The sequence below is a fragment of the Pseudomonas sp. HP_01 genome (assembly GCF_055284355.1).
Window position 1 is genome coordinate 1 of record NZ_JBTOPV010000004.1, and the last position, 114,305, is coordinate 114,305.

102 protein-coding genes and 1 other RNA gene (1 of these 103 running past the window's edge) are annotated in these 114,305 nt (G+C 60.6%); 57 read left to right on the top strand and 46 right to left on the bottom strand.

Annotation, left to right across the window (positions count from 1 at the left end):
- Positions 1-66 precede the first annotated feature (66 nt).
- A complete protein-coding gene (locus ACYAR8_RS04175; RefSeq protein WP_074884424.1) occupies positions 67-1,104 on the bottom strand; it encodes an NADP(H)-dependent aldo-keto reductase in 1,038 nt (345 codons plus the stop codon).
- A 240-nt stretch (positions 1,105-1,344) separates the two neighbouring features.
- On the opposite strand from ACYAR8_RS04175, the gene rplM reads away from it, so the two are divergent.
- From rplM to ACYAR8_RS04210, 7 genes are all read left to right on the top strand, one after another.
- Entirely contained in the window at positions 1,345-1,773 is a 429-nt protein-coding gene (gene rplM, locus ACYAR8_RS04180; protein WP_019693576.1) for a 50S ribosomal protein L13, read from the top strand.
- A 14-nt stretch (positions 1,774-1,787) separates the two neighbouring features.
- Entirely contained in the window at positions 1,788-2,180 is a 393-nt protein-coding gene (rpsI, locus tag ACYAR8_RS04185) for a 30S ribosomal protein S9 (protein WP_065992123.1), read from the top strand.
- 123 nt (positions 2,181-2,303) lie between these two features.
- The gene (gene petA, locus ACYAR8_RS04190; RefSeq protein ID WP_463579163.1) at positions 2,304-2,897 is read left to right on the top strand and encodes a ubiquinol-cytochrome c reductase iron-sulfur subunit; all 594 of its coding nucleotides are present in this window, start codon (positions 2,304-2,306) and stop codon (positions 2,895-2,897) included.
- Positions 2,897-4,108, top strand: a complete 1,212-nt coding sequence (locus ACYAR8_RS04195) for a cytochrome b (RefSeq protein ID WP_463579164.1) — start codon at positions 2,897-2,899, stop codon at positions 4,106-4,108. Before petA ends, ACYAR8_RS04195 begins: the two co-directional genes overlap by 1 nt.
- Positions 4,108-4,875: a cytochrome c1 gene (locus ACYAR8_RS04200; RefSeq protein WP_463579165.1), complete on the top strand. Its 768-nt coding sequence runs from the start codon at positions 4,108-4,110 to the stop codon at positions 4,873-4,875. The genes ACYAR8_RS04195 and ACYAR8_RS04200 overlap by 1 nt, the downstream gene beginning before the upstream one ends.
- A gap of 226 nt (positions 4,876-5,101) precedes the next feature.
- On the top strand, positions 5,102-5,719 hold the full coding sequence (locus ACYAR8_RS04205; protein WP_074884434.1) for a glutathione S-transferase N-terminal domain-containing protein: 618 nt from the start codon (positions 5,102-5,104) through the stop codon (positions 5,717-5,719).
- An 18-nt stretch (positions 5,720-5,737) separates the two neighbouring features.
- Entirely contained in the window at positions 5,738-6,151 is a 414-nt protein-coding gene (locus ACYAR8_RS04210) for a ClpXP protease specificity-enhancing factor (protein WP_074884437.1), read from the top strand.
- 86 nt (positions 6,152-6,237) lie between these two features.
- On the opposite strand, the gene ACYAR8_RS04215 is transcribed toward ACYAR8_RS04210, so the two are convergent.
- The 5 genes from ACYAR8_RS04215 to ACYAR8_RS04235 form a co-directional block, all read right to left on the bottom strand.
- Positions 6,238-7,149 carry a CAAX protease gene (locus tag ACYAR8_RS04215; protein WP_463579166.1) on the bottom strand — a complete coding sequence of 304 codons (912 nt, stop codon included), beginning with the start codon at positions 7,147-7,149 and terminating at the stop codon, positions 6,238-6,240.
- Positions 7,150-7,541: 392 nt separating this feature from the next.
- Complete coding sequence (locus tag ACYAR8_RS04220) at positions 7,542-8,120, bottom strand: BON domain-containing protein (protein WP_463579167.1); 579 nt, start codon at positions 8,118-8,120, stop codon at positions 7,542-7,544.
- The gene (locus tag ACYAR8_RS04225; protein WP_065992135.1) at positions 8,117-8,710 is read right to left on the bottom strand and encodes a phosphoheptose isomerase; all 594 of its coding nucleotides are present in this window, start codon (positions 8,708-8,710) and stop codon (positions 8,117-8,119) included. The genes ACYAR8_RS04220 and ACYAR8_RS04225 overlap by 4 nt, the downstream gene beginning before the upstream one ends.
- A 245-nt stretch (positions 8,711-8,955) precedes the next feature.
- Positions 8,956-9,330: a YraN family protein gene (locus tag ACYAR8_RS04230; RefSeq protein WP_074884443.1), complete on the bottom strand. Its 375-nt coding sequence runs from the start codon at positions 9,328-9,330 to the stop codon at positions 8,956-8,958.
- Positions 9,327-11,141 (bottom strand): penicillin-binding protein activator, encoded by a 1,815-nt coding sequence (locus ACYAR8_RS04235; protein ID WP_108120720.1) that lies wholly within the window; start codon positions 11,139-11,141, stop codon positions 9,327-9,329. The genes ACYAR8_RS04230 and ACYAR8_RS04235 overlap by 4 nt, the downstream gene beginning before the upstream one ends.
- 222 nt (positions 11,142-11,363) lie before the next feature.
- Between ACYAR8_RS04235 and rsmI the strand changes: the two genes are divergently transcribed.
- The 18 genes from rsmI (at position 11,364) to lpxC (ending at position 30,827) form a co-directional block, all read left to right on the top strand.
- On the top strand, positions 11,364-12,269 hold the full coding sequence (gene rsmI, locus ACYAR8_RS04240; protein WP_074884450.1) for a 16S rRNA (cytidine(1402)-2'-O)-methyltransferase: 906 nt from the start codon (positions 11,364-11,366) through the stop codon (positions 12,267-12,269).
- An 86-nt stretch (positions 12,270-12,355) separates the two neighbouring features.
- Positions 12,356-12,713, top strand: an RNA gene (gene rnpB / locus ACYAR8_RS04245) — RNase P RNA component class A.
- A gap of 307 nt (positions 12,714-13,020) precedes the next feature.
- Positions 13,021-13,476, top strand: a complete 456-nt coding sequence (gene mraZ, locus ACYAR8_RS04250) for a division/cell wall cluster transcriptional repressor MraZ (RefSeq protein ID WP_192171890.1) — start codon at positions 13,021-13,023, stop codon at positions 13,474-13,476.
- Positions 13,473-14,420 (top strand): 16S rRNA (cytosine(1402)-N(4))-methyltransferase RsmH, encoded by a 948-nt coding sequence (rsmH, locus tag ACYAR8_RS04255; protein WP_463579168.1) that lies wholly within the window; start codon positions 13,473-13,475, stop codon positions 14,418-14,420. The genes mraZ and rsmH overlap by 4 nt, the downstream gene beginning before the upstream one ends.
- A complete protein-coding gene (gene ftsL, locus ACYAR8_RS04260; protein WP_037014701.1) occupies positions 14,417-14,710 on the top strand; it encodes a cell division protein FtsL in 294 nt (97 codons plus the stop codon). Before rsmH ends, ftsL begins: the two co-directional genes overlap by 4 nt.
- On the top strand, positions 14,710-16,455 hold the full coding sequence (locus tag ACYAR8_RS04265) for a peptidoglycan D,D-transpeptidase FtsI family protein (protein WP_217648302.1): 1,746 nt from the start codon (positions 14,710-14,712) through the stop codon (positions 16,453-16,455). The genes ftsL and ACYAR8_RS04265 overlap by 1 nt, the downstream gene beginning before the upstream one ends.
- Entirely contained in the window at positions 16,455-17,918 is a 1,464-nt protein-coding gene (locus tag ACYAR8_RS04270; protein WP_463579169.1) for a UDP-N-acetylmuramoyl-L-alanyl-D-glutamate--2,6-diaminopimelate ligase, read from the top strand. Before ACYAR8_RS04265 ends, ACYAR8_RS04270 begins: the two co-directional genes overlap by 1 nt.
- Positions 17,911-19,281 carry a UDP-N-acetylmuramoyl-tripeptide--D-alanyl-D-alanine ligase gene (locus ACYAR8_RS04275; RefSeq protein ID WP_463579170.1) on the top strand — a complete coding sequence of 457 codons (1,371 nt, stop codon included), beginning with the start codon at positions 17,911-17,913 and terminating at the stop codon, positions 19,279-19,281. The genes ACYAR8_RS04270 and ACYAR8_RS04275 overlap by 8 nt, the downstream gene beginning before the upstream one ends.
- Positions 19,281-20,363: a phospho-N-acetylmuramoyl-pentapeptide-transferase gene (gene mraY / locus ACYAR8_RS04280; RefSeq protein WP_037014691.1), complete on the top strand. Its 1,083-nt coding sequence runs from the start codon at positions 19,281-19,283 to the stop codon at positions 20,361-20,363. The genes ACYAR8_RS04275 and mraY overlap by 1 nt, the downstream gene beginning before the upstream one ends.
- 5 nt (positions 20,364-20,368) lie before the next feature.
- Positions 20,369-21,715, top strand: coding sequence for a UDP-N-acetylmuramoyl-L-alanine--D-glutamate ligase (gene murD, locus ACYAR8_RS04285; RefSeq protein ID WP_074884462.1), 1,347 nt, complete (start codon positions 20,369-20,371; stop codon positions 21,713-21,715).
- Positions 21,712-22,929 carry a putative lipid II flippase FtsW gene (gene ftsW, locus ACYAR8_RS04290; protein WP_463579171.1) on the top strand — a complete coding sequence of 406 codons (1,218 nt, stop codon included), beginning with the start codon at positions 21,712-21,714 and terminating at the stop codon, positions 22,927-22,929. The genes murD and ftsW overlap by 4 nt, the downstream gene beginning before the upstream one ends.
- On the top strand, positions 22,916-23,989 hold the full coding sequence (gene murG / locus ACYAR8_RS04295; RefSeq protein ID WP_108120723.1) for an undecaprenyldiphospho-muramoylpentapeptide beta-N-acetylglucosaminyltransferase: 1,074 nt from the start codon (positions 22,916-22,918) through the stop codon (positions 23,987-23,989). Before ftsW ends, murG begins: the two co-directional genes overlap by 14 nt.
- Positions 23,982-25,442: a UDP-N-acetylmuramate--L-alanine ligase gene (gene murC / locus ACYAR8_RS04300; RefSeq protein WP_074884470.1), complete on the top strand. Its 1,461-nt coding sequence runs from the start codon at positions 23,982-23,984 to the stop codon at positions 25,440-25,442. Before murG ends, murC begins: the two co-directional genes overlap by 8 nt.
- Positions 25,439-26,398, top strand: coding sequence for a D-alanine--D-alanine ligase (locus ACYAR8_RS04305; RefSeq protein ID WP_463579172.1), 960 nt, complete (start codon positions 25,439-25,441; stop codon positions 26,396-26,398). Before murC ends, ACYAR8_RS04305 begins: the two co-directional genes overlap by 4 nt.
- 3 nt (positions 26,399-26,401) lie before the next feature.
- Positions 26,402-27,274, top strand: a complete 873-nt coding sequence (locus ACYAR8_RS04310; RefSeq protein WP_065992154.1) for a cell division protein FtsQ/DivIB — start codon at positions 26,402-26,404, stop codon at positions 27,272-27,274.
- A gap of 15 nt (positions 27,275-27,289) precedes the next feature.
- Positions 27,290-28,549, top strand: a complete 1,260-nt coding sequence (gene ftsA, locus ACYAR8_RS04315) for a cell division protein FtsA (RefSeq protein WP_037014678.1) — start codon at positions 27,290-27,292, stop codon at positions 28,547-28,549.
- Positions 28,550-28,612: 63 nt separating this feature from the next.
- A complete protein-coding gene (gene ftsZ, locus ACYAR8_RS04320) occupies positions 28,613-29,803 on the top strand; it encodes a cell division protein FtsZ (protein ID WP_074884474.1) in 1,191 nt (396 codons plus the stop codon).
- A 112-nt stretch (positions 29,804-29,915) separates the two neighbouring features.
- Positions 29,916-30,827, top strand: a complete 912-nt coding sequence (lpxC, locus tag ACYAR8_RS04325) for a UDP-3-O-acyl-N-acetylglucosamine deacetylase (RefSeq protein WP_065992158.1) — start codon at positions 29,916-29,918, stop codon at positions 30,825-30,827.
- Between the two features lie 631 nt (positions 30,828-31,458).
- Here lpxC and ACYAR8_RS04330 read toward each other — a convergent pair.
- Entirely contained in the window at positions 31,459-31,926 is a 468-nt protein-coding gene (locus ACYAR8_RS04330; RefSeq protein WP_074884479.1) for a DUF721 domain-containing protein, read from the bottom strand.
- Between the two features lie 319 nt (positions 31,927-32,245).
- Here ACYAR8_RS04330 and secA point away from each other — a divergent pair, with 319 nt between their 5' ends.
- The 4 genes from secA (at position 32,246) to ACYAR8_RS04350 (ending at position 37,961) form a co-directional block, all read left to right on the top strand.
- Positions 32,246-34,996 (top strand): preprotein translocase subunit SecA, encoded by a 2,751-nt coding sequence (secA, locus tag ACYAR8_RS04335; protein WP_074884482.1) that lies wholly within the window; start codon positions 32,246-32,248, stop codon positions 34,994-34,996.
- A 135-nt stretch (positions 34,997-35,131) separates the two neighbouring features.
- On the top strand, positions 35,132-36,349 hold the full coding sequence (gene argJ / locus ACYAR8_RS04340) for a bifunctional glutamate N-acetyltransferase/amino-acid acetyltransferase ArgJ (RefSeq protein WP_463579173.1): 1,218 nt from the start codon (positions 35,132-35,134) through the stop codon (positions 36,347-36,349).
- Between the two features lie 38 nt (positions 36,350-36,387).
- Positions 36,388-37,014 (top strand): glutathione S-transferase family protein, encoded by a 627-nt coding sequence (locus tag ACYAR8_RS04345; protein ID WP_108120728.1) that lies wholly within the window; start codon positions 36,388-36,390, stop codon positions 37,012-37,014.
- Between the two features lie 2 nt (positions 37,015-37,016).
- On the top strand, positions 37,017-37,961 hold the full coding sequence (locus tag ACYAR8_RS04350) for a Nudix family hydrolase (RefSeq protein ID WP_463579174.1): 945 nt from the start codon (positions 37,017-37,019) through the stop codon (positions 37,959-37,961).
- Between the two features lie 95 nt (positions 37,962-38,056).
- Here the strand turns inward: ACYAR8_RS04350 and ACYAR8_RS04355 are convergent, their stop codons facing one another.
- The 3 genes from ACYAR8_RS04355 to ACYAR8_RS04365 form a co-directional block, all read right to left on the bottom strand.
- Entirely contained in the window at positions 38,057-38,635 is a 579-nt protein-coding gene (locus ACYAR8_RS04355; RefSeq protein WP_074884494.1) for a cob(I)yrinic acid a,c-diamide adenosyltransferase, read from the bottom strand.
- 4 nt (positions 38,636-38,639) lie between these two features.
- A complete protein-coding gene (locus tag ACYAR8_RS04360; protein ID WP_463579175.1) occupies positions 38,640-40,688 on the bottom strand; it encodes a sensor histidine kinase in 2,049 nt (682 codons plus the stop codon).
- 62 nt (positions 40,689-40,750) lie between these two features.
- Positions 40,751-41,671 (bottom strand): putative 2-dehydropantoate 2-reductase, encoded by a 921-nt coding sequence (locus tag ACYAR8_RS04365; RefSeq protein ID WP_463579176.1) that lies wholly within the window; start codon positions 41,669-41,671, stop codon positions 40,751-40,753.
- Between the two features lie 172 nt (positions 41,672-41,843).
- Here ACYAR8_RS04365 and ACYAR8_RS04370 point away from each other — a divergent pair, with 172 nt between their 5' ends.
- Together ACYAR8_RS04370 and ACYAR8_RS04375 are read left to right on the top strand one after the other, a co-directional pair.
- Entirely contained in the window at positions 41,844-42,329 is a 486-nt protein-coding gene (locus ACYAR8_RS04370; RefSeq protein ID WP_065992166.1) for a YajQ family cyclic di-GMP-binding protein, read from the top strand.
- A 151-nt stretch (positions 42,330-42,480) separates the two neighbouring features.
- Positions 42,481-43,329 (top strand): mechanosensitive ion channel family protein, encoded by an 849-nt coding sequence (locus ACYAR8_RS04375; protein ID WP_108120791.1) that lies wholly within the window; start codon positions 42,481-42,483, stop codon positions 43,327-43,329.
- Positions 43,330-43,586: 257 nt separating this feature from the next.
- Here the strand turns inward: ACYAR8_RS04375 and ACYAR8_RS04380 are convergent, their stop codons facing one another.
- The gene (locus ACYAR8_RS04380) at positions 43,587-45,152 is read right to left on the bottom strand and encodes an AmpG family muropeptide MFS transporter (protein WP_463579177.1); all 1,566 of its coding nucleotides are present in this window, start codon (positions 45,150-45,152) and stop codon (positions 43,587-43,589) included.
- Positions 45,153-45,194: 42 nt separating this feature from the next.
- On the bottom strand, positions 45,195-45,563 hold the full coding sequence (locus ACYAR8_RS04385; RefSeq protein WP_245760009.1) for an MGMT family protein: 369 nt from the start codon (positions 45,561-45,563) through the stop codon (positions 45,195-45,197).
- Between the two features lie 160 nt (positions 45,564-45,723).
- Here ACYAR8_RS04385 and ACYAR8_RS04390 point away from each other — a divergent pair, with 160 nt between their 5' ends.
- The 5 genes from ACYAR8_RS04390 (at position 45,724) to groL (ending at position 50,495) form a co-directional block, all read left to right on the top strand.
- Positions 45,724-46,731: a DUF481 domain-containing protein gene (locus tag ACYAR8_RS04390; RefSeq protein WP_074884503.1), complete on the top strand. Its 1,008-nt coding sequence runs from the start codon at positions 45,724-45,726 to the stop codon at positions 46,729-46,731.
- Between the two features lie 219 nt (positions 46,732-46,950).
- Positions 46,951-47,682, top strand: coding sequence for a HugZ family pyridoxamine 5'-phosphate oxidase (locus ACYAR8_RS04395; RefSeq protein WP_108120732.1), 732 nt, complete (start codon positions 46,951-46,953; stop codon positions 47,680-47,682).
- A 66-nt stretch (positions 47,683-47,748) separates the two neighbouring features.
- Complete coding sequence (locus ACYAR8_RS04400) at positions 47,749-48,255, top strand: FxsA family protein (RefSeq protein WP_074884511.1); 507 nt, start codon at positions 47,749-47,751, stop codon at positions 48,253-48,255.
- A gap of 253 nt (positions 48,256-48,508) precedes the next feature.
- Positions 48,509-48,802 carry a co-chaperone GroES gene (locus tag ACYAR8_RS04405; RefSeq protein ID WP_037014630.1) on the top strand — a complete coding sequence of 98 codons (294 nt, stop codon included), beginning with the start codon at positions 48,509-48,511 and terminating at the stop codon, positions 48,800-48,802.
- Positions 48,803-48,851: 49 nt separating this feature from the next.
- Complete coding sequence (groL, locus tag ACYAR8_RS04410; RefSeq protein ID WP_065992179.1) at positions 48,852-50,495, top strand: chaperonin GroEL; 1,644 nt, start codon at positions 48,852-48,854, stop codon at positions 50,493-50,495.
- Between the two features lie 652 nt (positions 50,496-51,147).
- Here groL and ACYAR8_RS04415 read toward each other — a convergent pair.
- On the bottom strand, positions 51,148-51,891 hold the full coding sequence (locus ACYAR8_RS04415) for a phosphatase PAP2 family protein (protein ID WP_074884512.1): 744 nt from the start codon (positions 51,889-51,891) through the stop codon (positions 51,148-51,150).
- Positions 51,892-52,127: 236 nt separating this feature from the next.
- Here ACYAR8_RS04415 and colR point away from each other — a divergent pair, with 236 nt between their 5' ends.
- The 5 genes from colR to ACYAR8_RS04440 all read left to right on the top strand — a co-directional run bounded on the left by colR (position 52,128) and on the right by ACYAR8_RS04440 (position 55,905).
- Positions 52,128-52,811 (top strand): two-component system response regulator ColR, encoded by a 684-nt coding sequence (gene colR, locus ACYAR8_RS04420; protein WP_074884515.1) that lies wholly within the window; start codon positions 52,128-52,130, stop codon positions 52,809-52,811.
- Entirely contained in the window at positions 52,801-54,123 is a 1,323-nt protein-coding gene (locus ACYAR8_RS04425) for a sensor histidine kinase (protein WP_463579178.1), read from the top strand. The genes colR and ACYAR8_RS04425 overlap by 11 nt, the downstream gene beginning before the upstream one ends.
- 162 nt (positions 54,124-54,285) lie before the next feature.
- A complete protein-coding gene (locus ACYAR8_RS04430) occupies positions 54,286-54,954 on the top strand; it encodes a class I SAM-dependent methyltransferase (RefSeq protein ID WP_074884521.1) in 669 nt (222 codons plus the stop codon).
- 7 nt (positions 54,955-54,961) lie between these two features.
- Positions 54,962-55,681, top strand: coding sequence for a lipopolysaccharide kinase InaA family protein (locus ACYAR8_RS04435; protein ID WP_463579179.1), 720 nt, complete (start codon positions 54,962-54,964; stop codon positions 55,679-55,681).
- Complete coding sequence (locus tag ACYAR8_RS04440) at positions 55,678-55,905, top strand: hypothetical protein (RefSeq protein WP_108120736.1); 228 nt, start codon at positions 55,678-55,680, stop codon at positions 55,903-55,905. Before ACYAR8_RS04435 ends, ACYAR8_RS04440 begins: the two co-directional genes overlap by 4 nt.
- Positions 55,906-56,131: 226 nt before the next feature.
- Here the strand turns inward: ACYAR8_RS04440 and ACYAR8_RS04445 are convergent, their stop codons facing one another.
- The 11 genes from ACYAR8_RS04445 to ACYAR8_RS04495 form a co-directional block, all read right to left on the bottom strand.
- Positions 56,132-59,212 carry a multidrug efflux RND transporter permease subunit gene (locus ACYAR8_RS04445; RefSeq protein ID WP_463579180.1) on the bottom strand — a complete coding sequence of 1,027 codons (3,081 nt, stop codon included), beginning with the start codon at positions 59,210-59,212 and terminating at the stop codon, positions 56,132-56,134.
- A 14-nt stretch (positions 59,213-59,226) separates the two neighbouring features.
- Positions 59,227-60,393 carry an efflux RND transporter periplasmic adaptor subunit gene (locus ACYAR8_RS04450; RefSeq protein ID WP_463579181.1) on the bottom strand — a complete coding sequence of 389 codons (1,167 nt, stop codon included), beginning with the start codon at positions 60,391-60,393 and terminating at the stop codon, positions 59,227-59,229.
- A gap of 337 nt (positions 60,394-60,730) precedes the next feature.
- On the bottom strand, positions 60,731-61,828 hold the full coding sequence (locus ACYAR8_RS04455) for a DUF1513 domain-containing protein (RefSeq protein WP_463579182.1): 1,098 nt from the start codon (positions 61,826-61,828) through the stop codon (positions 60,731-60,733).
- A gap of 1 nt (position 61,829) precedes the next feature.
- Positions 61,830-62,894, bottom strand: coding sequence for an imelysin family protein (locus tag ACYAR8_RS04460; RefSeq protein ID WP_074884540.1), 1,065 nt, complete (start codon positions 62,892-62,894; stop codon positions 61,830-61,832).
- Between the two features lie 27 nt (positions 62,895-62,921).
- Positions 62,922-64,349: a di-heme oxidoreductase family protein gene (locus tag ACYAR8_RS04465; protein ID WP_463579183.1), complete on the bottom strand. Its 1,428-nt coding sequence runs from the start codon at positions 64,347-64,349 to the stop codon at positions 62,922-62,924.
- Between the two features lie 139 nt (positions 64,350-64,488).
- Positions 64,489-65,028, bottom strand: a complete 540-nt coding sequence (locus ACYAR8_RS04470; protein WP_074884547.1) for an AP2/ERF family transcription factor — start codon at positions 65,026-65,028, stop codon at positions 64,489-64,491.
- Between the two features lie 265 nt (positions 65,029-65,293).
- Positions 65,294-66,649 (bottom strand): imelysin family protein, encoded by a 1,356-nt coding sequence (locus ACYAR8_RS04475; RefSeq protein ID WP_074884551.1) that lies wholly within the window; start codon positions 66,647-66,649, stop codon positions 65,294-65,296.
- A 215-nt stretch (positions 66,650-66,864) separates the two neighbouring features.
- On the bottom strand, positions 66,865-68,916 hold the full coding sequence (locus tag ACYAR8_RS04480; RefSeq protein ID WP_463579184.1) for a putative bifunctional diguanylate cyclase/phosphodiesterase: 2,052 nt from the start codon (positions 68,914-68,916) through the stop codon (positions 66,865-66,867).
- Between the two features lie 310 nt (positions 68,917-69,226).
- A complete protein-coding gene (locus ACYAR8_RS04485; protein ID WP_463579185.1) occupies positions 69,227-69,823 on the bottom strand; it encodes a superoxide dismutase in 597 nt (198 codons plus the stop codon).
- A gap of 202 nt (positions 69,824-70,025) precedes the next feature.
- A complete protein-coding gene (locus tag ACYAR8_RS04490) occupies positions 70,026-70,628 on the bottom strand; it encodes a LysE/ArgO family amino acid transporter (RefSeq protein ID WP_463579186.1) in 603 nt (200 codons plus the stop codon).
- Between the two features lie 36 nt (positions 70,629-70,664).
- Entirely contained in the window at positions 70,665-71,063 is a 399-nt protein-coding gene (locus ACYAR8_RS04495) for an ACT domain-containing protein (RefSeq protein ID WP_463579187.1), read from the bottom strand.
- Between the two features lie 109 nt (positions 71,064-71,172).
- Here ACYAR8_RS04495 and ACYAR8_RS04500 point away from each other — a divergent pair, with 109 nt between their 5' ends.
- The 4 genes from ACYAR8_RS04500 (at position 71,173) to ACYAR8_RS04515 (ending at position 75,112) form a co-directional block, all read left to right on the top strand.
- Entirely contained in the window at positions 71,173-72,072 is a 900-nt protein-coding gene (locus tag ACYAR8_RS04500) for a LysR family transcriptional regulator ArgP (RefSeq protein WP_108120747.1), read from the top strand.
- Positions 72,073-72,161: 89 nt separating this feature from the next.
- Positions 72,162-73,160, top strand: a complete 999-nt coding sequence (locus ACYAR8_RS04505; protein WP_074884574.1) for an NAD-dependent epimerase/dehydratase family protein — start codon at positions 72,162-72,164, stop codon at positions 73,158-73,160.
- 67 nt (positions 73,161-73,227) lie between these two features.
- Positions 73,228-74,082, top strand: a complete 855-nt coding sequence (locus ACYAR8_RS04510) for an ATPase (RefSeq protein WP_463579188.1) — start codon at positions 73,228-73,230, stop codon at positions 74,080-74,082.
- A gap of 289 nt (positions 74,083-74,371) precedes the next feature.
- Positions 74,372-75,112 carry a hypothetical protein gene (locus ACYAR8_RS04515; RefSeq protein WP_463579189.1) on the top strand — a complete coding sequence of 247 codons (741 nt, stop codon included), beginning with the start codon at positions 74,372-74,374 and terminating at the stop codon, positions 75,110-75,112.
- A gap of 97 nt (positions 75,113-75,209) precedes the next feature.
- Here the strand turns inward: ACYAR8_RS04515 and ACYAR8_RS04520 are convergent, their stop codons facing one another.
- From ACYAR8_RS04520 to ACYAR8_RS04530, 3 genes are read right to left on the bottom strand one after another with little or no spacing between them, the layout of a single operon-like run.
- Positions 75,210-76,259, bottom strand: a complete 1,050-nt coding sequence (locus ACYAR8_RS04520) for an alkene reductase (protein ID WP_074884582.1) — start codon at positions 76,257-76,259, stop codon at positions 75,210-75,212.
- A gap of 57 nt (positions 76,260-76,316) precedes the next feature.
- Positions 76,317-77,483 (bottom strand): MFS transporter, encoded by a 1,167-nt coding sequence (locus ACYAR8_RS04525; RefSeq protein ID WP_074884585.1) that lies wholly within the window; start codon positions 77,481-77,483, stop codon positions 76,317-76,319.
- 37 nt (positions 77,484-77,520) lie between these two features.
- Positions 77,521-77,829 carry an ArsR/SmtB family transcription factor gene (locus ACYAR8_RS04530; RefSeq protein WP_074884588.1) on the bottom strand — a complete coding sequence of 103 codons (309 nt, stop codon included), beginning with the start codon at positions 77,827-77,829 and terminating at the stop codon, positions 77,521-77,523.
- Between the two features lie 278 nt (positions 77,830-78,107).
- Here ACYAR8_RS04530 and ACYAR8_RS04535 point away from each other — a divergent pair, with 278 nt between their 5' ends.
- Entirely contained in the window at positions 78,108-78,704 is a 597-nt protein-coding gene (locus ACYAR8_RS04535; RefSeq protein ID WP_108120749.1) for an ACP phosphodiesterase, read from the top strand.
- On the opposite strand, the gene ACYAR8_RS04540 is transcribed toward ACYAR8_RS04535, so the two are convergent.
- On the bottom strand, positions 78,665-79,453 hold the full coding sequence (locus ACYAR8_RS04540; protein ID WP_463579190.1) for a lysophospholipid acyltransferase family protein: 789 nt from the start codon (positions 79,451-79,453) through the stop codon (positions 78,665-78,667). The genes ACYAR8_RS04535 and ACYAR8_RS04540 overlap by 40 nt on opposite strands.
- A complete protein-coding gene (gene olsB / locus ACYAR8_RS04545) occupies positions 79,453-80,208 on the bottom strand; it encodes an L-ornithine N(alpha)-acyltransferase (protein ID WP_463579191.1) in 756 nt (251 codons plus the stop codon). Before olsB ends, ACYAR8_RS04540 begins: the two co-directional genes overlap by 1 nt.
- 195 nt (positions 80,209-80,403) lie before the next feature.
- On the opposite strand from olsB, the gene ACYAR8_RS04550 reads away from it, so the two are divergent.
- The 3 genes from ACYAR8_RS04550 (at position 80,404) to ACYAR8_RS04560 (ending at position 83,140) form a co-directional block, all read left to right on the top strand.
- Positions 80,404-81,498: a serine hydrolase domain-containing protein gene (locus ACYAR8_RS04550; protein WP_463579192.1), complete on the top strand. Its 1,095-nt coding sequence runs from the start codon at positions 80,404-80,406 to the stop codon at positions 81,496-81,498.
- Positions 81,495-81,833: an amidase gene (locus ACYAR8_RS04555; protein WP_463579193.1), complete on the top strand. Its 339-nt coding sequence runs from the start codon at positions 81,495-81,497 to the stop codon at positions 81,831-81,833. Before ACYAR8_RS04550 ends, ACYAR8_RS04555 begins: the two co-directional genes overlap by 4 nt.
- 149 nt (positions 81,834-81,982) lie before the next feature.
- On the top strand, positions 81,983-83,140 hold the full coding sequence (locus ACYAR8_RS04560; protein ID WP_463579194.1) for a phospholipase D-like domain-containing protein: 1,158 nt from the start codon (positions 81,983-81,985) through the stop codon (positions 83,138-83,140).
- Positions 83,141-83,214: 74 nt separating this feature from the next.
- Here the strand turns inward: ACYAR8_RS04560 and ACYAR8_RS04565 are convergent, their stop codons facing one another.
- The 5 genes from ACYAR8_RS04565 to ACYAR8_RS04585 all read right to left on the bottom strand — a co-directional run bounded on the left by ACYAR8_RS04565 (position 83,215) and on the right by ACYAR8_RS04585 (position 93,683).
- Positions 83,215-84,738 (bottom strand): fumarate hydratase, encoded by a 1,524-nt coding sequence (locus tag ACYAR8_RS04565; RefSeq protein ID WP_463579195.1) that lies wholly within the window; start codon positions 84,736-84,738, stop codon positions 83,215-83,217.
- 251 nt (positions 84,739-84,989) lie between these two features.
- A complete protein-coding gene (locus tag ACYAR8_RS04570) occupies positions 84,990-87,380 on the bottom strand; it encodes an RHS repeat-associated core domain-containing protein (RefSeq protein WP_463579196.1) in 2,391 nt (796 codons plus the stop codon).
- A 44-nt stretch (positions 87,381-87,424) separates the two neighbouring features.
- Positions 87,425-89,869: an RHS repeat domain-containing protein gene (locus ACYAR8_RS04575; protein WP_463579197.1), complete on the bottom strand. Its 2,445-nt coding sequence runs from the start codon at positions 89,867-89,869 to the stop codon at positions 87,425-87,427.
- A 92-nt stretch (positions 89,870-89,961) separates the two neighbouring features.
- Complete coding sequence (locus ACYAR8_RS04580) at positions 89,962-92,595, bottom strand: RHS repeat domain-containing protein (protein WP_463579198.1); 2,634 nt, start codon at positions 92,593-92,595, stop codon at positions 89,962-89,964.
- 80 nt (positions 92,596-92,675) lie between these two features.
- Positions 92,676-93,683: a hypothetical protein gene (locus tag ACYAR8_RS04585; RefSeq protein WP_463579199.1), complete on the bottom strand. Its 1,008-nt coding sequence runs from the start codon at positions 93,681-93,683 to the stop codon at positions 92,676-92,678.
- Positions 93,684-94,011: 328 nt separating this feature from the next.
- Between ACYAR8_RS04585 and ACYAR8_RS04590 the strand changes: the two genes are divergently transcribed.
- Both ACYAR8_RS04590 and ACYAR8_RS04595 read left to right on the top strand, forming a co-directional pair.
- Positions 94,012-95,133: a GGDEF domain-containing protein gene (locus ACYAR8_RS04590; RefSeq protein ID WP_108120756.1), complete on the top strand. Its 1,122-nt coding sequence runs from the start codon at positions 94,012-94,014 to the stop codon at positions 95,131-95,133.
- A complete protein-coding gene (locus tag ACYAR8_RS04595; RefSeq protein ID WP_463579200.1) occupies positions 95,126-96,064 on the top strand; it encodes an iron-sulfur-binding ferredoxin reductase in 939 nt (312 codons plus the stop codon). Before ACYAR8_RS04590 ends, ACYAR8_RS04595 begins: the two co-directional genes overlap by 8 nt.
- Positions 96,065-96,102: 38 nt before the next feature.
- Here the strand turns inward: ACYAR8_RS04595 and ACYAR8_RS04600 are convergent, their stop codons facing one another.
- Both ACYAR8_RS04600 and pyk read right to left on the bottom strand, forming a co-directional pair.
- Complete coding sequence (locus ACYAR8_RS04600; RefSeq protein ID WP_463579201.1) at positions 96,103-97,335, bottom strand: NHL repeat-containing protein; 1,233 nt, start codon at positions 97,333-97,335, stop codon at positions 96,103-96,105.
- 226 nt (positions 97,336-97,561) lie between these two features.
- Positions 97,562-99,013, bottom strand: a complete 1,452-nt coding sequence (gene pyk / locus ACYAR8_RS04605; RefSeq protein WP_065992245.1) for a pyruvate kinase — start codon at positions 99,011-99,013, stop codon at positions 97,562-97,564.
- A 179-nt stretch (positions 99,014-99,192) separates the two neighbouring features.
- Between pyk and ACYAR8_RS04610 the strand changes: the two genes are divergently transcribed.
- The gene (locus tag ACYAR8_RS04610; protein ID WP_074884629.1) at positions 99,193-99,567 is read left to right on the top strand and encodes a tetratricopeptide repeat protein; all 375 of its coding nucleotides are present in this window, start codon (positions 99,193-99,195) and stop codon (positions 99,565-99,567) included.
- 314 nt (positions 99,568-99,881) lie between these two features.
- Positions 99,882-100,241, top strand: a complete 360-nt coding sequence (locus ACYAR8_RS04615; protein ID WP_074884632.1) for a PilZ domain-containing protein — start codon at positions 99,882-99,884, stop codon at positions 100,239-100,241.
- Positions 100,242-100,251: 10 nt separating this feature from the next.
- Here the strand turns inward: ACYAR8_RS04615 and ACYAR8_RS04620 are convergent, their stop codons facing one another.
- Genes ACYAR8_RS04620 through ACYAR8_RS04645 form a run of 6 tightly spaced genes read right to left on the bottom strand, consistent with a single transcriptional unit; the run spans position 100,252 to position 107,214 of the window.
- Positions 100,252-101,607 carry a DUF58 domain-containing protein gene (locus ACYAR8_RS04620; protein WP_074884634.1) on the bottom strand — a complete coding sequence of 452 codons (1,356 nt, stop codon included), beginning with the start codon at positions 101,605-101,607 and terminating at the stop codon, positions 100,252-100,254.
- On the bottom strand, positions 101,604-102,680 hold the full coding sequence (locus ACYAR8_RS04625) for an AAA family ATPase (protein ID WP_463579202.1): 1,077 nt from the start codon (positions 102,678-102,680) through the stop codon (positions 101,604-101,606). Before ACYAR8_RS04625 ends, ACYAR8_RS04620 begins: the two co-directional genes overlap by 4 nt.
- Entirely contained in the window at positions 102,677-103,897 is a 1,221-nt protein-coding gene (locus ACYAR8_RS04630; protein WP_463579203.1) for a DUF4350 domain-containing protein, read from the bottom strand. Before ACYAR8_RS04630 ends, ACYAR8_RS04625 begins: the two co-directional genes overlap by 4 nt.
- The gene (locus ACYAR8_RS04635) at positions 103,894-105,513 is read right to left on the bottom strand and encodes a DUF4129 domain-containing protein (RefSeq protein WP_463579204.1); all 1,620 of its coding nucleotides are present in this window, start codon (positions 105,511-105,513) and stop codon (positions 103,894-103,896) included. The genes ACYAR8_RS04630 and ACYAR8_RS04635 overlap by 4 nt, the downstream gene beginning before the upstream one ends.
- The gene (locus ACYAR8_RS04640) at positions 105,500-106,480 is read right to left on the bottom strand and encodes a stage II sporulation protein M (protein ID WP_463579205.1); all 981 of its coding nucleotides are present in this window, start codon (positions 106,478-106,480) and stop codon (positions 105,500-105,502) included. The genes ACYAR8_RS04635 and ACYAR8_RS04640 overlap by 14 nt, the downstream gene beginning before the upstream one ends.
- On the bottom strand, positions 106,477-107,214 hold the full coding sequence (locus tag ACYAR8_RS04645) for an RDD family protein (RefSeq protein WP_463579206.1): 738 nt from the start codon (positions 107,212-107,214) through the stop codon (positions 106,477-106,479). Before ACYAR8_RS04645 ends, ACYAR8_RS04640 begins: the two co-directional genes overlap by 4 nt.
- A 235-nt stretch (positions 107,215-107,449) precedes the next feature.
- Here ACYAR8_RS04645 and sbcB point away from each other — a divergent pair, with 235 nt between their 5' ends.
- Positions 107,450-108,880 carry an exodeoxyribonuclease I gene (gene sbcB / locus ACYAR8_RS04650; RefSeq protein WP_463579207.1) on the top strand — a complete coding sequence of 477 codons (1,431 nt, stop codon included), beginning with the start codon at positions 107,450-107,452 and terminating at the stop codon, positions 108,878-108,880.
- A gap of 98 nt (positions 108,881-108,978) precedes the next feature.
- Here the strand turns inward: sbcB and mvaT are convergent, their stop codons facing one another.
- Positions 108,979-109,356 (bottom strand): histone-like nucleoid-structuring protein MvaT, encoded by a 378-nt coding sequence (gene mvaT, locus ACYAR8_RS04655; RefSeq protein WP_065992265.1) that lies wholly within the window; start codon positions 109,354-109,356, stop codon positions 108,979-108,981.
- Between the two features lie 346 nt (positions 109,357-109,702).
- On the opposite strand from mvaT, the gene purU reads away from it, so the two are divergent.
- Complete coding sequence (purU, locus tag ACYAR8_RS04660) at positions 109,703-110,554, top strand: formyltetrahydrofolate deformylase (protein WP_074884652.1); 852 nt, start codon at positions 109,703-109,705, stop codon at positions 110,552-110,554.
- A gap of 104 nt (positions 110,555-110,658) precedes the next feature.
- On the top strand, positions 110,659-110,847 hold the full coding sequence (locus ACYAR8_RS04665; protein WP_074884654.1) for a hypothetical protein: 189 nt from the start codon (positions 110,659-110,661) through the stop codon (positions 110,845-110,847).
- Here the strand turns inward: ACYAR8_RS04665 and ACYAR8_RS04670 are convergent.
- From ACYAR8_RS04670 to ACYAR8_RS04680, 3 genes are read right to left on the bottom strand one after another with little or no spacing between them, the layout of a single operon-like run.
- Positions 110,824-111,819: a lysylphosphatidylglycerol synthase transmembrane domain-containing protein gene (locus tag ACYAR8_RS04670; RefSeq protein WP_108120763.1), complete on the bottom strand. Its 996-nt coding sequence runs from the start codon at positions 111,817-111,819 to the stop codon at positions 110,824-110,826. The genes ACYAR8_RS04665 and ACYAR8_RS04670 overlap by 24 nt on opposite strands.
- A complete protein-coding gene (locus ACYAR8_RS04675; RefSeq protein ID WP_463579208.1) occupies positions 111,816-112,559 on the bottom strand; it encodes a DUF2334 domain-containing protein in 744 nt (247 codons plus the stop codon). The genes ACYAR8_RS04670 and ACYAR8_RS04675 overlap by 4 nt, the downstream gene beginning before the upstream one ends.
- A gap of 28 nt (positions 112,560-112,587) precedes the next feature.
- Positions 112,588-113,700, bottom strand: a complete 1,113-nt coding sequence (locus tag ACYAR8_RS04680) for a glycosyltransferase family 4 protein (protein WP_463579209.1) — start codon at positions 113,698-113,700, stop codon at positions 112,588-112,590.
- A gap of 225 nt (positions 113,701-113,925) precedes the next feature.
- Between ACYAR8_RS04680 and ACYAR8_RS04685 the strand changes: the two genes are divergently transcribed.
- Positions 113,926-114,305, top strand: partial view of a helicase HerA-like domain-containing protein gene (locus ACYAR8_RS04685; RefSeq protein WP_463579210.1) — the 5' portion only. It continues 1,111 nt past the right edge of the window; 380 of the gene's 1,491 nt are visible here — the first part of the coding sequence; the start codon lies at positions 113,926-113,928; its stop codon lies beyond the right edge, outside the window.

Here is a 114,305-nt window from a genome sequence, read left to right on the forward strand (position 1 = left end):
GCCCGGCCGTCGGTGACTGATCAAACGCTATTCGCGGGCAAGCGCGCTCCTACAATTAATCACCGATCAAGGCGCAGGATTCGGCTGATCCTTGTGAATCGCCTCGATGCCCGCCAGCACTTCATCCGACAGCTCCAGTTCCGCGCTCGCCAGGTTGCTTTCCAGCTGCTCAAGCGTGGTGGCGCCGATGATGTTGCTGGTGACGAAGCTGCGGCTGGTCACGAACGCCAGGGCCATTTGCGCAGGATCAAGACCATGCTCGCGGGCCAGCGCAACGTAGCGCGCGCAGGCCGCTTCCGATTGCGGATTGAAATAGCGCGTGAAGCGGCTATACAGGCTCAGGCGGCCTTTGGCAGGACGGGCGCCGTCGGCGTATTTGCCGGACAACATCCCGAACGCCATGGGCGAGTAGGCCAGCAGGCCGCATTGCTCGCGAATCGCCACTTCCGCCAGGCCCACCTCGAAGCTGCGGTTGAGCAGGTTGTAGGGGTTCTGAATGGAAACCGGACGCGTCAGGCCATGGGCATCCGATTCGGCGAGGAACTTCATGGTGCCCCACGGCGTTTCGTTGGACAGACCCACGTGGCGGATCTTGCCGGCCTTGACCTGCTCGTCCAGCGCTTCAAGCACTTCCAGCAGCGGGGTGAACTGTTCCTCACTGTGGTTGTAGCCCAGCTTGCCGAAGAAGTTGGTGCTGCGCTCGGGCCAGTGCAGTTGATACAGATCGAGATAATCGGTCTGCAGGCGTTTGAGGCTGGCATCCAGCGCCGCGACGATGTGATCGCGGTTGAATTTCAGCTGACCGTCACGGATGTAGTCGATGCCGTTGCCGGGACCGGCGATCTTGCTGGCGAGGATCCAGTCGGCGCGGTCGCCGCTTTGCTTGAACCTGTTGCCGATGATGGTCTCGGTGCTGGCGTAGGTTTCTTTCTTCGGCGGGACCGGATACATCTCGGCGGTGTCGATGAAATTGATGCCGGCGGCCTTGGCCCGTTCGATCTGCGCGAAGGCCTCGGACTGGCTGTTCTGCTCGCCCCAGGTCATGGTGCCGAGGCAGATTGCACTGACATTGAGGTCGGTTCTGCCCAGTTGGCGGTAGTCCATTTGGCTCTCCTGTTTAAAAGAGCCATAAAAGCAGGTTGAAATTTTTTTCGCAATCGGCATAATTCCGCTCCTCTTTGTCGCTGGAGTGATGCCCTGCGCCAAAAGAAACCGCTGCGATCGAACGCGCTGACCCGAGCCCCCTATAGCGTTCGTGCCCGGCGGCCTTTGACTTGTCAAAGACCGTACTAATGAGTATGCTCCGCCGTCTATTTTTCAGGGCGGCCTTTGAGGCTATAAAGAATGAAAACTTTTACCGCTAAACCGGAAACAGTAAAGCGCGACTGGTTCGTCGTCGACGCTGCTGGTCAGACCCTGGGTCGTCTGGCCACTGAAATCGCGAGCCGTCTGCGTGGCAAGCACAAGCCGGAATACACTCCGCACGTTGACACTGGCGACTACATCGTCGTGATCAATGCTGAGCAGATCCGTGTCACCGGTGCCAAGACCACCGACAAGATCTACTACTCTCACTCCGGTTTCCCGGGCGGGATCAAGTCGATCAACTTTGAAAAGCTGATCGCCAAAGCTCCTGAGCGCGTGATCGAGACCGCGGTCAAAGGCATGCTGCCTAAGAACCCGCTGGGTCGCGACATGTATCGTAAGCTGAAAGTCTATGCGGGCGCTGCACACCCTCATACTGCTCAGCAGCCCCAAGAACTGAAGTTTTAACGGAATAGTTCATTATGTCGGCGACTCAAAATTACGGCACTGGCCGTCGCAAGACCGCAACCGCTCGCGTTTTCCTGCGTCCGGGTACCGGTAACATCTCCATCAACAACCGTTCCCTGGACTCGTTCTTCGGTCGCGAAACTGCCCGCATGGTAGTTCGTCAGCCGCTGGAACTGACTCAGACTGTCGAGAAATTCGACATCTACGTCACTGTCATCGGCGGTGGTGTGAGTGGTCAAGCTGGCGCAATCCGCCACGGTATCACCCGCGCTCTGATGCAATACGACGAAACCCTGCGTGGCGCTCTGCGCAAAGCTGGCTTCGTCACTCGCGATGCTCGCGAAGTTGAACGTAAGAAAGTCGGTCTGCGTAAAGCGCGTAAGCGTCCGCAGTACTCGAAGCGTTAATTCGCTTCCGTTCAAAAAGAACGCTCAGTTTCTATACGAAGCTGGGCGTTTTTTTATGGCTGTCTTTTATTGATTTCGAGGGCCTGGTCAAGGAGATCTCGGATGCTGACGGGAGAGGGCTCAATGGGCAATGACGGCGTTAACACGGGCCGGCGTCGCTTCCTTGTGACGGCCACGTCTGTGGTAGGCGCAGCTGGAGCGGTCGGCGGCGCCGTGCCGTTCGTGGGCTCATGGTTTCCGAGTGCCAAAGCCAGGGCGGCGGGAGCGCCGGTCAAAGTCAACATCAGCAAGATTGAGCCGGGCCAGCAGATGATTGCTGAATGGCGTGGTCAGCCGGTGTTCATTGTCCGTCGCACGCCTGAGATCCTTTCCAGTCTGGGCACGCTTACCGGCGAGCTCTCCGACCCTCAATCAAAGGATTCCACCCAGCCTGCCTATGTCGATCCGGTGGTCCGGTCGATCCGGCCTGAAATCCTGCTGTTGATCGGCATCTGCACCCATCTCGGCTGCTCCCCCACGTTTCGCCCCGAGGTCGCTCCCGCCGATTTGGGCAAGAACTGGGTCGGCGGATATTTCTGCCCCTGTCATGGCTCTCGTTACGACCTGGCCGGACGCGTCTACAAGGCGCAGCCTGCGCCGCTGAATCTGCCAGTGCCGCCGCATTCCTACGAGTCGGACTCAATCATCGTCATTGGTGTGGATCAGGAGCAAGCGTGATGAGCAAGCTCATGGACTGGATCAATGCGCGCTTTCCGGCGACCTCAATGTGGGAAAACCACCTCAGCAAGTACTACGCGCCCAAGAATCTCAATTTCTTCTATATCTTCGGCGCCCTGGCGCTGCTGGTGCTGGTCAACCAGATCCTCACCGGCATCTGGCTGACCATGAGTTACACGCCCACGGCTGAGGGGGCCTTTGCATCGGTCGAGTACATCATGCGTGACGTCGCATACGGCTCGATTCTGCGGCTTTTGCATTCGACCGGCGCGTCGGCATTCTTCATCGTCATCTACCTGCACATGTTTCGCGGGCTGCTGTACGGCTCGTATCAGAAGCCCCGCGAGCTGGTCTGGATCTTCGGGATGCTGATTTATCTGGCGCTGATGGCCGAGGCGTTCACGGGCTACCTGCTGCCGTGGGGGCAGATGTCGTACTGGGGGGCTCAGGTGATCGTTTCGCTGTTCGGCGCGATTCCCATCATCGGCAACGACCTTGCCGAGTGGATTCGCGGGGATTATCTGGTCTCCGGCATCACCCTGAACCGGTTCTTTGCGCTGCACGTCGTGGCCTTGCCGATCATGATCATCGGGCTTGTGGTGCTGCATATTCTGGCGCTGCATGAAGTGGGCTCGAACAACCCCGACGGCGTCGACATCAAGAAATACAAGGACGAGAACGGCAACCCTTTGGACGGCATTCCTTTTCACCCGTACTACACGGTCAAGGATCTGCTCGGCGTCGTGGTGTTTCTGTTCATCTTCTGCTCGGTGGTGTTTTTCTTCCCGGAGATGGGCGGTTACTTCCTCGAAAAATCCAACTTCGAGCAGGCCAACGCTTTGAAGACCCCGGAGCACATTGCGCCGGTCTGGTACTTCACGCCGTTCTACGCGATCTTGCGCGCCATCCCGGACAAGCTTCTCGGCGTCATGGCCATGGGCGCCGCCATCGCCGTGCTCTTCGTGCTGCCGTGGCTCGACCGCAGCCCGGTCAAGTCGATGCGCTACAAGGGGCGGCTGAGTCGCCTCTGGCTGCTGTTGTTTTGCCTGTCTTTCGTGACCCTTGGGGTGCTGGGCGTATTGCCGCCGAGCCCCGGGCGCGCACTGCTGTCACAGGTCTGCACGGTCCTGTATTTCGCCTACTTCATCCTGATGCCGTTCTACACGCGCATGGAGCGGACGAAGCCGGTGCCGGACAGGGTGACAGGCTGATGAAAGCGCTCCTCGCCGTCTTGCTCATTGCCCTGTTGCCGGCGTTGTCATTCGCCGAAGAGCGGGGCGCTGATCTCGAAAGCGTCGACATTGACGTCTCGGACAAGGCAGCCCTGCAGGATGGCGCGGGGACGTTCGTCAATTACTGCATGGGTTGCCACAGCGCCAGGTTCCAGCGCTACGAGCGTGTGGCGGACGATCTCGGTATCCCCCACGACCTGATGCTGGAGAAGCTGGTGTTCACCGGGGCGAAGATCGGTGATCACATGACCATCGGGATGCAGCCTGCGGATGCGAAAAACTGGTTTGGTGCCGCACCGCCCGATCTGACCCTTGTCGCACGCGTTCGCGGAACTGACTGGCTCTATGGCTACCTGCGTTCGTTCTACGAGGACCCGACGCGGCCCTGGGGCGTGAACAACAGGATTTACCCTGACGTGGGCATGCCCAATGTGCTGGAAGGGCTTCAAGGGCGTCAGAGGCTCGGCTGCAAGGAGGTTCAGCGCGTAGAAGACAAAAAAACACACACCGACGCGATCCTGAGTCACGAAGCCTGCGATCAACTGGTCATCATCCCTGATACCGGCACGCTGACCGAAGCGCAGTTTAACGAGAAGGTGAAAAACCTCGTCACCTTCCTCGCTTACTCGGCCAACCCGAACACACTGCAGCACCGGCGCATCGGCACCTACGTGCTGCTTTACCTCGCCGTGCTGTTCATCCTGGCCTGGCTGCTCAAGCGCGAATTCTGGAAAGACGTCCACTGAGCAGGCGTCTGATTCGCGGGTCTGCGCCGCTTGCCGTTGCGCTGTTTCAGGTAGTGGGGGGAGAGCAGGTATAGTGGCGGGCTGAAGATTGCAGAATCTACTTCGAGTAAATGAGCTATCTTGTCGCCCGCGTTGAACACCCGATCATCGTGGACGTCGCCGAAAGCGCCCTCGCGGCGCATCCGTATTTCTGCTTTTTGAATATCTACAAGCGAGGAGGACCGCCATGGGCGTGACCAATCGGTTGGCCTGTTACTCCGACCCCGCCGACCACTATTCCCATCGCGTGCGCATTGTGCTCGCCGAGAAAGGTGTCAGCGCCGAGATCATTGAAGTTGTCGCGGGCCGTCATCCGCCCAAATTGATCGAGGTGAATCCGTACGGCAGCGTTCCAACCCTGGTCGATCGTGACCTGGCGTTGTACGAGTCGACGGTGGTGATGGAATACCTAGACGAACGTTATCCCCATCCGCCGCTGCTCCCGGTCTATCCGGTGGCGCGTGCCAACAGCCGCCTGCTGATCCACCGGATTCAGCGCGACTGGTGCGGGCTGGTGGATCTGATTCTGGACCCGCGCAGCAAAGAAGCCGCACGTGTTCAGGCGCGCAAGGAACTGCGCGAAAGTCTGACCGGCGTGTCGCCGTTGTTCGCGGATAAGCCTTTTTTCCTGAGCGACGAGCAAAGTCTGGTCGACTGCTGTCTATTGCCCATACTCTGGCGCCTGCCGATTCTGGGTATCGAATTGCCGCGGCCCGCCAAGCCGCTGCTTGATTATATGGAGCGCCAATTTGCGCGTGAGGCATTTCAGGCAAGTCTGTCTGGTGTCGAACGCGATATGCGCTAAGGCCTTAGGAGCCGTTTGATGAACTCCAGTCGCCCTTATTTGATCCGCGCGTTGTATGAGTGGATCGTGGATAACGATTGCACACCCCACGTACTCGTCAATGCCGACTACCCGAAGGTTCAAGTCCCGCAAGGGTTTGCCAATGACGGGCAGATCGTCCTGAACATTTCGCCGAGCGCCGTTCGCCATCTGCACATGGACAACGACGCGGTGAGTTTCGAAGGCCGCTTCGGTGGCGTTCCCCACAGCCTGTACGTGCCGATTGCCGCAATCATGGGCATTTATGCTCGCGAGAACGGGCAGGGCATGGTCTTCGACTTGGAGCCTGCTGTGGATGAAGACGAAGATCTGGACGTCGAAGACGACATGCCGCCACCGAACGACGAGCCACCGCGCCCTACGGGCCGGCCGAGTCTGAAAGTGGTCAAGTAAGTCGCTTCTGCCGTAACGATAAAGGCGATCCCCCAGGATCGCCTTTTTTGTGTGTGCCGACTGGCGGCTGCCCATCCAAGCCTGTTTCAGGTTCGCTGGATCGTGTATGTCACTTTACGCTTTCCGTAGATTTCTATTTTGATGACCTCGTTGCGGACGCTGGCAGTTTCAGCAACTTTGATGAGCTTAGTCATGCTGTTGATCGCGCACGTCTTTGACCGATATTTAAACCGTTCAATTTCGGCCACCGAGCACGCCCGATAGGCAGTTCGGATCACGCCGCTTTTCTCTAGCAGACCAATTTTCTCTGGCGAAATCCATGAAATCAGCTCGACAATTTTGTCGATTTTTTCATGTAAATGAGCCACTGCTTGCTGCTCGTCCGTAACGCCGAAGCGCTTCCAGGCCGGCTCATGGTGGAACACTCGGTTACGAAAGTTACGAACAAGCGAAACGCGGTTTTTGCACACCTGAAGCATGCTCGCACTCGTAGGCCATGTGCCCCTAAACACTTGTCCCAGATTCTTCGGCCAAATGAGATTGTTGCCCATGAATTCATTATCAAGGACGAATTCCCACGTGGAAAAATCGGCTTGTGAAACGATCTCTTGGTGCTCGGGAGCACCACCGCTGCCCAGTCGTTTCCCTTTTTTCCTTCTGGCGATCTTGAAGGCTGACTGGAAATTATTGGTCAAATATTCAACAGGCTGCGGAGTGTTTACGACTCCTGCGGTATAGCTTCTGTAGCGAAGCTTGCCTTTTTTCCACCAGAATTTACCGAGGTCAGCCGTGAGCGCAGAGTCAATCGCATTCCTCAGCGTGGCTTTAGCTGCACTGAGCAGCGGGTAGAGGGAGGCGCAGACATGGGAATTCCATAGGTAAGCGCCAACCAGCTCTACGTCATTGCTCACGGAGAAAACTTTGGCGTAGCTGGAGATTCGGTGAGAGCTGATGATTTGATCAATTAGCACGGGTCTGTACAGGACGGTGTGCGGCATGCTCGGCTTCCTTTCAGCGAGGCGCCTGTAAGAATGTGGGTTGACATGGATGTCACCCACCCATAGCATCACTCCCTAGGTTGGCAATGAGCTCCAATGGGCGAAAGCTTAAGACTTTTTGCAAAGACCACGAAACACCCACCCCGACCTCGAGTCGGGGTTTTTGTTTCTGGAGGTTTGCCTGCACGTGTCTGCGTTGGTTCTATTTGCTTGGCATTCGGGCTGGATAGCGAACGTGTCTGGAGGGAGAAGCGGCTCCGGCCAGTCTGCCAGGGCTACCATCGATGTAGACCCAGCTCTCGTTAAACCTGGCTGGCACTCGGACCAAAAGCGATGCAATAAAAAGCCCTCACGCGGAGGGCTCAAAAACCTTTGGCGAATCTGCCACACCGTCAGTCGATGTACTCAAACAGCTTCACGATCTTCTGTACGCCGCCGACGCCTTGCACCAGGTTGGTGGCGCGGGTGGCTTCTGCCTGGGTCAGCAGGCCCAGCAGGTAGACGATGCCGTTTTCGGTCACGACCTTGATGCGCGAGCCCGGGATGGCGCTGTCGGTGAGCATCTCGGTTTTGATCTTGCTCGTCAGCCAGGCGTCATTGCTGCGCGCCAGCATCGAGGACGGACCGGTGACCTGGAGCTCGTTGTTGACCTTCTTGACCTTCTGCACCTGGCTGGCGGTTTGCTCGGCCAGTTGCTTGAGGTCCGTCCGCGGTGTCTGGCCCGCAAGCAGGACGATACCGTTGAAGCTGGTCACGACGATGTGTGAGGCGTTGTCCAGGTCAGGATTGGCTTTGGCGATGTTCACCGAGACCTTGGTCTCGATCAGCGAGTCGTCGATCTTGCTGCCAAAGGTGCGTGTACCGCGATCGTCATCGATCGGCGCTTCGCGGCTGGCGTTGATCACCGAGCTGCATCCGCTGATGCCCAGGCAGAGCGTCAGGGCCAGCAGGCTAAGACGTTTGGATATCATTCTTCACTCCCGAACAGTTGGCTGTCGATCAAGTCGCAAAGGCAGTGGATCGCCAGCAGGTGGACTTCCTGGATACGTGCGGTGACTTTTGCCGGGACGCGGATTTCGACGTCCTCCGGCAACAGCAACGACGCAACGTCGCCGCCATCGCGACCGGTCAAGGCTACGACAATCATTTCACGATCATGTGCGGCCTGGATGGCCTGAATAATGTTCGCCGAATTGCCGCTGGTGGAAATCGCCAGCAGCACATCGCCCGGCTGACCCAGCGCACGAATCTGTTTGGAGAAGATTTCGTTGTAGCTGTAGTCGTTGGCGATGGAGGTGATGGTGGAGGTGTCGGTGGTCAGCGCGATAGCGGGCAGGCTAGGTCGCTCGCGTTCGAAACGGTTGAGCAGCTCCGAGGAAAAGTGCTGGGCATCGCCAGCCGAACCGCCATTGCCGCAGGCGAGCATCTTGCCCTCGTTGAGCAGCGCATTGACCATGACCTGGCTGGCTTGCTCGATGTGGGGTGCAACAACATCCATCGCCTGTTGCTTGGTGTCGATGCTGGCCTGGAAAAGCTGGCGAATTCGGGATTGCATGTCCATCTATGAAAACCTTAATAGGGGCGGCTGGTCGAGATGGCGTCCGATAAGTCATCGGCGTCCCGGCACAAAACTGTGCAGCCCGCAAAGCAAAGAGCAAAAGAGCCAGGGTGGTTCGTCGGGTGGTAAGGGATAAAGCGCAACATCAGAAGCTTCCCGGCTAAAGCCGGTCCTGCAAAGCTAAAGCCGGCCCTACAAAAGGGAAGGCGGCCGATCTTACGCTGCAATCCGACGGAATCATCGCGTTTTCAGCAATCGAACGCGTTCTTCAGCCAATTCAGCGCGGGTGATGTGCCGGGGTCGCCATTGATCGCGACGACGTCGAAGCGACACGGCGAATCGGCCCAGCGCACCTCGCTTTGCAGAAAGGATTGAGCTGCCAGAGTAAGCTTTTGCTGCTTGCGAAAATCGACGCTTTCCAGCGCGCCACCCCAACCGGCGTGGCGACGATACCGAACTTCGACGAATACTACTGTATCGCCGTCGAGCATGACCAGATCAAGCTCGCCGCGTTTGCATGACCAGTTGCGGGTAATCAGCTGCAATCCATGCTGTTGCAGGTGACGCAGGGCGTAGGCTTCGGCCTCGCGCCCTGCAGTTTGACGGGTGGTGCCTGAGGTCAAGGAGCGGTGTCCGGCAGGCGCTGGACCTTGCCGTCTACGAACTCTGCCCACGGCAGCTGGCGCTCTATGCGCTGGCCCTGACCGATCGCCAGGCTGCCGGACAGGCCATCGATGCGGCTGTCAGGAAGGGTTTTCAGCTGAGTCAATCGTGGCGCCAGACGGTACGCGTCGATGCCCATGGCATACAGGCGGCCCAGGCTGCCGGCAGCTTGTGGCCACTGAGCGGTCACTTGCTGGCGCAGCGGGTCGTTTGCGTTCAGCAGCCAAGGGGTTTCGCAGAAGCGCACGCCGTTCAGGTCGTTGTACATCGCCGGGTCGCCGCTGTTGGTAAACAAGTGCGAAGTGGCGTAAACCGGAACATCGCCAGCGTACTGGAAGACCATGGTCGGCTTGATCTGCTGCGCCTGTTGAGGCGTTGCAGCCAGGAACATGAAGTCTACGTCCTGGCGACGGGAAGGCTGAGCAGCCATCTGCGTGCCAGTGGCGCTTTGCACGCGCTGGGCACGGCCTTCGCTGTTACGCAGCTGGAACAGATCGGCGACCTGCTGAGCGAGTGCGACCGGCTGATCGATGCGTTCAGCACCCAGCAAGGTGCCGCCTTTGGCCTGCCAGCTTTGGCGGAAGGCCTCCAGCACGCGATCACCCCATTCACCCTTCGGCACCATGGCAACGGCACTGCGTTTGCCATCGGCCCAGGCACGGCGCGCCACTTCGCGCGCTTCGTCTTCAGCGGCCAGACCGAACTGGAACAGCTCGGCAGGGCCCTGGGTGCCGGAATCGCTGTAGTTCAGCGCCAGGGTGGTAATTGGCAATTGAGGGCGAGCACTCAGCTGTTTAACCAGTGGTTTCTCCAGCGGACCGACCACCAGTTGTACGCCCGCCGCCTTGGCTTGCGCATAAAAGGCGTCCATAGAGGTCACGCGGGAGCTGTCGAACACTTCGATCGCAGGTGGCTTCTCGCCGGCCTGCTGGGCTTGATAGTTCGCGGCCATGAAGCCGTCACGCAGAGCGCGCGATACCGAGGCGAGCGGACCGTCTTGCGGCAGCAGCAATGCGATCTTGGTCAGCGGCTGGCTCTTGAGGTCACGCAATTGCGCGAGGGCAGTCGGCAGCTGACGTGCTGCCGGGTGTTGCGGGTTCTGCGCTTTCCAGTTGTCGATGGCCGCCTGTTGCTGTTCCAGCGTGCCGGCGCCCTTGACCGCGCGGGCCAGGCTCAGCCAGCCGCCCATGTCATCGTTTGCCGAGCTTTGCAGCTGCTCGGGTGGCAGCGCGGCAACCAGCGTCCAGATAGCGTCGTTGTTGGCATTCAAGGCATCGCCTTGCAGCAGCGGGCCCATGAACACGCGCTCGCTTGCAGCGGCGAGGGTCTGGCCGTCTGCTTCAAAAGCACGGGCGCGAACAGTGTGAGCGCGGGTTTGCAGATCAACCGGCATTTCGCCCAGATGCTGCATGCTCGGGTGGTTGAGAGCGGTCAGCGCGGCTTTCGGCTGGCTGCGCCCCAATGCCAGTTCGGCAGACAGGGTGTTGGCGTAGATTTGTTTGTCGGTCTTGAGCTGGTCCATCTGCACCTGCTCAAGGATGCTCGCGGCGCGGCTCGGGTTGTTTTGGCGTGCTGCAAGATCAGCCGCCGTCAGTTTCAGCAACGCAGCCTGATCAGGCGACTTTGCCGCTGCAGCCTGTTCGAGCAGTTGTTCGATGCTGGCATCGGGGGAGCGAGGCAATTCGCCAAGGCTGGAGGAGGGCGAACCGGCACAGGCAGCCAGAAGGGCAGCGAGGCAGAGGGCAGAGAACAGCCGCAGGCAAGCGATCATGTGTATGTTCCTGATACTCGAGCAAATTAGCGTGGAAGTGTACCCAAGCACTGGCCGGGGCGCGACGTTGAAGGCGTTAAAGCGGCGATATGGGTCGTCTACGGGCGTGTCAGCCGAGCTGAAACGTCTTTCGCGGGGTCGCTGCCCTGATGCTGGCGTTCGAACTGCGTTTTCAGGTCTCACGGGGTGCAGCGTCCTGTTTTGTGCGCCGCAGCCTGTACAATGCAGGCTTTTACACAACATGAGGTGTGCGCTTTGACTGCTCCGGGTGTTTCGAATTCCACTACAGGTGCGCTTTATGTGGTGGCCACGCCGATCGGCAACCTGGATGACATCAGCGCCCGTGCCTTGAAGGTGCTGCGCGATGTTTCGCTGATTGCCGCCGAGGATACCCGCCACTCATTGCGGCTGATGCAGCACTTTGGCATTCCGACGCCATTGGCCGCCTGCCACGAGCATAACGAACGCGAGGAGGGCAGCCGCTTCATTACACGGCTGCTGGCGGGCGATAACGTTGCGCTGATTTCCGATGCCGGCACGCCGCTCATTTCCGACCCTGGCTACCACTTGGTGCGTCAGGCTCGGGCAGCAGGTATTCAAGTGATCCCGGTTCCGGGCGCCTGCGCATTGATCGCGGCGCTCTCTGCGGCGGGTTTGCCGTCGGACCGTTTCATCTTCGAGGGCTTCTTGCCGGCCAAGTCGGTGGGCCGAAAGGCGCGGCTCGAACTCGTCAAAGAAGAACCGCGCACGCTTATCTTCTATGAGGCGCCCCACCGCATTCTCGAATGCCTTCAGGACATGGAAGACATCTTCGGCCCGGACCGTCCCGCCGTGCTCGGGCGCGAATTGACGAAAACCTTCGAAACCCTCAAGGGACTGCCGCTGTCCGAGTTGCGCGCTTTCGTTGAAGGCGACAGTAACCAGCAGCGCGGCGAATGCGTTGTGCTGGTGGCGGGCTGGAGTGAGCCCGAAGGCGAAGATGTGATTGGCGCCGAGGCGCGGCGTGTGCTGGATCTGCTGCTGGAAGAAATGCCCCTCAAGCGTGCCGCTGCACTGGCAGCAGAGATCACCGGCGTACGCAAGAACCTGCTTTATCAGGTGGCGCTGGATAAACAGAAAGGCGTGTGACGGGATGTCGCGGGCAGCTCTGCAAATGGCGGGAGAGCCGATTAAAGCTTGTTCTTGAGCCGTCCTCCCATTAACCTTGGCGGCGGAGAGTCGATTGGACAGTCGCTGCCTTTCATTGTTCTGCAATGAAGGGGGGAGGAAAGTCCGGGCTCCATAGGGCGGAGTGCCAGGTAACGCCTGGGGGGCGCGAGCCTACGGAAAGTGCCACAGAAAATAACCGCCTAAGCACTTCGGTGCCGGTAAGGGTGAAAAGGTGCGGTAAGAGCGCACCGCACGTCTGGCAACAGTTCGTGGCTAGGTAAACCCCACTCGGAGCAAGACCAAATAGGGTTCCAAGGCGTGGCCCGCGCTGGAACCGGGTAGGTTGCTAAAGATGTCCAGTGATGGCCATCGTAGAGGAATGACTGTCCTCGACAGAACCCGGCTTACAGATCGACTCTCCACCTCCTTTTATCCCCATCGTTTGTACGATTTATCCCCTCCTGTAATACCAAAAAAATCTTAAACCTCACAAATCACTTTAACTTCGAACGCCATCCGTTTGTTCGTCCTGGGAAATATCCGTAGGACCGATCCGAAATCCGCCACATCTCCTTCGTAAGTGCTCCTAAATATCCGTCCTATAAGGGTTTTCCTCGTGAAGTCGCCTTGACGGTGTGGTGGGCGCATTCCTATAGTGTGCGCAAGTGGCGGAAAGTGGCGTGAAGTGGGTTTTTTGACCGCAAAAAGATAATATTTGGAGATCGCGCCTGTGTTCCGTGGTGCAAACGCAATCAATCTCGATGCAAAGGGCCGTCTCGCTATGCCGAGCCGGTACCGTGACGAGTTGGATTCGCGTAGCGCCGGCCAGATGATCGTCACCATTGATACCGTCGACCCGTGCTTGTGCATCTATCCGCTTCCCGAGTGGGAGCTGATCGAGGCCAAGCTGCGCGAGCTCGCCACATTCCGTGAAGAAAACCGTCGTCTGCAGCGGCTGTTGATCGGTAATGCGGTGGATCTGGAGCTGGACGGCAGCGGGCGTTTCCTGGTGCCGCCACGTTTGCGTGAATACGCCAAGCTCGATAAGCGAGTGATGCTGGTAGGCCAGCTCAACAAGTTTCAACTGTGGGATGAGGACGCCTGGAACGCACTTGCTGATGCGGACCTGGCGGCCATTCAAAAACCGGGTGCGATGCCCGATGAACTGCGTGATTTGATCCTGTGACTACGAATAGCGGCTTCACCCACATCACCGTACTGCTCGAAGAAGCCGTCGAGGCTCTTGCGGTGCGCGCCGATGGCTGCTATCTGGATGGCACCTTTGGGCGTGGCGGACATAGCCGACTTATATTGCAGAACCTGGGGCCGGAGGGTCGGCTTCTCGGATTCGATAAAGATCCCCAGGCGATTGCCACCGGGCAAACGCTGGCGGCCGAAGACGGCCGCTTTGTCATTGTGCAGCGAAGCTTTGCTGAACTGGGCGCCGAAGCTCAAGCGCGCGGGTTGGCAGGCAAGGTCAGCGGCATTCTTCTGGACCTCGGTGTGTCGTCGCCACAACTGGACGACCCTGAGCGCGGTTTCAGCTTCATGAACGATGGCCCCCTCGACATGCGCATGGACCCGTCCCGAGGCGTCAGCGCAGCCGAGTTCGTCAATACCGCGCCCGCCGAAGAAATCGCCCGTGTTTTCAAAGAATACGGCGAAGAGCGTTTCTCCCGCCGCATGGCCGGTGCCGTCGTGGCCCGTCGCGAGACGCAACCGTTCGAGCGCACCGGCGATCTGGCCGAAGTGCTGAAAGTCGCCAACCCGGCGTGGGAGAAGGGCAAGAACCCTGCGACCCGCGCGTTCCAGGGCCTGCGCATTCACGTCAACAACGAACTGGGCGATCTGGAAGCGGGCCTCGACGCTGCACTGGAAGCGCTTGAAGTGGGCGGCCGTCTGGTGGTCATCAGCTTCCACTCCCTGGAAGACCGCATCGTCAAATTGTTCATGCGCAAGCTGGTCAAGGGCGAAGCCGATAACCTGCCGCGCAACCTGCCGATCCGTCATCAGGCGTTCGAGCCGCGTATCAAGCTGATCGGCAAGGCACAGTTCGCCTCCGATGATGAAACCCGCGCCAATCCCCGTTCGCGCAGCGCCGTCATGCGCGTTGCGGAGAAACTCCGATGAGCCGCGGTTTCTTCAAGCCCCTCCCGGGCGGTAGCTTCTTCATGCTGATGTTGTTTATCGCCGTGCTGGTTTCGGCGATCGGTGTGGCGTACAGCGCGCACTGGAACCGTCAGTTGCTCAACTCCCTTTACGGTGAACTCAGCGTGCGCGACAAGGCGCAGGCCGAGTGGGGCCGCCTGATTCTTGAGCAAAGCACCTGGACCGCCCACAGCCGTATCGAAGCCCTGGCCACTGATCAGCTGAAAATGCGCATCCCGAACGCCGCCGATATCAGGATGGTGTCGCCATGATGAAGCTCGAAGGGGCACTCTACCCGTGGCGGTTCCGCGTCGTGGTCGGCCTGCTGTCGGTCATGGTCATCGCGATCTGCTACCGCATCGTCGACCTGCAAGTCATCGACCATCGGTTCCTCATCGAACAGGGCGATGCGCGCAGCCTGCGTACGGTTTCGATTCCCGCACACCGTGGTCTGATCACCGACCGCAACGGCGAGCCCCTTGCCGTCAGTACCCCGGTCACCACCATCTGGGCGAACCCGTCCGAAATGCAGGCCGACAAGACCAAGTGGGTCCAGCTGGCGCAGGCACTGGGACAGGATCCCAAGGCACTGACGGATCGCCTCAATGAACAGGCAAGCAAAGAATTTATCTATCTGGTCCGTGGCCTGACCCCGGAGCAGGGTCAGTCAGTGCTCGATCTGAAAGTCCCGGGCGTTTACGGCAAGGAAGAATTCCGCCGTTTCTACCCGGCGGGCGATGTCACCGCGCACATGGTCGGCTTTACCGACCTGGATGATCACGGCCGTGAAGGCGTAGAGCTGGCCTATGAAGACTGGCTCGCCGGTGTCCCCGGCAAGCGGCAGGTCATCAAGGACCGGCGCGGCAGGATGATCAAAGACCTGCAAGTGAAGAAAAACGCCAAGGCCGGCAAGACCTTGGCTTTGTCTATTGATCTGCGCCTGCAATACCTGGCGACCCGCGAGCTGCGCAACGCCATTCAGGAAAACGACGCCAAGGCTGGCAGCCTGGTGATCATGGACGTGAAAACCGGCGAAGTGCTGGCGATGGTCAACCAGCCGACTTACAACCCGAACAACCGCCGCACCATGGTGCCCGCTGCGATGCGTAACCGCGCGATCATCGACGTGTTCGAGCCGGGTTCGACCATGAAGCCGATTTCCATGACTGCTGCGCTGGAAAGCGGCCGCTGGAAACCGAGCGACAAGGTCGAGGTGTATCCCGGTACGTTGCAGATCGGTAAATACACCATCCGTGACGTAACCAAAACCGAAGGCCCGATCCTCGACCTGACCGGCATCCTGATCAACTCCAGTAACGTCGGCATGAGCAAAGTGGCGTTTGACGTGGGTGGCGAAGCGATTTTCCACGCCATGCAGCGTGTGGGCCTGGGCCAGTACACCGGCCTCGGCTTCCCGGGCGAGCGCGTTGGCAACCTGCCGAACTACCGCGAGTGGCGCAAGGCGGAAACCGCAACGCTGTCATACGGCTACGGCCTGTCGGTAACAGCGCTGCAGTTGGTGCACGCCTACGCGGCACTGGCCAACAACGGCAAGATCGTGCCGCTGACCATTCTCAAGACCGACAATCCAGCCGAGTCGGTTCAGGCCATTCCCGAGGCCACGGCCAAAACCGTGCAGGGCATGTTGCAGCAAGTGATCGAAGATCCGCGCGGCGTTTACCGTGCGCGCGTTCCGTCGTATCACGTGGCGGGCAAGTCCGGTACGGCGCGTAAGACTTCCGTGGGCACCAAAGGCTATGCCGAAAACTCGTACCGTTCGCTGTTCGCCGGTTTCGGCCCGATGAGCAACCCGCGTTACGCGGTCGTTGTGGTCATTGATGAGCCGAGCAAAGGCGGTTACTTCGGTGGTCTGGTTTCCGCTCCAGTATTCAGCAAGGTGATGTCGGGCACGCTGCGCTTGATGAACGTGCGCCCGGACAACCTCGCGCCGGTTCCGCCTGAACAACAAGCCAATGCCGTGCCCGCCGCCGCCCCAGTCAAGGGAGGACGTGGCTGATGTCTTTGAATTTGAGCAAGCTGTTTGCACAGTGCAATCGCGACCTGCTGATTCGCGAACTGACCCTGGACAGCCGCAAGGTGCGTCCGGGCGATCTGTTTCTGGCGATTCCGGGCCTCAAGGTCGATGGCCGTGAGCACATCACCGACGCCATCGCACACGGCGCGGCGGCCATTGCTTATGAAGCCGAAGGCGCCAAAGTACTGCCGATCACCGACATCCCGATGATGCCGGTCAAGGGTCTGGCAGCACAGCTGTCGGACCTCGCCGGTCGCTTTTATGGCGACCCGAGCCGCAACCTGAATCTGATCGGCGTGACCGGCACCAACGGCAAAACCAGCGTGACTCAGTTGGTGGCGCAGGCGCTGGACAAGCTCGGTCAGCACTGCGGCATCATCGGCACGCTGGGCACCGGCTTCTATAGCGAGCTGAAGAGTGGCATTCACACCACGCCGGATCCGATCTCTGTGCAATCCACCCTGTATGACCTGAAAAGGGCCGGGGCCAAAGCGGTTGCCATGGAAGTCTCGTCCCACGGGCTGGATCAGGGCCGGGTTACCGCACTGGCCTTCGACGTGGCGGTGATGACCAATCTGTCCCGCGATCATCTCGATTACCACGGCACCATGGAGGCTTACGCTGCCGCCAAGGCCAAGCTGTTCGCCTGGAATGACCTGCGCTGCCGTGTGGTCAATCTTGACGACGCGTTTGGTCGCCAGCTGGCGGCTGCTCCCCACGCTTCGCGTCTGATTACCTACAGCCAGGAAGACAGCAGCGCTTATCTGTTCTGCCGCGATGCGCATTTCGATGACGACGGCGTACGCGCGACCCTGATAACGCCCCAGGGCAGTCATATCTTGCGCAGCAGCCTGTTGGGTCGTTTCAACCTGAGCAATGTGCTGGCTGCGGTCGGCGCTCTGCTGGGGCTCGACTACCCGCTGGACGACATTTTGAAAGTGCTGCCCTCGCTGGAAGGCCCTGCCGGCCGGATGCAGCGTCTGGGCGGTGGCTCGCGTCCGCTGGTGGTGGTCGATTACGCCCACACCCCTGACGCCCTGGAAAAAGTGCTCGCGGCATTGCGCCCACATGCGAAAGGTCAGTTGACCTGCCTGTTCGGCTGCGGCGGCGATCGCGATCGCGGCAAGCGTCCATTGATGGCCGAAGTGGTTGAGCGTTTGGCGGACAAGGTGCTGGTCACCGACGACAACCCGCGCAGCGAAGACCCGGCTCGTATTTTTGATGACATCCGTGGCGGGTTTAAAGCCGCAGGCCAGGTCGACTTCGTTGCCGGTCGCGGTCAGGCCATCGCCCGGATCATTTCTCAGGCGTCCGCTGCCGATGTGATCGTGCTGGCGGGCAAGGGACACGAGGATTACCAGGAAATAAACGGACAGCGTCAGCCGTTTTCCGATCTCGAAGAAGCCACCAAAGCGCTCGACGCCTGGGAGGCCGCACATGCTTAAGCCGCTCTCGTTCAGCGAATTGCTCGTGCCGCTCGACGCGCGTCGTGTGGGCGATGACTGCAGTTTCTCCGGCGTCAGCATCGACAGCCGCGGGATCACTTCAGGCCAGTTGTTCGTGGCGCTGACCGGCCCGCGTTTTGACGGTCACGACTACCTTGAGCAGGTGGCCGCAATAGGCGCAGTCGGCGCGTTGGTTGAGCGCGAGATCCCGGGCAGTTCACTGCCGCAGTTGATCGTCACCGACACCCGCAAAGCCCTGGCGCAACTGGGCGCGTTGAACCGCAATGCGTTTATGGACAAGCCGGTCGCTGCAATCACCGGTTCCAGCGGCAAGACCACCGTGAAGGAAATGCTCGCGAGCATCCTGCGCACGCGCGGCCCTGTGTTGGCGACGCGCGGCAATCTGAACAATGAACTGGGTGTTCCGTTGACCCTGCTTGAGCTGGCACCGGAATTCGATGCTGCTGTCATCGAGCTGGGCGCGTCCCGTGTGGGCGAGATCGCTTTCACGGTCAGCCTGGCCAAGCCCCATGTCTGTGTCCTGACCAACGCCGGGACGGCCCACGTGGGCGAGTTCGGCGGTCCGGAAAAGATCGTCGAAGCCAAGGGCGAGATCATCGAAGGCCTGGACGCCCGCGGCGTGGCGGTATTGAACCTCGACGACAAAGCGTTCGATACCTGGGTGGCCCGCGCCGGCTCGCGCAAAGTCTTGAGTTTTGCGCTCAAAAACAGCCGTGCTGACTTCTACGCCAGCGACCTGGGCATTGACGCGCGTGGCTGCCCGGCGTTCACGCTGAACACCCCGAACGGTTCCGCGCCGGTGCAATTGAACCTGCTGGGCATGCACAACGTCGCCAACGCCTTGGCCGCCGCTGCTGCTGCCCATGCGCTGGACGTTTCCCTGCCGGGCATCGTCGCCGGGCTCGACAACGTACAGCCGGTCAAAGGCCGCACCGTCGCGCAACTGGCGCCGAACGGCATGCGCGTCATTGATGACACCTACAACGCCAACCCCACTTCCGTGGCTGCCGCGACCGACATCCTCACCGGTTTCCTGGGCCGCAAGGTTCTGGTGCTGGGCGATATCGGCGAACTGGGTGACTGGGCGGAGCAGGGCCATCGCGACGTCGGCGCATACGCAGTCGGCAAGGTCGACGCGCTGTATGCCGTCGGTCCGTTGATGGCCCATGCGGTCAAGGCTTTCGGGCAGGATGCCCGCCATTTTGAAACTCAGGCCGAGCTGATCGAAGCGCTCGGCGCCGAGCACGATAAAAACACCACCATTTTGATTAAAGGTTCACGCAGCGCTGCGATGGAAAACGTCGTGGCGGCCTTATGCGGAACACGCCTGGAGAAACATTAATGCTGCTGCTGCTGGCCGAGTATCTGCAACAGTTCTACAAAGGCTTCGCGGTCTTTCAGTACCTGACCCTGCGCGGGATCCTTGGCGTGCTCACTGCACTGTCACTTTCCCTGTGTCTGGGCCCGTGGATGATCCGCGCCCTGCAGAGCAAGCAGATCGGTCAATCCGTGCGCAACGACGGACCCCAATCGCACCTGTCCAAGTCCGGCACGCCGACCATGGGTGGCGCGCTGATTCTGTCTGCAATCGGCATCGCCACCTTGTTGTGGGCTGACCTGAGCAACCGTTATGTGTGGGTAGTGCTGATCGTCACGCTGCTGTTCGGCGCTATCGGTTGGGTCGACGACTACCGCAAGGTGATCGAGAAGAATTCGCGCGGGCTGCCGAGCCGCTGGAAGTACTTCTGGCAATCGGTGTTCGGCCTGGGCGCGGCGATCTTCCTTTATATGACTGCGCAATCGCCGGTGGAAACCACGCTGCTGATTCCGATGCTCAAGGACTTCAGCATCCCTCTGGGCATTGGCTTCGTGGTGCTGACCTACTTCGTGATCGTCGGCTCCAGCAATGCTGTGAACCTCACCGATGGCCTGGACGGCCTGGCGATCATGCCAACGGTAATGGTCGGCGGCGCGCTGGGGATCTTCTGCTACCTGTCGGGTAACGTGAAATTCGCAGAATACCTGCTGATTCCCTACGTGCCTGGCGCGGGCGAATTGATCGTGTTCTGCGGCGCGCTGATCGGGGCAGGCCTGGGCTTTCTCTGGTTCAACACCTATCCGGCTCAGGTATTCATGGGCGACGTCGGTGCGCTGGCACTGGGCGCGGCATTGGGCACCATCGCTGTCATCGTCCGTCAGGAAATCGTCCTGTTCATCATGGGCGGCGTCTTCGTAATGGAGACCCTGTCAGTCGTCATTCAGGTCGCATCCTTTAAATTAACCGGCCGCCGCGTTTTCCGGATGGCGCCCATCCACCACCACTTTGAACTCAAGGGCTGGCCCGAGCCGCGCGTGATCGTCCGTTTCTGGATCATCACCGTGATCCTGGTGTTGGTCGGCCTTGCCACGTTGAAACTGAGGTAGAACGAGTGTCACTGATCGCTTCTGACCACTTCCGCATCGTTGTCGGCCTCGGCAAGAGCGGCATGTCCCTGGTTCGCTTTCTTGCGAACCGGGGTGTGTCGTTTGCTGTCGCCGATACGCGGGAGAATCCGCCAGAACTCGCGACCTTGCGCCGTGACTACCCGCAGGTCGACGTGCGCTGTGGTGAGCTGGACGTTGAATTCCTGTGCCGCGCCGATGAGCTGTATGTCAGCCCCGGTCTGGCCTTGGCGACCCCGGCTTTGCAGGAAGCGGCCATGCGCGGCGTGAAGCTGTCCGGCGATATCGAGCTGTTCGCTCGCAATGCGAAGGCGCCCATCGTTGCCATCAGCGGATCGAATGCGAAAAGCACGGTCACCACGCTGGTGGGTGAGATGGCCGCGGCAGCGGGCAAACGTGTCGCCGTCGGCGGCAATCTCGGCACGCCGGCGCTGGATCTGCTCAGCGATGACGTCGAGCTGTATGTCATGGAGCTGTCGAGCTTCCAGCTGGAAACCACCGATCAGCTCGGCGCTGAAGTGGCAACCGTGCTGAACATCAGTGAAGACCACATGGACCGCTACACAGGCCTGCCGGCTTATCACTTGGCCAAGCACCGGATCTTCCGCGGCGCGCGGCAGGTGGTGGTCAATCGTCAAGACACGCTGACCCGCCCGTTGATCGGTGAAGGCGTGCCGTGCTGGACCTTCGGTCTGAACAAGCCCGACAGGAACGGCTTCGGCTTGCGCGAAGAGAACGGCGAGAAATATCTGGCCTTCCAGTTCGACAACCTGATGCCGGTCCGCGAGCTGAAAATCCGTGGCGGCCACAATCAGGCCAACGCCCTGGCTGCGCTGGCACTGGGTCATGCGGCCGGTCTGCCGTTCGACGCCATGCTTGCCAGCCTCAAGACATTTGCCGGTCTGGTTCATCGCTGCCAATGGCTGCGTGAGCTCAACGGCGTGAACTACTACGACGACTCCAAAGCGACCAACGTCGGTGCCGCGCTGGCAGCGATTGAAGGGCTGGGCGCCGACATCGACGGCAAGCTGGTGCTGATTGCCGGTGGCGATGGCAAGGGCGCGGATTTCACCCCGCTCAAAGCCCCGGTTGCCGCCCATTGCCGCGCCGTCGTCCTGCTGGGCCGCGATGCGGATCTGCTTGCTGCGACCTTCGGCGATTCGGTGCCTCTGGTACGCGTCACTACATTGGAAGAAGCCGTGCAACGTGCTGCTGATATCGCACAGGAAGGGGACGCCGTGTTGTTGTCGCCCGCCTGCGCAAGCCTGGACATGTTCAAGAATTTCGAAGAGCGCGGACAACTGTTCGCCCGGGCCGTGGGGGACTTGTCATGATTTTTGGCGTGATCAAGCCGTACCCGTCGCCGATCATCAGCGGCCGTGGCGTTGACGTCGATTTCCCGATGCTCGCCGGCTGCCTCGCGTTGCTGGGCCTGGGCCTGGTGATGATCACTTCCGCGTCGTCGGAAGTGGCCGCCGTTCAGTCAGGCAACGCGCTGTACATGATGACCCGTCACTTGATCTATCTGGTGCTCGGCCTCGTCGCTTGCGTCGCGACCATGATGGTCCCCGTCGCCACCTGGCAGCGTCTGGGCTGGCTGATGCTGATCGGCGCGTTCGGCCTGCTGATCGCGGTGATCGTGCCCGGCATCGGGCGTGAGGTGAACGGTTCGATGCGCTGGATCGGCTTCGGAATGTTCAACGTGCAGCCGTCGGAAATCGCCAAAGTCTTCGTGGTGATCTTCCTGGCCGGTTACCTGATTCGTCGCCAGCAGGAGGTGCGTGAGAGCTGGATGGGCTTCTTCAAGCCGTTCATCGTCTTGCTGCCCATGGCTGGCTTGCTGCTGATGGAGCCGGACTTTGGCGCCACCGTCGTGATGATGGGCGCGGCGGCTGCGATGCTGTTTCTCGGCGGCGTCGGTCTGTTTCGTTTCAGCTTGATGGTGGCCTTGGCCGTTGGCGCTGTGTTCGTGCTGGTCCAGGCGCAGCCGTACCGGATGGCGCGTCTGATTACCTTCACCGACCCGTGGTCCGATCAATTCGGTTCCGGCTACCAGCTGACCCAGGCGCTGATTGCCTTCGGTCGTGGCGAATGGTTCGGCGTCGGCCTCGGCAACAGCGTGCAGAAGCAGTTCTACCTGCCGGAAGCCCACACCGACTTCGTGTTCTCGGTACTGGCCGAAGAGCTGGGCGTGGTGGGTTCGCTCGCCACGGTCGGGCTGTTCGTCTTCGTCAGTATCCGGGCGATGTACATCGGCATGTGGGCCGAGCGCGCCAAGCAGTTCTTCGCCGCGTACACCGCGTACGGCCTGGCCTTCCTCTGGATTGGTCAATTCCTGATCAACATCGGCGTGAACGTGGGTTTGCTGCCGACCAAGGGTCTGACCCTGCCGTTCCTCAGCTACGGCGGCAGCTCGTTGATCATTTGCTGCGCCAGCCTGGGCCTGTTGCTGCGCATCGAGTGGGAATCGCGCAACAACATGGGCAGTGAAGAAGCCGAGTTCCAGGAAAGCGACTTTGCCGAGGAGCCGACCCATGGCCGCCGGTAACGTTTTGATCATGGCGGGCGGCACCGGTGGACACGTGTTCCCGGCGCTGGCGTGTGCCCGTGAGTTCCAGGCCCGCGGTTACACCGTGCATTGGCTGGGGACGCCCCGTGGGATTGAAAACGAGCTGGTGCCCGCGGCAGGTTTGAAGCTTCACCTGATCAACGTCACCGGTTTGCGTGGCAAGGGTCGGCTGTCGCTGCTGAAGGCGCCGTTCATGTTGATCAAGGCGTTGTTGCAGGCGCGCAAGGTCGTGCGTGAGTTGAAGCCGGTCTGCGTTGTTGGCTTCGGCGGCTACGTGACAGGCCCTGGCGGTCTGGCGGCGAAACTCGCTGGCGTGCCGCTGATCATCCACGAACAAAACGCCGTCGCGGGCACGGCCAATCGCAGCCTGGCGTCGTTCGCTGCGCGGGTCTGTGAAGCGTTCCCGCAGACCTTCGCCGCATCGGCCAAGCGCCGTACCACCGGTAACCCGGTACGCGCCGAGCTGTTTTTCGAGACGCCGCGCCAGACTCTGATCGGTCGCCGGCCTCGTTTGCTGGTGCTGGGCGGAAGCCTTGGCGCCGAGCCGCTGAACAAATTGCTGCCGGAAGCCCTGGCGCAAGTGCCGGCCGACATCCGCCCTGAAGTGTTTCATCAGGCCGGCAAGCATCACGATGAAGTGACCGCCGAGCGTTATCGCGCCGCCGGTGTCGAGGCGCAGGTCGCCCCCTTCATCAAAGACATGGCCCAAGCCTATGGCTGGGCGGATCTGGTGGTCTGCCGCGCAGGTGCGTTGACCGTCAGTGAACTGGCTGCTGCCGGGCTGCCGTCGTTGCTGGTGCCTTTGCCCCACGCGATCGACGATCACCAGTCGCGCAACGCCGAATATCTGGCTCGCGAGGGCGCTGCCTTCGTCATGCCGCAAGCGACAACTGGCGCCGCCGAGATGGCCGCTCGCCTGAAAGAGGTTTTGATGCAACCCGAACAATTGAACCGCATGGCCGTCACGGCTCGCCAACTGGCCAAGCCTGATGCCACCAACACCGTCGTCGATATCTGCCTGGAGGTGGCCCATGGTTGAGAATCAACGCGCCATGCCCCAGCCGGAAATGCGCCGCATCCGTCGTATCCACTTCGTGGGCATCGGCGGCGTGGGGATGTGCGGTATTGCCGAAGTATTGCTGAACCTGGGCTATGACGTGTCCGGTTCAGACCTCAAGACCTCGGCAGTGACCGAGCGTCTGGAGTCCTTCGGTGCGCAGATTTTCATCGGCCATCGCGCAGAAAACGCGGCTGCCGCTGATGTGCTGGTCGTGTCCAGCGCCGTTAACACCTCTAACCCGGAAGTGGCGACTGCCCTTGAGCGTCGTATTCCAGTCGTGCCACGGGCTGAAATGCTGGCCGAGTTGATGCGCTATCGCCACGGCATCGCCGTCGCCGGTACTCACGGCAAAACCACGACCACCAGCCTGATCGCTTCGGTATTCGCGGCCGGTGGCCTTGATCCGACGTTCGTCATTGGCGGTCGTCTGAATGCAGCTGGCACCAATGCGCAGCTGGGCACCAGCCGTTACCTGATCGCCGAAGCCGATGAGAGTGACGCGAGCTTCCTGCACCTTCAGCCCATGGTGGCGGTCGTCACCAACATCGACGCCGACCATATGGCGACCTACGAAGGTGACTTCAACAAGTTGAAGAAAACCTTCGTGGAATTCCTGCACAACCTGCCGTTCTACGGGCTTGCAGTGGTGTGCATCGATGATCCGGTGGTGCGCGACATTCTGCCGTCGGTCAAGCGTCCGACCATGACTTATGGTTTCAACGAAGCTGCCGACGTACGCGCGATTAACGTCCGTCAGGAAGGCATGCAAACGTACTTCACCGTGCTGCGTCGTGACCGCGAGCCGCTCGATGTGTCGGTGAACATGCCGGGCAACCACAACGTGCTCAATTCGCTGGCGACCATCGCTATCGCCACCGACGAAGGCATTACGGATGAGGCCATCGTGCAGGGGCTTTCGGGCTTCCAGGGCGTGGGTCGACGTTTCCAGGTCTACGGTGAACTGCCGGTTGAAGGCGGCACGGTGATGCTGGTCGACGATTACGGCCACCACCCGACCGAAGTCGCTGCCGTCATCAAAGCTGTGCGCGGCGGCTGGCCGCATCGCCGCCTGGTCATGGTTTACCAGCCGCACCGCTACAGCCGTACCCGCGATCTGTACGACGATTTCGTGCAGGTCTTGAACGACGCCAACGTGCTGCTGCTGATGGAAGTCTATCCGGCCGGTGAAGAACCGATTCCGGGCGCGGACAGCCGTCAGCTGGCCCACAGCATTCGTCAGCGCGGTCAGCTTGATCCGATCTACATCGAGCGTGGCGTCGAACTGGCCCCGCTGGTCAAACCGCTGCTGCGCGCCGGCGACATTCTGCTGTGCCAGGGCGCCGGCGACATCGGCGGGCTCGCACCGCAATTGCTGAAAAGCCCGCTGTTCACCGGCGCCATCGTGGCCTCAACCGAAGGTAAGCTGAAATGACAGCCGCCCTGCAGTCCGCCCTGTTCTCGACGCTGGAGCCGAAACGCTTCGGTCGCGTCGCCGTGCTGTTCGGCGGCAAGAGCGCGGAGCGGGAGGTTTCCCTGAAATCCGGCAGCGCAGTGCTTGAGGCCCTGCAAAGCGCAGGCGTCGACGCGTTCGGTATCGACGTGGGCGAGGATTTCCTGCAGCGGCTGGTCAGCGAAAAGATCGATCGCGCGTTCATCGTGCTGCACGGTCGCGGTGGCGAAGACGGCACCATGCAGGGTCTGCTGGAGTGCCTGGAAATCCCCTACACCGGCAGCGGCGTGCTCGCGTCGGCGCTGGCGATGGACAAGCTGCGCACCAAGCAGGTCTGGCAGAGTCTCGGCTTGCCGACGCCCCGCCATGCGGTGCTGAGCAGCGAAGCGGATTGTATTTCTGCGGCGACGGAACTGAGCTTTCCTTTGATCGTCAAACCCGCCCATGAAGGTTCCAGCATCGGTATGGCCAAGGTGACTGGCGTCGACGAATTGATCGCCGCCTGGAACGCCGCCCGTACCTACGATTCGCAAGTGTTGGTCGAACAATGGATCGAAGGTCCGGAGTTCACCATCGCCTCACTGCGTGGGCAGGTATTGCCTCCCATCGGTCTGGGTACTCCCCACAGTTTTTACGACTACGACGCCAAATACCTGGCTTCCGATACTCAGTACCGGATCCCTTGCGGCCTCGATGCAGCCAAAGAAGATGAGCTCAAGGCACTCACGGCGCGGGCGTGTGAAGCGGTCGGCATTGCCGGCTGGGCACGCACCGACGTCATGCAGGACGCCGACGGCAAATTCTGGTTGCTGGAAGTGAACACCGTTCCCGGCATGACCGACCACAGCCTTGTACCGATGGCTGCGCGTGCGGCCGGGCTCGATTTCCAACAGTTGGTGTTAGCGATTCTGGCCGACAGCGTCCAGGTGGAAGGGTAGATCATGCACGGCGCAACGGTTCGTCATCAGCAATCCGCCACCGGCCGCAACAAGCCGGTGCCGCGGGGTGCCAGCCGCATGGTCGCCAAGGAGCCCATGTCGTCGCGCATGTCGCGACCGAACTTCGGTTTCCTGCGCAGCCTGATGTGGCCTGTGCTGTTGGTTGTGTTCGGTTTCGGTACGTATGAAGCCGCCCAGCGCTTGCTGCCTTACGCCGACCGGCCGATCTCGCGGATCAACGTGCAGGGCGATTTGAGCTACATCAGTCAGCAAGCCGTGCAGCAGCGAATCGCGCCGTTCGTGGCGACCAGTTTCTTCAACATTGATCTGGCCGGCATGCGCACCGAGCTTGAGCAAATGCCATGGATTGCCCACGCCGAGGTCCGTCGCGTCTGGCCGGATCAGGTGGTGATCCGTCTGGAAGAACAATTACCGGTTGCGCGCTGGGGTGATCAATCCCTGCTGAACAACCAGGGTCAGGCATTCACCCCGCGTGAACTGGCCAACTACGAACACCTTCCGCAGTTGTTCGGGCCTCAACGGGCCCAACAGCAGGTGATGCAGCAGTACCAGGTACTGAGCCAGATGTTGCGCCCGTTGGGGTTCTCCATCGCTCGCCTGGAACTGCGTGAGCGAGGCAGCTGGTTTCTGACCACCGGCGCAGGCAATGCAGGCCCAGGCCTGGAGCTGCTGCTGGGACGAGGCAATCTGCTTGAGAAGATGCGCCGCTTTATCGCCATCTATGACAAGACACTGAAAGACCAGATCACGAACATTGCGCGAGTCGACCTTCGTTACAACAACGGCCTGGCCGTTGGTTGGCGCGAACAGGCAGCAGCGCCAACGACGGACAAACCCGCCGTCGCGAAGAATTGATAAGAGGCAGGACCCATGGCAAACGTGCAAAGCGGCAAAATGATCGTCGGATTGGATATCGGCACCTCCAAAGTGGTGGCGCTGGTAGGCGAAGTCGCGGCTGATGGCACGCTGGAAATCGTCGGTATCGGCACTCACCCGTCCCGCGGCCTGAAGAAGGGCGTCGTGGTGAATATCGAATCCACCGTGCAATCGATCCAGCGCGCCGTAGAAGAAGCGCAGCTGATGGCCGGTTGCCGCATTCACTCGGCGTTTGTCGGCGTTGCGGGCAATCACATCCGCAGCCTGAACTCCCACGGCATCGTGGCGATTCGCGACCGCGAAGTCAGCTCGGCCGACCTTGAGCGCGTGCTCGACGCTGCCCAGGCTGTGGCGATCCCGGCTGACCAGCGCGTGCTGCACACGTTGCCGCAGGACTACGTCATCGATAACCAGGAAGGCGTTCGCGAGCCACTGGGCATGTCGGGCGTGCGTCTGGAAGCCAAGGTTCACGTGGTGACCTGCGCAGTGAACGCTGCACAGAACATCGAAAAATGCGTGCGCCGCTGTGGCCTCGAAGTCGACGACATCATTCTCGAGCAGCTGGCCTCGGCCTACTCGGTGCTGACTGACGACGAGAAAGAACTGGGCGTGTGCCTGGTGGACATCGGCGGCGGTACCACCGACATCGCAATCTTCACCGAAGGCGCGATCCGCCACACCGCGGTGATCCCGATTGCCGGCGACCAGGTGACCAACGACATCGCCATGGCGCTGCGTACACCGACCCAGTACGCCGAAGAAATCAAGATCCGCTACGCCTGCGCCCTGGCCAAACTGGCTGGAGCCGGCGAAACCATCAAAGTGCCAAGCGTCGGCGACCGTCCACCCCGTGAGCTGTCCCGTCAGGCCCTCGCTGAAGTTGTCGAGCCGCGCTATGACGAGCTGTTCACCCTGATCCAGGCCGAACTGCGTCGCAGCGGCTACGAAGACTTGATCCCGGCCGGCATCGTGCTGACCGGTGGCACCTCGAAAATGGAAGGCGCGGTCGAACTGGCCGAAGAGATCTTTCACATGCCGGTCCGCCTCGGCGTACCGCACAGCGTCAAAGGGCTCGCGGACGTCGTTCGCAACCCGATTTACTCAACCGGCGTCGGCCTGTTGCTGTACGGACTGCAAAAGCAGTCTGACGGCATCTCGCTGTCCGGCCTTTCCGGCTCCGGTAGCAGTTATAGCGATGAACCGAAGGCCCCAGTGTTAGAGCGTCTCAAACGCTGGGTTCAGGGGAATTTCTAAGATTCAAAAAGTGGTAGGCAGGCAACAGGCGACATAAAACTAGAGAACTGAAGGAGAGGGAACATGTTCGAGCTCGTAGACAACATCCCACAAAGCCCGGTAATTAAAGTTATCGGCGTTGGTGGTGGCGGCGGCAACGCAGTCAATCACATGGTCAAAAGCAACATCGAAGGCGTCGAGTTCATCTGCGCCAACACCGATGCTCAGGCCCTGAAAAACATTGGCGCACGTACCATTCTGCAATTGGGTACCGGCGTGACCAAAGGCCTGGGCGCAGGTGCAAATCCTGAAGTCGGCCGTCAGGCTGCACTGGAAGACCGCGAGCGCATCGCTGAAGTGCTGCAAGGCACCAACATGGTCTTCATCACCACTGGCATGGGCGGCGGTACCGGTACCGGTGCTGCACCGATCATTGCCGAAGTGGCCAAGGAAATGGGCATTCTTACTGTTGCGGTCGTCACCCGTCCGTTCCCGTTCGAAGGCCGCAAGCGTATGCAGATCGCCGATGAAGGCATCCGCGCGCTGTCCGAAAGCGTCGACTCGTTGATCACCATCCCCAACGAGAAGCTGCTGACTATCCTCGGTAAGGACGCCAGCCTGCTGTCGGCTTTCGCCAAGGCTGACGATGTACTGGCCGGTGCCGTTCGCGGTATCTCCGACATCATCAAGCGTCCGGGCATGATCAACGTCGACTTCGCCGACGTACGCACCGTGATGTCCGAAATGGGCATGGCGATGATGGGCACTGGCTGCGCCAGCGGTCCGAACCGTGCGCGTGAAGCCACCGAAGCGGCCATCCGCAACCCGTTGCTCGAAGACGTGAACCTGCAAGGTGCTCGCGGCATTCTGGTCAACATCACCGCCGGTCCTGACCTGTCTCTGGGTGAGTACTCCGACGTGGGTAGCATCATCGAAGCGTTCGCCTCCGAGCACGCCATGGTCAAGGTCGGTACCGTTATCGATCCGGACATGCGCGACGAGCTGCACGTGACTGTGGTTGCCACCGGCCTGGGTGCAAAAATCGAGAAGCCTGTGAAGGTCATCGACAACACCATGCAGACCGCTCAAGCCGCACCTGCGCAGCAACACGCCGCACGCCAGGAGCTGCCTTCGGTCAACTACCGCGATCTGGACCGCCCAACCGTGATGCGCAATCAGGCACACGCGGGCGCAACAGCCGCCGCGAAGATGAATCCGCAAGACGATCTGGATTACCTGGACATTCCAGCGTTCCTGCGTCGTCAGGCTGATTAATGGGTTCTATCAGGGGTATAAGGGTGATTGGTGTTCAGCAAAGGCGGGGTCTGCTATCATCGCCAGCCTTTGTTGATACTAATTCGCGATACGCGCTGAAGCGGCCAATGCCATGATTAAACAACGCACCCTGAAAAATATTATCCGTGCCACAGGTATCGGCCTGCACTCGGGGGAGAAGGTTTACCTGACCCTCAAACCAGCACCTGTGAACGCTGGCATTGTGTTTTTCCGTACCGACCTTGAGCCGGTGGTCCAGATCAACGCTCACGCGTTGAATGTGGGTGACACCACGCTCTCCACGACGCTGTTCAATGGCGACGTGAAGGTCGATACGGTCGAGCACTTGCTGTCGGCCATGGCCGGCCTTGGCATCGATAACGCCTACGTTGAACTTTCTGCCTCCGAAGTTCCAATCATGGACGGCAGCGCAGGTCCCTTCGTATTCCTGATTCAATCGGCTGGCCTGGAAGAACAGGACGCACCGAAGAAATTCATCCGCATACTGAAAGAAGTGTGCGTAGAAGAAGACGGCAAGTCCGCCAAGTTTTTACCGTTTGAAGGTTTCAAGGTCGGGTTCGAGATCGATTTCGATCACCCGTATCTGAAGAACCGTACACAGACGGCTTGCGTGGATTTTTCCAGCACTTCGTTCGTTAAAGAAGTGAGCCGTGCGCGGACATTCGGTTTCATGAAAGACATCGAATACCTGCGTAAACATAACCTTGCTCTGGGCGGCAGCGTTGAAAACGCGATCGTCGTGGACAAGGACGGCGTGCTGAACGAGGACGGTCTTCGTTATGAAGACGAGTTCGTGAAGCACAAGATTCTGGATGCCATCGGTGACCTGTATCTGTTGGGCAACAGTCTGATCGGCGAGTATCAGGGCTTCAAGTCGGGACACGGTCTGAACAATCGTTTGCTTCGTGCGTTGATCGCTCAGGAAGACGCTTGGGAAGTTGTGACCTTCGAAGATGCCAGCACCGCACCGATCTCTTACATGCGCCCCGTTGCGGCGGTGTAGACAGTCTCTTCTTCCTAGTTTTTGATGTTTTCAGGCCACCTTCGGGTGGCCTTTTTTATTGATCGTCGATTGGATAGCGGGCATATCCGTTTTTTGTGTTTGCTGGAATTATGGTTCCGCCCTTACGGCGGGTCACTTTTTCCAACAGCCCGGATTGCCGGCCCAGAAAAAAGTAACCAAAAAGGCCGTGCTCCTGGTTGGGTTCCTCCTTCGTCGGAATACCTTCACTCCGGTCTCGCTCCGTGGGCCCGCGCCGAACGGGCATCCATGCCCTGACGGCGCTCTCGCCGCATCCATGCGGCTCGGCCCACTGCGCGAGACCTGCGCTCAGCCTGCACCCAAGTCGCGATCGGCGGTGTCTGGGCTGCATGTGGTTGAACATCAAGATCAAAAGCTTCCCGGCTGAAGCCGGTCCTACGAGGGCGACGCCGGTCCCGCAGGTGTACGCGGTGCTTTTTAGTGGGACCGGCTTTAGCCGGGAAGGGGCCAGTAAGAGCGCTGGCATTTTTGGATTTGGTTAAAGAGGGCTGAGACTGATCTTGCCCACGCTCTGCGTGGGTATGCATCCCAGGACGCTCCGCGTCCGGTCTTTAGCCGAATGCTGCGAATCGGCGGGCCGGGGTAGTCAGCATCATGATTCCCCAGTTTCTTTCGTCACGGCATGCGCTGCCAGCCGTTCCAGCGCGGCACGCAGTTTCGGGTCGGTGATGCCTTCGGCCGTTGCGGAGATGGTTTCGGCCGCTGCAACGGAAAGATCGCGCGTATGACCCATCTCACTTCGGTGCGTTCTTGCGGGCTGTACCTTCAGGTGCAGGCGAGTGAGGTTGGCGAATTCCTTGAACGCGACCAGTTGCCGTTGCAGACGCTTCTGTTGATAGCGCAGTCGAGTGGCCCAGTGGCCGTCGGTGACGATGAGCAGCAGTGTGCCCTCGCGCCAGGACGCGACGTGGCAGTGCTCGCGGGCGGCGGGTTGTAGCTGGCTTTCCAGCAGACGCTGCAAATGGGCGAGGCGTTGGGCGTGGTTGAAGATGGCTTTAAGCGGCCGGGATTCGCGCAGAAGAACGGCCGGTACGCGAGCGGGGAGGGGACGAAATGCCATGATGGGGTGCCTTGTGTTGCCAGGGCGTGATCTTAGCAGAATCGGTTGGAGCACCTTTGCATCAGGCATTCCGGGCACAAATGCGCCAAGCGATCATGAAAAAACATTAATAAAACTTCTCGCCCGCATGGGTTGAAGTCACGGGAAATGACCCTATTGTACTTCTGCCCCGTAACATTGCTGTGCCAGCATCGTGGAATAACGCCACTTTCCTCACCACCATTTCCGGGTAGAATGCTCGTTCGCATGCGGCCATGAGGGCTGCTCGGGCGACTCACGGGGCCGCCCTCCATCCCTATGTGTGGAAGATCCTTTCGATATGTTTGCACCTTTGTTAAAAAAACTTTTCGGAAGCAAGAACGAGCGCGAAGTGAAGCGCATGCTCAAGACGGTCCAGGTCGTCAACAGCTTCGAAGAGCAAATGCTCGCCCTCTCGGACGAACAGCTGCGCGCCAAGACCGACGAGTTGAAGGCCCGCATAGCCAAAGGTGAGACCCTCGACCAGCTCTTGCCAGAAGCCTTCGCGGTCTGCCGCGAGGCGGGTAAACGCATCATGGGCATGCGTCACTTCGACGTACAGCTCATCGGTGGCATGACACTGCACGAAGGCATGATCGCCGAGATGCGGACCGGCGAAGGTAAAACCCTCGTCGCGACCCTCGCGGTCTACCTCAATGCACTGTCCGGCAAGGGTGTGCACGTGGTCACGGTGAACGACTACCTGGCCCGTCGTGACGCCAACTGGATGCGCCCGCTGTATGAATTCCTCGGTCTGAGCGTAGGCGTGGTCACGCCTTTCCAGCCGCCGGAAGAGAAGCGCGCCGCCTACGCCTCCGACATCACCTACGGTACCAACAACGAATTCGGTTTCGATTACCTGCGCGACAACATGGCGTTCAGTCTGGAAGATAAATTCCAGCGTGAACTGAATTTCGCCGTGATCGACGAAGTTGACTCTATTCTTATCGACGAAGCCCGTACCCCGCTGATCATCTCCGGCCAGGCCGAAGACAGCTCCAAGCTCTACACCGAAATCAACAAGCTGATCCCCAAGCTCGAGCAGCACATCGAGGAAGTGGAAGGCGTGGTCACCAAGCAGGGTCACTTCTCCATCGACGAGAAGTCCCGTCAGGTAGAGCTGAACGAGTCCGGTCACCAGTTCATCGAAGAGATGCTCACTGAAGTCGGTTTGCTGGCTGAAGGCGAGAGCCTGTATTCCGCGCATAACCTCGGTCTGCTGACCCACGTTTACGCCGGTCTGCGTGCCCACAAGCTGTTCCATCGCAACGTCGAATACATCGTTCAGGACGGCCAGATCCTGCTGGTCGACGAGCACACCGGCCGCACCATGCCGGGTCGTCGTCTGTCCGAAGGCCTGCACCAGGCTATCGAAGCGAAGGAAGTTCTGAACATTCAGGCCGAGAGCCAGACTCTGGCCTCGACCACCTTCCAGAACTACTTCCGTCTCTACAACAAGCTGTCCGGCATGACCGGTACGGCGGACACCGAAGCGTTCGAATTCCACCAGATCTACGCCCTGGCCGTGATGGTCATTCCGCCGAACAAGCCGTTGGCGCGGAAAGATTTCAACGACCTCGTGTACCTGACCGCCGAAGAGAAGTACGCGGCGATCATCACCGACATCAAGGCCTGTCTGGCCGAGCAACGTCCGGTGCTGGTGGGTACAGCGACGATCGAAACCTCTGAGCACATGTCCCGCCTGCTGGTGCAGGAAGGCATCGAGCACAAGGTTCTGAACGCCAAGTTCCACGAAAAAGAAGCTGAAATCATTGCCCAGGCCGGTCGTCCGGGTGCGCTGACCATCGCCACCAACATGGCCGGTCGCGGTACTGACATTCTGCTGGGCGGTAACTGGGAAGTTGAAGTTGCCAGCCTGGAAGACCCGACCCCTGAGCAGATCGCGCAGATCAAGGCCGACTGGCAGAAGCGCCATCAGCAAGTGATTGAAGCGGGTGGTCTGCACGTGATCGCTTCCGAGCGTCACGAATCCCGTCGTATCGACAACCAGCTGCGTGGTCGTGCCGGTCGTCAGGGTGACACCGGTTCGAGCCGTTTCTACCTGTCGCTGGAAGACAGCCTGATGCGCATCTTCGCCTCTGACCGGGTGAAGAACTTCATGAAAGCGCTGGGCATGCAGTCCGGCGAAGCGATCGAGCACCGCATGGTGACCAACGCGATCGAAAAAGCACAGCGCAAGGTCGAAGGCCGCAACTTCGACATCCGCAAGCAACTGCTGGAGTTTGACGACGTTTCCAACGAACAGCGCAAAGTGATCTACCACATGCGTAACAGCCTGCTGGCTGCGACCAACATTGGTGACACCATTGCCGAGTTCCGCGAAGAAGTCCTCGACGCCACCATCACCGCACACATCCCGCCGCAGTCGTTGCCTGAGCAGTGGAACGTCGCGGGTCTGGAAGCTGCGCTGAGCAGCGATTTCGGCGTGAAGCTGCCGGTTCAGCAGTGGCTCGACGAAGACGATCACCTGAACGAAGACACCCTGCGTCCGAAGTTGATGGAAGCCATTCTGGCCGCCTACAACGAGAAAGAAGACCAGGCCAGTGCCGAGGCACTGCGCACGTTCGAGAAGCAGATTCTCCTGCGCGTTCTGGACGACCTGTGGAAAGACCACTTGTCGACCATGGATCACCTGCGTCACGGTATCCACCTGCGCGGCTACGCTCAGAAGAACCCGAAGCAGGAATACAAGCGCGAGTCGTTTGCCCTGTTCCAGGAGCTGCTTGATTCGATCAAGCGCGATGCCATTCGTGTGCTGTCCCACGTTCAGGTTCGCCGTGAAGATCCAGCCGAGGAAGAGGCGCGTCTGCGCCGCGAAGCCGAGGAGTTGGCCCAGCGCATGCAGTTCCAGCACGCCGAAGCGCCGGGCCTGGATCAGCCTGACCTGCTCGCCGAAGAGGGTGAAGACGTCGCGGTAGCCGCCGCCGCCGCGCTGTCGCCGGTTCGCAACGACCAGAAGCTGGGTCGCAACGAATTGTGCTGGTGTGGTTCGGGCAAGAAATTCAAGCACTGTCACGGCCAGATCAACTGATTTGCAAGCTGCGACAAGCTTTGGCTGAACTGTAAAATCACGCCGCGACCGGCTCTGCCGTCGCGGCGTTTTTCAATCAATCGAGCCGTGTCGGCGGGGCCGCATGGCGTGACTGTCTTTCAAGGAGCGCACTTCATGGCTGTTGGTCTTGGTCCTTTGCCGACGCTGCACCCGGTTCCCGGTTTTGAACTTGGCATCGCTTCCGCCGGCATCAAGCGCCCGGGGCGCAAAGATATCGTGGTCATGCGCTGCGCCGAAGGCTCCAGCGTCGCAGGCGTGTTTACGCTGAACGCCTTTTGCGCGGCGCCAGTGATCCTCGCCAAGCAGCGCGTGCAAGGCACGGTGCGTTATTTGCTGACCAACACCGGCAACGCCAATGCCGGCACTGGCGAACCAGGCCTGGCCGCCGCCGAGCGCACCTGCGCGAAGCTGGCCGAGATCACCGGGGTCGATGCCAGCGCCGTGCTGCCGTTTTCCACCGGCGTGATCGGCGAGCCATTGCCCGTCGAGAAGATCGAAGGTGCGCTGCAGGCGGCGCTGGATGATTTGTCCGTAGACAACTGGGCGGCGGCGGCCACCGGGATCATGACCACCGACACATTGCCGAAGGGTGCGAGCCGTCAGTTCGTGCTTGATGGCGTGACCGTCACCGTGACCGGCATCAGCAAAGGTGCGGGCATGATTCGTCCGAACATGGCGACCATGCTGGGCTACATCGCCACCGACGCCAATGTCGCGCCGAACGTGCTGCAGGACCTGATTCGCGACGGCGCCAACAAGTCGTTCAACCGCATCACCATTGATGGCGACACGTCGACCAACGACTGCTGCATGCTGATCGCCACCGGCCAGGCCGACCTGCCCGCTGTCACCGAAGCCAAGGGCCCACTGTTCGAAGCGCTGAAAAAAGCCGTCTTCGAGGTGTGCATGGACGTCGCCCAGGCCATCGTCCGTGACGGCGAGGGCGCCACCAAGTTCGTGACCGTCGAAGTCAACGGCGGCGGCAATCATCAGGAATGCCTGGACGTGGGTTACACCGTTGCCCATTCGCCATTGATCAAAACCGCGCTGTTCGCCTCGGACCCGAACTGGGGCCGGATCCTGGCGGCCGTGGGTCGCGCGGGCGTGCCGAACCTCGATGTCAGCAAGATCGACGTGTTCCTGGGTGACGTGTGCATCGCCAGCAAAGGCGCCCGCGCCAGCACCTACACTGAAGAGCAAGGCTCGCTGGTGATGGCGCAGGAAGAGATCACTATCCGGATCGAGCTGGGCCGTGGCGATTGCAGCGAAACCATCTGGACCACCGACCTGTCGCACGAATACGTGAAAATCAACGCGGAATACCGCACCTGAGTCACGAGCGAGTCCACCGGTTTCAACGGAGCCAAGACATGAGCCTGCACCTGATCATCGGCGACAAACGTTATTCCTCCTGGTCGCTGCGTCCCTGGCTGGCGCTTGCGCTGACCGGCGAAGCGTTCACCGATCAGGTGATTCGCCTGAACCAGGCGGACACCACACGGCTGATTCTGGAGCATTCGCCAACCGGTAAAGTCCCTGCGCTGAAGTGCGAGCACGGCACCATCGTCGACTCACTGGCGATTTGTGAGTATCTGGCGGAGCGCTTTCCGAATGCAGGATTGTGGCCAGCGGACGTTGCAGCCCGCGCTCAGGCCCGGTCGGCGTGCGCGCAGATGCACAGCGGTTTTGTCGGACTGCGCTCGCGTTTGCCGATGGACTTGCGTCAGGACGAGGCGCTCGAAGTCATTGCGGTCGAAGCTCAGGCAGATATCGAACGCATGGTTGCGCTGTGGCGTGAATGCCGCGCGGTGTCGGGCGTGAGCGAGGGTTTCCTGTTCGGTACGCCGGGCATCGTCGATGCGTTCTTCGCACCGGTCGCCGTGCGATTTCGTACCTATCACGTCGAGCTGCCGGCAGACGCGGCAGCCTACGTCGAAACGATTTATCAGTGGCCTGAGTTCAAGCGCTGGCAGCAGGCGGGTCTGGAGGAAGGTTGAACGTGAAACGCATCCATGTAGCGGCGGCGGTTATCCGTGGCACCGACGGCAAGATCCTCATCGCCCGGCGCGCCGATAAACAGCATCAAGGCGGTTTGTGGGAGTTTCCCGGCGGCAAGGTCGAACCTGATGAGTCGGTCGACGCCGCGCTATCCCGCGAGCTGCAAGAAGAGCTCGGCATCGTGGTGACAGCGGCGCGTCCGCTGATCAAGATCAAGCACGACTACCCGGACAAACAGGTGTTGCTGGACGTCTGGGAGGTCTCGTCGTTCACCGGCGAGCCCCACGGTGCTGAGGGGCAACCCCTGGCCTGGGTATCGCAGCGGGAACTGGCCGAGTATGAATTCCCGGCAGCGAATCGGCCGATCGTGGCCGCTGCACGTCTGCCGGGCGAATACCTGATCACGCCGGACGATCTCGATACCCCGGAGCTGCTGCGCGGCATACGCACGGCAGTGGCTGGTGGCATCAAGCTGGTTCAGCTGCGAGCGCCGAACATGTACGACCCTAAATACCGTGACGTGGCGGTCGACGCGGTCGGGCTGTGCGCGGGCAAGGCGCAGTTGATGCTCAAAGGGCCGCGCGAATGGCTGGGAGACTTTCCGGCGGCGGGCTGGCACCTGACCAGCGAACAGCTGCGCAAATACGCCAGCAAGGGCCGTCCGTTCCCTGAGGACCGCTGGCTGGCGGCCTCATGTCATGACGTCGAAGAGTTGAGTCTGGCCGAGCAGATGGGCGTGGATTTTGTCACGCTCTCGCCCGTGCTGCCGACGCAGAGCCATCCAGATGCCCAGCCGCTGGGTTGGGAAAAGGCCCGCGAGTTGATCGAGGGCTTCAGCAAGCCCGTTTATCTGCTGGGCGGGGTAGGGCCTACGGACCGTCAGCACGCTTGGGAATTTGGCGCGCAGGGTGTGGCCGGAATTCGCGCGTTCTGGCCGCAGGGCTGAAGAGGATCACATGGTAGGAGCGCGCCACCCCGGCGGCTCCTACAGAAGCGGCGTCCATCTTCAGTAGTGAATCCGACTGGCACCGTTCTGTGTGATCACTGCGGCTTTTTCGCAGGCTCCCACAAAATCTCTGCAACGCCCTCACGCCGGGCAATGATCCGTGCCGCGACAAACAGCAAATCCGACAGCCGATTGATGTACGCCAGCCCGACACCGGCCAGCGGCTCGACCGCGTTGAGGTGCTGACAACGCCGCTCTGCCGTGCGCGCCAGGCTTCGGCACACGTGGGCCTGGGCGATCAGCGTCGAGCCGCCCGGCAAGATGAAATTCTCCAGCGGCCCCAGCTCTTCATTCCAGTGATCGATGGCCGTTTCCAGGCGCTCGATCTCTGCCGCATTCAGCGCCTGGTATTCCGGCATCGCCAGCTCGCCGCCCAGGTCGAATAACCGATGCTGACAGGGCGCCAATACGTCGATGACCTCCTGCAGCGCCGGCTGAGTCGCCACTGCTGCCGTAAGGCCGGCCAGCAACACGCCGACCTGACTGTTCAGCGAATCAACTTCCCCGATGGCCTCAACCCGCGGGTGATCTTTCGGCACCCGACGGCCGTCGCCCAAACCCGTCTCGCCGGTGTCACCCGTGCGCGTGTAAATTTTCGACAAGCGAAATCCCATGGCTCTACTCCCGGTCGTTCTGACCAATGACCTGTGGTGCAGGCATATCTATCGAATTGTCCACCAGCGGCAGACGCAAAGTGAAACAGGTTCCCTGGCCGAGAGTGGAATGCACTTCCATCTGGCCTTTGTGGTTGTTGGTGATGATGAAATACGACACCGACAAACCGAGGCCTGTGCCCTGGCCGATTTCCTTGGTGGTGAAGAACGGCTCGAAGGTGCGCTTACGCACGCTTTCCGGCATGCCGATGCCGTTGTCCTCGACCTGAATCTCCGCCCATGGCGGGTTCAGGCGCGTGCGCAAAATGATGCGCCCCGGCTCGCTGGCGTTCTCGCGCTGGTGAATGGCCTGAGCGGCATTCTTCAGCAGGTTGAGCAGCACTTGCTCCAGTTCGTTGGCCGTCGCAGGCACCGGTCCCAGAGCAGGATCGAACTGGCGAATGATGTTCTGGCCCTTGAAGTCGAAGCCGATGGTGAGGTCGAAGTCGTTGCTGGCGATCTCCACCGCCTGATCGATCAGTGCCGGCAGATCACAGGGCGCCAACTGACGGTTGCTGCGCCGGCTGAAGCTGAGCATATGGCTGACGATCTTCGCCGCACGCGCTCCGGCTGACTGGATGCCGTCAAGCAACTGTGGCACTTCCCGGGCGATCAGGTATTGATTCACCGCCGCCAGCTGAATGCCTTCCTGCTCGGCCTGTTCCAGATTCTTCGGCAAATCGGGCGACAGCCGACGGCGGATGTTCTGCACGTTGTGCATGATCGCGCCGAGGGGGTTGTTGATCTCATGGGCCATGCCGGCGGCGAGCCCACCCACCGAGAGCATTTTCTCCGACTGGACCATCATTTCCTCCAGCGACAGGCGCTGGGTGATGTCATCGATGCGGATTACCGCGCCACGGCCGGCATCGCCGGCAAGGGGGTAGAAGGTGAGGGCGTAATGACGCGACTCCTCGCCCTTGACCCAGGTCACCCGCTCGATCTTGGTGACGGTATGCCGCTCGACGGTCTGTTTGATCTGCGGCAAAAACGCTCGCATCGGCGGGAACGCCGAGTAGATGGGCTGGTTGAGCGCTTCGTCCAGCGGCGTGCCGGACAGGGCGCCGGCTTCCTGATTCCACTGGGTGACGTACAGCTGCTCATCCAGAGCGATCAGCGCCGACGGCATGGAGTCGATGATGCTGTTGAGGTAGTTCTGAAACCCTGTGAGCTTCTTCTCGATCTTGCTGCGGACCTGGACTTCCAGCTCCAGCTTGCGGTTGGTGTGGCGAGTTTCTTCCGCCAGGCCCTGGGCCTGATCGTAGGCTTCCTGAGAGTCATCGCGGGCGCGTCTGAGTTGCTGCTCACGGGCTTCCATACGCGAGAGCATTGTGTTGAACGCCTCGGCCAGCGAACCGATTTCGTCCTTGTTGCCGGGCGTCGCCCGCAGCGCGTAGTTCTCCTCGCGGGTGACCCGCCGCGACAGGTCTTCCAGCTGATAGATCGGCTCGGTGATAAAACGCCGAATCTGCCGGGCAACACCGGCCCAGAGCAGGATGCTGAAAATCAGGATGCCGAGGCTGGCGGTCAGCGTGCCGGTGTAGAACGCCGTCGGCAATTCGCTGCTCGCCACCAGCAACAGATGCCCCGGCGCTTGCCCGGCTTTGGGAATGGGGATGACCTGAGTGTTGCGAAACTCGGTAATGCGCCAGCTCTCCAGATCCCGGTAGTGGTCAGGCATGCGCAGTTTGTCGCCTTGCTGCATCTGCGCCAGACGCGTACCGCTGCTTTCGTACACCGCCGCCGCTCGCAACGGGCCGTAGTTTTTCAGTTCATTGAGCAGCGCCTGGGCGTTATAGGTCGAGGAAAGGGCTTGTTCGGAGAGCCCGGGATTGCTGATCAGCCGACCGATCGTTTGCAATGCCTGGGGCGCCATCGCTTCTTGAGAGATGTAATAGGCGGCGCTGATGAAGGTCAGGTTGGCGACTACCAGCACCGTGGTGAGCAACACCAGCAAGGCGGCCAGGAGTTTTTGACCGACCGGAAGGTTTTCGAGGCGCTGGCGCAATGGCATGGGGCGGGTCACCGGAGTAAGAAGCGGGCAGGTTAGCGCTGTTCCGCCCGTGAGCAAACCCGTCAGTCGCTGGGCAGGCCTCGGGCGTTGAGGTGTTCGATCAGCCGCAAGCGTAGCTGGTTCAGCTTTGGCGCAGCGCAATCTATGGCAGCCGCCGTGGCGCAGACATGCCCGAGCAAGTAGCGGATCTCGGTGCGACGGCCCTGGGCGACGTCCTGATACATCGAGGAATAATTCCCGGCGGTGGCGGCAATCACCTGCTGCACCTGATCCAGCAACCCTTCAGCAGCGCCGGACTGGCCGCAGCGTTGCAGCACGTGGGCAAGCTCTGCACACAGCGCCGTCACTTGTTCAGCATGAGCCTGCAGCCCTCCGTTGCGGCATTGATGCAACACGGTCAGCGGGTTGATGGCGCAGTTGAGCGCAAGTTTGCGCCAGAGGCGTTCGGCGATGTCAGCGGTCCACTGATGGGGGATGCCCGCCTGTTTGAGCTCATCCAGCCAGGCCGGCGCCGCGTCGTGCTGTGTGTCGCCCAGCCAGTTGGAGCCTTGCCCGGCGAACATCACGCTCCAGTCTTCATCGCGGTAAGCGCCTTCGGTGCTGGAGACAAAGATGCAGCGTGCCTCAGGAATTCTGGCGGCCACGGCGTCCTGGCTGCCGAGACCGTTTTGCAGGAGTAGAACGTCAGCGGTGGCGGTCAGGCGATGGGCGACGGCTGCAACCGCACGCTCTGCATCGTAGGCCTTGCACGCCACCAGCAGCCGCTGGATGGGTTCATCTGCGCTGAGCGTCTGCGCCGGAATGGCAAACGTCTGGCGCTGACCTTTTTCGTTGAACGCCAGACCGGCTTGCGCGTTGTAGGCCGTCAGTCGGGCCTTGTCGCGCAAGATCAGCCGCACCGGCAAGCCTGCCCGGGCCAGTCGCGTGGCCCAGAGACTGCCCAGACTGCCCGCGCCCAGAACGTGCCAGCACACGGAATTCAAAAGAAATGACGCCCGATGACGAAGATCTCGGTGCGCAGGGAAAACGAAATCAACATCGCAGGCTCACATGAACGTGGGAAAAGTCTCGTTATAATGATCGGGCTTTCATACCGTCAAGTCAGGCGTGCTCCATCCACATGTTGAGCCGCGCCGTATCAATTGGAGAATCTACATGCCCTCGTTCGACGTAGTGTCCGAACTGGATAAACACGAAGTCACGAATGCCGTCGACAACGCCATCAAAGAGCTGGACCGCCGCTACGACCTCAAAGGCAAAGGCAGCTTCGAGTTCACGGAAAAAGACCTGCTGATTAAGATGACGGCCGAAGAAGGTTTTCAGCTCGAAGCCATGATCGAGATCCTCAAGCTGGCCCTGGTCAAGCGCAAGATCGATGTGCAGTGCCTGGAACTGAAGGATCCCTTCGCGTCCGGCAAGGTCATGAAGCAGGAAGCCACCCTCAAGGAAGGCATCGACAAGGAGCTGGCGAAGAAGATTGTCGCTCACATCAAGGAGGCCAAGCTCAAGGTTCAGGCCGCGATTCAGGGCGAGCAAGTACGCGTTACCGGCAAGAAGCGTGACGACCTGCAAGAAGCGATTGCTGCGCTGCGTGGTCACGAGTTCGGCATGCCGCTGCAATTCAACAACTTCCGCGACTGATTCCCCCGCGATTGGCCCTGCAATTTCATGTCGGCACAGGAACCCGAGAGGTTCCTGTGCGTCCGAATGCAGGTCTCGCTGAAATAACGGGCCCACTCGGCACCGTTGCTTCAGCCTTCCATGTCGCGACCCCGAGGAGAAATAGATGGACTTGGATTTAAACGGCCAGGTAGACCATCTGGTGAAAGCGTCTCAGGCCTGGATCCCGATGGTCATGCAATACGGCAGCAAGGTGCTGCTCGCAGTGGTCGTCCTGCTGGTCGGCTGGTGGCTGATCAATAGACTGACTTCCCGCGTGGGCGCGCTGTTGGCGCTGCGCCACGTCGACCTGGCGTTGCAGGGCTTTATCAGCAGCATCACTAACATCATTCTGAAGATCCTGCTGATCGTCAGCGTCGCGTCGATGATCGGGGTTGAAACCACCTCATTTGTTGCCGCGATCGGTGCGGCCGGTCTGGCCATTGGCCTGGCGTTGCAGGGCAGCCTGGCGAACTTTGCCGGCGGCGTATTGATTCTGCTGTTCCGTCCGTTCCGCATTGGCGACTGGATCGAAGCCCAAGGCGTGTCCGGCACCGTGGACGGGATTCAGATCTTCCACACCGTGCTGCGCACCGGCGACAACAAGACGGTGATCCTGCCCAATGGCAATCTGTCCAACGGCATCATCACCAACACCAATCGCCAGCCGACGCGCAAGATCACCTTCGACGTGGGCATCGATTACGACGCCGACCTCAAGCAGGCGCTGCAAGTGTTGATGGACATGGCGGATGATCCGCGCATCTTGCAGGATCCGGCGCCACAGGCGGTGGTCGCGGCACTGGGCGACAGCTCGATTACCGTGTCGCTGCGTGTGTGGACCAAGACCGGTGACTTCGGTGACGTGTCGAACCGCTTCAACGCTGAAATCCGCGACCGTTTGCGCGCGGCCAACATCGACATCCCGTTCCCGCAGCGGGTGATTCGTGTGGTGCAGGACGAGCAGCCCGCAAAGGTGTAACGCTCGATCGCAGAAAGCAAAAAGCCCCGACTCGTGAGAGTGCGGGGCTTTTTTTTGAGTGGGTGTTGGTGCCTTTGCATGATTGAGGTTTGCTTCTGCCCGAAGGGCGTAGGAGCGTGGCTTGTCCCGCGATTTGGCGCGCAGCGGCAGTCAATCCGGTGAGTGCGGTGCGTCAGCAACGAAGGCCGTCGCAAGCTTTACTACTGCTTCGCAGCCGATCGCGGGACAAGCCACGCTCCTACAGAGTCGGGTTCGCCTTACAGAGTTGAATCCGCAGGCTTGGGTGGTTCTTCGGCCGCTTCCTGTTCTTCCCGCGCTTCCCGGCGTGCTTCCTGCGCCCAGTGCAGGGCGATCATGAACAAGGTCGGTACGCCCATCAGCGCGGTGGCGAGGAAAAAGTTGTGATACCCCAACTTCTCCACCATGACGCCGGAATAGCCGCCGATCAGACGCGGCAACAGCAACATGATCGAGCTGAGCAGCGCGTATTGAGTGGCCGAAAACTTGAGGTTGGTCAGGCTCGACAGGTAGGCCACAAACGCTGACGTCGCGAGTCCCGAGCTGAAGTTGTCTAGCGAGATCGTGACGATCAGCATCTTCAGGTTCGGGCCCATGTCGGCCAGCATCAGGAACAGCAGGTTGGTGGCCGCCGACGTGATACCGCCGATGAACAGGATCGGCAGAATGCCGAAACGCACGATCGCCAGGCCGCCGAACGCCGCGCCGGCCAGCGTCATCACCAGACCGAAAATCTTGCTGACGCTGGCAATCTGATCCTTGGTGAAGCCCTGGTCGATGTAGAACACGTTCGCCATCACACCCATGACCGTGTCGGACATGCGATAGGTGGCAATCAGCCCCAGCAGCAGAAACGCCTGCCAGCGATAACGCAGGATGAAATCGTTGATCGGCGTCAGCACCGGCGCCAGGCCGCGGCGGCCCATGGACGACAGGCAGGCCACGGTCAGCAGCGTGTAGAGGATCGCGCGCAGAAAGGCGCGGTCTTCCATCAGCAGGTCTTTCCACGTGGTGCCCTGAAACAGCACGCTGGCGAAATCGGTGTTGTACAGCTGAGTGAACATGGCTGGCACCGAGACCAGCAGAATGATCAGCACGAACACCGAGGCCAGTTGATGGGCAAAGCCGTAGCGCACGGCCGACAGCTGGGTGCGGATTGGCACGGACGGTTCGCGCATGATCAGGCTGGTGATCAGCGCGGGCACCATCAGCAGACCGAACAGCACATACGTGCCGGCCCAGGCCGAGTGCTTGTAGGCAAAGCCGGTGGAGCCGAACCCTTCAGCGAAGTACAACGCGCCGGCGGTGGCGAGCAGGGCGGCGACGCGGTAGCCGGCCATGTAGCTGGCCGCGAGGGTCGCTTGCTGGCTGTCGCTGGCGACTTCCAGGCGGTAGGCGTCGATAGCGATGTCCTGGGTCGCCGAAGAGAACGCCACCACCACTGCAATTGCGATCAGCCACGAGAGGTGCTGCTGCGGATCGCAGAACCCCATACCGATCAGTCCAAGGATGACCAGCGACTGCGAGAGCACCAGCCACGAACGCCGGCGGCCAAGGCGGCCCAGGAACGGAAGGCTCCATTGATCGAGCAGCGGCGACCAGACCCATTTAAAGGCATAGGCCAGACCGATCAGGCTGGCGTAGCCAATGGTTTCACGCGCGACGCCGGCTTCACGCAGCCAGACCGACAGCGTTGAGAACACCAACATGTAGGGCATGCCCGCGGCAAAGCCGAGCAACAGGAGCACAAACGTAGAGGGGCTGGCATATGCGGCGAGCGCGGCGCGCCAGGTTTTGCGGGGCATGGGCTGGAATCTGCCTCAGGTTACGTAAACAAAGCGCGCACTCTAACCGTTGTGCTCTGTCGGGCGCCAGCCATGACGCTGCATATCCACACGATTGTTACGGATGGTCACGCCCTCGGCCCGCAACCGTGCGCGTTGCTCCTCGCCCGACACGGTTCCGGGCGCCAGGCTGATGCGCCCGCCGGCGCCAATCACGCGATGCCACGGCAGGCTGCTGCCGTCCGGCAACTGGCTCAACGCCCTGCCCACGAAGCGCGCCGCTCGTCCCAAACCGGCCAGCTCAGCCAGTTGCCCATAACTGACCACTTTGCCTTCCGGTATTTGATGCAGCGTAAGGTACAACGCCGTACGCCGTGCCTCTGCAGGGGAGAGGCCGGCGGGGTCGTCATGCGCGGCGGATTGTTCGATCACGCATTCGTTCCTGTAAAAGGGATGAACGGGAATTTTCAATAAGGAACTAGGGAAGCTTCCTACGGTCAGTGATACCTGTGTCGGCGGTCTGCCGATTGCCAAGACGTTATCCATCCGGATAATGCCCGATTTTCCGCGAACCAGAGCCTTGCCGTTGCTTATGTTGTCCAGAACCCTGTTGTGCGTTGCTATTGCCAGTGCTTCTACCCCATTGCTCGCCGACACCGTCTGGTTGAAAAACGGTGACAAGATGACGGGTACCATCAAGTTCTTCGACGGCGGCAAGCTGCTGATCAACACCAAATATGCAGGCGACGTCCCGCTCGACTGGAAGGAAATCAAGACGCTGGAAAGTGACCAGCACCTTCTGGTGAAGCAGGACGCCACCACCGGTGAGATCTCCAAATCGCTACAGCCGGCCGAAGACGGCAAGGTCACGCTGGCCAATGGCGACGCGCCGAAGACCGTGGAGCTGGCGAGCATCCAGCAGATCATGAAGCCCAAGCCGGTGGTCACCGATCTGGTCTGGAAAGGCAATATCGATGCAGCACTGGATTTCCAGCGCGCCGAGAACGACACCGACGATTACAACATCGCCTTCAAGACCTCCGCGACCCATGGCCAGTGGCGCCACAACGCCAAGGGCGAATACAACCGCGAGTCGCAGGACAGCCTGACCACCACCAATAACTGGGATGCCGAATACTCGGTCGACCGGTTCCTCACTGAAAAGTGGTTCTGGGACGGGCGCATCACCTACAAGCGCGACACCATTGAAGACCTGTCCCGTCAGCGCACCGTCGGTACCGGTCCGGGTTACCAGTTCTGGGACGATGAATTGGGTGCGTTCAAAGTGGGCGGCTTGCTGAACCGCACTGATTTTGAATATTCCAACGGCGAGAAGGACAACTTCTACTCCGTGTCCGGCACCTGGGACTACAACCGCTACCTGATTGGCAAGAAGGTCGAGTTCTTCACCAACGGTGAACTCGGCAAGCCGCTCAGCGGCGTGGCGGACTACAGCCTGGAAACGGAAGTGGGCCTGCGTTACAAAGTCACTGAATGGGCCTCGCTCAACCTCAAGGCCGAGAAAGACATCATCAGTGGCTCCGATAACGGCGACCTGGACAAGACCCGCTACACCGCCGGTTTCGGTGTTTCCTGGTAACAGCCGCATTATCCATGCCTGAGCGTGCGCAGATCACACCCTGATCTGCGCGCGTCGGCTGGTTTCTTTTTTAAGCGTTTTTTTACGCGAACTCTCCGCCCAATCGTCACCCCCGCTCAATCTGGCACCTTCCGACGATAACGATTATCGTGTGGCATGGGTCGCCGTCTGCTTTTTCGCGTCCCTCGATGCCTTCGTTTTATTGTTCAGGAGCCCCACATGAGCGCCAGCGCCAATCGGCAAGCACGAGCCTTGCTGCTCAAGGAATACCGTGGCGTGTTGTCGACCCATTCCAAGTCGATGCCCGGTTATCCGTTTGGCTCGGTGGTGCCTTATTGCCTGGATGAACAAGGCCGTCCGCTGATTCTCATCAGCCGTATCGCGCAGCACACCCATAACCTGCAGCTTGACGCCAAGTGCTCCTTGCTGGTCGGCGAGCGCGGTGCCGAGGATGTGCAAGCGGTGGGGCGCGTCACGCTGATGGCCGAGGCCGAGAAGATCAGTGACGAGGCACAGATTGAAGCAACGGCTCAGCGTTACTACCGGTATTTCCCGGAATCCGAGAGTTACCACAGCGCCCACGATTTCGATTTCTGGGTGCTGAAGCCAGTGCGCTATCGCTTTATCGGTGGCTTCGGCGCGATCCACTGGCTGGACGACGCGGCGCTCGCCAATCCATTTGCCGGCGATGCGGAACTCAGCATGGTCGAGCACATGAATGCTGATCACGCCAAAGCCATCGCCCACTACGTTGAACTGGCCGGTTTGCCCAAGACCGAGCCCGCCGCGCTGGTTGGCATCGACAGCGAGGGCATGCATTTGCGCGTGGGGCAAAGTCTGTATTGGTTGGCGTTCCCACAGCCTTGTAATACGCCGACACACGTCCGCCAGGCCTTGGTTCAGCTGGCTCACGCTGAAAAATGGCCCACACTTGAACAGGCCGAGGCTTGAATTAACGACTTTGCGACTTCACGTAAGGTCTACTGGAAGCCTTCTTCCGTCTAGGAACTCACTTTGATGCGCGTTTTTCTTTTGCTTTTATTGCTTTTTCCGGTGCTCGAGCTGTTCGTGCTGGTGAAAGTCGGGATGTCGATCGGCTTTCTGCCGACCTTCCTGCTGGTCGTTGCCGGGTCGATGCTCGGTGTTTTTGTGGTGCGAGTGGCCGGGGTGGCGACCGCGCTGAGTGCCCGGCAGAGTCTGGCCCGTGGCGAACTCCCGGCGCAGCAGATGCTCGACGGTCTGATGATGACCATCGGCGGCGGTTTGCTGGTCCTGCCAGGCTTCATCAGTGACGTGCTGGGCCTGCTGTTCCTGATGCCGTTCTCCCGTCGCCTGATCGTTGGCAAGGTCCGTAACCGCGCCGAAGCCCAGGCCGCGCGCCAGCGTGCGTTTGCCGAGAACATGCATGCGGCAAATTCCGCAGGTCCCATGCACCCCGGTGCTGCCCGTCCTGAAGCACGTCGCCCTGAAGTCATCGAGGGTGAGGTGATCGAAGGCGAATTCGAGCCACTGGATAAAAAGTGATTCAACATCACCACGACACGGCACCTGCGGGTGCCGTGCCTGTTTTCGCGACCACACTTCCTTCAAAAAATTTCTGGGGTCAGCCTTGAATTCGGCTTGCTCGCCCTTATGTATGGGTCACCGCAAGGTTTCTGGCGCGTTTCGTCAGACCGTATTCTGCGGTTCGCTCGCGAACCGTAACCGGCAAGCCCGGATGTTTTAACCCGCCGGTGTCCGCACCGGGCGTTTAAAAACCATAATTAGGAGATCGACAATGAAGCTTCGTCCTCTGCATGACCGCGTCGTAATCCGTCGCAGCGAAGAAGAAACAAAAACTGCTGGCGGTATCGTGCTGCCTGGTTCGGCTGCTGAAAAACCTAACCGTGGCGAAATCCTCGCCGTCGGCAACGGTCGCATCCTGGACAACGGTGAAGTACGCGCGCTGGCCGTGAAAGTGGGTGACAAAGTGGTGTTCGGCCCTTACTCCGGCAGCAACACCGTGAAAGTAGACGGCGAAGACCTGCTGGTGATGAGCGAGAACGAAATTCTCGCGGTCGTCGAAGGCTGAGTTGATACCCCATTTCCCGTTACTACAAAGTATTTAAGGAATAACGATCATGGCTGCTAAAGAAGTTAAATTCGGCGATGCTGGCCGTAAAAAAATGCTGGCTGGTGTCAACGTCCTGGCCGACGCAGTAAAAGCAACGCTGGGCCCTAAAGGCCGTAACGTCATCATCGAAAAAAGCTTCGGCGCTCCGCTGATCACCAAAGACGGTGTGTCCGTAGCCAAAGAAATCGAGCTGAAAGACCGTTTCGAAAACATGGGCGCGCAGCTGGTCAAAGACGTTGCTTCCCGTGCGAACGATGACGCTGGCGACGGTACCACCACCGCCACCGTTCTGGCTCAAGCCATCGTCAACGAAGGCCTGAAAGCCGTCGCTGCCGGCATGAACCCGATGGACCTGAAGCGCGGCATCGACAAGGCGACCATCGCCATTGTTGCCGAGCTGAAGAAGCTGTCCAAGCCTTGCACCGACACCAAGGCAATTGCCCAGGTCGGTACCATCTCGGCCAACTCGGACAATTCCATCGGCGACATCATTGCCGAAGCCATGGAAAAAGTGACCAAAGACGGCGTTATCACCGTTGAAGAAGGTTCGGGTCTGGAAAACGAGCTGTCTGTTGTTGAAGGCATGCAGTTTGACCGTGGCTACCTGTCCCCGTACTTCATCAACAAGCCGGACACCATGGTTGCCGAGCTGGAAAGCCCGCTGCTGCTGCTGGTTGACAAGAAGATCTCCAACATCCGCGAAATGCTGCCAGTTCTGGAAGCCGTTGCGAAAGCTGGCCGTCCTCTGCTGATCGTGGCTGAAGACGTTGAAGGCGAAGCACTGGCGACTCTGGTCGTGAACAACATGCGCGGCATCGTGAAAGTTGCAGCGGTCAAGGCCCCTGGCTTCGGCGACCGTCGCAAGGCCATGCTGCAGGACATCGCTGTTCTGACTGGCGGTACCGTTATCTCGGAAGAGATCGGCCTGAGCCTGGAAACCGCTACCCTGGAACACCTGGGTAATGCCAAGCGCGTTATCTTGAACAAAGAAAACACCACGATCATCGACGGTGCTGGCGTTCGTGCCGACATCGACGGTCGTATCGCGCAGATCCGTCAGCAGATCGGCGACACGTCTTCGGACTACGACAAAGAGAAGCTGCAAGAGCGTCTGGCCAAGCTGTCGGGCGGCGTTGCAGTGATCAAGGTCGGTGCCGGTTCCGAAGTTGAAATGAAAGAGAAGAAAGCCCGCGTTGAAGACGCCCTGCACGCAACCCGTGCAGCCGTTGAAGAAGGCGTGGTGCCTGGCGGTGGTGTTGCTCTGGTTCGTTCGCTGCAGGCGATCTCTGAACTGCGTGGCGACAACGCTGATCAGAACGTCGGTATCGCGCTGCTGCGTCGCGCGGTTGAAGCGCCTCTGCGTCAGATCGTGGCGAACTCGGGCGACGAGCCAAGTGTTGTGGTCGACAAGGTCAAGCAGGGTACTGGTAACTACGGTTACAACGCTGCGAGCGGCGAGTACGGCGATATGATCGAGATGGGTATTCTCGATCCGGCCAAGGTGACGCGTTCTGCTCTGCAGGCTGCTTCGTCGATCGCCAGTCTGATGATCACTACTGAGGCGATGATCGCTGATGTGGCTGATGAGAAGGCTGCTGGTGGTGGTATGCCTGATATGGGCGGCATGGGTGGTATGGGCGGCATGATGTAAGCCAGCCGTACCCCGATGTAGAAAAAACCCCGCTTCGGCGGGGTTTTTTTATGGGCGCGGTTTGGGTTTTGTGGACCTTTTCCTATCCATTATTTGTGGCGTGACTTATTCACCTTTCCGCCCTTACGGCGGGTCACTTTTGGCAAAGGCGCCCCAAAAGTAACCAAAAACGCTTTGCTCCTGGTTGGGCCCGACTTCGTCGGGTTCCTTCACTCCGGTCTCGCTCCGTGGGCCCGCGCCGAACGGGCATCCATGCCCTGACGGCGCTCTCGCCGCATCCATGCGGCTCGGCCCACTGCGCGAGACCTGCGTTCAGCCTGCACCCAAGTCGCGTTTGGCGGTGACTGGACTTTTTATGTACGAAGATCAAAAGCGCGTTTAAGCAGATCAAAGGCAGAAGCAGATCAAAGGCTTCCCGGCTAAAGCCGGTCCCACAGGGTGTACGCGGTGCTTTCAGTGGGACCGGCTTTAGCCGGGAAGGGGCCAGCAGGAGCGCTGGCATTGTTGGACTTGATTGAAGGGGACTGAGCTGATCGTGCCCACGCTCTGCGTGGGCATGCATCCCGTGACGCTCCGCGTCACTCTGCGATTTAAAGGGGACTGATTTATTTACAGCGCTTTTCCGTAAATTAATCTGTCCCCGGTTGAGCCATCACCCCGAAACCACTTCCCCTCTCAACGCCACATCCTTCTTCTTCGCCGGTCGGTACAGCACGAAGTAATAAGCCCCCAAACAAAGCAGCCAGCAGAACACCGCCGTCCAGATGTTGTGGGAGAAGAAGTGTGCGCCTTGAAGCATTCGGCCGATGGAGAAGACGGTGCCCAGTCCCGCCGCGAAGATCAGGCCGGCTTTGGCCAGGCGGGGTTTGCGGTCGCGGAAGACGAAGAACAGGGCGAACAAAGTGAAGCCCGTTGCCGCGTGACCGCCGGGCCAGCAGCGGCCGGGTTTGTCGGTTTGCGGGCGGGGGCTGAGGAGTTCGCTGTAGGTTTCCTGGCCGCCGAATTCTTTCAGGCTCCACGGGCACTGCACCGATGTCACGACTTTCACCGGCGTGACGAAGCTGGTGGATAACGCCATCGATAGCACCATGCAGCCCAGTTCACGTTTCCAGGGCTTCAGCGCACTGACGAAGAACGAGGCGATGAAGCTGACGAAGGACAACACGCCGATGGCAATGACGGCCTGTTTGGCGCGGTCATGCAGGATGTCTTCGAGAAAGAAGCTGTGCCGACCGATGAACTCGCCCGCTACCGGGTCGTAGGCCAGTTTGGCGATGTCCATGTCCAGCGAGGTCCATTCCAGCAATATCAGAACGAGGGCGGTCACGGCCGGGATGCCCAGATAAACCCAGAAGTTGATCGGACGTGAAGCGGGCCGTTCAAGTGCGTATGACATGGCAAATCCCGTGTAGTGGGCGAGGGGAGAGCGGTGGGTGCATAGACCCTGAGCGGCGCGTAGTCTGGGCAGGGCGCTGTCGCGGCGCCGTGAACCGCGAGTGAAAAAAACGTTATACACCGCGGTGCTGGCCCTTGAGCGCGCATCGCCGTAAGCTGCCGCCAACTCTGACCTTGTTGAGCGGCATTTCGAGCCGTGCCCCGGGTCTCGCCACGCCGCATAGGGAGAAACACGCCATGAGAATTCTGCTGGTTGAAGACAACCGCGACATTCTGGCAAACCTTGCCGATTACCTCGGTTTGAAGGGTTACACCGTCGATTGCGCGCAAGACGGTCTGTCCGGCCTGCACCTGGCAGCGACCGAGCACTATGACTTGATCGTGCTCGACATCATGCTGCCCGGCATCGACGGTTACACCCTGTGCAAGCGCCTGCGTGAAGACGCGCGTCGCGACACGCCAGTGATCATGCTCACGGCCCGCGACCAGCTTGACGACCGGCTTCAGGGATTTCGCTCCGGTGCGGACGACTACCTGCTCAAGCCCTTCGCGCTGTCGGAACTGGCAGCGCGCATCGAGGCGGTGTTGCGGCGAGCCCAGGGCGGCGGGCGGCGTACCCTGCAGGTCGCCGATCTGATCTACGACCTCGACACCCTTGAAGTGACCCGCGAAGCGCGTCTGCTCAAACTCAACCCGGTGGGCCTGAAATTGCTCGCGGTGTTGATGCAGAAGAGCCCTCACGTGCTGCGTCGCGAAGTCCTGGAAGAAGCCCTGTGGGGCGACGATTGCCCGGACAGCGATAGCCTGCGCAGCCACGTTCACCAGTTGCGTCAGGTGATCGACAAGCCGTTCGCCAAGCCGCTGCTGCAGACCGTACACGGTGTCGGATACCGCCTCGCCGAGGGGCGTGATGGAGTTTAAGCAGAGCCTTGCCCAACGGATCATCATCGCCTTCGCCTTGATGAGTGCGTTGGTCGCCGGGTGCTTCGCGATGGGCATCGTCGCGACGGTGCACCTGGTTGAAGAAAAGCTGATTTCGGCGGGCCTGGGCGGCGACCTGACGCGCCTGCTGCTGATGGACAGCGTTAACGACTGGAACCATCGCCCTGAGCCGGATCAGCTGTTTTACTTCAGCGGCGGCCCGGGGGATTTCGAGTTGCCGAAGGATTTGCGTCATCTGGAGTCCGGCTTTCACGAAGTCTTCCGCGGACCGTTGTCCTACCACGCCATGGTTGAGATCGTCGACGGTCGCCACTATGTCTTGCTTCAGGATCAAAGCGATTTTGAAGAGCGCGAGCGGGTGCTGTTCGCCGTCGTGCTGGTGGGCTTTGTACTGGCGTTGGCGCTGGCGATTTTCCTCGGCTGGATACTGGCGCGTCGGGTGATGGCGCCGGTGGTGCGGCTGGCGCGGCAGGTTCGTCACCGCGATCAGTTGCTCGGCCTCGCGCCCCCCCTGGCCCCTGATTACGCCGCCGACGAAGTGGGTGAGCTGGCAGTGGCCTTCGACGCCACGCTTGGCCGTCTGCGGGATGCGCTGACCCGCGAGCGGATGTTCACCAGCGACGTCAGCCACGAACTGCGCACGCCCTTGATGGTACTGGCGAGCTCCTGTGAGCTGCTGCTGGAAAACCCGGCACTGGACCAGCGCGCACGGGCCCAGGTCGAACGCGTGGCGCGGGCGTGCGAGGAGATGCGCGATCTGGTGCAGACCTTCCTGATGCTGGCCCGCACTCAACGCGATGACCTCGCCCTGCACCCACAACTGACCCTGGAAGGTGCCGCCCAGCAACTGATCAGCCTGTGGCGCGAGCCGATCGAAAGCAAAGGGCTGACCCTGGAATACCTGCCGGGCGAGCCTTCCCAGACGGCCTACAACGCCACCTTTCTCTATGCCGTGATGGGCAACTTGCTGCGCAACGCGTTGCACTACACCGACACCGGCTTTATCCGCCTCACGCTGCGTGAAAGCGGGTTCATGGTTGAGGATTCCGGTGTAGGCATCCCGGAGGAAAAGCGTGAGGCGATGTTTCAGCCGTTCGTGCGCGGCACCGAGCAGCGCGGGGAAGGTTTGGGCCTGGGACTGTCGTTGGTGCAGCGAATCTGCGAAAACCAGGGGTGGTCGGTAAGCCTGGACACCATGGAGCCTAACGGCTGCAGGTTCAGCGTGGACATGGGTTTGCGCCCTGCGAAAGACCCGATACGTTTGCCTTCGACACATGTAAAGCCAGTGTAAAAGTGCTGAAGGACACCGGCGTATGGCCGTATGCTGGCCCCAAGTCTTTGAATGATCTCGTAACATATCGTCACTTTTTCGGACGTTTTTTTCACATTCATCTGACCTGAACACGACGTAACGCTGCTTAGTTTGGCCCTCTCACTTAAAAGAGAAACGGCCATGAGCAAGCGCATCGAGCTGGATTTTTCACGCAAATACGACGACGAACACGCTAAAAGGTATCTGCGCAAACACAACGATGGACTGGCAAGACGCCTGTCTGATCGCCGCGATAAACAACTGGCGCGCCGTGCCCTTGCATTGGCGGGCGAACCGGGGCTGGTGCTGGACCTGCCCTGTGGCGCCGGACGTTTCTGGCCGGTGCTGGCCGAGAAGGCCAACCGGGTGATTATCGGTGCGGACAACTCGGCGTCGATGGTCAAGATTGCCTGCGAGTCGCAACCCGTTGAGATCGTCAAACGCGTTCAGCCGTTGCAGACATCGGCATTTGCCATCGAGATGCCGGACAACGCCGTCGACAGTATTTTCTGCATGCGCCTGATGCACCACATCGGCAAGGCCGAAGACCGCGCGGTGCTGCTGAAGGAGTTTCACCGGGTGACCCGCGACAGCGTGATTGTGTCGTTGTGGGTGGATGGCAATTTCAAGGCCTGGAAGCGACGCCGCGCCGAAGGGTCGCGGTCGAAACGTGATTACCAGAATCGCTTCGTGCTGCCGGTGGCCACCGTAGAGGCCGAATTTGAAGAGGCAGGGTTTCGGATTCAGGAGCGCCTGGATTTCCTGCCGATGTACGCCATGTGGCGTGTGTATCTATTACGTAAGAGGTAAGAACAGGATGGCCGTGGATTTCGCAACAGAGTTAGCCGTTCCCGCCAAGGACCGCTTCGCCTATTTCTGGAACACGCGGGGTGAGTGGGTGGAAGAACCCAACGTGCGCCGTGGCGGTGAAAGTGGCGTGCAGCGTGTCGTCTCGGAAAACGGTCGGCTGCTGTATGTGAAGCGCCAGACAGGCCATATCTACCGCAGCTGGTTGCACCCGTTTGGGCGTCCGACTGTGCTGCGCGAGCGCGATGCCCTCGAAGGCCTTCGCCAGCTCGACGTCAACGTACCGCGCATGGTCTTCTGCGGCGCAGAGCGCGATGAGAACAACGAGTGGCGTGCATTGTTGGTTACCGCCTCGCTGGATGGCTTTGACGAATTTGAAAACTGGCTGCGCGCCGGTGGCCGCGAGCAGCACGGCGAAGTGGTGTACGAGCAGATGCTTCAGGAGATCGCCGGCAACCTGGCCCGTATGCACAAGGGGCGCTGGCAGCACAGCTGCATTTACATCAAGCATGTCTTCGTTCGCGTCGTGGGCGAAGGCGCCCACGCCAAGGCGGAAGTCGCGCTGCTGGATCTTGAGAAGTGCCGCCAGCGGCTGACGTCCTATGCCGCCGCTCAGCACGACATGAAACAGTTGCGTCGCCACTCGTCGTTTCAGCCTGCGGACTGGAGCAAGTTGGTCTATTTTTACGAGACCGCGTTTGGCAAGCCCATCAAAGGTTTACAGCGATGAAGTTAGAAATGGCGCGAGGTTTGTTTTTGGTCGGGGCGTTGGGGGTGACTTCCATCGCTTTGGCTGCCTGGGATCAGCCCGGGCCAAAGATCTTGAGCGCAGTGCATGGCGAAGGCCATTGCCCTCTGCCTCGGGTGGCCAAGATGTCTGACACGGCCCGGCCCGATCACGATCTGCTCCTGTTGATGTTCGGCCTGGCCCAAGGGAGCGGACCTCAGGGCTGATTCCTTTCCGTTGCGTTGACCAAAAGGCCCCTAAAATCGGGGCCTTTTTTGTTGCAGACGGGATTCTCAGTGCTAGGCGTGCCTCTTGTACTCAGGGCATCGGCTTGATGGGATCTATCGGCCCGATGTGATCGGTAGGAGCCGGCTTGCTGGCGAACCGGTTACGACAAACGCCGACGATGTATCTGGACGGTCGCGTTCGCCAGCAAGCCGGCTCAGAATTGCGTCAGGCACCGCTACTCGTGTGGGTATCCGCATCGCCAATGGCACTGCTATCGGGCTGCGCATCGTCCCGCCGCGCCAGCAGCGTATACACGCACGGCAGCACAAACAGCGTGAACAATGTTCCCACCGACATGCCAGTGGCAATCACCAGACCGATGTCGAACCGGCTGACCGCCCCCGCGCCGGTCGCGAGGATCAGTGGCACCATGCCGAACACCATGGCTGCGGTGGTCATCAAGACGGGACGCAAGCGTATCGCCGCCGCTTCCTCCACGGCTTCCCGCGCGGTCAGGCCCTTGTCACGGCGCAGCTGGTTGGCGAACTCGACGATCAAAATCCCGTGCTTGCTGATCAGGCCGATCAGCGTGACCAGTCCCACCTGGGTATAGATATTCAGCGACGAGATGCCGAGGAACAGCGGAATCAGCGCGCCGCAGATCGACAGCGGCACCGTGACCAGAATCACCAGCGGATCGCGAAAGCTCTCGAACTGCGCGGCCAGCACCAGAAAGATGATCGCCAGGGCCAGGCCGAACGTGACCCACAGCGCATTGCCTTCCTGAACGTACTGACGAGAGGCGCCAGCGTAGTCGTAGGCAAAACCCGACGGCGATTCTTCGATCGCGATCTGTCTCACCAACTCAATCGCCTCAGCCTGACTCACCAAGGGGAAACCGGAGATGATTGCCGAGTTGAGCTGCTGGAACTGATTGAGCTGCCGGGGCCTGGCCCGGTCGCTTACGGTGATCAGCGTCGACAACGGCAGCATCTTGCCGTCGGCGTTCTTGACGTAGTAATTCGCCAGCCACGCCGGGTTGTCGCGGTAAGCGCGCTCGACCTGGGCGATGACTTTGTAGCTGCGCCCGTCGATGGTGAAGCGGTTGATTTCCGCCTCCCCGAGCAGTGTCGCCAGACTGCCGCCCAGGTCCTGCATCGACACGCCCATCTGCGCGGCTTTGGCGCGGTCGATGTCGACCACCACTTCCGGCTTGTCGAACGCCAGGTCAACGTCCAGAAACGCAAATTTGCCCGAGTCGGCGGCGCGTTTCTTGATGCGATCCGTCACCTCCAGCAGCGCGGCGTAGTCACCCGGTGTATTGATCACGAACTGAAACGGCAGGCCCTCACCCGTGCCGGGCAACGACGGCAGGTTGAAGCCGAAAACCTGCAGCCCGGTGATGCCGTTGAGCTTGGCCTGCACCTCCGGCAGCAACTCCATCTGCGTGCGGCTGCGCTCATCCCATGGTTTGAGCAGGAACCCGCCGACGCCGGTCTGCACGCCATTGAATCCGTTGATCTGGAACGAGGAGTAGTACTCCGGGAACGCTTTGAAAATGCTGATGAACTGGTCGGTGTACTTGTTCATGTAATCGAGGTTGGTCGGCTGCGGCGCCGTCGCCATCATGAAGATGATGCCCTGGTCCTCGTCCGGCGCCAGTTGCGATTGGCTGAGCTTGAGAAACACCGGAATCAGGCACAGCACCAGCACCGCGAACACGATGACCACAGGCCGCGTATTCAGCGTGCCATGGAGGACGCGCTGGTAGCGTCCCTTCAGGCTTTCGAAGGCGTGATCGAGCTTGTGCGCCAGGCCGCTGGGGTTCTCTTCCCGGCGCAGGAGCACGGCGCACATCATCGGCGACAGGGTCAGCGCGACGATCCCGGAGATGACCACCGCGCCGGCCAGCGTCAGCGCGAATTCCTTGAACAGCGCACCGGTCAGTCCCTCCAGAAAACCGATGGGCGCATACACCGCGGCCAGGGTGATGGTCATCGACACCACCGGCATGGCGATGTCGCGAGCGCCCTCGATGGCCGCATCGAACGGCGTCTTGCCTTCCTCGATGTGCCGGTGAATGTTTTCCACCACCACAATGGCGTCGTCCACCACCAGACCGATCGCCAGCACCATCGCCAGCAGCGTCAGCAAATTGATCGAATAGCCCATCAACTGCATAAAGAACAGCACGCCGATCATCGACAGCGGGATGGTGATCACCGGGATCAGCACCGAACGCAGGGCGCCCAGGAACAGGAACACCACGACGATGACGATGAGCACCGCTTCGATCAGGGTTTTCACCACTTCATGGATCGAGGCCTGAATGAACAGCGTGGCGTCGTAGGCGATGGACGCCTTGAGGCTCGGCGGCAGTTGGGCTTCGAGCTGTGGCAGGATGCGCCGCACTTCCTTGATCACGTCCAGCGGGTTCGAGCTGGGCGTGCCCTTGATGCCGATGTACACCGACGGCGTGCCGTCGAACGAGCTGACCGTGTCGTAGTTCTCGGCGCCCATTTCCACCCGCGCCACATCGCCCAGCAGCACGCGGCTATCGCCCACGGTCTTGAGGGGGATGGCCGCGAAGGTCTCGGGGGATTTCAGGTCGGTGCTGGCGTTGACGCTGGTGACCACGTACTCGCCTTTCACCTCGCCTGCTGCGGACAGGAAGTTGTACTTGCGCACGGCCTCCGTGACGTCGCTGGCGGTCAGGCCGAAACCGGCGAGCTTCACCGGGTCGAGCCACAAGCGCATGGCGAACACCTGATTGCCCAGGATCTCGGCCTCGGCCATGCCCGGCAGCGTCGCCAGCTTCGGCTGAATGACCCGGGACAGGTAGTCGGTGATCTGCGGGTTGCTCAGTTCGGCGCTGTAGAAGCTGATGTACATCAGTGCCGAGGCGTCGGCGGCTTCCTTGCTGAGCACAGGGTCTTCGGCGTCCTGAGGCAGTTTGTTCTTGACCTCGTTGGCCTTGGCCAGCAGCTCCGTATAGAGGCGGTCGCTGTTGGAGCCGATGCGCGCATAGATGGAAATGACCGAGAAGTTCTGCCGACTGACCGAGGTCATGTAGTCGATGCCTTCGGCGCTCGCCAGACTCTGCTGCAGCGGTTGAGTGATATAGCCCTGGATAGTTTCGGCGTTGGCGCCGGGGTAAGCCGTGGTCACGGTGATCAGTGCGTTTTCCATCTGCGGGTACTGGCGGATGGTGAGCTTGCTGAACGCCTGAAAACCCAGCAGCACGATCAACAGGCTGATCACGCTGGCGAGTACCGGGCGGCGGATGAACGGGTCTGTAAAGGCCATGATCGATTCCTTGATCAGTCAGCTTTGGGCTGGCTGGTCTGCGCCGCCGGAGTGGTTTTAGCCGCTGTCGCCGGGTCAGCTGCGATAGCCACGGCAGCGCCGTTATCCAGTTTCAGCTGGCCGCCGGTGACCACTTGCTCACCGATTTTCAATCCTTTGCTGATGATCACCAGCCCGCCGCGCCTTTCGCCGGTCTCGACGAAGCGCCGCTCGACCACGAGCTGAGGCTCGCCTTTGCTGTCGTTTTCCGGCTGGCCGTTGGCGTTCTTCTTCGGCACGACGACGTAGACCGAATTGCCGTACAGCGTGTAGGTGATCGTGCTTTCCGGCAGCACCAGCTGCGGCGTGTCCTGCCCGAGCAGCACCTGCAGGCTGGTGAACATCCCGGGCAGCAGTTGGCTGTCGGGGTTAGGCAGGGTGGCGCGAATCAGCACGTTGCGGGTGGTGTCTTCGACCTTGGGGTTGATGGCGCTGATGCGCGCAGTGAACACGCGGTCAGGGTAGGCCGCGACGCTCACCTGCACCTGTTGGTCGAGGGCCAGTTTCGGCAGCATCTGCTCTGGTACGAAGAAGTCCGCGTACAGGCTGGTCAGGTCTTGAAGGGTGGCGATCACCGTGCCGCTGGCGAGGTAATCGCCGACATCCACCTGACGAATGCCGATGGTGCCGCTGAAGGGCGCCAGGATGCGCTTCTTCGCCAGAGAGGCGTTCAGTTGTGAGACGGTGGCTGCGGCTTTCTTCTGGGTGGCGGCGAGCTTGTCGAAGTCGCCACGGGAAATGGCCGACTCACCGACCAGTTTGCTGCCGCGTCCGTACTCCACTTGCGCCAGACCGAGGTCCGCTTCGGCAGTGCCGAGCTGGGCCTTTTCCACATCGCTGTCGAGCTGCACCAGCGGCTGACCGACCTTGACCTTCTGACCGGACTCGAACTGCACGGCCTTGACCGTGCCCGCGATTTCCAGCGACAGATCCACGCCCTGGGATGCCTTGAGCGTGCCGATGGCCGGCAGACGGTTCTGCCACGGGTGCTCTTCGACAACCGCCACCGCGACATTGGTCGGCGGCTTCGGCGCCGTGAATTGCTGGATCTGCTGATAGACCGAAAACGCCTTGTACCCACCCAGGACCAGCACCACGATCAGGACAATGCCCAACATGATCAACATGCGGCGACGCAACATATTCCACTTCCTTGGAAAACCGATGAATCAGGCGAGCACGTTAGTCCTGTCGCGATTTAGTTGCCAGTGGCATTGATTGAATTCGGGGTTAGCGTCCTGCCGGAATCATGGAGGATAGATGGGCATGCCCGCCGCCGTGACATCGCGCTGTCGCCCAGCAAAAACGGTATCTGTAGGAGTGAGCTTGCTCGCGAAGTCAGTATTCCATGCGCTGAAAATCTAGCGGATGTTCCGGCCTCTTCGCGAGCAAGTTCACTCCTACAAGGTGATGTGGCTGCGCGACAGTTCGGCGTCCGGACAACCCGAAGAAGCCCGCGCGGCAGCCGCAGTTCCACCATCAAACCAGATGCAGATGGTTGTCCCACAACCCCGCCGGCAGCTCCAGCGGCTTGGCGACCAGCACTGTCTCGCGGCAGTCGTAGAATCGGCAGCGGCCTTGTCCCGAGGTCACGACAAAGCCATCGGTCACAGCCCCGACCCCGGCGCAGTCAGGCAGCGGTGCGTCGAGCTTCAGCGCGCCGCTGTCCAGGTCCCAGATGAAGAAGCGGTTGCCCCTTGGCGCCGTCAATGCCACCAGCCGCAGGTCGTTATGAATGGCAACGCTGGCGGTGTAATGCGCCATGGCCTGCAATTGCTGCTCCGCCACCGGAAAAGCCTGGAACGGCTGGCCTGGTCGCTTGATGGCGAGCAGCTCGGCGGACTCGTGGGAGGGCCCCATGAACTGCTGCCCCGCCACGATGGTGCCGTCGCTGGCAATCGCCATATGCCGCACGCTGTTCATCTGCTGCGACAACGTCTCCTTGCTCAGCAGGGTGCCGTCGCGCTGCATCAGCACCAGACTGGGCTCCATGGCGTCGAGGTTCATTTCGACGCGGCTCTCGGCCTCGGTGCGAATACCGCCGTTGGCGACTGCAAGGGTTTCGCCGTCCGGCATCCATGACACCTGATGAGGTCCTACGCCGTGGGTGGAAATCTCCCCGGTGCGTTGCAGCCGCTCATCCACAAATCGATACACGCCCAACAGGCCGCGACCCGGTTCGGTCGTGTCGTTTTCAGTGGCGTACAGCCATTCGCCGTCTTTGTGAATGACCGCGTGGCCGTAGAAGTGTCGGTGGGGTTGCGAGGTGATGGTCTGCAGCAGCCGACCGTCGCGCAGGTCGATCAGGTAACTTTCGGTGCCCGGCCGGCGCGCGACGAACAGGGCGATCGGCAGATTCGGGTGATTGATGATGTCGTGACAGCGCTGGGCGACGGCGGTGGCGAAGACTTGCGTGCCGTCGACGTGATAACCCACGGCGAAGTGCTGGCCGTTGCCGTCGTCCCGCGCGGACAACAGCAGCGGGCTTTCGCCTTTTCTCGCGAACAGCGTCCAGCCGCCAAACGTGACGGCGCTGAGCAGCAGGCTGCCCAGACCCAGAGCCTGACGTCGCAACATATCAGTCACCATCATTGGCGTTGAAGCCCAGTTGAATGCCCAACGCCTTGGCCAGTTCGCCTTCGTGCAGGCGATGAACCACGTTGAGGCTGTCGTAGAAAGCGTTGAGCTGCTGGCGGCCTTCTTCGCTGGCCAGCAGATCGCCGAGCGGCGGTTTCAGCGCGGCCAACTGTCGATTGCTCTCGGCGTAGGCGGCGTCGATCTTGTCGGCCAAAGGTTTCTGCTCCTTGGGCAACAGCCCGCGCAGACCCTTATTGTCGACGCCGGCCCAGACCGTCTGCGCACTGGCCAGACTCGCCTGCAAGCTGCTGAGCGAGGCTTTGCTGCGCCAGGCTTCGGCCTGAAACGGCTGCGGGACGCCCTTGGTGCCACGGCCGAGCGGGGTACCGAGCTTTTTCTTCAGCGAGTCCAGTGCGGTCACTTGCACGCGCAGCAACTCGGCAATGGCTTCGTGGGAATCGGCATAGCGCTGGTTGGGAAACTTGCTCAACTGAGCGAGCATGCCGTCGTTGCTGTTCCAGCTGCTGAGGATGTCTTCGGCCAACGCCTTCTGACGCTCGCCGATGGCCACCAGCAGCGGGCAGTAGCGGGCTTTCTGCTCGGCATTGGCCATGTCGATGTCGGCGTCGAAGAGGATGTATTCATAGGCCGAGAGGCCCTGGACAACCACGCTGGATTTGCTCAGTTCGTCGGCGCTGATCTGCGGCTGTGCGGTCACCAGTTGCTCCACCTGACGACCGACCAGGTTTTTCTTGTCCGGCCAGAACTGAATCTGCCAGGCGCGATTGCCTTCGGCGAGCGGCCCGATCAGCAACGGTTGCAGCTCGGCCCAGGCTTTTTGCGCGTGGAGGAAGTCGGCCCGGGCGGTGTCCAGGTCGGATTTGCCCTGGCAGTAGGACAGCGCACTGATCGCCAGCTGCCGGTCCGCATCGACCCAACGGCTGTAGGTCGGCAGGATGACCTGACTGGCGATGGCGGCAGACGTCACGGCTTGCGGGTCCGACGGCGCGCACGCGCCCAGTGCCAGTGCGGCGAGGCTGGTGAGCAACAATTTGGGGCGGAACATGCCCGACTCCTTATCTTCAGAAATACGTTAGAGAGAATTCAAGAACGCCAGCAGCGCTGCGCGTTGTTCCGCGTCGAAAGCCAGCACCTGACGTTGCGCCGGCAGTGCCTCGCCGCCGTGCCAGAGTACGGCCTCCATCAGGTTGCGGGCGCGACCGTCGTGCAGAAACTGCGTGTGGCCACTGACGGCTTGCGTCAGGCCGATGCCCCATAACGGCGGCGTGCGCCACTGCTGGCCGCTGGCCTGAAATTCGCTGAGATTGTCGGCCAGTCCTTCGCCCATGTCATGCAGCAGCAGATCGGTGTACGGGCGAATGACCTGATTCGCCAGTTCGGGTTCGGCGGCGTCGGCGGAGGTGGTGAATTGCGGCGTGTGGCATTGCTGGCAGCCTGCTTTGAAAAACAGATTCTTGCCCGCCAGTACCTCTGGGCCAGCCACGTCACGCCGCGCCGGAACGCCGAGGTTGCGGGTGTAAAAGGTGATCAGCCGCAGGATGTTGTCGCTGACTTCCGGTTCGCCGTTCGGGCCATTGCCGTTGGGCGCGGCAAGGCAGTCGGTCTGTGACGGCGTGCAGTCGTCGACCGGCATCAAGGTGGACGTAAGGCCCATGTCACCTGCCAGTGCGTGGGCATTTTGCTGTTCGATGCTCGGCTGCGAGGCTTTCCAGCCGAAGCGGCCGAGGACGGATTTCTGCTGCGCGTCGTCCCAGACCCAGTTGGGTTTACCGGTGATGCCGGTGCCCTGTTCATCGTTCGGGTTGGCGTTGGCCAGAATCGCCGCCTGAGGAATGGCTTCCAGAAGCCCCAGCCCGATCATCGGCGGAGCAATGCGCGCGGAAGCTCGCGTCTGCGGGTGCATCGGACCGTAGCCGGGTTGGGTGATCTGCAGGGTAGGCCGGCGCAGGTGCACCGGGGTGCCGTCGCGAAAATGCACGGTCATTGAGTCGTAATCGACCCGAACCTTGCCCTCTGGCGTCACGCCGGGGATGGCCATGTCCTGGAGTTGCTTGCCATACACCGGCTCGGGCGTCAGGCCCAGCTGCTTGATGTGTTCGGCGAATGCCGGATCGTCGGGAATCGACAGGCGCACCAGCATGGACACGGCGTTGTCGGCGCCGGGCTCGGGCGGGTGGCCGCGGCCGTCCTTGATGTGGCAGTTCTGGCAGGCGTTGGTGTTGAACAACGGACCCAGGCCGTCGCGGGCAGTGGTCGTCGAGGGGGCAATCACCCAGGGGTTGCGGAAGAAACTGTTGCCGACGCTGAAGTCCAGCCGCCGGACAGGCGACAGGTTGGCCGAAGGCAGAGAAAACGCGTTGCGGTCGCTTTTGTTCACGGTGGTGGCGCCGCCAGAGCGAGACTCGCCGGGCTCGGCGGCGGTGAAACGCGGGGCGTCATCGCACCCACTGACGGCCAGCGCCATCAGCAGGAGAAACGAAGGACGGAACCACGCAGTCATACAGGTCCTGCAAAAGGGGGGAATTCGGGGCGAGCAAGCTTACCAGCCCCGTGTTTGATGAATAAGAGGGATTAGCGTTTGAAGGTCCTCTCGTAATGTGTTGTTACCAAATGATCGGCTGGCAACGGGCCGGCAACGCTCACGCGCCGGCGATCTCCAGGGCCGGGTTTTCCACGAGTAACTGCATCAGGCGCCGTTCGCCCTCAACCACCTTGAATGACCGGTAATCGCCAATGCCGTCGAGTTGCCGTTCGCGTTCGCGGATCGCCAGCTCCTTGGCCCGCTCATAGCCGTAGTGCTCGACCCTGAACGACTTGGTGACGCTGCTGCCGTTGCGCAGCGTGGTCCGCGCCACCCAATACGCGATGCCGGTGTAGCAGCGGTAATGCACCCCCGGATAGCCGCTGGTGTTGGTGGCGATGATGCGTTGACGGATGTCGCGGCTGAGCTTGGGCAAGTGTGCCAGCAGCAACTGGTCACGGCACGCGTCTGCGGCCTGTCGTGCCGGATCACGGCCGCCGTAGCGGGAGAATGAAAACAGCCGGTTGAAGGTCCTGCCATCGCGGTAGATCGTCACCTTCCAGGCACGCGGGCCCTTGACGCCGACCAGCAGGTGGATACCGTAATCGTTGGCTTTGAGCTTGCTGACGCGGCGCCTTTTTTTGTTTCTCTTGGGCACTTTCTGTCTCCTCCTGGATAGGGTGGGGTCAAGGAAGTGCGCATGATCGGCGGCGGGGGAGGCGTGTTCAATCCGACAAGGAACGAACAGGAAATGCCCTACAAAGCTTACAGACCGGTCCCCGGATAACGCCGGTTTTGGTAGGGTTTGCAGCTTCGATTGACGAAAAAAATGCCGGCCCGTGGTCGGGTCGGCATTCGTTTGCAGCGGGGCCGGCGTCAGCCGGGTGCTTGTAAGGCTGCGGCCCTACAGGGCGTGAAGCGGATCAGAACTCGTGGTCGGCATTGTCCGGATTCAGGTCAGTGATGCCCAGCTTACCGGCCGCTTGCTCGATCGCGCCGGTCTGTTTGACCAGCGCGGCGATGGCGTCGCGCACGACCTGGTTGCCCGCTGTATTGCCCGCCGCGATGAGTTGGTCGAAATGCTCGCCCTTGTTGGCATGGTCGACGATGACCTGCAGCTTTGCCTGGGTGGCGTCGAGGTCGGCACGCACGGTCTGGTCGGTCGCGGCGTCGGCCTTGGCCACCAGCGAAGACAGGCTTGGGCCGGTCACTTTGCTGCCGTCGACGCGGGTGTATTCGCCCAGGTAAACGTTGCGGATGCCCAGGCCGTTATAGAAGTGCGAGTTGTGGGTGTTGTCGCTGAAGCAATCGTGCTCGTCTTCGCTGGAATTGGCTTCCAGCGCGACTTTCATGCGCTCGCCTGCCAGTTCACCCAGCGACAGGCTGCCCATGCCGAACAGCATTTTGCGCAGCCCGCTTTCGGCGGATTCTGCTTCCAGCGTGGCGCGGTAGTTGTCAGCGACGCCCGGCTTCCAGTTGTTGACCATCTCTTCGAGGTCGCTCACCAGCAGATCGGTGGCTGCTTTCAGGTAGGCGCGCCGGCGGTCGTTGTGGCCGCCGGTGCCGCCCTGACCTTCGATGTAGTCGCTGGCCGGACGCTCGCCGGCGCCCGGGCCGGTGCCGTGCAAGTCCTGGCCCCAGAGCAGGAATTCGATGGCGTGGTAACCGGTCGCTACGTTGGCTTCCGAACCGCCCAGCTCGTTCAGGCTGGCGAGTTTTTCAGGGGTGATGTCGCTGACGTCAACTTTGTCCTCGCCCACTTGCACCGACTTGTTGGCGATGATGTTGGCGGTGGCGCCCGGATTGCCCAGTGCGTGCTGGTAATCCTTGGCGACGTAGTCGATCAGGCCTTCGTCCAGCGGCCATGCGTTCACCTGACCTTCCCAGTCGTCGATGATGGTATTGCCGAAGCGGAACACTTCCGTCTGCATGTACGGCACGCGCGCCGCGACCCATGCTGCACGCGCTGCTTTCAGGGTCTGGTCATTGGGGGCGGCGAGGAAAGCGTCGACTGCCGTGCTGAGGTTTTTGGCAGTGGATTCGGCGTCGCTGAAGACGGCAAATACCATGTTGGCGTAATTGGCGACCACTGCTTTGGTGGCGGCTTCGCTGGACTGGGCAGGCGCAGCGGCTGGTGTTGGCGCTGTGGCCGGGGCGGCCGCTGCGGCAGGAGCCGGGGCAGGCGCTGCAGCGGCGGGTTTGTCCTTGCCTTGATCACAACCGGCCAGAGCAATAGCGACAGCCAGCAGACTTGCGGTTGCCAGGGGCATACGAATCATGACGGAATCCTGCATCGAGAAGAGGTGTGAACGGTGGCGAACGCCAAAAAATGCTGCGACATAATGCGAAAGATTTGCATTCTGTGTAAAGGCCATTTGCCCAGGCAGTCGGGAGGAGATATTTCAAGCTGTTTCAAGGAGAGGGTTAAGTGGCGGCGTCGGAATGGCGAGGGGAATCTGCGCAGCGGCTGCCTTCGCGTTGAAAGGCAGCTGTTCTAGAGCGCCTCGCTGTGAGTGCGCCGTGCCTGCTTCAGGTACACCAGCAGCTCCCGCGCCGGCAGCGGCTTGCTGTAGAAATAGCCCTGACCCTCGTGGCAACCCTCGGAAATGATGTACGCCTCTTGCTCGGCGGTCTCTACACCTTCCGCAATCACCTGCATGCCCAGGCTTTTGCCGAGCTGGATGATGGCGCGCACGATCGTCGCGTCGTCATCGTCGTCGAGCAAATCCTGCACGAAGCTCTTGTCGATCTTGATCTTGTCCAGCGGCAGGCTTTTCAGATAGCTCAGCGATGAATAACCGGTGCCGAAGTCATCGATGGCAATCAGCGCCCCGGAGCGGCGCAGGCTCAGCAAGTGCTGCGCGGCGGTGGTGATGTCTTCCATCAAGCCGGTTTCCGTGACTTCCAGCTCCAGGCTTCGGGGCGGCAGGCGGTAGATCTGCAGCAGGTTGTTCACCACCCGCGGCAGTTCGGCGTGGTGCAACTGCACAGTGGACAAGTTCACCGCCATGCGCAGGTCGCTGAAGCCCTGATCGTGCCATTCGCGCAGCTGTTTGCAGGCCTGATCCAGCACCCACTCGCCGATGGCGATAATGGTGCCGTTCTGCTCGGCCAGCGGGATGAACAGGTCAGGCGGCACGAAGCCATGTTCCGGATGAATCCAGCGGATCAGTGCTTCGACGCCGACCACACTGTGATCCCGATAACTGATCTGCGGCTGATAGACCAGATGAAACTGCTCGCGGGCCATGGCTTCGCGCAGGTCCTTCTCCAGCTCGCGACGACGGCGCATTTCGCTGTCGACGCTGGCGATATAAAACTGGTAGCGATTGCGCGAGCGGGTCTTGGCCAGCGTCATGGTCTGTTCGGCTTTCTGCAGCAGCTTCTCGGTGCTGTCGCCATCTTCGGGGAACAGCGTGATGCCGATGGTGGCGCGCAGGCGAATCTCCTGCTGATCGACGGCGAAGGGCGCTTCCAGGTCGTCGAGAATGTTCTGCGCCAGCTCGGCGGCTTCATAAGGCTGTTCGATATCGGCCTGAACCAGCGCGAACTGGTCGCCGCCCAGACGGGCGAGGGCGCCGAGGCGGCCGCTGTGGCTGCGCAATCGATCGGCGAGGGCCAGCAGCAACTGATCGCCAGCCTGATAACTGAATTGTTCGTTGATGCCTTTGAAGTCATCCAGACCGACGCACAACACTGCGACGCGGTGCTGCGCTTTTCCGGAATCGACGAGGATTTTGTCCAGTTGCTTCTGCAGTTGCAGCCGGTTGGGCAGCCCGGTGAGGAAGTCGTATTGGGCCATCCGCAACAGGCTCGATTCAGCCTCGTGACGCAGCGTGGTGTTGCGCTCGATGGAGGCCAGCAGTTGGTTGGCGGTGTTGACCCAGACCCCCAGCTCGTTTTTTTCGTGGCCTTTGAGCAGAGGCAATTGGTGTTCGCTGGGGCGGTCTGGGTTGATGGTGGTCAGGTGCTCGATGATTCTCGACAGCGGTTTGGTCAGCAGCCAGTGATAAACCAGGTACAGCACCAGACCCAATGCCAGCGCGCGCAACACGCCGGAGATGAAGATGATCATCGAGTTGGTGAGGAGGGTTTCGCCGTAGGTGGCAGTGTCCAGTGTGATGCGCAGGTCGCCGTAGTATTCGCTGTACGGGCTGCGGCCGACCAGTTGCGTAGTAAAGCTGCGTTCCTGGCCAAGGATCAGATCGGTCAGCCAGCGGGTGGGGGTGACATCGAGCTCGCGGGATTTCTCGGCGAGCACCGTCTCGTTGGGGTGACCGATGGACGCCTGACGCACGGCTTTATCCTGAAACAACCCTTCGATGACCTGCATGCCCATTTCCCGGTCCAGGCTGTAAACGGCCTGCGTCGACGGGTCGCGAAACATGTCGAGGATACGCTCGGCATCCGAGGCAACGGCCTGGCGGGTTTTGTACGCGTCGTAGACGATCTGTGCACAACTGAGCACGACTCCCACGATCAGCGCTGAAAGCAGCACAACGCGAAGCAGCTTCACCGACAAGCTGTGTTTGAGTTCCAGCTTCAAATGGCCATTCCTTCATCCATGCTGATAGCAGCCTGACTGCGTGCAAGCACTGGCAATGCAGGCATTCAGATCAGACGCTTCTCGCTTGCGCGCGATTCCATCAATCGGGAAAACAGTTAACAGGCAGACCACTCTGGCTATCCGCACTGTGTCGGTCGTACGCGGGGAAAACTTGAGCCCAGTCGTTTGAATCAGCACGGAATTTGATATTAGTCCGCTATCGCTTCCAGACAATACATAAACGACAAACAGAAGGCGAAAAAAAACCCGGACGTGCCGGGCTTTTTTTTATCGAGCATTCAAGCATTCATCAGGCGGTGAAGCTTTTGCCTTCGAACTGCTCGGCAACGAACTTCCAGTTGACCAGGTTCCAGAACGCCTCGACGTACTTTGGACGCAGGTTACGGTAGTCGATGTAGTAAGCGTGTTCCCAGACGTCGCACGTCAGCAGCGGGGTGTCGCCGCTGGTGATCGGGTTGCCGGCGCCAATGGTGCTGGCCAGTGCCAGGGAGCCGTCGGCTTTCTTCACCAGCCAGCCCCAGCCGGAGCCGAAGGTGCCGATGGAAGTCTTGCTGAATTCTTCCTTGAACTTGTCGAAGGAGCCGAAAGCAGCGTTGATCGCGTCAGCCAGAGCGCCAGTCGGTTGGCCGCCGGCGTTTGGCGCCAGGCAGTTCCAGTAGAACGTGTGGTTCCAGACTTGAGCGGCGTTGTTGAAGATACCGCCCGAAGAGGTCTTGACGATTTCTTCCAGAGTCTTGCCTTCGAACTCGGTGCCTGGCAACAGGTTGTTCAGGTTCACGACATAGGTGTTGTGGTGCTTGTCGTGGTGGTATTCCAGAGTTTCCTTGGAGATGTGCGGTGCCAGAGCATCATGTGCGTACGGCAGCGGAGGCAATTCAAAAGCCATGGTAATTCTCCTAATCAGGTCAGTTGCGGTTTGCGCAAGGCCGATCACGGGCGGCCAGACAGAACTTACGCTGGCGAGTTTGTACTCTTTGCAGCGCAGGGGCTGGATCATAGCACCGGCCCCTGACCTTAACCACGCAACAACTGTAGGGGATAGAGGTTCCAGAGCGTTGCGCTGAAATGTGCGTCGGCGAGGCCAACGTTCACGCCGTTCTGATCAATTGCACCGCCACGCTGAACATCATCACCGCGACCATCAGGTCCAGCAGGCGCCAAGTTGCCGGGCGCGCGAGCCAGGGCGCCAGCCAGGCGGCGCCGATCGCCAGCGTGGAAAACCACAACACCGAAGCGCTGGCTGCCCCGGCCACATAAGCGCCGGGCACTGCTTGCTGCGCGCCGAGGGAACCGATCAGCAGGACCGTATCGAGATAAACGTGCGGGTTCAGCAAGGTCACCGCCAGGGCGGTCAGCAATACCGCGCGGCGTGAGCGCTGGCCGTCAGTGTCGCCCTCTGCGAGGCTCTGCGGCGATAGCGCGCGGCGCAAGGCCATGGCGCCGTACCACAGCAGAAACACCACGCCGCCCCAGCGTGCCACCGCCAGCAGCGTCGGGTTGTTGGCCAGCACATTGGCCAGCCCGAAAACGCCGGCGGCCACCAGTACGGCATCGCACACGATGCACAGCAGGGCCACGGAAAGGTGGTGTTCGCGACGCAGACTTTGCGCCAGCACGTAGGCGTTCTGGGTGCCGATGGCCATGATCAGCCCGAGAGAAACCAGCAGGCCGTTGAGGTAACTTTGCCACATGATGTCGAGCCTCGATCAGTTCAGAAATGGGAGCGATCAGGCGCTCGCGGCCAGTGCGCGCAAGGTAGTCATGGCCTCCTGCGCGTCGTCCTTACCCACGAAAAGATGGTCGTGGTAAAAGCCCGCGACCACGTTGCAACTGATGCCCGCCTGGCCCAGTGCGCTGGCGAACGCTGCGGTCAACCCGACTGCCGCGAGTGAGGAATGAACGGTCAGGGTGATCCAGGCCATGACGTAATCGCAGTCCAGGCCCAGTTGCTGCGCCTGGCTGCGTTCGAGGATGACGGTCAGGCCCTCACGCTCCCGGAAGCTGCCGATGACTTCAATCCCCTCTATACGGCGGCTGTCCGTCACGTTGCAGAACACGTAGTCACCGTCGTTCAGTTCGGGGTTCATGCTGCGCAGCAATGCGCTAAGGGAAGTTTCGCCAGTCATTGATAGTTCGCCGTCCATTGAGGGTGTGCCGTGAATCAGTGGTGGCGATTGTCAGCCGACAGCGGGTATAAGAAAAACCAATAAAGCTCATCACCCATTAGAGAAACTGATGTTCGACTACAAGTTGCTTTCCGCGCTGGCGGCGGTGATCGAACAAGCCGGCTTCGAGCGCGCCGCCCAAGTACTTGGTCTTTCGCAGTCCGCGGTATCCCAGCGCATCAAGCTTCTGGAGGCGCGGGTCGGCCAGCCAGTACTGGTTCGGGCGACGCCGCCCACGCCGACAGACATCGGCCGGCGCTTGCTCAACCATGTGCAGCAGGTGCGTTTGCTGGAGCGGGATCTGCAAAGCGTGGTACCGGCGCTGGACGAAGGCGGCATGCCCGAACGTTTGCGCATCGCGCTGAACGCCGACAGCCTGGCGACTTGGTGGGCCCTCGCAGTGGGGGACTTCTGTGCCGAGCATCGATTGCTCACTGATCTGGTGGTCGAGGACCAGGATGTTGGCCTCAAGCGCATGCGCGCCGGTGAAGTGGCCGCGTGCCTGTGCGGCAGTGAACGGCCGGTGGCAGGGGCGCGGAGTTTATTGCTTGGCGCCATGCGCTACCGGGCGCTGGCCAGCCCTGACTTTATCGATCGGCATTTCCCGCAGGGCGTGACGCCCCAGGCGGTGGCCCGATCGCCTGCGCTGGTGTTTGGCCCGGATGATTTCCTGCAGCACCGCTATCTCGCTTCGCTGGGAGTCGAGGGCGGATTCGAGCATCATTTATGTCCGTCGTCCGAAGGCTTCACGCGCATGGTCGAAGCCGGAATGGGCTGGGGACTGGTGCCTGAGTTGCAGGTTCGTGGGCAATTGGCGAGCGGTCAGTTGGTCGAGTTGCTGGCCGATCAGTGCATTGATGTGCCGTTGTACTGGCATCATTGGCGCAATGGAGGTCGGTTGCTGACAGAGCTGACGGACCATCTGGCGAAAAAAGCGGGGCAGTGGCTGGTGCCGTTGCAGCCTGAGTGAACGTCAGTAGTCGACGCAGCAGATTGTAGGATCGGTCGCAGCACAGTCGCGGCGATCACAGGTAAAAAGAAGATGAAACGGAGCACGCAATGAAAATTCTGGTCACCGGCGCAGGCGGCTTCATCGGCGGACGCTTCGCGCGTTTCGCGCTGGAGCAAGGCCTGAGCGTCCGGGTCAACGGCCGCCGCGCTGAGGGTGTCGAGCATCTGGTCCGGCGCGGCGCCGAGTTCATTCAGGGCGATCTGTGCGATCCGGAGCTTGTGCATGCGCTGTGTGACGACATTGAGGCCGTGGTCCATTGCGCGGGGGCAGTGGGGACGTGGGGGCGACGCCAGGACTTCCATCAGGGCAACGTTCAGGTCACCGAAAACGTCGTTGAAGCCTGCCTGAAACAAAGAGTCCGGCGGCTGGTGCACCTGTCCTCGCCGTCCATCTATTTCGATGGCCGCTCGCACCTCGACATCCGCGAGGAGCAAGTGCCCAAGCGCTTCGGCAATCACTATGCCGCGACCAAATACCTGGCCGAGCAAAAGGTGTTTGGTGCCGAAGAGTTCGGTCTGGAAGTCATCGCCCTGCGCCCGCGTTTTGTGACAGGCGCGGGTGACACGAGCATTTTCCCGCGCCTGCTGCAGATGCAGCAGAAGAAGCGCCTGTCGATCATCGGCAACGGCCTGAACAAGGTCGATTTCACCAGCATTCAAAACCTCAATGAGGCACTGCTCAGCAGTCTTCTCGCCGCAGGGTCAGCATTGGGTAAGGTTTACAACATCAGTAATGGCGCGCCGGTCCCGCTCTGGGACGTGGTCAATTACGTCATGCGCCAGATGGAATTGCCGCCGGTAAGGCGTTATCGGTCGTACGGCCTGGGGTACACCGCCGCAGCCTTGAACGAGGCGGCGTGCCTGATCTGGCCGGGACAACCTGAACCGACGCTGTCGCGCATCGGGATGCAGGTGATGAGCCGTGATTTCACGCTTGATATCAGTCGCGCGAGGCATTATCTGGATTACCAGCCCGACGTCAGCGTGTGGACCGCCCTCGACGAGTTCTGCGGCTGGTGGAAAGCCCAGCACGGCGGCGCGTTGTAAAAGGCGTCAACATCCGTGGTTATACTGCGAGCCATTCAGATACAGCGGTTTTTTCAAAGGTAAATCCATGCGCAAAGATCCCTATGACGACGTCGATGACGTCCCGAGCCTCAGCGCCAAAGACGATGACGATGATTTTCTGCCGCCGCCCGGCGCTCGCGAGCGCACGACGGTGTATTCGCGCGACACGCCAGTGGTGAAGGTGAAGGCGCCCGGTACCGGTGCCTTGTGGGCGTTGATCTGTGTGCTGTTTATCGCTTTTTGTGGCCTGGGCTGGTGGAGTTTTCAGCAGGTTTCGTTGATGGAGCAGCAGTTGGTGGCAACGCAGGAAAGCTTCGCGCGGATCAGTGAGGAGGCGGCAGGGCGCTTGCAGGATATTTCCGGCAAGGTGGTGGCGACCGAGTCAATGGCCAGCAGCAGCGAGGCGTTGAAGGCGCAGATCAAGCAGTTGCAGGATCAGTTGGCGGATCAGAACAAACAGCAGGAAGGTGTGGCCGGTTTGCAGGGCGGGCTGGACAAGCGGCTGGAGCAGATCAGCACACAGAGTGCGCAGCAGCAGGCGGTCAATCAGCAGTTGCAGGATCAGTTGAAGGCGGTGGCGACTGAGCTGGCGGCGTTGAAGGCGGCGGTCCCGGATGGGAAGTCGATTCAGGCTGAGCAGGAGCGGCTGGAGACGCAGTTGAAGGGTTTGACTGCGGATTTGGCAAGTCTGAAAAAGGCGAACGGCAGTCAGGCGATCGAGCAGCTTGAGCAGGATATGGTGGTGGTGAAGAGCGAGTTGGAAAATCGTCCGGCGGCGGCTGCTTCGTCGGGGGCGAGTCTGGCCGAGTTCGATGCGTTTCGTGGGCAGATGACGCGGACGATCAATACGTTGCAGAGTCAGATTCAGACGTTGTCGCAGCAGATGAATGCTCGACCTTGACGCTCTCCCCGATGACGTCGCTGTTTGTGACGTCATCGGGGAAGTGACGCGGAGACAAGTTGAGGAGTGAATGTTTAACTCTGCTCCGTAGGCTATTTCCGATTTTGATATTTTGTCGGGTTTTGAATTGCGTTTATTTTGCTTTGAATTATGGTTCTAACCAGTGACTCGCAACAGCGCTATTCTTTATCGCGCACTCAGTGAAGAGCATCAATGACGAAGCTCTTTTGAAGAACAAACGATACAACTCAAACGGGGTGTTTCGTTACCACAGTCAAGGATGACTGAAATGAATGGATTCAATAGTAAGAACGGCCAAAACCCCTCGATCGGTAAAAGCATCGTCAGCGGTGCAGGCCTTACCCGAAATGCTGCAAAGCCGCCGAAAATCAAACCCGGCATCAAACCTCCCGTGACGAAGCAGACGGTCGTCAAGCCTCCCGTTACAAAGCCAGGCGGTACAAAGCCTCCGGTTATCAAGCCACCCGTGACGACCCCACCGGGTATCAAACCACCTGTGACGACCCCGCCCCCGATTAAACCGCCGGTCATCCGACCTCCTGCTGTAAAACCGGTGAAACCACGGCAGTCGGCTGCTAAACCGCGTCCTCCCAAGCCAGTCATCAAGGGACCGGTCAAGCCACCCGCGTCGCTGGTGCTGCCACCCAGGCCGCTGATCCCACCTCGTCTGGCTGAAGTGCTGTCGGTGGTTGATACGATTACCGGTGTCGTCTCTTTGCTGTATCCGTTGGGCACGTATCTGCTGTCGAGCGGAGACAAGCAATTGCCGGACGGCCGCGTAGCCGATGCCGGGGGCGAGTACGTTACGGATGCCGATGGCAACGTCCAGTATCTGGATGGCACCATTGTTTACGCAGACGGGACGATCAAGTTTCCGGACGGCACCTATCAATATACCGATGGCAGTTACATGCACCCTGATGGCGCCGTTAGTTATCCGGACGGTACCTGGCGGTTCCCGGATGGCACTGTTACGGATTCGGAAGGCAATGTGTTGGCTACTGAATAACCGGAGCTGTAAGTTGAAACGTTAGTTGTAAAAAAGCCCCGGCTCTTTCGAGTCGAGGCTTTTTTATTCTGCTTGTATTACTCAAGAGCGGTGCGACTTACAGCGTCGGGTAATCCAGATAACCCTCAGCGCCTTTGGCGTAGAAGGTTTCGGGATGAGGTTCGTTGAGCGGTGCATCCTTGGCCAGACGTGCCGGCAGGTCGGGGTTGGCGATGAAGGGCACGCCGAACGCCACTGCATCCGCCTTACCGCTTGCCAGCCACTCGTTGGCGCTGTCCTTGGTGAATTTCTCGTTGGCGATGAACACGCCGCCGAACGCTTCTTTCAGGCGTGGGCCGAGGCTGTCGTCGAGTTCACGTTCGCGGGCGCAGATGAAGGCGATGCCGCGTTTGCCGAGTTCGCGAGCGACGTAGGTGAAGGTCTCGGCCAAGTTGGCATCGCCCATGTCGTGGGCATCAGCGCGGGGTGCCAGGTGCACGCCGACGCGGCCAGCGCCCCAGACTTCAACGGCGGCGTCGGTCACTTCCAGCAGCAGACGCGCGCGGTTTTCCAGCGAGCCGCCGTAAGCATCGGTGCGGGTGTTGGTGCTGGTTTGCAGGAACTGGTCGAGCAGGTAACCGTTGGCGCCGTGGATCTCGACGCCGTCAAAGCCGGCGGCCTTGGCGTTCTCGGCACCGACGCGGTAGGCGTCGACGATTTCTTCGATTTCTGCCAGTTCCAGCGCGCGCGGGGTGACGTAGTCAGACAGCGGACGCACCAGGCTCACGTGGCCTTTCGGCTGGATGGCGCTCGGCGCAACCGGGGTTTCGCCGTTCAGGTAGGTCGGATGGGAAACGCGCCCTACGTGCCACAGTTGCAGCACAATCTTGCCGCCGGCCGCGTGCACGGCTTTGGTGATGTTGGCCCAGCCACGCACTTGATCGTTGGACCAGATGCCCGGGGTGTCGGGGTAGCCAACGCCCATCGGCATGACCGAAGTGGCTTCGCTGATGATCAGGCCGGCCGAGGCGCGCTGTACGTAGTACTCGGCCATCATCGCGTTGGGTACGCGGCCTTCGTCGGCGCGGCAGCGGGTCAGCGGCGCCATGATGATGCGGTTGGCCAGTTCCAGGTCACCCATCTTGATCGGGTCAAAAATCGTGGTCATCGTGAAATCCTTAGTGCAATCGGTAAAAGGTGGATCCGCAGTTTCAAATTCGGGGAATCAGTTCGTCACGGCGGCCAGTTCGGCATCGTTGGGCTGCCTGAAGTTAATCAGCGTGACCAGCAGGGCCAGCACCGCGAGTGCGCCGGCCGCCAGCGGCACGGTGGTCAGGCCAAAACCATGGGCGATGACGCTGCCACCGACCCAGGCGCCCAGCGCGTTGCCGACGTTGAAGGCGCCGATGTTCAGGGTGGACACCAGATTGGGCGCGGCCTTGCCGAAGGTCACCACGTTGATCTGCAGGGCAGGCACGGCGGCAAATGCAGCGGTGGCCCAGAGGAACAGGGTGATCTCGGCCGGAATCAGCGCCGTGCTGGTCCAGCTCAGCACCGTGGAGATCACCGCCATGGCGATGAACACGCCGATCAGCGTGGCGGCCAGTCGGCGGTCGGCGAGCTTGCCGCCGATGATGTTGCCCAGCGTCAGACCAAGGCCAATGAGCATCAGCGTCCAGGTCACGCCCAAAGGCGAGACGCCGGTGACTTCGCCCAGCAGCGGCGCGACGTAGGTGAACAGCGCGAACACGGAGGCCGCGAACAGCGCGGTCATGCTCAGGGACAGCCAGATGCCTGCGCCTTTGAGTGCAGCCAGTTCGGCGCGCATGTCGAGTTTCTCTTCATCCCGCTTGCTCGGCAGGAAGCGAATCAGGCCGATGAAGGCGATGACGCCAATCACCGTCACCGCGTAGAAGGTCGAGCGCCAGCCAGCTTGTTGTCCCAGTGCGGTGCCCAGCGGGACGCCGAGGACGTTGGCCAGGGTCAGGCCGGTGAACATCAGCGCGACGGCCGACGCGCGGCGATTGGCCGGGACCAGATTTGCCGCCACCACCGACCCGATGCCGAAGAACGCGCCGTGGCACAACGCGGTGACCACACGGGCGAACATCAGGATGTTGTAGTCCGCCGCCAGTGCGCAGAGCAGGTTGCCGATGATGAAGATGCCCATCAACGTCACCAATGCGCCTTTGCGCGGCAGCCTGGCGGTGGCCATCGCCATGAACGGCGCGCCGATCGCGACGCCCAGGGCGTAACCGGTGACCAGCCAGCCGGCGCCGGGAATGCTGACGCCCAGGTCGCTGGCGACGTCGGGAAGCAGGCCCATGATGACGAATTCAGTCGTCCCGATGGCAAAGGCGCTCAGGGCCAGAATGAGTAATGAAAGGGGCACGTTGCGTCTCCTGAAAGGCGGGTGTGTGGTGCAGGGCTTAGAGCCGCTGCGCCAGTTGCTGCACGAACGCCTGAATGACGTCTTCGTTGCGCTTGAAAAAATGCCACTGGCCGTGTTTCTGGTTGGTGATCAGACCGGCCCGTTGCAGCGTTGCCAGATGGGCGGAAACGGTCGACTGCGACAGGCCGGCGCGTTGGTCGATCTGGCCGGCACACACACCACCATCGATCGTGTGACGCTGATCGGGGAAAGTCGTGACCGGGTCTTTGAGCCAGTCCAGAATCTGCCGGCGAACCGGGTGGGCGAGGGCTTTGATGATTTCGTCGATATCGATGTCGGTAGGCATGTCGTTCTCAGTGCAGGTGCGCTGTATCGCGATGGGGCGAACCTTATATCTATAAATCGCGATATACAAATATGATTAGGTGCTTAGCAAAGGCCGAATCGTTATATCGGGTTATAACGATATGAGCATGGCCTGATACCTCGGTGGGGCCTTCACCGGCAATCCCGCTTTACACGCGCAGGGAATGTCGCGACTGTACGAACGTCATTGCGCATGAGTTCCCGCACATTCGGCGGAGTCAGGCGCACAAAGAAGGCTCGCAGCAATAGGCAAGCACCATGAATTACCTCGCACACCTGCACCTCGGCGGGCAGGCCCCGGCGCAATTGCTGGGCAGCCTGTACGGCGACTTCGTCAAAGGGCTGCTGCCCGGACGTTTCCCGGCGGACATCGAAAGCGCGATTCGTCTGCATCGGCGTATCGATGCATTCACCGATTCGCACCCGCTGATCAAGCAGGCACTGGGACGCTTTCCCGATGGCCGTCGCCGCTATGCCGGCATTGCGCTGGATGTGTTTTTCGACCATTGCCTGGCGAGGGACTGGCACGAGTACTCGGATGAGCCCCTGGATGGCTTCACGCGTAAGGTTTACCGCGTGCTGGCCGAAGAGCCTGCGTTGCCGGAGCGTCTGGCGCTGATTGCGCCGCGCATGGCGGCGCAAGACTGGCTGGGTTCGTACCGTGAGTTTTCGGTGGTGGGCGATGCACTGGCCGGCATTTCGCGGCGCCTGTCACGTCCGGAAGGGCTGGCCGGGGTCAACCAAGAGTTGCACGCGCTGTATCGACCACTGAGTGACGACTTCAGCGCGTTTTATCCTGAGCTGCAGGCGTTTGCTCAGGCGGCCTTGGCGGCGGAACGTACCATCACCGGTTGAACCGCCTCGCCGAACAGCGCGATCTGCACCGCCTGCTGGGCTTCGAAGGCCAGCGCGGCGCGCTCTTTCCCCACAGAAGCGATAGGCGAGAGCAACTGGATATGCACCTCGCTGACCTCATTGGCAAACAGACGACGCAAGTGCGAGAGCAGGTCGTCGTCGCCAATGAACGGCGCAATCTGATCCGGTTGGCCGTCGCGTACATACTGAATGGCAACAGGTTGCACGGGCACGCCGGTTTCAATCGCGCTCGACAGCAGGCGGCCGTGGAAGGTACGCAAGCTGCGGCCGTCGGTGGTGGTGCCCTCAGGGAAGATCACCAGCGAATGCCTGCCGAGCAAGTGCTGGCCCATCTGCTTCTGAATCAGCTTGCTGTCGCCCGAGCCCCGGCGGATGAACAACGTTCCGGCTTTCAAGGCCAGCCAGCCCGCCACGGGCCAGGTGCGCACTTCGGCCTTGGACAGGAACGACAGTGGCGCCAGCATCCCCAGCAACGGAATGTCGGTCCATGACACATGATTGCTTACCCACAGCATCGGCTCGCGCGGCAGCTTGCCGCTGACCTTTACGCGGAACGGCAGCGCGGCACTCAGGCGCGCCATGAACCAGGCGGTCCAGCGCTGGCGACGGGCCATGGAATTGCCGATGCGCAGGCGTTCCATCAGGGCAAAGGTACCGGCGATGCTCAGGCCCAGTGCAATGACCCACAGCACCCGCACCACGCGCGCATGACTGCGCCACGTGCTCATCACACCGCTGCCTTGAAGTGGCGGGCGTAGCGTGGGCACAGGTCGTCGCGCTTGAGCAGGATGAAGACGTCGGCGACCTGGAAGTCTTCGTCCCAGCACGGTTCGCCGCAGATCTTCGCGCCAAGGCGCATGTAAGCCTTGAGCAGTGGCGGCATCTCACAAATGACGTTGTTGGGCAGGTCCAGTGTCGGCAGCGGATTCTTCGGTTCGGCGCGCAGGTGTTCATTACACAGATAACGTTCGCGCAAGCGCTGCATGATCGCGTGGGCCTGAATGCCGCCGTCCTGCATCGGAATGCTCGCGCAGCCCATCAGGTAGCTGTAGCCGCCTTCGTTGAGGATCTCGGCCAGTTCGCTCCACAACACGGCGATGGTGCCGCCGTTGCGGTAGGACGGATCAACGCAGGTCCGACCCAACTCCAGGATTGGGCCCTGCAAATGCCGCAGGCCGTGCAGGCTGAATTCTTCCTCGCTGTAGAATTTGCCCAGGGTGCTGGCGGCCTTGTGGTCCAGCAAGCGGGTGGTGGCGACCAGACGACCGCTGCTCAGGTCGCGCACGCCGATGTGCATGCAGTGAACGTCGTAATCATCAATGTCCAGGCCCAGCTCGGCGCCCTTGAGCCTGGCGTTGAATTCGCCACTGAACACATTGAAGCGCAAAGCCTGTGCTTCCTGCAGGGCCTTATCACCGGTCAGGCGTTCTGCCTGCAGGCGACGTTCGGTTCGGGTGTCTCGAATGCTGGCGATCTGAGTCATGCGGCATCTCCGTAATCCCGCCTTCGTCCAGGCGGGTCGACTGATTGTTCGAGCATTGCTGTACGAATTCAGGCTAGGGAGAGGCCGTGTCACGACCATTAAGCTTTGGTGATGGTTGCGTGACAGGGGTTTGTGTTCAATGGGCTGTCATTATTGAGTGCTAGGGTTGCCTGCATCCGAGCCCGAGTCCTGTCCATGAGCCGTCTGCTGTTAACACTCGCGCTGTTGCTCATCAGCTGTTCAGCCGCTGCCGAAACCTGGCCGACGCCGGATTGGTCCGAGCGCCTGCTCAGTCAAAACGCTGCCATTACTGCCCTCGATGCTTACGCCTTCCCGCCCCGCGACGAGATCGAACGCAAGGGCGTGCGCACAGACGCGCTGCTGATCATTCACGACGGCGAAGTGGTGTATGAACGCTATGGCGGCGTGACCCGGGCAGACACCCCGCACCTGACCTGGTCGATCAGCAAAAGCATTCTGGCGAGCGTGCTGGGCGTCGCATTTGGTGAAGGCCGTTTCAAGCTTGAAGACCCCGTCGCCAGGTTCCACCCGCCGTTCAGCGCGCATCCCGATATCAAACTTCAGGACCTGCTGCACTGGGCTTCGGGGCTGGACTGGCAGGAAGATTACGAATACGCGCCGCTCAACTCCTCTGTCGTGGCGATGCTTTACACCCGAGGGCGCGGCGACATGGCGCGATACACCGCCGAACACATTGCCGCCAGTGCGCCCGGCACTTCATACCGCTATTCCAGTGGCGACAGCACTGTCCTCGCCGCCGCACTCAAAGGCATGGTCGGTGACAGCGCTTACGCCAATTACCCGTGGACCGCCTTGTTCGACCCGCTGGGCATCACCAGCGCCACGTGGGAGCGCGATGCCATCGGCACTTTCGTCGGGTCGTCCTATGCGTACATGACGGCCCGCGACCTGGCGCGCATCGGCCTGCTGATGGAGCGCGGCGGGTGCTGGCAAGACCGCCAGTTGCTGCCCAAGGCCTGGGTTGATTTCAACCTGACGCCGTTCAAATCCCTGACTCCGACCCCGACCGATGAAGCCCCCGGCGGCCACTGGTGGCTGAACAAGATCGCCGACGGCAAGCCCGGCCCGTGGCCCGACGCACCTCCCGACACCTTTGCGGCCCTCGGCCATTGGGGGCAGGCGCTGTACGTGATCCCTAGCGCGAAGCTGGTGATCGTTCGTTACGCCGACGATCGCGACGGCACTTATGACCACAACCAGTTGCTCAAGCTGGCGCTGAAGGCCGTGGCCGGGGAGGGTGATCAATGAAGGCTCGTAAAGCATTCATCCGACGCCGCCCGTTCAGCAGTCTCGGCATATTGCTTCTGTTAATACTTGCCGGCCTGATCTGGAACTGGCGCGTTCAGCTGCAGGTGTTCCCCAGCATCATCAGCGCCTATACCGCCAAGGAATATTGCTCGTGTCGGTTCGTCATGAATAACCCGGCGGACTATTGCCGCAGCTACGTAAAGCAATGGCTGCCGAGTACGCTTGACGAAGACGCCCTGAACAAGCGCATCACTTCGACAGGCCTGGGCCGCGAGAGCGAAGCCCGCTGGGAAGGCCAGCGCCAGGGCTGCCGTTTGTCGCCGCCGGTACCGTAGAACGTTGAAGTTTGCCTGCGGTCAGACAGCCGGATAGGGTTGCGTATCGCACCCTCTGGAGTCCGCATGTCTATTCGCCTTCCTTCCTCGTTCGCCTGCGCGCTATATGCCGTTGATGCCTGTGACTTGATCGCCACGGCGCGCCGCTCGTGAGGGGCGCGATCTTCCCGTGGCGTGAAGAAAACCAGTTCAACCTGCTGATTGACGGCCCGGCGTTTTTTCCGCGCATGATCGCCGCGATAGAAGGCGCGCAGCAGCAGATCGAGCTCGAACTGTATCTGGTGGAAGCCGGGGCCTGTGCCGAAGCGATCGTGGAGGCGCTGGTCAGTGCAGCGAGTCGCGGGGTCATCGTGCGTTGTCTGTTCGATGGCTTCGGCTCTGCGGCGTTTACGATCAGCCTGCGCAAGCGACTGACCGACGCTGGCGTGATCCTGCGTTTCTATAATCCTGTGCATTGGCGGCGGGGCTTGCGCAATCTCTACCGCGACCACCGCAAACTGTTGCTGGTCGACAAAGAGCTGGCGGTGGTGGGCGGGACGGGTGTCACCGACGAGTTCTGGCGCCCGGACCTGAACAGCAGCGAATGGCATGAGGTGATGGTCGAGATCCGTGGGCCGCTGGTGATCGACTGGCAGGCGCTGTTCGACCGCCAGTTTCACGCCAACCCTCGGCGGCGGGCGTGGCGGCCGGCGGAAAACTTCGGTCTGCCGCGCTTGCCCAAGGCGCCCGTCAGCGGGAATGGACTGGGTCGTGTGGCCTATGCCGACTCCCGTCAGCACCGGGATATCGTGCAGTCACTGGTGCGTGCGCTGAACACCAGCAAGACGCGCATCTGGCTGGCGACCCCGTATTTTCTGCCGACCTGGAAAGTCCGCCGCGCGTTGCGTCGTGCCGCCTCCCGCGGCGTCGATGTGCGCTTGTTGCTCACCGGACCGCGCACCGATCATCCCTCGGTTCGTTACGCCGGCCATCGCTACTACCCGCGCCTGCTCAAGGCCGGCGTGAAAATCTTCGAATACCAGCCGTGTTTTCTGCACTTGAAAATGGTGCTGATCGACGACTGGGTCAGCGTCGGCTCATGCAACTTCGATCACTGGAATCTGCGTTTCAACCTGGAGGCCAACCTCGAAGCGATCGACCCCGCGCTGACCCATGCCGTGACCGCCAGCTTCACCAAGGATTTCGCCGTGAGCAGCGAAATCACCCTGGACGGCTGGAAATCCAGACCGCTGTGGCGACGGTTTCAGGAGCGGGTGTGGGGATGGCTGGATCGGTTGGTGGTGAATGTGCTGGATCGGCGTGGGTGAGCGCTTTACAACTCATCGCCCACAAAAAAGCCCGACACGCAGGTCGGGCTTTTTCGTTTTAGCGATTGAAACGCTTACTGCACTTCTACCGCCAGGCTTTCACTGATCTTCTTCTGCCAGATGGCGGGACCGGTGATGTGAACCGACTCGCCATGGCTGTCTACTGCAACCGTGACCGGCATGTCCTTGACCTCGAACTCGTAGATCGCTTCCATGCCCAGTTCCGGGAAGGCCAGCACTTGCGACTTCTTGATCGCTTGAGCAACCAGGTAGGCAGCGCCGCCCACGGCCATCAGGTAAACGGCTTTGTTGTCCTTGATCGCTTCGATGGCGGTCGGGCCGCGCTCGGATTTGCCGATCATGCCCAACAGGCCGGTCTGCTCGAGGATCTGGCGGGTGAACTTGTCCATCCGCGTCGCAGTGGTCGGACCGGCAGGCCCCACCACTTCATCACCAACCGGATCAACCGGGCCAACGTAATAGATAAAGCGACCCTTCAGGTCCACCGGCAGGGTTTCGCCCTTGTTGAGCATCTCGACCATGCGCTTGTGCGCCGCGTCGCGACCGGTGAGCATCTTGCCGTTGAGCAGAACGGTTTCGCCCGGCTTCCAGCTCTGCACGTCTTCCGGCGTCAGCGTGTCGAGGTTGACGCGGCGCGCCGACGGACCGGCTTCCCAGACGATCTCGGGGTAAGCGTCCAGCGGTGGCGCCTCCAGCGAAGCCGGGCCGGAGCCGTCGAGCACGAAGTGGGCGTGACGGGTGGCGGCGCAGTTGGGGATCATGCACACAGGCAGCGATGCGGCGTGGGTCGGGTAATCCATGATCTTGACGTCGAGCACGGTGGTCAGACCGCCAAGGCCCTGGGCGCCGATGCCCAGTTGGTTGACCTTCTCGAACAGCTCCAGACGCATTTCTTCCAGACGGTTCGACGGGCCGCGTGCCTTGAGCTCGTGGATGTCGATGGACTCCATCAAAACTTCCTTGGCCATGACCGCAGCTTTCTCGGCAGTGCCGCCGATGCCGATACCGAGCATGCCGGGTGGGCACCAGCCAGCGCCCATGGTCGGCACGGTTTTGAGCACCCAGTCGACGATCGAATCGGACGGGTTGAGCATCGCCATTTTCGATTTGTTTTCCGAACCGCCGCCCTTGGCCGCCACGTCCACTTCCACGGTGTTGCCCGGGACGATGGAGTAGTGAATGACCGCCGGGGTGTTGTCCTTGGTGTTTTTACGAGCGCCGGCCGGATCGGCGAGGATCGAGGCGCGCAGGACGTTTTCCGGCAGATTGTAGGCGCGACGCACGCCTTCGTTGATCATGTCGTCCAGGCCCATGGTCGCGCCATCCCAGCGCACGTCCATGCCGACGCGGACGAACACGGTGACAATACCGGTGTCCTGGCAGATCGGCCGATGGCCGGTGGCGCACATGCGCGAGTTGATCAGAATCTGAGCCATGGAATCCCGTGCGGCAGGGGATTCTTCACGCAGGTAGGCCTCGTGCATGGCCTGAATGAAATCGACGGGGTGGTAATAGGAGATGAACTGCAGCGCGTCGGCGACGCTCTGGATCAGGTCATCCTGCTTGATCACGGTCATGGGCGTTCTCCTCTCTCAGGCGGGAACTTTGAATAGGGCTGTTCGCGCAGGGTGTGCTGGACACTCGCGCGAACGGCCTTTGGCCCGGCTGCCCATCAGGCGCCGTGGCAGGAAAAGGCGCGGCAGTATAGCGCCTGACTGCCGGCGCGACACCCTGCCGCAGGGTAAACATTGGTATTAGCAGCAGGGGGGCGCTGAATGGCAAGGTGCCGGCGCTGCTTCAGCCACTGCAGCGCTGCGGCGCCGGCGAGTCAAGCGGGAGAGTAGGTCCGCGGCGTGGCGAATCCGTAATTCGGGCCTAAGTGAAAACCCTGATCTCTTCCGCCTTTCAACCGTTTGAGGGGCAGGGTCGTCACGATGCCGGTACGGGTTTGGTGGTACCCAAACGATCCAATATGGCTGGGACCGCCAACGTAAATGACCTCGTCGTAGCCGATGACCGGCCTGCGCAGTACGTTGGCGATTTCCTGTGCGGCGCCGCTGGATCCACCCTCGCACGCCAACAACACAAGTGGCCGGTGAGCCTCGTATTCGGCCAGACGGGGCGCGATTTCCCGTTTTGCGACATTGGCAGCCGGCTCGAAGATCCCCTTGGCGTTCATCAGGTAGCCTTCTGGCGTGCCGTGTGTTTCAAAGCCCTTTAAATCACTCTCTCCCCAGAGTGCTTTATGAAACGTCACATCATGTTCGCCGCGGGTTTTTTCAAAGAGTACATCAGCGCTGGACTCTCGACGCACTGGCACCGAAGGGCTGCCGGGTTTGCGCCCTCCGATCCTGGCGACCGATCCGGCGAGGCCGCTCAGCGCGCCAGCCGCCAGCCCTGTCCCAAACGAAACCCAGCCCAACACGTTGCCGACGCTCTCATCCGCGCCGGTGGCCTGGCTTATCAGCCCTGCAACCCCTGTGGCGACGGACGCGACGTCCAGGGCGCCCGCGCCGATGATCATCGCTGCACTCGGCGTCAGGGCGGCCCACCCGGCATAACCGAATGAGGCGATGACCGTGGACGCCGCTCCAAAGCTGGCGACCGCTGCAGCGATACCAATCGCCAGACCTGCCCCTGCCAAGAGGTAATTCACCCAGCTGTGGCCATCAGGGTCGATCCGATTCACCGGATCCCCTGCACAATAAGCGTAAGGGTTGATTCCGCCCTTGCCGAAAGGGCTCTCACTGTCTGGACTCAGAAAGCACATCAGTACCGGATCGTATGGACGATAGTCCCCCAGAATCTGTATGCCGGTCAGCGGTTCGTGGCGCTGGCCTGCGTAGCCGAATGGCACCGCTTGCGTATTTCGGGACTCCATACCGTAAGCGCTGTAGCGGTGTGTTCGCACGGTGCTACGGGACTCCAGGCGCACACTTCCCTGTCCATCTGCTCCCAGCAGCGTGGTTTCGTGGAGGGCCGCAGTGACTTTACTGACGGCAAACAGGCCCGTTTCACCGGAGTTGAATTGCAGGCTGACGTCGCCCGTCATTTCGTGGGTCAGTTCTTCGCCGCTGTAAAAGCTGCGGCTCAGCGTGCCGTCGACCGTGCGATCGACCAGACGGCCGTGAGCCGTGTAGCCGTACTGGCAGGATCGGCCATCCTGGTGGATTTCAATCAGGCGATCCTGGGCGTTCCAGACCATGCGACGTCCCAGGTTGTCACTGACGACGCGCCCGCAGTCGTCATAGTTGAGCTTCACTTCCCTGGGCCATGACGGGTGGGTGTGGGTGATCAGCGCCAGTTGAACCGGGTTGTGGGTGGCGTAAGTGAAGCGGGCCTCATCGACGCTGGTGTCGGCATAGGTGGTCACCACCTTTTCATGACCGTTGAGCGAATTGTAAGTGAAGGCCTGGCTGACGATGGGATTGCCGAAAGGGTCTTCCGGGGCGCCGTCGGCGTCTGCGGCAAAGCCGACCAGGCGGCCCCTGATGTCGTACTCGAAGGTTTCCTTAAGGGTCCGGGAGTCTTCGGTCCAGGTGCGCGAGGTGATCTGGTCCAGCGCCGAATAGCTCAATGTCTGAGTGGAGGTGTGCGACTGGCCGTCGGGCGTCACGGCGGTGAAGGTACGCGTGTGCTCGCGTCCCAGACTGTCGTACGTCAGTGCGGTGGTCAGTTTTCCCGCGTCGAGCTGATCCTTGACGGAGATTTCAGCGAGGCGGGAAAGGGCGTCGTAGCGATAGCGGGTAACGAGATGACCGACCCGTGTTTCCGAAACCCGGCCATGGCTGTCGAAACTGCGCCGATGTGCCGTGCCCATCGCGTCATCGAAGCCTTGAAGCAAACCGTTCAGCGAATAATGCCAGCGGGTCCCATGACGGGCATCTCCAACGGTCCACGTGTCCCGATCGGGCTGCCCGGACGGGGTAAAACCGAAGGACTCGGAACCCAGCGCACCGCTTGCCGAGGCGGGCATGCCCAAAGGGTGATAGGCGATGGTCTGCGCTGGCTGGTCGTGAGGGGTGACACTGAGCAAACGGTTGTTCAATTCCGGCTCGTAGGTGAATTCGACGCGCTTGCCGTCAGCCAGGGTGTTGGCCGTCGGCGGAAGTTGTCCTTTCCCGTAATGAAAGCGCGTGAGACAGCCCGCTGCTTCCACCGAAAGCTGACGACCCAGGCCGTCGAAGGTCTGACGACCAATGATGAGAGTAGCGGTCATGGTTCCAATCCCTCGAGATAATGACAGACAAGCCTGTCCACGATTCAAACTGCGACTACTGTGCCGTCAGGGTGATAAATATTGGATTTCGCCGCCTTGTAAGTGGTCTTCAATGCTTTGAAAGGGTTGCCCGTCGCACGCATCCGCTCCAGGTAGGAGGTGGCTTGGGTGGGTATATTTGCCGCGTTCGGGTTCAATTGGAGATTGGCGAAGCCTTTGACGAACACCTTCCCAGTGAATCCTTGAACGGGGCGACCCAGCTCCCTGGCAATCTCCAGCGCAGCACCGTTCTTCCCGCCCCAGCACGACAGCAACACGAAGGTGTCATCAGCCCCAGTGCCAAGCGCTTGGAGTCGGGGGGCTATGACATCTCTTGCGACGTCGGCTGCTCGCATTGTTTTACCGTCAGGCCCCATCAGCAGCGCACGTTTCAGATCTCCGTGCGTCAGGAGGGCGGCACGGTTGCTGCCCAGATAGGTATCGATGAAACCGACGTCCACTCCTCTGGATGTGTGTTGCGCAAGCAACTCTCCACTGCCAAGACGACCAGGTTTGGGTAAGGTCCAGCCCTGCTTGATGTCCATTGCCTTGAGCCTGCTCCCTGCATTTTTCAGCGTAAACAGTTTCAGGCCGATTCCTGCCCCGGCAATGCTGGCGACCATGGAAACGCCGCCTAAAATGCCGGATGCGGCGCCGTCAGCGCCGGTCGCTTCCAGGGCCAGGCTGGCAACGCCCGTCGCCATGCCGACGATGTCCAGCGCCACACCGACAAGTCCCGCTATTTGCCCGGTCGTCAGCAGGGCTGCCCCGGAACTGATCAACGCACCTGCCACGGGCAAGGCAGCGATTACCGCGGGAATCATCACGACAAGCCCCAATGCCAGCCCGGCGCCGGCAATGGCGTAGTTCACCCAGCTATGGCCGTCAGGGTCCACACGATTGACCGGATCCCCGCCACACCATGCGTATGGATTGATGCCGCCCGGCCCGAACGGACTGTCGGTGTCAGGTGCGAGAAAGCACATCAGTATCGGGTCATAAGGTCGATTGCCGCCCGGAATGCAAAGGCCAGACAAGGGTTCGAGCTGCTCGCCCGTATAGCCGAATGCAAGGTCGCCAACGTCTGATGCCTGGGCGCCGTGGGCGGTGTAGCGCCGTGTGCGCACTGTGCTGCCGGCCTCAATGCGCAGGCTGCCTTGTGCGTCGGTGCCAAGCAGGAGGGTCTGGCGGATGCCTCCTGTCACTTTGTTCACGGCAAACAACGCGCTCAGGTCGGAGATCAGTTCGATGCTGTCTTTGCCGCAACATTGATGGGTGAGTTGATCGGCGCTGTAGAAATCCCGGGTCAGGACGCCGTCCACTTCACGGTCAGTGAGTTGCCCGCTGGGGTCGTAGCGGTACTTGCAGGTGCCTGATGGTGATCGGACTTCAGTCAGTCGTCCCTGGGCGTTCCAGTGCAGGTGGCGGCCAAGGCTGTCGTTGATCACGCGACCACATGCGTCATAACCCAGCGTGACCTCTGCTGGCCAGGCCGGATGGGTGTGGGTGACTTTAACCGGACGGGTAGGGTCGTCGACGGCATAGGTGAAACGGGCTTCGTCGCAGCTCCCGTCAGCGTAGGTGCTCACCACCTTCTCATGGCCGTTATAGGCATTGAAGGTGAACACCTGCTCGACGATGAGGTTGCCGTAGGGATCTGGTGCCGCCGCGTGCTCATCCGCGAGGTAACGCACCAGTCTGTCGCGCACATCGTATTCGAAGCGCTCCTCGCTGCACGCTGCGCCTTCGGCCCAGGTTCGAGAAGCAATCTGGTCCAGTCCTGTGTAAGCAAGGGTCTGGGTGATCGTTCGAACGTCGGTTTTTTCCTCCTCGCCCGTTTGCGTGATCGTGAAGGTGCGCGTGTGCTCACGTCCAACGGCGTCGTAGGTAATCGCGGTGGTCAGGACTCTGCCGCTTTCCGGGACACTCACACTGACGGTCGCCGGTCGAGACAGGGCGTCATAGGTATAGGTGGTGTCCACCTCGCCAACGCGGGTAGCGCTCACTCGACCAGACGAATCGAACTGGCGCCGATGAGCAATACCCTTGGCATCGTGAAAGCCTTGCAGCAGGCCGCTGAACGAGTAGCGCCATGCGGTGGTGTGGGTCTGCCCGTCGACAGTCCAGCCGTCTTTGGTCGCCTGGCCTCCCGGGCTGAATGCAAAGGCCTGGCTGCCCAGTTCACCGGCGATCGTCGAAGGGTGCCCGAATTGTGCATGCCGGGTTATTTCCGTCGGGGCCTCTCCATCGGCTTCGACCTTGAGCAATTGATTGTTAAGGTCCTTCTCATAAGTGAATCGGACCTCCTTGCCGTCGGCGAGCCTGGTCGAGGAGGGCGGTAGCTGCCCAACGCGGTATTGAAAGCGGGAGGTATGGCCTCCGACACTGACTGACAGCTGACGACCCAGGCCGTCGAAGGTCTGACGACCGATTATCGTGGAGTTGTTCATGTTTTCGATCCTTCGAAATGTCCCATCCATTGGGTAACCTGCGATTTGCTGCAGGCTTCCCGTCCATGACTGCGGGGGCTCGGACGCCGTGCTCAAGGCGCCCGGGTGACGAGGGGCGCGGTGACGGCGACGGTTTCGGGGTGGTTGTCATCGCTGTGAGCGGCGAAGGTCCAGTTCACGACCGTGTCGTCAGCCAGCCGCTGCTCGACGATGCGCCCGTATGCGTCCAGCTCGACGCACGTCACGCGATCTGCCTCGCCAGGTACCCGGAGGGTTGTTCGGGTAATACGGTCCAGTCCGTCCCGCTGCCATTCCCTGGTCCGAATCAACACACCGTCGGCGTCGTGCAGCTGTTCCTTGATCGCGCTGCCAGCCGCATTGTGCTGCGTGAGCGTACTTGGCCCCTTGAGTGAGCCATTCTGTTGCCAGCTGTTGGCAGTGAGGCTCACCGGATTGTGCTCGGTATGACTTTCGACACCATCGGGGGTAATGCTCAGGCTTGCCTGGCCCCAGTCATCGTAGTGCGTCCGGGTCGTCAGTCCGAGTGCGGTCACGGTCGCCGGATCCTCGGGATCGCGCAGCCAGTCCTGTTGCGTTTCGCTGACCGTGCGGCCTTCGGCGTCGAACACACAGCAGGCAATCTCGCGGAATACATCAGGGGCGTGGTCGATGTCTTCGAGCTCAACGCGGACAGTGCGGCCCTCGCCATCGAGCCATTGGCGGCGACGCTGACCCGTCGAATGACGATGCTCGATCATCACCGGATTCTCGTTCCCGGTCCTGCAATCGTGTGCTTTCTGATCGTTCACATGGTAGGTGGAAGTGCGCCGGGCTTCGTAGCGGCTGTCATCGGCGGTCACCGCAAGCGTCACGCGACCGAGCGCATCGTAGACGTAACGCGAGACGACGCCAGCCTGATTCCGTTCCCGTGTAAGCCTTCCCGTAAGGAGCGATCGGGCGCCGCTTTGAGTCGCGCGCGCAAGCTCGGTGTTCTCGAAACCCGTGAGGGTGGTGTGCGTACTCAGCTCGTCCTCGCTCAGCTCATAGCGGAAGCTCGTGGTGGTGGCTTTGCCATTGAGTGTCGTGACTTTGCTGTCGAGGCGCCCATAGTGCGGTCCCGGTTCAGTCACGTAGGTCTGAGTGGTGGTTTCCAGCAGGCGACCATGGCTCTCTTCCCGAACGGTCTCGCTGTTCACCACGACAAACGCGGGTCCGCCTTCAAGCTTTGAGGCCAGCGCTTCGTAGGTGTAGGTGGTGGAGATGACGGGCGCGCCGCCGTAAGTGCCGTCATCGAGGCGCGCAGGTTTGATGGTCTTCTTCCTCAGATGCCGAACCATGCCCAGTGCGTTGGGCGGACAACCGGTGCCATCGGCCGAAGCGGGGGTACCTTCGGCAGGGTAATACTCGCTGTGCTCTTCTACACCGGCGGGCGATCGGGTGAATATGAGGTTGCCCGACACGTCGTAGCGATAGTCGGTTTGCTCGCTGCGTTGCAGACCTGCGCGACTAGGGTCGATGTAGGTGACGGTCTGCTGATGCGGCAGCTGGTACCACGCGGGCTGGCCGTCCCAGTCGGCCTCGGGGTCAAGGCCGAAAGTGGTTTCGATGCGGCTCTCGGCGCTGCCCCGGCGTGTTACTTCGCGGGTCATTAAGTGGAAGCGGTTCCACGTCCGGGTGAGGGTCGCAAGTGTGTCACCGTTGGGGTCGGCCAGGGTTTCAACCACTTCGTACTCGTAACCCTGGTCGACCTGATAGAGGTTGTCGCGGCCTTGCTGCCAGTCGAATGCCTGTTCGCTGCCGAATCCCAGGAAGTTATGGGCGCCGGACCATTCGTAGGAGCGGGTGAGCGCGGTAGCGTCCGTTCCCGCTGAATGAGTCCACTCCAGAACCCGTGGCAATACCTCGAAGGGTGCACCGGGCGGCAGACGATGGCCTTCTTCGCCGGTGGCCCAGATCACTGAATCGGTCGCGCCCAACGGGCTGGAAAGGCGGATTGGCAGCAGAAGGTGGTTCTGGGTGTCGAGGGCATGATGGTCGTAGGCGATGGAGAAGGGCGTCTCGATTCCAGGCAGGTAGATGTCACTCAGTTTGTCGTTGGCCAGTTGCAGACGCACCGTCTCGTCCTCGCGTCCCGGTACCGAGAGTACGACTTCGGCGCCGTCGGCCTTCACCTCGAGCAGAACCCGGGTCTCATCGCGGATCGTTTCAAGGATGAAGTCGTCATTGCCATGAGGCGCCCATTCGACGAATACGCGATTGCCCTCCGGGCTGCGCAGCTCGGTAGTCAGGTAGCGCGCGCTGTCGTGCTGTCGGGTGAGTATTTCGGTCTGACCGTTTTTCTGATCCACGCGGAACATATCTTCATGCTCGCACGTCACCACCATGGATTTGAGTTTGGCGTCGAACAGCTTTAGCTCAGTGCCCGGCGTGAAAGTGGTGTCGTCCAGGTCGACGGCGAACTGTTCACCCGTCGACAGGCGCAACGACGGCGCATCCTGATGCAGATCGAGTTCGCTCAAGTCCAGCGACCAGCCCAGTCCGAACCCTTTGTTGCGAGTTGAGCCGAGTACACCGAACGTGAGGGTGGGCGTGAGAGCGGGGCCGGCCAGATTGTTGGCCGGCAATAGAGGCAGTTTGATAGCGACAGTGAATTGTCCGGTGCGGGCATCGACGCCGGTCTTTATACAGTCCATGAAGTTGCTGGCTTGGGTATGAATGCTGGACATGCGAATTCTCTTTAGTGGTAGGCCAATGAGTAGAACGCGCGTCATACGGGGGCCATATGACACGCGCGCGCAAGTTCGACTTACATGTCATGCATGATGAAATCTATCTCGTTGCCCGAATTCTTTTGGGTCATTTCAATGCCGTGCCAATTACCATATTGGTCAAACACTATCCAGCGCTTAGGACCGTACGCCGGGGCGTCGGGCGCCAAACCGGCAGGACCGATCAGCTCCATGCGTAAAAAGCTCATCGCCCCGGGACGACTGTTTATTGCGACGGAAACATTTTGATAGCTGAAGTCTCGTGCAGCTCCAGGTTTGAATCCATAGTGAAACTGGGTTTCGTTGTAGTGGATGCCGGAGAGTGAAAAAAGCGGGTCGGCGCTTTTCCAGTCTTCGTAATAGTAAGTGCTCTGGTCGCCATCCAGCGGAACGGCGTGGACAACCCGCAACGTCCGCTCGGCAAACTGCAAGTAATAGACGTCGATGTCTACGGCGGTCTTCTCGTTGTCGGTGGAGCCTTCGAAAGCATGAACTCGCTCCAGCGTAAAGTCGGTGCGTCTGCGGCGCGGGGAGCTGACGGTCTCCAGTTCTACATGCGAGTTGAAACGTGACGTGCTGGTAGCGTACTGAACCCCCTCTTCTTTCATGATTGCTGCATAAATCTTGTAACGTTCGCCACCATGGGCCAGTGTGGAGATATAGAAATCCCGACTCCGCGCTGCGGATTCAAGCAGATTGTGAGGCGCAAAACCCGACGCGGCGTAGTATTCAAACTGTGTATTCTTTTTGAGCGATACCCTGAAAAAATCTTCCGGCTCGGCGTTATTGTTATTCGCCCATTCTGAACGCCCGGCATCTTGGCCGAAGCCACCGCCCAGATCGCGATAGTCGCTGCCGTCCTTTATCAGGAAGATCCAGATGCTATCCATCTGTTGATTGGTAATTTCCTGGCCTTTGATCGGTGTCAGGCTGACCGTGACTTTGACTTGCTGATTGCCATTGTTGTAAAGCTTGTTTGAGTTGGACGTGACGTCAATCTTGAATTTGCTCAGCCATTTGGCGTCATCTTTGAATTCGATTCGCATGGGTAACCTTCCGTGGTTGTTGAGTGCGGGCTGAGGTTACGCGTTTGAGCCGTCCGAATTGGCATAAATATATATTGGGTGCGTCACGAGGTTTAACGTGATGTTTCATGGGAAAGCCGCGTCCGAATCGGACACTGTCCCGCCGAGCGGTACCAGATCCCTTACACTCAAATGGCAGTATCTTCGCGTCGGACGACGGGCGCGTTGGCGAAACGCGCCGTTTCCTCTACATTGGCACTCTTCCCGGATGATCGAAGCGTTCGCTGAACATCTTCGGCCAGCGGCGCGAAGCAGGCCCCTGTGGCCGGACAGGACGAAACCCTACACGATGACCACCCAGCCTCTTTTAGACGGATCTATCCAGCGCTTGCGGCTAAAGCGTTTTGGCCTGGCAACCGGCACCTACGTGTTACTGATCGTGCTCGTCATGGTTGCGTATTGCACCGGCTACTACCACGCGACTTTTTTTGGCGTCTGGCTCGCCAGCGTCTCTGTTCTTCTGATGCAGGGCGCGCTGAGCCTGGTCTTCTTCGGCGGCTACAACCAGCGTTTCAAGGATCCCAGCCTGACCGAGTTTCAAGTGCTCATGGGGCTCGGCTGGCAGACGTTCGTGCTCGCCCATATGGATTCGGCCAGAGGCACCTTTCTGGTGTTCTATGTGCTGGTGTTGCTGTTCGGTCTCTTTCACTTGAGGCCCAAAGTCTTCCTTCGCTGCTCAGTGCTCGCCTTGCTGGGCTTCATAGGGCTGAACCTGTGGGATGCCGCGCACGGCCAACTCGACGATCCGGGCCTCGCCGCGCTGCAGACCTGCGCGCTGTTCATCATCTTTTCCTGGCTGTGCCTGTTCGCACGCTTTGTCCAGAACTCGCGCAACCGCATGCACCAGCGTCGAATCACTCTGCAGGCGCATCAGGAAACCTTGCGCGGCATGATGTTGCAGCTCGAAGAGCTGGCGTCCACCGACGAACTCACCAACCTCTACAACCGCCGCCACTTCCTGCGCATCGCGACCCGCGAACTCGAACTTATGAACGGTAACTACACCGCAGGCCTGGCGCTGATTGACCTTGACCACTTCAAGCGGGTCAACGATCTTCATGGTCATGCCGCAGGCGACAGGGTGCTGCAGGTCTTCGGCAAAACCGCCGCTCAGTGCCTGCGGGCCGATGACATTCTGGCCCGCTACGGCGGTGAAGAGTTCGTGTTGCTGATTCCGCGCTGTACCCGCGCTCAACTGGTCGACTGCTGCGAGCGCATCCGCCTGGCCTTTACCCACGTCACGCTGCCGGAATTTCCAGAGCTGGATCTGAGCTTGTCGATCGGCATGGTCATCATTGAGCGCGGTGACCGCATGGACCGGGCTTTACAGCGTGCCGATCAGTCGCTGTATCGCGCCAAGCACCAAGGCCGCAACCGCTGCCACGGCGCCTGGGATTACGCCGATGCCTGAGTTGCGTGTCGGCGACCGGAGATGGTCGGTCACACCCGGGACCAATTTGCTCGACGCCTTGAACGACGCCGGGATGTCCGTCCCCTACAGCTGCCGTGCCGGCAGTTGCCATGCCTGCATGGTGCGCTGCGTCATTGGTGAGCCGCTGGATGCAGCACCTGAGGCGCTTGACTCGGCGAGGCGCGGCCAGGGCTGGCGGCTGTCGTGCCAGTGTCAGGTAGCCGGCGATCTGGCGGTGGAAGTCTTCGACCCGCTGCGCGATGGCCTGCCAGCAACCGTCGTCGGTGCTGACTGGCTGAGTCCGTCGGTGCTGCGCTTGCGACTGAACCCTGAACGCCCGTTGCGCTATCGCGTCGGCCAGCATCTGTTGCTGTGGACCGAGAATGGCGTAGCGCGGCCTTACTCGTTGGCGAGCGTGCCAGGGGACGATCCCTTTTTGGAGTTTCATATCGATTGCCTGCGTTCCGGCGCTTTCGCTGATGTGGCGCGCACACTGAAAAACGGTGATCCGATCCGCCTCGGCGAACTGCAGGGCGGCGCGCTGCGTTACGACCCCGACTGGCAGGACCGGCCATTATTGCTGCTGGCGGCGGGTACCGGATTAGCGCCGTTGTGGGGAGTGCTGCGCGAAGCGTTGCGGCAGGATCATCAGGGCGACATCCGCGTGCTGCATCTGGCGCGCGATGCGCAGGAGCATTATCTGACGGGCCCATTGAGCGAGCTGGCGGCCCGGCACTCAAATCTTTCCGTGGAGTCGATCGAAGGGTCGGGCTTTGCGGCTGTACTGGGCGAATTGCGCGTGACATCCCGCCAGACCATCGCGCTGGTGTGCGGATCACCCACCAGCGTCGAGGCGTTTTCGAAGCGGCTGTTTATCACGGGGTTGCCCCGTGGTCAGGTGCTCTCTGACGAGTTTGTCGAGAGAGGCTGAAGTCCGCCAACCCTTTGCCGGCTCCTCACACCATTCGCTCAGGCGAGAATACGCGTGACGAAGCTGCCGCCGGCTACCAGAATCCTTTCATCGACGGCTTTTACGTCATACGGAGTTGAAGACTCGGGTATGCCGGGGTAGTCGAGGCGTACCCAGCCTGAATCGGTCCCGAACGCGCGATCGAGAGAGCCATCCGTGTTGTAGCGCGCGACAATGAGGTAGCGGGGGTTAGACGTATGTCCCGCTGCGACGAGTTTGTCTCCGTCGTACGCTGCACTGAGCCACTGGAACAGATCGGGGACTGGCTCGGGGTTAAACGACGCATCAATTCTACCGTCCTTATCAAGACCAATAAGCGCTGCATTGTCACCAGCACCCCGACCGCAAATGATCAGGTTCCCCTCGGTCGTTTCAATGCAGCCGTTCACACGAAAACCGGCATAGTTCTGCAGTGGAAGTTCTACGAAACCGCTTCCGCCATTTCCAAACCCAACATCCAGTGCCCCCGTATCGGTGTACCTGACCAAAAACGGATGGAAGTCGCCGGATTCACTTCTATGCTCGCCGACGGCCAAGACCTTTCCCGACGCCAAGACTAATAACGCACCCAGTGAGCTGGACCCCAGCGCCTCAGGGTAATGCACGTAGCCCACCTCATTGAAAGAAGTGTCAAGTTGGCCGGTGTCATCAATCCGGTAAATAACCGTTCTTTTCTCGACGGAGTACCACCAACCGACGATGAGCTTGCCAGAGGGTGTTAATCCGGTTCGCATGGGTGACGGGCGTGAATAAAGTTGGCCTTCAACATCCGGCAGAGGCTCGTTATCCGGAAGTCGGTCATTGCTCAGGGCGTCAGGATAAGAGAGCTGCAAGATGCCGCCTTGTCCATAGTCCGGGTCCAGAATGCCGTCTCGTGAGTATCGGGTTGCACAGGGAATAATCGAGCCACTTAGGGTCGTGGTGGTCACCACAATTAACGTCTTGTCCTGTTCGACCTCGAATGCGCCGATTGCCACCGATCTCTGTTGCGCCATGACCTGATCCTGAATAACGCCGTTTTTGCCGAAGCTGGCGTCAACGGTGCCATTGTTCAACAACCGCGTTACAAGAAACTTCCCTTCCTCAGTACTTGAAGAGCCCGCAGCCAACGGCCTAGTCCCAGGCGCCCAAGTCAAATTGCCTGCATATCCCATGGAAGCCGGTAAGTTGGCCAGTCCATCGGTACCGAAGTCCGGATCCGGCCCACCACTGACAAATGCGTCCTTGTTCATTTGATCTCCCCTTCCGATGGCGTTTTGCAAACTTGACTGTAGGCCTGTGCCTGTGCCGAATCTACTGGCATAAATGACAGTCGAAAGCGCCTGTCTGAACTGACTCTTGCTCAGACAGACTATGATGGTCGGCCTGCTTATACCCCACGGCAGTCAGGTAAGTGACAGAGGCAATAAAAAGCCCCGCACTCTCACGAGGCGGGGCTTTTTGGTGTTGCGGTGCCGCTTAAACCATTGGGTCGCCGACGTGCAGGATCTTCATGCCGTTGGTGCCGCCGATGGTGTGGTAGCTGTCGCCCTTTGTCAGGATGACCCAGTCGCCTTGCTCAACCAGACCGCGCTTGACCAGTTCGTCCACAGCCGACTGGCTGACCTGACCTGGCGGCAATGCCGCCGGGTCGAACGGAATGGTGTAAACGCCACGGAACATCGCCGCGCGCGCCTGGGTGCCGCGGTGCGGGGAGAACGCGTAGATCGGTACCGAGGAACGAATCCGCGACATGATCAGCGGGGTGTAGCCGCTTTCGGTCAGCGCGATGATCGCTTTCACGCCAGGGAAGTGGTTGGCGGTGTACATGGCGGCCAGCGCGATGCTTTCGTCACAACGGGTGAAGGAGTGACCGACGCGGTGGCTGGAGGTCTTGCCGGTCGGATGACGTTCAGCGCCGACGCAGATGCGCGCCATTGCCTCAACGGCTTCAACAGGATAAGAGCCAGCGGCACTTTCAGCGGACAGCATCACGGCGTCGGTGTAGTCGAGCACGGCGTTGGCCACGTCGGACACTTCAGCGCGGGTTGGCATCGGGCTGGAAATCATCGATTCCATCATCTGCGTAGCAACGATCACCGCCTTGTTATGGCGACGTGCGTGCAGAATGATTTTCTTCTGGACGCCCACCAGCTCGGCGTCGCCGATTTCCACGCCCAGGTCGCCACGGGCAACCATGACCGCGTCACTGGCGCGGATCAGCGCATCGAGGGTGTCGTCGTCGGCAACGGCTTCGGCGCGTTCGATCTTCGCCACCAGCCAGGCCGTGCCGCCGGACTCGTCACGCAGCTTGCGCGCGTATTCCATGTCGGCCGCATCACGCGGGAAGGAAACGGCCAGGTAATCCAGGTCCATTTCTGCAGCGAGCTTGATGTCCTGCTTGTCTTTCTCGGTCAGCGCCGGAGCTGTGAGGCCGCCGCCGCGACGGTTGATGCCTTTGTGATCCGACAGCGGGCCGCCGATGGTCACGGTGCAATGCAGTGCATCGGCGGTTTGCGTGTCGACGCGCATGACCACGCGCCCATCGTCCAGCAGCAGCTCATCACCGACGCCGCAGTCCTTGACCAGGTCGGGGTAGTCGATACCGACGATGTCCTGGTTGCCGTCGGTCAGAGGATGGCTGGTGGAAAAGATGAACTTGTCACCTACCTTCAGCTCGATCTTCTTGTTGACGAATTTGGCGATGCGGATTTTCGGGCCTTGAAGGTCACCCAGCAACGCGACGAACCGACCGTTCTTGGCGGCGATGTCGCGGATCAGCTTCGCGCGAGCTTTGTGCTCGTCGGGCGTGCCGTGGGAGAAGTTCAGGCGGGCGACGTCCAGGCCAGCGAGAATCAGCTTCTCGATGACTTCTGGCGAATTACTGGCAGGGCCCAGTGTGGCTACGATTTTGGTGCGGCGAACGGTCATGCACAAACTCCTTAAATGAAGCGCAGCGAGAGGCTACTACTGTATTGCTCTGTAGTCATTGTTCCTTTGCACTACCTGCCCCCCTGATCGCTGGGCAATCGGCAGGTCGGCGGCAGTTGAATCGGACTTGAAGAAATCCAGGAATACGCCGATACAAGGGCTGAGCACAGGAGACTCTCATGCGAATCGTGATGATATTAGTGGCGCTGCTTGCCTTGGGTGGCTGCACCCGTTGGGCAATGAACAGCCATTTGAACAATGCCAACCGCGCCTACGCCCAGGGCGACTGTGACGCGGTGATGTACAACTTGTCGAAAGTCGATCGGGAAAGCCGTTCGCGTCGCTACGTACAGCCTGAAGTGTCGATGTTGCGTGGCCAGTGCCTGGAGCGCCAGAAGTTCTACATGGATGCGGTCCAGACCTACCAGTACATCATCACCCAGTTCCCCGAAAGCGAGTATGCATTCCGCGCCAAGGCCCGTCTGGACACGCTGCATCAGCTTGGCCATGACAACCTGGCTCCGCCCGCCACACCGCGAGCTGCTTCACGCTAGTTACACCCGAGTGGATACACGGTCACGTCTCCGGGTGGATATTGGGGAAAGCTGAGCTAGGCTACGATGGGTAGGGACCTAAGTGTTTTGACGAAGGCGGCAGCGCCACTGATCCGAAAGCGAGGCGAACAGGCGTGGATAAGCCTGATCGGTCGCGTGGATGAGTGACTTTTGCCAGTGCTGAATGAGTCAGATGTCGTCATGGGTTTTTCCAATGATGGATTCTGGCGTCACGGGTCTGGCAGTTCCGTGCGACCGAGTCCCAAAGCACTAGCGCGGCCATGCTCAATGGTCATCTCAGGGCGAGTGTCCGAATGCTTAATGAAAGACGAATAGAACGTCACCAACTGCCTTATTACCTGCAAGTGTTCAACCGGTACACCGATAAACCCCTGGGTTGCCTGGGTAACGTGTCCGAACAAGGCCTGATGCTGATCAGTGATCTGCCCATTCTGGTGGGGGCTGATTTTCAGCTGCGCCTGAAAGTGCCTGACGGCAAGAACGGCCTTTACCACATCGATATCGACGCCAGCTGCCTGTGGTGTCAGGAAGACGAAACACCGCGCGTGTTCGATTCCGGCTTCCGCCTGCAAGCGGCACCGGCGGAGTACTTCGTGCTCATTCAGGCCTTGCAGCGCTACTTTAGCTTCTACCCTCTGGAAGCCTCCGCCTGAAGGCAGGCGCCTACAGCGCGCCAGCCTTTTTCCAGCTCATGTATCGGCTCACCAACTCCGGCCCCAGCTCACTGGGGCGCACATCCAGCACCGGGATTCCATGGGCGGTCAAACGCTCATGCAGCCCGTTGCGTGCGTTGAGCAGGTCCACCGTCCCGCAGTAGTCCACGGCCTGTTGCCAGGTCTGCACGGGTGTTTGACGAAGATCGTCAAGCACAGCCTCGCGCAAACTGGCGATGAGCACGCGATGATGTCGACTCAGCTGTTTGACCGCTTCGAGTAATTGCTCGTCATCCTCGTCTCGCAGGTTGGTGATCAGCACCACCAATGCCCGGCGCTTCTGCCGCACGAGGATGTTTCGCATCGCCACCGCGTAATCGGCGGGACGCTGGGTTGCGTTGACGTTGTAGAGATGGTTCAACAGCACGTTCAGTTGGCTGGCGCCTTTGGCGGGTGGCAAATGCCGATCCTGTTCGCCCGCGAAGGTTGAAAGACCGACCGCGTCGCCCTGGCGCAAAGCCACATAGCTCAGCAGCAAGCAGGCATTCAACCCATGGTCGAAGTGCGTCAGGTCGCCGTCCTGGCTGCGCATGCGTCGGCCACAGTCAAGCATGAACAGGATTTGCTGGTCGCGCTCATCCTGATATTCCCGCGCAATGGGCGCGCGATGCCGGGCCGTGGCTTTCCAGTCGATCTGACGCAGGCTGTCGCCTTCACGAAATTCACGCAGTTGATGAAATTCCAGGCCCAGCCCCCGGCGTGGCTGCTGGCGAATGCCGATCTGCCTGAGCCAGTTCTCGACGCCCAGCAGTTGCCCGTTCTGCAACCGGGCGAAATCCGGGTAGACCCGGACGATGTCATGGTTGGGCACATAACGCCGGGATGCCCACAGGCGCAACGGGCTGCGCATGAGGATCTCGGTGCGTTCGAAGGTGAAATCCCCGCGACTGGCCGGGCGCAGCCGATAGGTCAGCTGGGCCGTGCGTTGCGGGCGCAGCACGAGGTCCTGGGGCAGATTTTCGGTTTCGTAGCGAGCGTCCGGCTCTGAGGGGCCATGATCAAATAGAGTCATGTGCAGCGCACGGGGTGAATCGTGTTCCAGCTCGACCCGCACCTCGCTCCAGCGTCCCATTCCCAGGCTGCCGGCCAGATGCCGCCTGGCGCGAGGGGAGGGCAGGCGCCATAGCCACACCGCATCCAGCCCGGCTGCGGCAATCATCATCCACAGCAGGGTCCAGAAAAGGCCATCCAGCCGCGCGACGGGCCCTCGCCCCAATGCCTGCAGAATGCCGAGCAGCACCGACACGCCGAGCAGAACGGCCAGCCACCAGAGCATTCGGGTCGACGGCTTGAGCAGTTGTTTCATCGACGGGGCGCCGCCACCTGATCGAGCAATTGCTTGAGCACGTGATCCACGGACAACCCTTCGATGTCCAGCTCCGGCGCAAGCCTCACGCGATGACGCAGCACCGCCAGCGCGCAGCCTTTGACATCGTCAGGGACGACGAACTCGCCGCCACGCAACAGCGCACGAGCCCGGGCTCCCCGGATCAGCGCGATGGACGCCCGCGGCCCTGCGCCGAGTGTCAGGCCCGGCCACGTACGAGTCGCGCGAGCAAGCCGCACGGCGTAGTCAAGCACCTGTTCATCCACCGGCAGATCGCTGGCGATGCGTTGCAGCGCCAGCACATCTTTCGCCTGCATCAAGGTGCGAAGGGGCTGGATGTCGAGCATGTCGGAGCGCGTCGAACGGGTGACCTGGCGGACCATTTCCAGCTCCTGCTCGGCATGGGGATAATCCATACGCACCTTGAGCATGAAGCGGTCCAGCTCGGCTTCGGGCAGCGGGTAAGTGCCTTCCTGCTCGATCGGGTTCTGTGTCGCGAGCACCATGAAGGGTTGCGGCACGGGCAGGGCTCGGCCCTCCAGTGTGACCTGACGTTCCTGCATCGCCTCAAGCAGCGCGGCCTGAGTCTTGGCCGGTGCGCGGTTGATCTCGTCCGCGAGCAGCAGATGGGTAAACAGTGGCCCCTTGCGCAGCTTGAACTGCTCGCTCTGCATGTCGTACACGGCATGGCCGGTGACATCGCTGGGCATCAGGTCGGGGGTGAACTGAATGCGCGCGAACTCGCCGCCGAAACACCGGGCCAGCGCCCGCACCAGCAGCGTCTTGCCCAGCCCGGGCACACCTTCGAGCAACACATGGCCACCGCCGATCAGTGCGGTCAGCACATCATCGATCACCGCGTCCTGGCCGATGACGGCTTTTTGCAGCTCGTGCCGCACCGCCTGCGCCAGATGAATCGCGCGCTGGCGCTGTTGCGCCTGATGGCTGCCCGAAGCGGTGGCCGGCTCGCTCTGCGTGTGCTCCACGGCGGTGGATTCAAGGGTGGGAAGATGTTGGGCCGCGTGGCCTGGCTCGCTCGGTTGATCGCTCATAAGGCATTCCTGATGGTTTGCAGGTACGCAACCTGACGGGTGAATTCGCTGCTGGACAGGCGCTGCTCCGGCCGCGGACGCAATGCCTGGCCGATGCTGCTGGTGGAGTGACGCGTCATGCGCGCCAGCGTTTGCCACTGGTCGGTGACGGCCAGGGTTTCAAAGCCGGGATGCCGTTGCCGGGCGCGGCGCAGAATGTCCTGCTGCAAGGCGCGCAGCGCGGCGTGCTGGCCTTCCCGGCGGAGCATGAAGTCGGCGCTCGCGCGCAGGTGTTCGTTGAGCTGACGGCGGCCGCGCGCCAGTATTGGGAGCATTGGGCCATGGCGCATGCCGGCATGCCACAGCGTTGCGATGAGGCACAGCGTCAGGGCGAGCAGGGCCTGGGGGAAGTATTTCCAGAGCAGGCCGAACAGGTTGTCATGCTCAGTGCGCAGCACCATCGTGACGGCGCTGTCCTGGCTCAGGTACCAGAGCAGCCAGGCATTATCGTATTCGCCGATGGCGTGGGTTTTCCAGAGATCCGCATCGGTGACGACGGTGATCAATCCGGCGCCGTACACCATTTGCAGCAGGTGCGTGGCGTCAGCGCTGTTGGCCCATGACTGTGCATGATCCTCGGGGTCATCCAGATGGAAGGCCGGGTCGAAACTCATGTAGGCGGGGTCGTTTTCGTTTTGCACGAACAGCCGCGTCAACTCCGGCCACGGCGTTTCGGGGCCTTGGGTGTCCGGCGTGCTTAGCGGGATGACCGGCTTGAGTTGTTCGCGCTGCCGTTCGCGGTCCTGCTCTTGCAGATCCAGCGTGAGGAATTGATGAATCTGCAACTGATCCAGCAACAGGTCGCCGCTGGTCCCCTTGGCCGGGTCCCACAACTGCTCGGCAACAAACAGAAGGCGCCCGCCTGACCGGGCCCAGGCCAGCAAGCGTTTGACCTCGGACGGCGTCATATTTTCGCGGAAATCCAGGAGCATGAGGGTTTGCGGCTGGTCCTGGATGTCAGGGAGAGCGGCGAGGGTTTCGACCGTTTTCACCTCAATGTTTCGTTGACGCAGGAACGTCTGAGCGGCGAGGTAAGGGTTGGCCAGAGCCTCGGGAGAAGGGCCCTGGTCGACGGTTTCCTGATAACGCTCGAGGCGCTTGAGCACGGGAACACTGGCGATGACGATGCTCAACAGCGTCAATGCGGTGACCAGCCCGATGATCCAGCGCCGGCTCATGCGCCTGCACCCTGCGCGAACAACTTCCGCCAGCCTGAACACAGCGTCTGTCGTGCCTGATCCGGCGGCAGCCGATGCCCGTAGGCGAGATTCTGCCAGTGGCGCGTCAGCTCATGGCTGAAGTCATCGAGGGGTGGCTGCTTGAGCTCGGCGATGCGCGCCAGTATCTGGCCTTCGGTGTCCGCGCTTTTCAGCGGGAGCTGGTAATCGGTCAACAGGCGGCTCAGCAGTGCGCGGTAAAGCAGGCTCAATGCCTCCCGCGGTGACTGCTGCCACAGCCTTTCCGCCGCATCGGCGACATCCGTCGGCAGGGTTTCAGCGCGGACCTGTAAGCCAAAGAGCTGGTGAGGGATGTCTTGGGGTGCAGTTGCCTTGGGTGGGCTTTTACCCACGAAGGTGGCGAACCAGGCCCGATAACGCCAGATCACCCACGCAACCGTGATGCCAAGCAGCGTCCATAGCAGCGCCCCGAAAACAGCCGACAGGGTTTTGCCCGTATTAAGCAGGCCGACGACCAGCCGCGCCAGCCAGTTCGGTGTCTTGGCTGGCTCGGCATCGTGCTTGGGCTGAGCGATGCGCCACCCGGACACCGGCTTGGGGTTCTTGAATGGCGGTTGTTCAAGCACAGCATGGATGGCGTTCTGTGACGCCTGGCTGGTCAGCGGTTGATTAAGCAGGCGAGGTGAATCGGGCGGTGCCACGTCTTCATCGGTCTGTGGGTTGTCCAGTGGTGGCAGCGGGCAGCTGTTGCCCGATTCGCTGGGAATTTCCTCCGGCATCGACTGAATTGACGCCGACGCTGCCATAACCGAAGAAGGCAGCAACGTCAGCGCGAAGAAACCGCCCAGTAGCAGCGCCAGTGCGCTCCCCAGAACACGCTGACGCAAGTTGCGGAATCCCAGTTCGATGTCCCACGCCTCCAATGCAGTTCGGCGGTTCAGATACAGCGCAAACCCGCACGACACATAGACCGGGCCCCAGACGATCAGGACCAACGCGTAAAACACGTTAGTCAAATGTTCCAGCCAGTTCCACTCGCCCTCGATGTCCAGCAGGCTGCGCCATGACCAGTCGGCTTCGATCTGCGGCGGAATCATGGCGTAGAACAGCACCATCAGGCCGATCCAGAAGGTCATTTCAAGCGTGCTGCCCAGCGCGGTCAGAAGACGCGCCGCCCGGGAATCCTTCTGGCCGAGCACGGCAATCCGCTGGGCACGCGGCAACCCGTCGAGCCCCTCGAGTTGCTGCACCGGCTGGTAGAAGCTGCGGCTGAGGCTCAGACGCCGCCAGGTCAGGCTCGCTATCAACTGCGGTTTGAGTGCGGACGGAAAACTTTTCAGCGCCTGCCTGAGCGAAGGTGCCGAGCCGAACAGCGCCTGGGACAGAATCAGCAGCGGCAACCGTTCGTAGGCTGGCTTCAGCCACCAGAACACGAGGACTGCCACCGACGGGTAATCCCACAGCAGCAGGGTCAGTAATGCGAAGACCGGCAAGGTGACGATGGCCCAACTGGTCATCAGCAAAGCGCGATGCCGCTGCGCCAGGAGAACGCCCAGGTCGATGGCCTCCCAGGACGTACGTGGGCGTATGACAACGCTGGCGTCAGTCAGGCGCATGGGGCGTGCGTCCGGCAAGGGTCAGGTAGGCGCCGACCAGCAACCATAAAGAAGCACCCACCAGATACTTGGCCGTCGCTGCCGGCCAGCTCATCGACGACCAGTACGCTTCAATGAACGCAGCGATGAGCAGAAACATCATGACCCCGCCAATCAGTCGCACGCTTATCTGGGCAGCGCGGCGAAGCGCTTCGCCCCGGCGCAGTCGACCGGGAGCCACCAGCGCCCATCCGAGTTTGAGCCCCGCCGCACCCGCCAGCATGATGCCGGTCAGCTCAAAGGCGCTGTGTCCGACCACGAACGGCCAGAAGGTTACGCCCATGCCCGCGTCGGTGAGATGGCCTGCAACCGCGCCAATCATCAGCCCGTTGAAGAACAGAAAAAACAGACTGCCGACGCCAAAGAGCAGGCCGCTGGCGAAGGTCTGGAAAGCAATGCCGACGTTGTGCATGACGTAGTAACCGAACATCAGCCAGTCAGTGCTCGATGCGCGCTCGGCCGTCTGCCCGATGCGCCGTGCGGCGGGCTCGTACATCGCGTGCATTTCAGCGACATCGGCCGGGCTGACGACGCTGTACACCAGGTCCGGATAGCCATAGACCAGCAGCGCCATGAGCGTGAGGCTGCCAAAAAACAGCAGGCCGGCGAGGGCGACCCATCGCCATTCGGCACGCACCAGCCGCGGAAAGTCCGCCAGCACAAAGCTCAGCAACTGCGCAGTGAACTGGCTTCGGTGGCGATACAGCTGCTGGTGGCCGCGCATTGCAAGCTGTTGCAGTTGCTCGACCAGATGACTGGCGTACCCACGGTCAATCGCCAGCGCAAGGTGCTGGCAGATCTGACGGTATTCGCGGCTGAAGCCTGCGCCGGATTCGCTTTTACGGCGGCTCCCTTCCAGCGCTTCAAGGCGCGTTGAAAAACGCTGCCAGCGTTCTGCATGACGTTGTTCGAACAGGCTCTGCTTCATGATGAACCCGCCAGGCTGCGGGCAATGCCATTCAATTGCTGGACCGGGTAGTGCGGATCTGGCGAGGTAGACAGCTGCAACGGCTGCGTGACGATGGCGGCAAGCTCCTGAGCCCTCGCCGGAGAAAGTGTTGCTTGTCGCTCGGCAAAGGCTTGTACGGCGCGCTGCTCCGCCAGCAAGAGGGGCAGCGGCGGATTTATCGCCGTGACCTCAGCCAGTGCCGGCCTTTGTGGGGGCAAGTCCCTATAGATGACCAGTGTGCCGGCCGCGAGATCACCCAGGCGTTTGAACAGCGGGTGCTGCAGACAGGTGAACGCGCCGACGCAGTAGCCGAAGGGCAGCATGTCGACAAAACGCAGCAGATTGCGCAGTACCGAGGCTGACCAGCCAATGGGCGTGCCGTCATCATGAATGACCCGCAGCCCCATGATCTGTTTCCCCGGCGTGCGTCCTTGGTGCAGCACCTCGAAGAGGACCATATAGCCCCAGGTCCCGAGAAACAGCGCGAGCATAAACAGTCCGGTGCCGAAGTCCCCCAGTGTTCCCAGCACAAAAAACAGCGCACCCAGCAATACGCCACGAATCATCAGGTCGATGCCGAACGCAATTGAGCGGGACAGTAAACCGGCGGGGCGCAGGATGAGGTCTATGCCCTCGGGGGTTTCCATGCGTACACGAGTGTCCAGCAGGGCAAGCGGTGCAGCAAATCCTGGCTCTGCATGGGAAAGGGACATAAGGAAAGGTACGCCGGTGAAAGAGGTTTGATGCTAGCCACGCCTGAGTGGGTAAGCAACAGGATGATTCTGGACAATGTGTGGGAAGGGTCCTGTTACAACTTGCTGCCCCTCGACTGCCGCCACTTTCGCACAAACTGTGTCGCAGTATCCCAGGCTGTGGGGTGTATTCGCTGAGGCCAGACGCGCAAAGGCATCTGATAAACTCGCCGGGTCTTTTGCTCAGGATCAGCCCGTGACTTCCAGCATCTTCTGGTACGACTACGAAACCACCGGGATCAATCCACGCAACGACCGGCCGCTGCAAGTGGCGGGCATTCGTACGGACGATCAGCTCAACGAGATTGGCGAACCGATCAACCTCTACTGCCAGCCCGGCGATGACATCCTGCCCCATCCGGCGGCATGTCTGGTGACAGGCATCACGCCAGACCGGCTCGCGGAAAAGGGGTTGTGCGAGGCGGATTTCATGACGCGCCTGTACGCGGAGATGTCTCGTCCCGGCACCTGCAGCGCGGGTTACAACACGTTGCGCTTCGACGACGAGATGACCCGCTACACTTTTTACCGAAACTTCTTCGACCCCTATGCCCGCGAATGGCAGGGCGGTAACAGCCGCTGGGATCTGATCGACGTGGTGCGCACCGCTTATGCGTTACGTCCGGAGGGCATTGTCTGGCCGGAAGAAGAGGGCCGGGTCACGCTGAAACTTGAGCGGCTGACGGCGGCCAATGGGATCGATCACGGCCATGCACACGACGCGCTGTCCGATGTCCGCGCAACCATAGCGCTGGCGCGTCTGGTCCGCGATAAACAACCCAAACTTTACGACTATCTTTTTGAATTGCGCTTCAAGCACAAGGTGCAGGATCAGATTCGGTTGATGCAGCCGCTTGTGCATATATCGGGTCGGTTCTCCGCGGCGCGAAGTTACGTAAGCGTCGTACTGCCGCTGGCCTGGCATCCGGTCAACCGTAACGCATTGATTGTCTGCGACCTGTTCCATGACCACAGTCCGTTGCTGGATGAAGACGGCGAGACCTTGCGCCAGCGTCTATATACCCGTCGCGAAGATCTGCTCGAAGGCCAGTTACCGGTCCCGCTCAAATTGCTGCATGTAAATAAATGCCCGGTCATTGCCCCGCTGAGCGTGCTTCGCGAGGAGGACCGTCAGCGTCTGCAACTGGACATGAGTGTTTATAAAACGCGCGTCGCCGCATTGAATGAAGGTCAGACGATCTGGCAGGACAAGTTGAAAAGCGTGTATGCCAACGACAACTTCGCTGCCAGTGAGGATCCGGAACAGCAGTTATACGATGGCTTCATCAATGATCGGGACCGTCGCCTCTGCGAGCAGGTGCGAGTTGCCGAGCCGCAGCAGCTGGCTAGCGATGTCTGGCCGTTCGATGATCCGCGACTGCCTGAATTGTTATTCCGCTATCGCGCCCGCAACTTTGCCGAAACCCTGAGTGTTGCAGAGCAACAGCGCTGGTTGGCGTTTTGTCAGTTGCGCCTGACCGACCCTCAGGCCGGCGCGCCCAATACGCTCAAGGCCTTCAGCCGTGCGCTGGTCGAGCTCTCACTGAAGGCCACGCCCGAGCAACTCAAGGTGCTTGCCCAATGGCAGGATTACTCTCTGGTGTTGAAACAGCGTCTGGGGCTTTAAGCGAAGAAGGGTTAATGGCAGGCAATAAAAAACGCCAGCAGTCGCTGGCGTTTTTGGGTCGGACGTTTCAGTGCGACGGCTGACTCTAAATTCGGGAATTAACCCAGCAGAGTTGCCCAGCCTTCAACCTCGTCACCGCCCCACTTGGCTTTCCACTCTTTCAGCGTCTTGTGGTTGCCGCCTTTGGTTTCGATGATTTCACCGTTGTGCGGGTTCTTGTATTGCTTGACCTTACGAGCGCGCTTGGTGCCGACCGGCTTAACAGCAGCGCCACGTGGCGCCTTCATTTTGGATTCTGGATCCAGCAGCGCAATGATGTCGCGCAGGGACTTCTGATATTCGCCCATCAATGTGCGCAGTTTGCCTTCGAACTCAAGTTCTTTCTGCAGTTTGTCGTCTTGTTGCAGATTTTGCAGGCGGGCTTGCAGTTCTTTGATGGCTTCTTCTGTTGCGCGGTATTCGTTGATCAGTGACATGGGGGTTACCTATGTTGTGATGGGCATGATGCGATGGCGCATAATAATCAGAGTGTTTGCGCAAGTAAACATTTAAGAAAAGTTTTATCCGTAGCATTTTGAAATGACCGAACACATACCCTCGATTTAGATACACATGTTGCGTTATAGAGCGCCAATGAGCTTGCCGCTTTTAGTGATGTATCTGGCGTCGAGTTTCCGCCGCCGATGAACCGGCCCGGCACTAATGCGTTAATCCCCGCAGGGTGCGCTTTTTTGCCGCCTGAAATGAGCGGCATACGGGTACTGCACAGTCCTCAGGTAATCGCTAGAATGGCGGCCTTTGCGAAGTTCTGGAGTTTTTCACATGCGCACTTTTCGTCTGGTGATTGCTTGCCCGGACCGTGTCGGTATCGTTGCCAAGGTCAGTAACTTTCTGGCGTCCTACAACGGCTGGATTACCGAAGCGAGCCATCACTCTGACAACCTCAGCGGCTGGTTTTTCATGCGTCATGAAATGCGCGCCGATACCCTGCCTTTCGACCTCGAAGGTTTCCGTGAAGCCTTTGCGCCCATCGCCGAAGAGTTTTCGATGGACTGGCGCATTACCGACTCCGCGCAGAAAAAACGCGTCGTGCTGATGGCCAGTCGGGAGTCCCACTGCCTGGCAGACCTGCTGCACCGCTGGCACAGCGATGAGCTGGACTGCGAAATCGCCTGCGTGATTTCCAACCACCAGGACCTGCGCAGCATGGTCGAATGGCACAACATCCCTTACTACCATGTGCCGGTTGATCCCAAAGACAAAGAGCCGGCGTTCGCCGAAGTCTCGCGTCTGGTCAAACACCATGAAGCCGACGTTGTTGTGCTGGCGCGTTACATGCAGATCCTGCCGCCGCAACTGTGCCGGGAATACGCGCATCAAGTCATCAACATTCACCACAGCTTCCTGCCTTCGTTCGTCGGCGCCAAGCCGTATCACCAAGCGTCGCTGCGTGGCGTGAAACTGATCGGCGCTACTTGTCACTACGTCACCGAAGAACTGGACGCCGGTCCGATCATCGAGCAGGACGTCGTGCGCGTCAGCCATCGCGACAGCATCGAAAACATGGTGCGTTTCGGTCGCGACGTGGAAAAAATGGTGCTCGCTCGTGGCCTGCGCGCACACCTGGAAGATCGCGTGCTGGTGCATGACAACAAGACAGTGGTCTTTGATTAAGCAGTGATCAAGCGGTTTGGGTGAGCCGCTGAAGTTCAGCGGCTCACTGCGAAGCGATTGTCTCCAGACAGTCAGGCTGCCAAGGAAACACAGGCGTAATCAATATGAGCGATCCCCTCGACAAAGCCACCTCCAAAGCCCCGCCAACCCTTGGCGAGGGATGCCTGAGCCGTTACGACGTCGACGCAATGTCGCCGGAGGACGGAACGGATTTCGAGGGGGCCGAAGCATTATGGAAAGAACTGACGTCTGCCAAACGGGAAGACGAATCAGACGGTCTTGATCCGCAGTAACTTGTTCAAAAGTGGGCGCCCGACCATCAACAGAAACACCGGGCCGCCGGCGACCAGATAGAAGTAATAGGTAACAATCCGCCAGATAAGGATCGCCGCCGCTGCCGTCGACTTGCCCATCATCGGCGCCAGCAAGGCAGCCGACGTCAACTCCGCCGCGCCGGCACCGCCCGGCGACAGGCTGAACTGCCCGGCGCTCAGCGAGAGCATCTGCACCAGAAACGTCCACGCCCAGTCGATATTAACCCCCAACCCTTTCAGCGCCAGGTACAGCACGCTGTAACGCAGGCTCCAGTGCACGCAGGTCAGCGCAAATACTTGAAGCAGAATGCGGTGGGGCATCTTCCAGGTTTCAGCCAGCGCGTCGCGAAAATGCAGCAGCTTGCGCGCCCAGCGAATACGCGTGGTGTTCTTGCGCCTCAGGCGCTTGAGCACCCGACCGTTGAACAGAATGATGCGTCGGTGATACCGCGCGAAACCGGCGCATGCGCAAAGCCCGGCGCCGATCAGCAGGGCGCTGGCAATGAGCATCCATTCAAGGTTTTCGCTGAGCTGGTGGAATACTGCGTAAATCAGGATGCCGATCAGAGCGAGCAGGAAAAACACCAGATCCATCAGTTGGTCAGTGGCGAAAGCCGCTGTGCTTTTCGCCGGGCCGATACCGCTGCGCGAGAGCAGTGCCACCAGCGTCAACGGGGCACCGCTGCCACCGGGTGTTGCGCAGTAGGCAAACTCGGTCGCCATGACCACGGCGAGGCTCTTGCGCATGCCGAGCCCGCTGGCGGCGTCGCCGAGTAAGAGGCGCAGGCGCATTGTGTTCATGCACCAGCCCACCAGCACCATGGCAAACATGCCGACGAGGAGCATCACCGGGAAATTGCGCAGGCGATGAAACATGTCCGCGCCGCCCATGAAGAACGGAATCAGCAGGGCGAGTATCAGTGCTGCTGCGAGCCAGCCAAGTCGCCTCACGCCGCAGACCTGACGGTATTCAAGCCCTGTAACCAGGCAAATTTGCTCATCGGCGTGCGGCCGTCGTTCAGCAAGCGCTCAAGGGCTTGCAGCCAGTAACGACGGGAAAAGTCGTGGCGCATGTCCACAGGGTGCAGACCCAGACGAATAGTTGCGGCGTTGTGCAATTGAGCCTCACGGTGGTTGCTGACGATTTTCGATACCCCCCGGCGCCAGGCGCTGCGAGCGCTCCAGACGATGCCGGGCGCATCGATCTCGGAAAAGTCCGGCAGACGATACAAGTGTTGGGCATCACTTGTGTAGTCCAATGGCAATTTTCGCAGGGCATTGCGCGTGCCTTGGCTCATCAGCCAGGCCGGAGCGACGAATCCGTGAAGCGGCCATTCGTTGCGCCGGAATACCTCCATGCCTGCTTCGAGCCGCTGCATCGCCTGCTGCTCGTTGAGGGTGTAGAACTCGCCTTCCCAGGTGTAAATGCGCCGCATGAAAAAGTCCTGTGGCGTGCGTGGGGCAGGGCTGTCGTCGCAGTGGTAATAACCGTGCAGCGCCAGTTCGTCACCCCGGGCGAGGCGGTTGTGCATCAACCGCTGGAAGTCCTGATTGGCGTCGACCGGGTCATGCTTGTGAAAGTCCGGGACCACAAGCCAGGTAATGGGGATGTTGCCCAGCGCATCGACGGCTTCCACAAACGGACGATAATCCGGCCAGGTCTGTGGTGCCACGTCGTGAAGGACGAGCATGACGCTGCGTGATGCGTTTGCGCAGGTTTCAGCCATGGGCACGGACCGGCTGGTGGGCACCGAGCACCGCCTGGTAATGGCCAAGCAACCCGGCGACCACGGTGTCCCACGCGTAGTGCGCCTCGACATGACGCCGCGCATTTGCACCTCGGCGTGCCGCATTCTCGGCAAACAGCTGACTCACAGATGCCGCCATGGCCAGCGGATGATTGGGCTCGCACAGCAGGCCGCAGTGTTCGGGAATGATTTCGCGGAACGCGCCGGCATCTACTGCGACCACCGGGATCCCGCTGGCCATGGCTTCGATCACCACCAGCCCGAAGGTTTCCTGATCCCCGGCATGCACCAGCGCATCAGCGCTTGCCAGCAGACGCGCGACTTCGGCGGCAGGGCGGAATTTATCCAAAACCGTGACGTTGGCCGGTACGCCGGTGGGCATATGAGAACCTACCAACATCAGGTGGTACCCAGCGCCCAGCGCCCTCATGCAGTCGAGCAGAACGGTCAGGTTTTTCTCTTTCGACCCTCGACCCGCGAAGACAAGCAGATGTGTTTCTTCGGTCAGGCCTAGCTCGGCCTTGAGACCAGGGTCTCGCCGAGAGGGATGAAACGTCTGCAGATCAACCCCCAACGGTTGCACATGAACATTCTTCACACCCAGGCGGATCAGCTTGTCCGCCATTGCAGCGCTTGGTGCCAGCACCCGGTCGAAGTTGCTGTAGAGCTTGCTGACGTAATTCTCGACGTTGGCGCCCAGCCAGGTGCCGATGCGGTTCTTCACCAGCAGCGGCAAATCGGAGTGGTAGAAGCCGATCACCGGCACCTCCAGTTGACGTCGGGCATCCAGTGCGGCCCAGGCCGTCAGGTAAGGATCGCCGACTTCAATGAGGTCCGGCCGCAGACTTCGCAGGGCATCTCGCCAGGGACCGACGCGCAGCGGAAATCGATAGCCGTTGCCAAAAGGCACGGGCGGAGCGGGTACCCGATACACCCCGTCCTCATGACTGCTTTGCGGACCGGGAATCAGCAGGCTGTGTCGCACGCCCGGGTAAAGCGCGAGGCGACGGTGTTTGGCGTCCAGATACGTGCGCACGCCACCGCTGGCTGGGGCGTAGAACATGGTCATGTCAGCGATATGCACACGATGCCTCCGTCCATTGATCAGTCCTTCTGGTTGACCATCCACAGATACAGATGTTCGGTTGCAGATCGTCGCATCCATGCTCACGACGATGCCCATGGACGACCGTTGTGCCGCTTGCGCTACAGTATAGCGGTGGCCTGAGGGCTGATCAGCGGTGCGGTCCCATCCGGGCGGCTGCCGCAGTCCCCTCGGGAATATCAAATGCGACGCTTGGGTGAACGGATGCCTGACTCACTACAGATTCTTATTGGCGCTGACCTGAAGGGCCAGCCGATCGGGCAGGCGATGCGTCTGGCCAACCGTCACGGGCTGGTGGCCGGCGCGACCGGCACCGGCAAAACCGTCACGCTGCAGCGCCTGGCGGAGGCGTTCAGCGAGGCTGGCGTGGCGGTGTTCGCGGCGGATATCAAGGGTGACCTTTGCGGGCTCGGTGCGGCGGGTGACCCACAAGGCAAGATCGCCGAGCGCATCGCCGGCATGCCTTGGTTGCACCATAAATCTCAAGGCTATCCGGTGACCCTGTGGGATGTGCACGGTGAAACGGGCCATCCTTTGCGCACAACTCTGTCGGAAATGGGGCCGCTGCTGCTGGGAAGTTTGCT

What these genes read in the sequence shown, in the direction of transcription:
- ACYAR8_RS04175 (WP_074884424.1), bottom strand. Translation starts at nt 1,104, where the DNA reads ATGGACTACCGCCAACTGGGCAGAACCGACCTCAATGTCAGTGCAATC.
- rplM (WP_019693576.1), top strand. Translation starts at nt 1,345, where the DNA reads ATGAAAACTTTTACCGCTAAACCGGAAACAGTAAAGCGCGACTGGTTC.
- rpsI (WP_065992123.1), top strand. Translation starts at nt 1,788, where the DNA reads ATGTCGGCGACTCAAAATTACGGCACTGGCCGTCGCAAGACCGCAACC.
- petA (WP_463579163.1), top strand. Translation starts at nt 2,304, where the DNA reads ATGGGCAATGACGGCGTTAACACGGGCCGGCGTCGCTTCCTTGTGACG.
- ACYAR8_RS04195 (WP_463579164.1), top strand. Translation starts at nt 2,897, where the DNA reads ATGAGCAAGCTCATGGACTGGATCAATGCGCGCTTTCCGGCGACCTCA.
- ACYAR8_RS04200 (WP_463579165.1), top strand. Translation starts at nt 4,108, where the DNA reads ATGAAAGCGCTCCTCGCCGTCTTGCTCATTGCCCTGTTGCCGGCGTTG.
- ACYAR8_RS04205 (WP_074884434.1), top strand. Translation starts at nt 5,102, where the DNA reads ATGGGCGTGACCAATCGGTTGGCCTGTTACTCCGACCCCGCCGACCAC.
- ACYAR8_RS04210 (WP_074884437.1), top strand. Translation starts at nt 5,738, where the DNA reads ATGAACTCCAGTCGCCCTTATTTGATCCGCGCGTTGTATGAGTGGATC.
- ACYAR8_RS04215 (WP_463579166.1), bottom strand. Translation starts at nt 7,149, where the DNA reads ATGCCGCACACCGTCCTGTACAGACCCGTGCTAATTGATCAAATCATC.
- ACYAR8_RS04220 (WP_463579167.1), bottom strand. Translation starts at nt 8,120, where the DNA reads ATGATATCCAAACGTCTTAGCCTGCTGGCCCTGACGCTCTGCCTGGGC.
- ACYAR8_RS04225 (WP_065992135.1), bottom strand. Translation starts at nt 8,710, where the DNA reads ATGGACATGCAATCCCGAATTCGCCAGCTTTTCCAGGCCAGCATCGAC.
- ACYAR8_RS04235 (WP_108120720.1), bottom strand. Translation starts at nt 11,141, where the DNA reads ATGATCGCTTGCCTGCGGCTGTTCTCTGCCCTCTGCCTCGCTGCCCTT.
- rsmI (WP_074884450.1), top strand. Translation starts at nt 11,364, where the DNA reads ATGCAGGCTTTTACACAACATGAGGTGTGCGCTTTGACTGCTCCGGGT.
- ftsL (WP_037014701.1), top strand. Translation starts at nt 14,417, where the DNA reads ATGAGCCGCGGTTTCTTCAAGCCCCTCCCGGGCGGTAGCTTCTTCATG.
- ACYAR8_RS04265 (WP_217648302.1), top strand. Translation starts at nt 14,710, where the DNA reads ATGAAGCTCGAAGGGGCACTCTACCCGTGGCGGTTCCGCGTCGTGGTC.
- ACYAR8_RS04270 (WP_463579169.1), top strand. Translation starts at nt 16,455, where the DNA reads ATGTCTTTGAATTTGAGCAAGCTGTTTGCACAGTGCAATCGCGACCTG.
- ACYAR8_RS04275 (WP_463579170.1), top strand. Translation starts at nt 17,911, where the DNA reads ATGCTTAAGCCGCTCTCGTTCAGCGAATTGCTCGTGCCGCTCGACGCG.
- mraY (WP_037014691.1), top strand. Translation starts at nt 19,281, where the DNA reads ATGCTGCTGCTGCTGGCCGAGTATCTGCAACAGTTCTACAAAGGCTTC.
- ftsW (WP_463579171.1), top strand. Translation starts at nt 21,712, where the DNA reads ATGATTTTTGGCGTGATCAAGCCGTACCCGTCGCCGATCATCAGCGGC.
- murG (WP_108120723.1), top strand. Translation starts at nt 22,916, where the DNA reads ATGGCCGCCGGTAACGTTTTGATCATGGCGGGCGGCACCGGTGGACAC.
- murC (WP_074884470.1), top strand. Translation starts at nt 23,982, where the DNA reads ATGGTTGAGAATCAACGCGCCATGCCCCAGCCGGAAATGCGCCGCATC.
- ACYAR8_RS04305 (WP_463579172.1), top strand. Translation starts at nt 25,439, where the DNA reads ATGACAGCCGCCCTGCAGTCCGCCCTGTTCTCGACGCTGGAGCCGAAA.
- ACYAR8_RS04310 (WP_065992154.1), top strand. Translation starts at nt 26,402, where the DNA reads ATGCACGGCGCAACGGTTCGTCATCAGCAATCCGCCACCGGCCGCAAC.
- ftsA (WP_037014678.1), top strand. Translation starts at nt 27,290, where the DNA reads ATGGCAAACGTGCAAAGCGGCAAAATGATCGTCGGATTGGATATCGGC.
- ftsZ (WP_074884474.1), top strand. Translation starts at nt 28,613, where the DNA reads ATGTTCGAGCTCGTAGACAACATCCCACAAAGCCCGGTAATTAAAGTT.
- lpxC (WP_065992158.1), top strand. Translation starts at nt 29,916, where the DNA reads ATGATTAAACAACGCACCCTGAAAAATATTATCCGTGCCACAGGTATC.
- ACYAR8_RS04330 (WP_074884479.1), bottom strand. Translation starts at nt 31,926, where the DNA reads ATGGCATTTCGTCCCCTCCCCGCTCGCGTACCGGCCGTTCTTCTGCGC.
- secA (WP_074884482.1), top strand. Translation starts at nt 32,246, where the DNA reads ATGTTTGCACCTTTGTTAAAAAAACTTTTCGGAAGCAAGAACGAGCGC.
- argJ (WP_463579173.1), top strand. Translation starts at nt 35,132, where the DNA reads ATGGCTGTTGGTCTTGGTCCTTTGCCGACGCTGCACCCGGTTCCCGGT.
- ACYAR8_RS04345 (WP_108120728.1), top strand. Translation starts at nt 36,388, where the DNA reads ATGAGCCTGCACCTGATCATCGGCGACAAACGTTATTCCTCCTGGTCG.
- ACYAR8_RS04355 (WP_074884494.1), bottom strand. Translation starts at nt 38,635, where the DNA reads ATGGGATTTCGCTTGTCGAAAATTTACACGCGCACGGGTGACACCGGC.
- ACYAR8_RS04360 (WP_463579175.1), bottom strand. Translation starts at nt 40,688, where the DNA reads ATGCCATTGCGCCAGCGCCTCGAAAACCTTCCGGTCGGTCAAAAACTC.
- ACYAR8_RS04370 (WP_065992166.1), top strand. Translation starts at nt 41,844, where the DNA reads ATGCCCTCGTTCGACGTAGTGTCCGAACTGGATAAACACGAAGTCACG.
- ACYAR8_RS04380 (WP_463579177.1), bottom strand. Translation starts at nt 45,152, where the DNA reads ATGCCCCGCAAAACCTGGCGCGCCGCGCTCGCCGCATATGCCAGCCCC.
- ACYAR8_RS04390 (WP_074884503.1), top strand. Translation starts at nt 45,724, where the DNA reads ATGTTGTCCAGAACCCTGTTGTGCGTTGCTATTGCCAGTGCTTCTACC.
- ACYAR8_RS04395 (WP_108120732.1), top strand. Translation starts at nt 46,951, where the DNA reads ATGAGCGCCAGCGCCAATCGGCAAGCACGAGCCTTGCTGCTCAAGGAA.
- ACYAR8_RS04400 (WP_074884511.1), top strand. Translation starts at nt 47,749, where the DNA reads ATGCGCGTTTTTCTTTTGCTTTTATTGCTTTTTCCGGTGCTCGAGCTG.
- ACYAR8_RS04405 (WP_037014630.1), top strand. Translation starts at nt 48,509, where the DNA reads ATGAAGCTTCGTCCTCTGCATGACCGCGTCGTAATCCGTCGCAGCGAA.
- groL (WP_065992179.1), top strand. Translation starts at nt 48,852, where the DNA reads ATGGCTGCTAAAGAAGTTAAATTCGGCGATGCTGGCCGTAAAAAAATG.
- ACYAR8_RS04415 (WP_074884512.1), bottom strand. Translation starts at nt 51,891, where the DNA reads ATGTCATACGCACTTGAACGGCCCGCTTCACGTCCGATCAACTTCTGG.
- colR (WP_074884515.1), top strand. Translation starts at nt 52,128, where the DNA reads ATGAGAATTCTGCTGGTTGAAGACAACCGCGACATTCTGGCAAACCTT.
- ACYAR8_RS04425 (WP_463579178.1), top strand. Translation starts at nt 52,801, where the DNA reads ATGGAGTTTAAGCAGAGCCTTGCCCAACGGATCATCATCGCCTTCGCC.
- ACYAR8_RS04430 (WP_074884521.1), top strand. Translation starts at nt 54,286, where the DNA reads ATGAGCAAGCGCATCGAGCTGGATTTTTCACGCAAATACGACGACGAA.
- ACYAR8_RS04435 (WP_463579179.1), top strand. Translation starts at nt 54,962, where the DNA reads ATGGCCGTGGATTTCGCAACAGAGTTAGCCGTTCCCGCCAAGGACCGC.
- ACYAR8_RS04440 (WP_108120736.1), top strand. Translation starts at nt 55,678, where the DNA reads ATGAAGTTAGAAATGGCGCGAGGTTTGTTTTTGGTCGGGGCGTTGGGG.
- ACYAR8_RS04445 (WP_463579180.1), bottom strand. Translation starts at nt 59,212, where the DNA reads ATGGCCTTTACAGACCCGTTCATCCGCCGCCCGGTACTCGCCAGCGTG.
- ACYAR8_RS04450 (WP_463579181.1), bottom strand. Translation starts at nt 60,393, where the DNA reads ATGTTGCGTCGCCGCATGTTGATCATGTTGGGCATTGTCCTGATCGTG.
- ACYAR8_RS04455 (WP_463579182.1), bottom strand. Translation starts at nt 61,828, where the DNA reads ATGTTGCGACGTCAGGCTCTGGGTCTGGGCAGCCTGCTGCTCAGCGCC.
- ACYAR8_RS04460 (WP_074884540.1), bottom strand. Translation starts at nt 62,894, where the DNA reads ATGTTCCGCCCCAAATTGTTGCTCACCAGCCTCGCCGCACTGGCACTG.
- ACYAR8_RS04465 (WP_463579183.1), bottom strand. Translation starts at nt 64,349, where the DNA reads ATGACTGCGTGGTTCCGTCCTTCGTTTCTCCTGCTGATGGCGCTGGCC.
- ACYAR8_RS04475 (WP_074884551.1), bottom strand. Translation starts at nt 66,649, where the DNA reads ATGATTCGTATGCCCCTGGCAACCGCAAGTCTGCTGGCTGTCGCTATT.
- ACYAR8_RS04485 (WP_463579185.1), bottom strand. Translation starts at nt 69,823, where the DNA reads ATGGCTTTTGAATTGCCTCCGCTGCCGTACGCACATGATGCTCTGGCA.
- ACYAR8_RS04490 (WP_463579186.1), bottom strand. Translation starts at nt 70,628, where the DNA reads ATGTGGCAAAGTTACCTCAACGGCCTGCTGGTTTCTCTCGGGCTGATC.
- ACYAR8_RS04495 (WP_463579187.1), bottom strand. Translation starts at nt 71,063, where the DNA reads ATGACTGGCGAAACTTCCCTTAGCGCATTGCTGCGCAGCATGAACCCC.
- ACYAR8_RS04500 (WP_108120747.1), top strand. Translation starts at nt 71,173, where the DNA reads ATGTTCGACTACAAGTTGCTTTCCGCGCTGGCGGCGGTGATCGAACAA.
- ACYAR8_RS04505 (WP_074884574.1), top strand. Translation starts at nt 72,162, where the DNA reads ATGAAAATTCTGGTCACCGGCGCAGGCGGCTTCATCGGCGGACGCTTC.
- ACYAR8_RS04510 (WP_463579188.1), top strand. Translation starts at nt 73,228, where the DNA reads ATGCGCAAAGATCCCTATGACGACGTCGATGACGTCCCGAGCCTCAGC.
- ACYAR8_RS04515 (WP_463579189.1), top strand. Translation starts at nt 74,372, where the DNA reads ATGAATGGATTCAATAGTAAGAACGGCCAAAACCCCTCGATCGGTAAA.
- ACYAR8_RS04520 (WP_074884582.1), bottom strand. Translation starts at nt 76,259, where the DNA reads ATGACCACGATTTTTGACCCGATCAAGATGGGTGACCTGGAACTGGCC.
- ACYAR8_RS04530 (WP_074884588.1), bottom strand. Translation starts at nt 77,829, where the DNA reads ATGCCTACCGACATCGATATCGACGAAATCATCAAAGCCCTCGCCCAC.
- ACYAR8_RS04535 (WP_108120749.1), top strand. Translation starts at nt 78,108, where the DNA reads ATGAATTACCTCGCACACCTGCACCTCGGCGGGCAGGCCCCGGCGCAA.
- ACYAR8_RS04540 (WP_463579190.1), bottom strand. Translation starts at nt 79,453, where the DNA reads ATGAGCACGTGGCGCAGTCATGCGCGCGTGGTGCGGGTGCTGTGGGTC.
- olsB (WP_463579191.1), bottom strand. Translation starts at nt 80,208, where the DNA reads ATGACTCAGATCGCCAGCATTCGAGACACCCGAACCGAACGTCGCCTG.
- ACYAR8_RS04550 (WP_463579192.1), top strand. Translation starts at nt 80,404, where the DNA reads ATGAGCCGTCTGCTGTTAACACTCGCGCTGTTGCTCATCAGCTGTTCA.
- ACYAR8_RS04555 (WP_463579193.1), top strand. Translation starts at nt 81,495, where the DNA reads ATGAAGGCTCGTAAAGCATTCATCCGACGCCGCCCGTTCAGCAGTCTC.
- ACYAR8_RS04565 (WP_463579195.1), bottom strand. Translation starts at nt 84,738, where the DNA reads ATGACCGTGATCAAGCAGGATGACCTGATCCAGAGCGTCGCCGACGCG.
- ACYAR8_RS04570 (WP_463579196.1), bottom strand. Translation starts at nt 87,380, where the DNA reads ATGACCGCTACTCTCATCATTGGTCGTCAGACCTTCGACGGCCTGGGT.
- ACYAR8_RS04575 (WP_463579197.1), bottom strand. Translation starts at nt 89,869, where the DNA reads ATGAACAACTCCACGATAATCGGTCGTCAGACCTTCGACGGCCTGGGT.
- ACYAR8_RS04580 (WP_463579198.1), bottom strand. Translation starts at nt 92,595, where the DNA reads ATGTCCAGCATTCATACCCAAGCCAGCAACTTCATGGACTGTATAAAG.
- ACYAR8_RS04585 (WP_463579199.1), bottom strand. Translation starts at nt 93,683, where the DNA reads ATGCGAATCGAATTCAAAGATGACGCCAAATGGCTGAGCAAATTCAAG.
- ACYAR8_RS04590 (WP_108120756.1), top strand. Translation starts at nt 94,012, where the DNA reads ATGACCACCCAGCCTCTTTTAGACGGATCTATCCAGCGCTTGCGGCTA.
- ACYAR8_RS04595 (WP_463579200.1), top strand. Translation starts at nt 95,126, where the DNA reads ATGCCTGAGTTGCGTGTCGGCGACCGGAGATGGTCGGTCACACCCGGG.
- ACYAR8_RS04600 (WP_463579201.1), bottom strand. Translation starts at nt 97,335, where the DNA reads ATGAACAAGGACGCATTTGTCAGTGGTGGGCCGGATCCGGACTTCGGT.
- pyk (WP_065992245.1), bottom strand. Translation starts at nt 99,013, where the DNA reads ATGACCGTTCGCCGCACCAAAATCGTAGCCACACTGGGCCCTGCCAGT.
- ACYAR8_RS04610 (WP_074884629.1), top strand. Translation starts at nt 99,193, where the DNA reads ATGCGAATCGTGATGATATTAGTGGCGCTGCTTGCCTTGGGTGGCTGC.
- ACYAR8_RS04615 (WP_074884632.1), top strand. Translation starts at nt 99,882, where the DNA reads ATGCTTAATGAAAGACGAATAGAACGTCACCAACTGCCTTATTACCTG.
- ACYAR8_RS04620 (WP_074884634.1), bottom strand. Translation starts at nt 101,607, where the DNA reads ATGAAACAACTGCTCAAGCCGTCGACCCGAATGCTCTGGTGGCTGGCC.
- ACYAR8_RS04625 (WP_463579202.1), bottom strand. Translation starts at nt 102,680, where the DNA reads ATGAGCGATCAACCGAGCGAGCCAGGCCACGCGGCCCAACATCTTCCC.
- ACYAR8_RS04630 (WP_463579203.1), bottom strand. Translation starts at nt 103,897, where the DNA reads ATGAGCCGGCGCTGGATCATCGGGCTGGTCACCGCATTGACGCTGTTG.
- ACYAR8_RS04635 (WP_463579204.1), bottom strand. Translation starts at nt 105,513, where the DNA reads ATGCGCCTGACTGACGCCAGCGTTGTCATACGCCCACGTACGTCCTGG.
- ACYAR8_RS04640 (WP_463579205.1), bottom strand. Translation starts at nt 106,480, where the DNA reads ATGAAGCAGAGCCTGTTCGAACAACGTCATGCAGAACGCTGGCAGCGT.
- ACYAR8_RS04645 (WP_463579206.1), bottom strand. Translation starts at nt 107,214, where the DNA reads ATGTCCCTTTCCCATGCAGAGCCAGGATTTGCTGCACCGCTTGCCCTG.
- mvaT (WP_065992265.1), bottom strand. Translation starts at nt 109,356, where the DNA reads ATGTCACTGATCAACGAATACCGCGCAACAGAAGAAGCCATCAAAGAA.
- purU (WP_074884652.1), top strand. Translation starts at nt 109,703, where the DNA reads ATGCGCACTTTTCGTCTGGTGATTGCTTGCCCGGACCGTGTCGGTATC.
- ACYAR8_RS04665 (WP_074884654.1), top strand. Translation starts at nt 110,659, where the DNA reads ATGAGCGATCCCCTCGACAAAGCCACCTCCAAAGCCCCGCCAACCCTT.
- ACYAR8_RS04675 (WP_463579208.1), bottom strand. Translation starts at nt 112,559, where the DNA reads ATGCTCGTCCTTCACGACGTGGCACCACAGACCTGGCCGGATTATCGT.